Source organism: Streptomyces sp. NBC_00212 (assembly GCF_045206365.1).
GTDB lineage: Bacteria > Actinomycetota > Actinomycetes > Streptomycetales > Streptomycetaceae > Streptomyces.
Genome location: NZ_CP108115.1, coordinates 8183471 through 8297528 on the forward strand (window position 1 = coordinate 8183471; position 114058 = coordinate 8297528).

Below are 114058 nucleotides of genomic sequence, written 5' to 3' on the forward strand. Positions count from 1 at the left end.
GCATCACGGCGGGCAGGTATCCCGGGCCGGTCCGCCGGGCGTGCTCGGCGAGCCGGACGGCCTCGGCCGTGTCGCCGAGCCGCCGCACGAGGCCGGAGGCCATCGCCGACAGCAGGACGTGGTCCGGGTGACGCGCGGCGACGGCCCGCACCAACTGCTCGAACGGCCGCACCGCGGGCCGCTGTTCCTCGGGCAGCGGGTCCGGCAGATGCCCCGCGACCCGGGACACGGACTGCGCCAGCGCGTCCGGGCTGAGCACCCGGGCCAGTGCGGGATCGGTGAGCCAGGCCGCGTCGGCCCAGGGCGTGCCGGGTGCGAAGCCGATGGCCGAGGCGATGAGCCCGACCGCGGTGTCCCGGTCCCCTGCGGCCGCCTCGACGTGGGCCCGGCAGACCAGCGTGCCCAGGTACGTGTCCCCTTCGAGGGGGAAGAGGTCCCGGGCCGCGGCGGCGCCGCCCGCCTTCGCGCACAGCTCCGCCAGGGCCTCGTGCAACTCGGGCAGTTGCGGCTCGCCGAGCATGGCGTCGGCCAGGTGCTTCGCCGCGTGGGGGAGGTCGTCGCTGTGGAGGGCGAGCCTGGCCACCGACACCTCTCCCTCCGCCGCCAGCCGTTCGTCGCCGCACTCCGGGTGCTGCATGCCCCACTCCCCACCTGAAACCAAGACCGTGTCGAGCGCAGAGGTTATCCGCAGGGCCCGAGCTGCCCGGACAGGGGGCCACGGCCACGGTCGCAAAACGGTTTGACGCTCGGCCGCACCCGGCGGTGGGATGGCGGCCCATGAGCGCAGAGCAGATGCATCACGGTCAGCACCCCGTGGACGACGACCTCGTACGGGCGCTGATCGCCGGGCAGTTGCCGCAGTGGGCCGGGCTCGCGGTGGAGCGGTTTCCGTCCGGCGGGACCGTCAACGCCATGTATCGCCTGGGCGACGACATGGTCGTACGGCTGCCGCTGGTCGAGGGCGGGGCCCCGGACGTGGCGCTGGAGCAGGAGTGGCTGCCTCGCCTCGCGCCACTGCTGCCCACTGCCATTCCCGAGGTGGTCGGCGTCGGGGAGCCGGCTGAGGGGTATCCGTGGCCATGGTCGGTGTACCGGTGGCTGGGCGGAGAGACCCCCGAAGCCGGGGCGCTCACCGAGCCGGTACTCGTCGCCAGGGATCTCGCCGGATTCGTGACGGCGATGCGGAGCATCACCCTGCTTGGGGCGCCAACAGCACACCGGGGAGGGGGACTTGGGTCGCTCGACACCGACACCCGCGCGGCGATCGAGCAGCTTCGGGCGATTCCGGAGGAGGGCATCGACTGCGATGCCGTGGCGGCCGTGTGGGAGGACGCCGTGCGGGCCCCGGGCTGGGGCGGCCCGCCGGTGTGGCTGCACGCCGATCTCATGCCGGGCAACCTCCTGGTGGACGCGGGCAGGCTCACCGCAGTGATCGACTTCGGCTGCCTGGGGATGGGCGACCCGGCCTGCGATCTGTTCCCCGCGTGGAACCTGCTCCCGCCCGGTGCGAGGCGGGTCTTCCGCGAGGCCGTCGGTGTGGACGACGCGACCTGGAACCGCGGCCGGGCGCGAGCGCTCTCCCAGGCGCTGATCGCGCTGCCCTACTACCGCACGACGAACCCGGCGATGGCGCACAACGCCCGCCATGTGATCCGCGAAGTCCTGGCTGAGTAACTGACGTGCTGTGTGCGGGAGTTGAGAGCGCGCGGTGGCGCCCCGGGCGGGTCGTCGACCTGTCCGGGGCGCGGCGGGCTCAGGCGAGCGGCTTCTCCAGGACGGACTTGCGGTGGCTGAACGTCTCGATCGAGTAGCGGCCGTGGTAGCTGCCCATGCCGCTCTCGCCGACTCCGCCGAACGGCAGGTCGGAGACGGTCAGATGGGCGAGCGGCAGGCCGAACCCGAGGCCTCCGGACGACGTCTCGGCGGCCAGGCGCTCGCGCGTGGTGTCCGAGTCGGTGAAGGCGTACAGGGCCAGCGGCTTGTCGCGGTCGTTGATGAACTCGATGGCCTCGTCCAGGCCCGCCACCGTGACGATCGGCAGGATCGGGCCGAAGATCTCCTCCCGCATGACCGGCGCCTTGGGGTCGACGTCGGCCAGGACGGTGGGCGCGATGTACTTGGTGGCCCGGTCGGTGGCGCCGCCGGTCACGGCACGGCCCGAGTCGAGCAGCGAGCTGAGCCGGTCGAAGTGCCGCTCGTTGACGATCCGGCCGTACTCCTTGGAGCTCTGCGGCTCGGCGCCGAACAGTGCCTCGACGGCGCGGGCGAACAGGGGCTCCAGAGAGCGGGCGGTCTCCGGGTCGGTCAGGACGTAGTCGGGCGCGACACAGGTCTGGCCGGCGTTGAGGAACTTGCCCCGGGCCAGCCGGTCGGCGACGACGGACAGGTCGGCGCCGCGGTCGACGAATGCCGGGGACTTGCCGCCCAGTTCGAGGGTGACCGGGGTGAGATGCTCGGCGGCGGCCCGCATCACGATGCGGCCGACCGTGCCGTTGCCGGTGTAGAAGATGTGGTCGAAGCGCTCGGCGAGCAGCGCGGTGGTCTCGGGTACGGCGCCTTCGACGACGGCGACCGCGGCGGTGTCGAGGTACTGCGGGAGCAGGCGGGCGATGGCCGCGGAGGCGGCGGGGGCCAGCTCGCTGGGCTTGACGACGACCGCGTTCCCGGAGGCCAGCGCGCCGAGCATCGGGGTCAGCAGGAGCTGGACCGGATAGTTCCAGGGAGCGATGACGAGGACCACGCCCAACGGGTCGTACTGCGTCCAGGCCGACGCGTCCGGGCCGAGGTGCGCGGGAACCGGGGCGGACTCCGGCCGCAGCCACTCGGCGAGGTGCTCCAGGGTGTGGTCGATCTCGCGAATCGTGAAGTCGATCTCGGTACGGAAGGCTTCGGTCGAGCTCTTGCCCAGGTCGGCGTGGAGGGCTTCCGCGAGGTCGGCGCCGTGGATCGTGAGCATCTCGCGCAGCCGGCGCAGCTGGGTGGTGCGCCACTCGACGGGCTTGGTGCGGCCGGAGCGGAAGGTGGCACGCAGCCGGGCGACGATCTCGGCGGGCTGCTCGGGGGTGTGGTCGTTCACGGTGCCTCGCTGATCAGTGCCGACCCGACCGCCGGGAGGGCGGTGAGGTCGAGCCGATTGGTTCGATGCATATGCCAACCATTGAGGTTCGTAAATAAATTCCGGATCGACGGAGATCGACGGAAAATACTTTGCGTGACGGGTCCGGTACGGGCGCGGGGCAACCGGCGGGACGATCCCTGATCTACATGTGGGGCCGGCCGTAGTACCGCCCGAACTGCTCCAGGTAGGAGGGCTCACCGGCATGTTTGGCCGCGTCGTACTCGGGAGCGCTTCGGATCTCGTCCTTGGTCCGGTTCACGTGGACGGTTTCCGTGCCGGCCTCGATGCGCTCGATGGTTCCGACCGGCAGGAGTACGTGCTTGCCGAAGATCCACGCTCCGGTGTCGACCACGAGGTGGGCGGCGTCGACGGCTTCGGAGTGCTTGTCGATCTTCCCGATGTGACCGTCGGTGGCTTCCACCCGGTAGCCGACGAGGTCAACTCCCGCCCGGTACCCGGCAGTTGGCTGAAACTTCCAGATCTCGTCGCTCACCATCGTGCCTCTCCGGTGCGGGTGGACGGGCCGTCGCTGATTGCCGTGAACGTACGTCGGCGGCGCGAGTGCCGCCACCTCGGCCACCATGCGCCCGCTCACACAGTGTGACGTTCCGGGGTGCGGACCGTGCGGGTGTGGGGTCACGATGGAAGGCGCTCCAGGGCCGGCCACCGTCCGACGGTGACTCCGGCGCCCGGAGGGGCGTCGACACCGCCACACCTTCCTCGTCCTTCGTCCGATCCCGGAGCAGATGATGCTGTCGCCCCACTGGTACGTCGTCCATGAACTCCTGGCCCTCCTGCGCAGCCGGGAACGCAGGGCCGCCCAGTCGCCGTGGGACGCCCGCGCGCGACAGGCGCGGGACGACGCGGCGTACACACTGTGCGTCCTGATGGGGGAGCGGACCACCGCCGCCGCCGTGGAGGCGGCCGAGCGGCATCTCGCACACAGCCGCGGTGTGGTGCTGCCGAACGTTGCCCTGGCCCCGGACCGGGCTGTCTGACGAGCGCGGGCTATGCCCTGGTCGGGAGGTAGGGGCCGGGGCCCTTGAGGGTGCGGTGGATGGGGACGGTCGCCGTGTGGCGCAGGCCGGGCAGGGTGGCCACCGACTCGGTGAGGTAGCGGTAGAAGAGCTGCGCCGTCGGGACGTCGATGCTGGCGTACAGGTTGGCCGTGCCGGTCACGGCGGCGGCGAAGGACACCTGCGGGTGCGCGGCGAGCGCCTCGCCGGCCTCCGCCAGGCGGGACGGGTCGATCTCCAGCCACAGGGCCGCCCGGAAGTTCCGCTGCAGGACGTCCGGGTGGTACTCGACGTCGAAGTAGAGGACCCCGGCCGTTCTGAGTTCCGTGATGCGACGGCGCACCGTCGAGGGCGACAGGCCGGTCGCGGCGGCCAGTTCACCGGGCGCCGCCCGGCCGTCCCGCGCCAGCAGATCGAGCAGCTGCCGGTCGCTGTCGTCCAGCGTCACCGCGGGTGTGTCGGCCGTGGCCCGCACCGGGGCGAGGGGAGGCGTGAGTTGTGCGACCTGCGCGGCTGTCAGAGGTCCGCTCTTGTTGATGGTGCCGAGGTCCTGGCCGAAGAAGACGTGCAACAGGCAGTGCGCCGAGACGTCCAGCACCTGAGGTGTGCGCGGCAGCTTCTGCAGCAGCGGTGACTCCTCGATGCCGGCGCCCCGGGTCCGCACCGAGCAGGAGATCTCGGTGCCGCCCGAGCTGAGGTTGACCCACGTGGTGTCCGTGCGCCGGGCCATCGCCGCGCCGATCGAAGCCGCCGCATCGGGGGTGCACCGTACGCGCACGACCCACGGGGAGTCGCCGAGCCGCTGCGGGTCGGTCAGGCCCAGGACCCGCAGCTTGCCGGCGGAGCGCAGTCTCGACCAGCGCCGGGCGGCCGTCTGGTCGGACACCCCGAGGGCGTCGGCGATCTCGCGGAACGAGGCCCGGCCGTTGATCTGAAGGGCATGCGCGAGCGCCAGGTCCTCCTCCGACAGTTCGCGATCCGTGCGGTCGAGGGTGTCGAGATACGTCTTCACAGGACCCATGATGTCGGATCCGGGCAGAGTGCCAGCCGTGGCTCATGGGAATCGCCTGCGGTACCCAAGACTCGCTCACAGGGGCCACGCCGCGATCAAGAGCGCGATTCAGGCCCCCGACACCTGCTCGATCCGATCGGAGAACCTGACATGCGCAAGTGGTGGCCCCTGACGGCGGTCTGCCTTGGCGCCTTCATCCTGCTGGTGGACGTGACCATCGTGAACGTGGCACTGCCCAGCATGGCTGACGACCTCGACGCCTCCTTCACCTCGTTGCAATGGGTGATCGACGGATACGCCCTGGCCCTCGCCGCCCTGCTCCTTGCCTCCGGCTCCCTCGCGGACCGGTTCGGCCACCGGCGGTTCTACGTCTACGGCCTGGCCCTCTTCGCCGCGGCCTCCCTGGTGTGCGGCCTCGCACCCAGCGTGGGCGTGCTGATCGCCGCCCGCGTGGTGCAGGGCATCGGCGGCGCCGCCATGTTCGCCACGGCTCCCGCCCTCCTGCTCGCCTCGTACCAGGGCAGGGACCGGGGTACGGCCTTCGGGGTGTGGGGCGCGGCCAACGGAGCCGCCGCCGCGGCCGGCCCGCTGCTCGGCGGTCTGCTCACCGAGCACATCAGCTGGCCGACGATCTTCTGGGTCAATCTGCCCATCGCGGCCGTCGCCATCGCCATGACACTGCGCGTGGTCCGGCCCGACCAGCCCCGTACGGCATCCGCGAAAGCCCGTGTCGACCTGGCCGGGGCGACCGCCTTCACCGTCGCCGCGGGCAGCCTCACCTACGGACTCATCCGTGGCGGGGAGGCGGGCTGGACCGGGGCCGAGACCCTGGCGACGTTCGCCGTCACCGCCCTGGCGCTCGTCGCGTTCGTGGTGATCGAGCACCGTACGGCGCGACGCGGCGGCGCCCCGATGCTGGACCTGGCGCTCCTGCGCCGGCCGTCGTTCGCGGGTCTGATGAGCGGCGCGCTGCTGCTCCAGGGCAGCGCCTTCGGCTGTCTGGTCCTGGTCTCGCTGTGGCTTCAGTCCGTACTGGGGCTCAGCCCGGTCGCGGCGGGCCTTGCGCTGACCCCGCTGGCCGCGGCGTCCTTCGTCGTGGCCGTCTTCGCCGGACGCCACATCCAGCGCCTTGCCCCGCGCGTGCCGATCGGTGCGGGACTGCTCCTCGTCGCGGCGGGCATGCTGTTGCTGCGCGCCGGGATGACCGCCGACGCGGGGCGGGCCTCCCTCCTGTGGGGCCTCGTGGTCACCGGTATCGGGGTGGGTCTGGCCACGCCGGTGCTCGTCTCGGCCGCCACCTCGACCGTGCCGCCCCAGCGGGCGGGCATGGCGGGCGGTGCGGTCAACACGTTCCGCCAGCTGGGCATGACTCTGGCCATCGCCGTCCTCGGCGCCGTCTTCACCAACCGCGCGGCCGCCCTGCTCGCCGACTCCGGCACGGTGCCCGACGCCGGCCAGGGCGCGGCCGCGCTGGCCGCGGGTCAGGCGCAGCACCTCGTCGACGCGGCACCCGCCGCACATCACGACGCGGCGCAGCGCCTCGTGCACCAGGCCTTCGCGACCGGCCTCGACCGCGTCTTCCTGCTGTCGGCCATCGCGGCGGCCCTCGGCGGGCTGATCGTCCTGGCGCTCGTACGACCGCCGGCCCGGGCGGCCACGGGCGTGACCGGCGGCGGCCCCTCGGCGGCGTCGGCGCCCAGCCCCCGGCGGGATTCGGTGTCGACGGGGGTGTGACCGGGCCCGACCTCTCAGCAGGTCAACAGGCCCTGCACATCAGCGAGTTCGGGGACCGACGAACACGATGACGGAGGCCACCTGCTCCCGCTTGGGGTGGGTGTCCGCGCCGCCGAGACCGTAGTGGGTTTCTACGCGCTCGACGACGAGGGGATGGCCCGTGAGCCACAGGGTGACGGTCTGCCCGACGGCCGGGATGGGCAACGGGCCCTCGAACATGGCGAGTTCGACCGCCTCGGCGCCGTCCGTCGTATGGACGAACGTCATGATCTGACGGGTGCGCGTGAAGTCCTGCTCGAAGTCGACCTTGTCGCGGGCGGCCAGGGTGGAGGTGATGGCATCGGGAAGGCTCATGGGGTCATCATCGCGTCCCGTCCGCCCGCGCAGGGTCCCCAAGCCCCTGGCCGATCTCGGCCAGGGGCTTCGGATCGCCCGCCCACAGCCATCGGGGGTACGTGCCCGAACCGATCAGGAATGGAGAAGCGCGGCCACCGGGCCGCAATTAGCGTGGTCGTCATGAGGCACACCGGGGCGGTGTGACCCACGAATCCAGGAGCGATCATGACCACCACCGGCTCTTCCACCCAGGGCATCAAGACCGTGCTGCACCCCGTCTCCGACCTGGCGGCGGCCAAGGCGGTGTACACCGCTCTGCTCGGCGTGGCGCCGCAGAGCGACGAGCCGTACTACGTCGGCTACGAGGCCGAGGGACAGCAGATCGGGCTGGTCCCGGGCGGCGCGGAGCAGGGCATGACCGGGCCGGCGGCGTACTGGCACGTGCCGGACATCGAGGCGAAGCTCGCCGAGGTGACCGCCGCGGGAGCCAAGGTGAAGGACTCCCCGCGCGACGTGGGCGGCGGCCGCCTGGTGGCCACCTTCACCGACCCCGACGGCAACGTCCTCGGGGTGCTCCAGGACCGATGAGCGCGGACCGCCCGCCGGCCGGAGCGGCGCCGCCCCGCCCCGGCCGGTCCCGCGGACCACGCCGGACCATTGCCGCGGCCGCGGCGACGAAGTAGAACCGTACGTACTGCCCGCACGTGCTCGCGGCGCCGGGCGGACCGGGTCGGGCGACACCGGCGGGAACCGCGCACGCGGCCCGTCCCACAGATGGAGAACACGATAAGCATGGCCAAGAGGACGGACCCGCAGTCGCCTGCGCCGCACGCTGCCGACAGCCACGACCTGATCCGCGTGCACGGCGCGCGCGAGAACAACCTCAAGGACGTCAGCATCCAGATCCCGAAGCGCCGGCTCACGGTGTTCACCGGTGTCTCCGGCTCGGGCAAGAGCTCGCTGGTGTTCAACACGATCGCGGCCGAGTCGCAGCGGCTGATCAACGAGACGTACAGCGCGTTCGTGCAGGGCTTCATGCCGAGCCTGGCACGGCCCGAGGTCGACGTGCTCGACGGCCTGACCACCGTGATCACCGTCGACCAGCAGCGGATGGGCGCCGACCCGCGCTCCACGGTCGGCACCGCCACCGACGCCAACGCGATGCTGCGCATCCTCTTCAGCCGCCTCGGCAAGCCGCACATCGGCCCGCCCAGCGCGTACTCCTTCAACACCGCGTCGGTGAGGGCGAGCGGTGCGATCACCGTAGAGCGGGGCAACAAGACCAAGGCGCAGAAGGCGACGTTCAGCCGTACCGGCGGCATGTGCGTCCGCTGTGAGGGCCGGGGCGCGGTCTCCGACATCGACCTCACCCAGCTGTACGACGACTCGAAGTCGCTCTCCGAAGGCGCGTTCACCATCCCCGGCTGGAAGTCGGACAGCCAGTGGACCGTGCAGGTCTACGCCCAGTCCGGCTTCGTCGACCCGGACAAGCCGATCCGCGAGTACACCAAGAAGGAGCTGCGGGACTTCCTCTACGGGGAGCCGGTCAAGGTGAAGGTCAACGGGGTCAACCTCACCTACGAAGGGCTCATCCCCAAGATCCAGAAGTCGTTCCTGGCCAAGGACAAGGAGGCGCTGCAGCCGCACATTCGGGCCTTCGTGGAGCGCGCCGTCACCTTCACCGTCTGCCCGGAGTGCGACGGAACCCGGCTCAGCGAGGGCGCCAGGTCGTCGAAGATCAAGCGGATCAGCATCGCGGACGCCTGCGCGATGGAGATCCGTGACCTGGCGGAGTGGGTACGCGGCCTCAAGGAGCCGTCGGTCGCGCCGCTGCTCACCGCGCTCCAGCAGACCCTCGACTCGTTCGTCGAGATCGGCCTCGGCTACCTCGCGCTCGACCGGCCCGCGGGCACCCTGTCCGGCGGTGAGGCGCAGCGCGTCAAGATGATCCGCCACCTCGGGTCCTCGCTCACCGATGTCACGTACGTCTTCGACGAGCCCACCGCGGGCCTGCATCCGCATGACATCCAGCGGATGAACGAGTTGCTGCTCCGCCTGCGGGACAAGGGCAACACGGTGCTCGTCGTCGAGCACAAGCCGGAGATGATCGCCATCGCCGACCACGTCGTGGACCTCGGGCCCGGCGCCGGTGCGGCGGGCGGCGCGGTCTGCTTCGAGGGCACCGTCGAGGCGTTGCGGGCCGGCGACACCATCACCGGGCGGCACCTGGACGACCGGACCATCGTCAAGGAGACGGTGCGCGAGTCCAGTCACGCACTGAAGATCCGCGGCGCGACGGCGAACAACCTGCGCGATGTCGACATCGACATCCCGCTCGGCGTGCTGACGGTCGTCACCGGCGTCGCAGGATCCGGCAAGAGCTCGCTCGTGCACGGTTCGATCCCGGCCGGCGAGGGCGTGATCTCGGTCGACCAGAGCCCGATCAAGGGTTCGCGACGCAGCAACCCGGCGACGTACACGGGACTGCTCGACCCGATCCGCAAGGCGTTCGCGAAGGTCAACGGCGTGAAGCCGGCGCTGTTCAGCGCCAACTCCGAGGGCGCCTGCCCCACGTGCAACGGCGCCGGCGTGATCTACACCGACCTCGGCATGATGGCGGGCACCGCCACCACCTGCGAGGACTGCGAGGGCAAGCGGTTCGACGCCTCGGTGCTCGACTACCATCTCGGCGGCCGCGACATCAGCGAGGTCCTCGCGATGTCGGTGACCGAGGCCGAGGAGTTCTTCGGCGCGGGCGAGGCACACACCCCGGCCGCACACCGCATCCTCGAACGGCTCGTGGACGTCGGGCTCGGCTACCTCACCATCGGCCAGCCGCTGACCACCCTGTCCGGTGGCGAGCGCCAGCGGCTCAAGCTGGCGACCCACATGGGCGACAAGGGCGGTGTGTACGTCCTGGACGAGCCGACCACGGGCCTGCACCTCGCCGACGTCGCGCAACTCCTCGGCCTGCTCGACCGGTTGGTGGACTCCGGCAAGTCCGTCATCGTCGTCGAGCACCACCAGGCGGTTATGGCGCACGCCGACTGGATCATCGACCTCGGCCCCGGCGCCGGCCACGACGGCGGCCACATCGTCTTCGAAGGCACCCCCGCCGACCTGATCGCCGACCGCTCGACCCTGACGGGGGAGCACCTGGCGGCGTATGTGGGTGGGTGACTGAGGTCTCCGTATCCGCCTCTGCCCGCCCCACTTGGCGGGGCGGGCAGAGGATGCCGCGGGCTTCGCAAGACAGGCAGTGAGGGAGTCAACTCCCAGTCCCTTGGCTGCAGTTACGCCGCCTCGTCCTGGCGGTGTTCGACCACGAGGAACGTGTCGCTGTCGAGGTCCATCACCACCGTGGCAGCGCGGCCACGCCTCCTGAGCTGAGCCGCATACTCCTCGGCCGGCCAGGAACCGCGCGGGCCACCGGCAGGAAAACGCCCAAGCACCGACATCGGAGCAACCTCCCCTTCGAACCGTCACTCGTACGGTGCGCCTGCCCTCGAATCGTCAGAGCATGCCCCCTGTGTTCCCCCGTGCTTCCCGTGCGACGAGCCCGAGGCTCGGGTCGATACCCGCCAAGTCACAACTGGTGTCCCACAGTTGGGCCGCCACGGTCGTGTCGGTGAGATGGCTCCACAACTGCTCGCAGCGCGGTTTGCCGCGCAAGCCGAAGACCCGCGGTCCCCACAGCCGGCCACCCGCGATCCCCGGATCGAGAACGGCTCTCACCGCGGGCCATGCCCCGGCGTGCTTGCCCTGGAGGACGACACCTGCGGGCAGGCCGCGCAGTCGCTCGCCGGCGGTGCGCACATGTATGGGTGGCCGCGAGGGGGTGAGTGTGTCCAGGGCGCCGCCGGGGTGGACCACCACGCTGGACACCGCGCTGCCGGACGCGCGCAGCCGGCGGTCGAGTTCGAGGGCGAAGTACATCTGGGCCAGCTTCGACCGCCCGTACGTGCGCTTGGGCCGGTAGTCCTCGGCGGATTGCAGGTCATCCAGATCGAGCCGCTCGGACTTCGCCGCGAAGCTGCCCACCGTCACGACGCGGGCGGCCGGTGCGGCCGAAAGCAGGGGTGCGAGCCATCGGGTCAGTGCGAGGTGCCCGAGGTGGTTGGTGGCGAACATCAGCTCGTGCCCGTCCCGGGTCTCGCGGCGCGGCGGATCGTCGAGCGCCACCCCCGCGTTGTGGACCACCGCGTCCAGATGGTCCAGCTCCAACGTTTCCACAGCGGGTCGCAAGGACGTCAACTCGGCCAGATCCAGGCGCACTTGGCGAATCCGCGCACCAGGAACCCGGGACCGGATGGAGACCGCGGCGGCCTCGGCCTTCGCCGGGTTCCGGCTGCCGAGCACGACGGTGGCTCCGGTAGCGGCGAGCTGCTCCGCGACGAAGTATCCGATGCCGGCGTTCCCACCGGTCACCAGGAAGATCTTGCCCTCGGCGCGCGGGGGGCGATGCACGTCCCATGGTTGGGGCTGGGGTGCGGTGGGCCTCATGGACGCTCCTTGAGCCGGGGAAGCGGGAAGTGACGGGGCGCGGGCGGGGCGGGTTGCCCCACGACCGCGGTGCCCTCAACCTCACACCCCCCACCGACAGCTCACCGATGGCTCACCTACACGCGGCGACACCCCGGGTGCCGAAACGCCGGACGGTCCGCGCTCGCAGGGCGGAAAGCCGACATACCTATACGATCTCGGCCGCACAGGGTGCCGCGCGTTCGGGCCCCTCCACAAGCCGCCGCGATGCGGCGGGATGCGGAAGGAACGCTCCAGCGATGAGAACAAGGCTCGCCCGTTCGGTGACCACACTCGCGGCCGCTGTCGCGCTCGTGACCGGGAGCGCGGTCTTCGCCTCCGGCGCGCAGACACGGACCGGGCCGGACACGGCCGGGGTGCGCGCCGCGCTGCAACGCGTGATGGCGGCAGGCGCACCGGGCGCATTCGCCGTGATCCGGGATCACCGCGACCCAGGGCTCGACCGGACGCTGACCGTCGGCGAGGCCGACCTGGACGGCACACCCATGCGGGCGGATGCGCGCTTCAGGGTCGGCAGCAACACCAAGATGTTCACCTCGGCCGTCGTGATGCGGCTGGCCGAACAAGGCCGTCTCGATCTGGACGAGCCGTTGCGCGACTATCTGCCGGCCGGGACGCTGCCGAAGAACTGGCCGATCACCGCACGCCAGGTCCTTGAACACCGCGCCGGAGTCTACGACCACATCAACGATCTCCTTGAGCAGGGCGGAGAGGAGACCACGGCCGCCTTCGAGGCGCGCATCCGCAACACCGTGTACGAGCCCCGGGATCTAGTGGCCCGGTCGGTGAAGCACGGGTTGCAGTACGCGCCGGGAACCGCCTACGCGTACTCGAACACCGGTTTCGTCCTGTTGGCGCTGGCCGCCGAGCACCTCACCGGGCGCCCCTACGCCGAGCTGTTGCGCGAGCAGATCTTCGCGCCGCTCGGGCTGCGCCGGACGTCCTTCACCGTGCCCGCGAAGCGCATCGCCGGCCGGCACATCACGGGCTACCTGACCCATGACGACCACCGCAAGCCGCTCCTGGACTCGACCGAGCAGACCGCTTCCTGGATCTGGAGCGCGGGCGGCATCGTCTCCTCCGCGCGCGACCTCGACCGCTTCCTGACCGCTCTGCTCGCCGGGAGCGCCGGAGGGCTGGTCTCGGACGACTCGCTGCGGCAGATGACCAGGGTGCTGCCCACGGGCACGCCGAAGATCGCTTACGGGCTCGGGATCCGGCAGATCTCCCTGTCCTGCGGCAAGGTGCTCGGCCACGGCGGAATCGTCCAGGGCTACCAGTCGCAGGCGTTCTCCACGCCGGGCGGGGAGCGCACGGTCGTCGTCTTCGCCAACGCCTCCAACAACGGTGCCGTGACGGAGGGGCTGATGGACACGCTTGAGCCCGCGTTCTGCGGCAAACGATCGGCTGTTGCCCCGCGCCACTCGCGCACCGGAGACGCGCGGGATGCCCAGGTGATCCCGGCCGTCGAGGACGCGCGTCTCTGAGAGGCGCGCCCACCTTGTCCATCGGGCCTTGTCTATCGGGCCCCCGGCTCGGCCCCCGCCGGGACTTCGTAGATCTTCCCGTCGACGCCGGACCGGTAGAGCTTGCCCGCCGAGAACCCGCGGTCGCCGTGTCCGTACGTGATCTGGGTGGAGAGGTACAGGCCCGACTGCACGGAGCAGAGCGTTCCCTGTTCGGCCCGCCAGATCTGACCGGCCGCGTGGGTGGCGATCAGGGGGCGGCCCCGGCTGTCGAGGGTGAGGCCGTCGGGGAGGCCGAGGGTGTCGGACGGGCCGGTGGGGATCCAGCGTTCGGGGTGCGCCGGGTCGTCGGCGGGGATGCGGTACAGCGCCGGGGCCGGGGTGGTCTGGATGACGTACACCTCGTCGCCCTGCGGGGAGACGGCGATGCCGTTCGGCATCAGGACATGGGCCCAGGCCGGGTCGACCCGGCCGTCGGGTGTGACGCGGCCGATGTTCCGGCCGCCCACGGTGGTGGTGTAGACGGTGCCGTCGGGCGCGAGGGCGACTCCGTCGATGCCGCCGAGCCCGGAGGCGTACGTGCTGACCTCGCCGGAGTCCGGATCCACCAGGAGGAGCTTCGAGACCGGGAAGAGGTCGCCGGTGAGTGAATGACCGAGGTCGTTCCCGGTGCCGACGAGAAGCCGGCCGTCGTCGCGGACGACGATGCCGCCATTGGCGCCGATATCGCCGGTGAGGGCCACGGGAGCGCTGCCCGGTGCGTCGATGCGGTAGACGCGCCCGGTGAAGTAGGCGGTGGCGAACATGCGGCCCTGCTTGTCGACGATGATCGACTCCGCCCAGTCGGGTACCTGCGCGACCTGCACCGGTGGCGCGGCCGCAGTCGTCCCGCACGAGGGCGCCGCATGGGCGGGGGCCGGTGGCAGCAGAGCCGCGGCGGCGGCCAGCGCGACCGCGAGCAGCGCGCGCGGCCCCCGTATCGAGGTGCGGGGCATGTTCGTCGGCCTCATCAATTCCCTTCCCTGCGCTGGCTGTTGGGCAACACTTCGGCTCCGGGATCTTCCGGCACTGTAAGAGTGTGCGTCAACAGGGGGCAGGGCGAGGGGAGTTCCGCCGACTTGTCGGTGAGCCGCTGATGTGTGGCTGAGACGTGCTGTCCCGGGGCCGGAGGGGACTCAGTGGCGGCTTCGGTTGCCGATGAGGAGGCGGTAGAGGATGAGCACGATGACCGAGCCGACGATGGCGGCGATCCACGTCGAGAGGTGGAAGAACCCGTTGATGGAGTGGACGTGGAAGATGACCTTCCCGAGCCACCCGCCGAGGAGCCCGCCGACGATGCCGATGACCATGGTGACGAGGCAGCCGCCCGGGTCCCTGCCGGGCATGATGGCCTTGGCGATGGCGCCGGCGAGAAGGCCGATGAGGATCCAGGCAATGATGCTCATGGTGAGTCCCATCCCAAGGTCGGGGTGCCCGCGCCGGCGCGGTGCAGGAGGTGGGCCGTTCCGGGTGGCCGGGGGCCTTGTCTGGAAGAGTGCCCCGGTCGGGAATCGCTATGCCCGCCGCATCGCCCATTGGGGGGGCATCGGTAGTGCATGGGGAGCAGTCGCGCCCGCTGAGCGGTGCCGCTCCGGGCAGTGCGCCCGCACGTCACCCCCGCTCACCGCGCCATACGGTCCCTCCCGCCGACCGGCGTCCGAGTGGCGGGTTCGCCCCGCGGCCGGACGGCGGGACACGGCATTTCCGTGTTTGACGTGCGCCTTCCGAGGAACGCGGCGACACGGTCGCCGAACGCCCCTCGGAGCCGACCGCCCGCGTCGCGCAGCTCGCGTTCACATGGATGGACCGGCGCCCGGGCACTCAGCCGTGCGAGACGGTGAGCTTGTAGAAGGCGATCCGGGCGCCCTTGGTCGTGCTGCTGGAGGACGACTGGTTGTACGAGCCCGCCTTGAAGTACTGCTGGTAGCTGTCGAAGGAGGACGGGATCGCGTAGTGGGTGGTGCTTCCGTCGACCGTCAGGTCGATGGTGTGACCCCCGGAGACGCCGATCGTGTAGCTCCACTTCGTGCCCACCGGTACGTGGCCCACCGTGCGGGTCGTCTGCCCGCCCGACGGTGAGTTCTCCGTGCCCAGGACGATGTCGCCGTTGGCCCGGTAGTAGAGCTCCACCAGTGGTTTGGTGGACGGGCCGCCCTTGCCGAGGTGGATCTGGCCGACGCAGACGTTGGACGTCACCGACACCACGCGCAGCGTCGCGTTCAGCCGGTGGGTTCCGCCCAGCGGCCAGTTCGCGGCGCTGCCGTCGCGGTTCATCTCGCGCAGTTCGGAGCGGGCGTAGTGGGAGTTCGGCGTGGTGACACCCTTTTCCGGCGCCCAGAACGTCATCGCGCCGTCGTGCGAGTCGCTGTAGAAGTACGCGTCCTGGAATCCGTTGGCGCCCTGGAGCCGGGACGACGGGATCGTGGTCGGCGACCCGGGCGAGCCCACCGGCTCCTGGAGCTCCCACACCGACAGGTCGAAGGTGCCGCCTGGCGCGACCGACGTGTTCGGGAGCGCGTGGGTGGCGCTGTTCTTGCCGGGAATGCTGTTGCTCTGTGCGACAACTGCCTTGACCACAGGGCTTGTTGAGGATGCGGGGGCAGCCAAGGAAAGGGTGCCGACGGCGACGGCAGTGGCGGTGAGGGGCAGGAACAGGGGGCGTATGCGCATCAGGGGGCCTTCTGGTGGGGGGTGTTGGTGACCGGGCGGTTGGCGGGAGCGCTGACATCTCCCCGTCGTGTTCCGTATGTTGAACGCCGTGCTCGTTTATGAACGTGGAAACCGTAGGGCCCTGGTGTGGGCGCGTCAATAGAGCCGGGGTCCGCCGTTCGATGAACCGCGGACGGGGTACCCGGGGTGACATGGCATCAGGACCTCGGCTCCAGCGGCGTACCTGGCAGGCGGCGGTGGCCCGTGCGGCCGTGCTGATCGCTGGGTTCGTCTGCATGGTGGCGTTTGCGGTGGTGCTGGCCCGGGCCACCCTTGTCCCGTCACCCGCGTCCGTCCGGCTGACGCACACCAACCTGCGTCCGGGCGACTCGGTACGCGCCTATCTCGCACAGCCCGACTGGCGGGACGCGGTGAAGCAGGTCGGCGGCAACGTGTTGCTCGGCATGCCCTTCGGGGTGCTGCTGCCGGTGCTGTTTCCCTGGACGCGCGGCCTCGTACGCGTGGTTCTGATGACCGCGTTCGTGATGTTCACCGTCGAGGCGGCCCAGGGCCTGTTGGTCACGGGCCGGGCCTTCGACATCGACGACGTCATCCTCAACTCGCTTGGTTCCTTTGCCGGTTACCTGCTCCTGGGCCGTTGGCTCGGCCGAGCCCTGCACCCCCGGCGTCACCATTGGTGGCAACGTCGCCCGGCCGACTCCGGGGCTCCTCCCGACACCAGCGGGTCGAAGTCGCGCCTGCCCGCGATCCTGCGGGCGGCGCGCAAGCCGGCCCGGTGAGTCGCCGGGCCGGCTGTGGGGTGGTACGGGTCCCGGGCACACCTCCATCGGTAGCCGCACTCACCCCGTACTGCTCACCTCGTACTCCTCACTCCGTGGTGATCCCGGTGATGACCGCGTCGCCGAGTGGAGCCTCGTCCTCCGCGTAGCCTGCCGTCCGCAGTGCGGCGGTGACCGTCCGGCGAGCCTCGCGCTCGGCACCCTCGGTGTCGTCGGCCTCCACTTCGAGACGGATGCTGAAGGCCGACGACCCGCTGTAGAAGGTGAGCATCTCCAGGTGCTCCGCCTCGCCGACGGGGGTGCCGCGCGGGTCGGCGGGGCGCAGGGCGCGTTCGAGGGTCGCGGTGGTCGCCTCGGTGCGCTCCGCGAGAAGGGTTCCGGGGATCGTTACGACATAGGTGGTCATAGAGCTACGGGGTGCCCAGCGAGCTCCCTTCGTACACCCCGGAGTACCGCGAACGGAGTGCGGCACGGGGCTGGGCGGGCCTTCCTCAGGCCGGGCGACGGGACGGGGTGACCTGCGCGATGAGCAGGGCGATGTCGTCGTGGCCCTGCGGCGGGGGCAGCGCGGCGAGGAGGCGGTCGCAGGTCGCTTCCAGGGGCAGCCGGTGGTGGGTGAGCGCGTCGAGCAGGGCGCGCAGCCGGTCGTCGATGGGCTGGTCGCGGGTTTCGACGAGGCCGTCGGTGTACAGGACGAGCCGGTCGCCGGGCGCACAGTCGACCGTGGTGGCCTGGAAGGGGACGCCGCCGACGCCGAGCGGCGCGCCGGTGGGGAGTTGCAGGAAGCGGGGGGCGCGGCCCGGGCGGTCCCAGATGGGCGGCAGATGCCCGGCGAGGGCGATGCGGCAGTGCGTGCGGTGCGGGTCGTAGACGGCGTACACGCAGGTGGCGGTCGTCTCGTCCAGCTCGCCGGTGATGCGGTCGAGGTGGCGCAGGACGTCGGCGGGGTCGAGGTCGAGGCCGGCCAGCGTACGGGTGGCGGTGCGCAACTGCCCCATCGTGGCGGCCGCGTTGATGCCGTGCCCCATCACGTCACCGACGACGAGCGCGGTCTTGTCGCCGGCCACGGGGATGGCGTCGAACCAGTCGCCGCCGGCCTCGCCGATGGCGGCCGCGGGCTGGTAGCGGTAGGCGACGTCGAGCCCCGTGGGCTGGGGCGGCTGGCGCGGCAGGAGGTGGCGTTGGAGCGAGAGGGCGGCGTGGCGCTGCTGTTGGTACCAGCGGGCGTTGTCTATGGAGACGGCGGCCCGGGTGGCGAGTTCGAGGGCCAGGACGGCGTCGTCGTGGGTGAAGGGCTGCGGATTGCGGGCTCGTTTGAGGTCGAGGGCGCCGAGGACCTCACCGCGCGCGATCAGCGGGACCGCCAGGTAGGAGTGCAGGCCCGCGCGGTCGAGGAGGGCGGCGGCCTCGTCGTCACGGGCGATGTTCGCCAGATCCCCCGGCCCGACGTGGCTGATCAGGACCGGCCGCGCCGTGGTGACGCAGCGGGTGACCAGGCGCTCCGCGTTGTACTTCGCGATGTTGCCCGGGGGATCGGCCGCCGCCCGGAGCGCCTCGGAGGGATAGGCGGACGCGACGGCCAGGGCGCGGATGGACACGGGCCCCGTCGAAGGGGCCTTGGCGGCGCCGTGGCCCTCCAGGACGGAGTCGAGGAGGTCGACGGCCGCTATGTCGGCGAGGTCGGTCACCACGAGGTCCGCCAGCTCGTGGGCGGTGCGGTTCAGGTCGAGGGTGGTGCCCACGCGCACCGACGCACGGGCGATCAGGTCGAGGCGTCTGCGGGCCTCGGCGGCCTCGTTCGCCGCGTGGTACTGCTCGCTGACGTCCACGACCGACGTCGCGACGCCGAGGACCCGGCCGGCCGGGTCCTCCAGGCGGTAGTACGACACGTTCCAGGCGTGCTCGGCCGGATCGCCGAAGGTCCGGCCGATGGCCGTCTCGTCGAGCAGCGGCACGCCCGTCTCCAGGACCCGCCGCATCACGGACTCGATGTGCGCGGTGTCCAGGAACGGCAGGGCGTCATGGACCGTCCGCCCCATGTGATCGGCGGACGTGACCCCGTTGATCCGTGCCAGCGCCGGGTTGACCAGGACGTAGCGCAGGTCGGTGTCCAGCACCGCCAGGCCGATCGGCGACTGTGACACGAGGCGCACCGAAAGGGCCAAGTCGCGCTCGACGGCGCGCAGCGTCGGCTCGTCGGTGGCGATTCCCAGCGCGTACAGGCCGCCGTGCTCGTCCTGGAGCCGCATGTTGCGGAACTCCACCATCCGCGTGCGGCCGTCCTTGTGCCGGACCGGGAAGACGCCCGCCCATGTCCCGCCGCCGCTCATCACCCGGGCGAACAGGTCGAGGACCTGCGGGCGGTGCTCCTCGGCCACCAGGAGCTTCGCGGCGGAATGGCCGAGGGCCTCCTGCGCGTCCCAGCCGAACAGCTCGTGGGCCTGCGGGCTCCACAGGGCGATCCGGCCGGTCTCGTCCAGGACGATGGCGGCGACCCCCAGCACGTCGAGGAGCCCGCCCGGCTCGGATGCGGCGACACGCAGCGGACCGAGCCGCTCCCCGAATACCTCGGATGCGTTCATCGTCGGCCCTTCGTCAGCCCACCAGACGCCTCACTCCTGTCTCAGCGCCTTCACCATCTTCTCCCGGCGCGCGGAGATCGGCAGAGGAGATCCGGGAAGAGAGTCGGGTCGCGCACGCTGAGTAACCGCCTCGGGTGCCGGGCCACGCCCGAGGCAGTGGGACGGTCAGCGCGCCCGGTCGGGCTGCGCCTCCCGATCCCGCGCAGGCGCGGCTTGGTGGTCCTGCGCCTGAGGCTTCCCGCGCTGCTCGTCGTGCTGCGCCAGGACCGCGAGGAGAGGGGCCACGGTCAGTCCGGCCTCGGCCGGGTGTCTCAGGGGCGTGCCCGGTTCGATGCGGTACGTGTTGGAGCGGCCGTGCCGGGTGTGGGAGAGGTATCCGGCCTCCTCCAGATCGGCGATGATCCGCTGGACGGCGCGCTCGGTGAGCCGGCAGTGCGCGGCGATGTCGCGTATGCGGGTCGAGGGGTCGTCGGCGATCGCGGCCAGCACGCGGGCGTGGTTGGTGAGGAACGTCCAGCCTGCATGCGGTTCAGGTACGGCACCCATGCCCCCAGGGTAGGACGAGGCATTCGCGCAAACAATCAGGCGAAACACCTTTCACGAATCACCTGTCGGTCCCCCCTCGGGGCGGCATTCGCCCGCGCCGGTCATGGTGAAGCGGATCACATCGGCGGGGTGTCACGTTTCTTTGGGGCGAGGTGTCTCGATGGGCGTGCGTGGACAGGTGAGCAGGCATGAACAGCGAAGAGAGGTCTGGTGGGATGCCGGGGTACGCATGCGCGGCAGCGGGGGAGGCGGGTCGTGACTGAGGACGCCTTCAGCGAGCACCGCCCGCTGCTGTTCACGATCGCCTACGAGATGCTGGGCAGCGCCGCCGACGCCGAGGACGTGCTTCAGGAGAGCTATCTGCGGTGGAGCGCGGTCGACCCGGCCGAGGTCGAGCATCCGCGCGCCTACCTGGTGCGCGTGGTGACCCGGCAGTCGCTCAATCATCTGCGTGCGGTCAAGGCACGGCGCGAGGAGTACATCGGCACCTGGCTGCCCGAGCCGATCCGCACCGGACCCGCGGTGAGCGAGGACGCGATCCTGGCCGAGTCCGTGTCGATGGCCCTGATGCTCGTCCTGGAGACGCTGAACCCGACCGAGCGCGCGGTGTTCGTGCTGCACGACGTGTTCGGCTACAGCCACGGCGAGATCGCCGCCTCGATCGGCAAGACCGAGGTGACGGTCCGTCAAATCGCCCACCGGGCACGGCGGCACGTACACGCGCGGCGTCGGCGCTTCGAGCCCGAATCCGAAGCCACCCGCGAGATCGTCCGGCGGTTCCTGCTCGCGACGTCGACCGGTGAGATCCAGGCGCTGATGGATCTGATGGCGCCCGACGTCGTCCAGATCGCGGACGGCGGCGGGAAGGTGACCGCCGCGCGCCGCCCGATCACCGGCAGCGAGGAGGTGGCCCGGTTCGTCCTCGGTGTGGCCCGTACCAGCATCACCCCCGACACCCGGATCGAGCACGCCACGTACAACGGCATGCCCGCGGCGCGGTTCCTCACCGACGGCGAACTCGACTGGCTGGTCGCCTTCGAGATCCACGACGGGCGGATCACCGGCCTCTATGCCGTGCGCAACCCGGACAAGCTGCACCGCGACGACGCGGTGCGCCCACTCGACAGAGGAGTGCACTGACCGTGGAAACCATGACCGTCGAGCGTGTCATCGACGCCCCCATCGACGATGTCTTCGCCTGGCTCACCACGACCACCAACTACGAGCGCTCACCCCTGGTGCTGCGTTGCCGGCTGACCCGGCGGGGCGAGTCCACGCCCTACGGCGTGGGCGCGGTGCGCAGCCACCTCTGGGCGATCGGCTGGCTCAGGGAGCGCATCACCCGTTACGAGGCGCCCTACACCACCGAATACGTCGTCGAGCGCAGTGTGCCGCCGTCCCGGCACGAGTTCGGCAGCATGACGTTCACCGAGGTCGGCGGGGGCACCCGGGTCCACTGGACCACCCGCGCGGAGATGAAGCTGCCGGTGCTGGGCCCCGTCCTGACCCGGGTCCTCGGGCGGCCGATGATCACCCGTTCCTTCGCCGGCATCCTTGGCGCGGCCGACGCCGCGCTGACCCGACAGCCGCACGGGAACCGGAAGGTGACGAAGCGTCAGCGGCCCGTGTGAATCAGCGCGCCGGATCCAGATGCGGCCGGACGGGCCCGCGCTCACGGGGGGTCGGTCGAGTGACTACCACGCCGAGCAGCGCCGACTGGGGCACGTAGCCGAAGTGGCGGGAGTCCTGCGTGCGGGCCGCATCGCCCCGGACGACCAGCGACCCGGGCGGCACCAGTGAGCCGTCCGCGGCCCCGACGACGGCGCGGACCTCGGGCGGCACGGGGTCACCGGGCATCGCCGAGACCCGCTTGACCAGCCAGGACAGGGCTTCGTCGCCATCGCCGAACGGCAGTGGATTGCGGAAGACCACCGCGTCGCCGAGCCGCACCCGCTGGGTGCGGCGGACCAGCAGGCGGTCGCCGTCGGCGAAGGCCGGCGCCATGCTCGACCCGGTGACCCTGACCAGCGTGACGTGTGCCCGCAGGGCGCGTACGGAAAGAAGGAGCACGCCCGCGCCCACGGCCAGCGCCGCCGTCGTCCGCCCGGCATCCGTCATGTGAGCGCCTTTCGTTCCGGGCGGCTCATGTGGCCGCCTCCGGGGTCCTGGCCCGGTCGCCGCGCTCGGCGTACCCGGCCGCCTGCAGCGCGAAGAGCCGGGCGTAGTGCCCGCCGCGCAGGGCCATCAGCTCGTCGTGGGAGCCGAGTTCGGCGATCTCGCCGTCCACCAGGACGGCGATGGTGTCCGCCTCGCGCAGGGCGCCGAGCCGGTGCGAGACGAGCAGCGCGGTGCGTTCGCGGCGGTGCAGACCGAGCGTGCGGTGCACCTCGTGCTCGGCCTCCGGGTCCAGGCCCGAGCTGGGCTCGTCCAGGATCAGCAGATCGGCCTCGCCCCGCATCAACGAGCGGGCCAGCGCCACCCGTTGCCACTGGCCGCCGGAGAGCGTGACCCCCGGTGTGCCGTCCTCCTCGTCGAGGTGGACCCGGCTGAGCTGGGTCTCGTACCCGTCGGGGAGGCCGCTCAGGGTCGAGTCGATACCGGCGAGCGCCGCGCTGCCGCGGATGCGTTCCGGGTCCTCGCGGTGCGGCAGATCGCCGATGCCGATGTTCTCGGCCGCCGAGAGGTCGTACGTCATGTAGTCCTGGAACGTGACGCCGATCCGGCGGCGCAGCTCGGCCACGTCCATGGTCCGGATGTCGGTGCCGTCCCACAGGATCGCGCCCCGTTCGGGGTCGTAGAAGCGGCAGAGCAGCTTGATGAGGGTGCTCTTGCCCGCGCCGTTGCGGCCCACCAGACCCATCGCGCAGCCCGCCGGGATGGTCAGGTCCACTCCGCGCAGCACCCAGGGGCCGGACGGGTCGTAGCGGAACCAGACGTCGCGCAGCTCGATGCGGCCGGTGAGCGCGGGGGCCGGGGCATCGCCGCGCGGCAGGTCGTCGGGGGTGTCCAGCAGATCCAGGTAGTGGCCGAAGAGCCGGACGCCCTCGGCGGCCGAGCCGGCCTGCAGCACGATCCCGGTGAACGCCCCCTGCACTCCCGCGGCGGCGGCGATGAACAACGTCACATCGCCGACCGTGAACCTGCCGCGCGCGGCGCCCGCGACGACGACCACCGTACCGACGCCGGCTACCAGGGCGTTGAGCGCGGCGAACGCCGACTGCACCAGGGCGCCGCGCCGGGCCACCGCGAGCTCCGCCTCGGTGGCCTCGCTCAGCGCGCGGACCAGCCTGCCGTGCAGGAAGCCGCCGAGCCCGAAGAGCCGGATCTCCTTGGCCGCACGGGGGTCGGTGAGCAGCGAGCGGTAGAACAGGTGGCGGCGCAGCCGGGCCGAGGTCAGCTCCCACACGGTGACCTGGCGGCGGGCCAGCGAGAGCCGGGCGAGCAGGGCAGCCGCGCCGACCAGGAACAACAGGCCCACCATCGGGGGCCATACGGCCAGCAGCGCGCCGGTGAAGCCGCTGATCGCGGCCACCGAACGGACCGCTTCCTGGGTGAACATGGTGATGTTGTGCGGCGCGTCCTCCGAGGCCTGCTGGGCGAGCCGCAGCCGGTCGTGGAACGCGGGGTCCTCGAACCGCCGAAGGCCGTGGAACTCGTCGACCTTGGCGAACAGGGTCCGCTCGACCTCGACGACGAGCCGCCTGCGCACCAACTCGTCGAGATACGCGGACAGTTGGAGCAGGACGGCGGAGAGCGCGCCGAGCGAGGCCGTGGCGACGGCGAGCATGATGGCGTGGCGCACATCGGCGTGCGCGCCGCGGCCGAGCTCGTCGAAGAGCAGCTTGGCGAGCCAGGCGGTGGCGGCCGGTGTCACCCCGACTCCCACGGTCAGGGCGAACAGCAGCGAGGCGCCGCCCGGCGTGGCGCGGAACTGGAGGGCGACCGCCGTCCACGCGGCGCGGGCCCGCAGCCGGTTTCCCGGAGGCGAAGCCGCCTCCGGGAAACCGGCCGATGGATCGGAGTGCGTCATCAGCACTTGTTGGTGCGCTTGGTACACACGCCGTTACAGGTGAACCGGTACTCGTATCCACCCTTGCAATAGCAGAGCGTCCCCACCTCGGGGACGCAGGTGCCCGCGGACTGCTCGCCGATCGCGAGCCGCAGCAGCCGGTCGCCCATCGTGCCGATCATGCGCCTCATGACTACCTCCTGGTTACGCGATGGAAAGGGGCGCTGTCAGCACTTGCCGTCCTTCACACAGGGACCGTTGCAGCTGTAGACGTAGCGGACGTGGTTGGAGCACTTGCAGAAACTGCCGTGCTCGGGGACACAGGCACCGGCCCGGTCCTCCTTCAGCAGCATGCCGAGAAGCCGGTCGCCGATCGTGCCGATCACACGGGTCATCGTGGACCTCCGTCGTAGCGGTGAAGACCGGACCATGGGTGAGATCCAGCCGGGGCAGAAGTTATGTGGTGCACCCAACTGGACGCAAGGGGGCGGGAGTTGCCTGGTTGATTCTTGATCCGTGACGGAACGGTGAGCGGGAAATGGCCACTGTTGCTCAAGTCGCCTTGGGGTTACATTGCCTCTGGCCCACCGTCCCAGGGAGGCGAGAGCTGCTCGTGGCATACGTCCTGCTTGCCGTCCGACTCCTCGTCGGCATCGTGTTCGTGGCCTCCGCCATCGGAAAGGTGCGCGGCGCCGTGGCCTTCAGGAGCTTCGAGAACTCGGCCCGATCCATGGGCGTTCCGGCCCGCCTGAGCCGCACCGTGGCAGTGGCCGTGGTCGCCGGGGAGTGCGCGGCGGTGGTCCTGCTCGCCCTGTGGCCCGCGCCCGGCTTCGTCCTGACCCTGCTGCTGCTGGCCGCGTTCACCACCGGAATCGTCCGTACGCTGCGCAGCGGAACCAAGGCGTCCTGCGCGTGCTTCGGCGCCTCGACCGTCCCGATCGGCCGCCGCCACCTGGTCCGGAACACCGCACTGCTCGCCCTCGCCGCGTTCGGCCTGGCCGCACGTCTCGCCGGGACACCGACCCCCACCGAGGCGGCGGGCGTCCTGATCGCGGCGTTCGGCGCGCTGGTGGGCGCGCTGCTCGTGATCTTCACGGACGAACTGGGCGTGCTGTTCGACGACGGTACGCCGCGCACGTCGGGGCGGGTCCGCAGATCCGCGTCCTGACCACAACCGGCCTGGTTCGCCCGCTGGTTGAGGCTGCCTCGGGGCCTACAGCCCGGTCGCCCCGAACCCTCCTACTGAAGGCGGACACCCCGCCGCACGCTGACACGAGACCCCGGAGAGTCACCCATGCCCTTCCTCGTCGCCGCCGTCGCCCTCATCGCCGTGCTCTGTCTGCTCAACCTGCTGCTCACCTTCGGCGTCATCCGCAAACTCCGCGCCCAGGCCGAGCAGAAGGCCGACTCGGTGGCGGAAGGCCTCATCATCCCGGCGGGCTCCCCGGCCCCGCCCTTCTCGGTGGTCACCACCGCCGGCGAGCGGGTCACGCGCGAAAGCCTCGGCGAGACCATGCTCGGCTTCTTCTCGCCCGACTGCCGGGCCTGCAAGGAGCGGCTGCCGCTCTTCGTGGAGCAGGCCCGCACGACCGCACGCGAGACCGGCCGCAGCGTCCTGGCCGTCGTGCACGGCACCGAGGAGGAGGCCCGCGAGCAGGTGGCGGCCCTGTCCGAGGTCGCGCACATCGTGGTCGAGCCCGGCGACGGGCCGCTCGGCGAGGCCTTCGACATCACCGGGTACCCGGTCTTCGGCCTGATCACCAGGGACGGCACGCTCGCCGCGACCGCCTTCGACCCGGCCCGCCTCCCGGCGCCCTCGAAGACGACGGTCTGACTCCGGTGCCACCGTAAGTTCCGCTCTACGGCTGGACGTTGGGGCTCGGTGAGCACTCCAACTGTTTCTGGCTGGGTATGGCCCCGCAGATCGTCACGGACTCCGCCGGTGCGTCGTCGGTGACCGCGAGCATCTGGGTGTAGGTGTCCCGGTCGGTCCGGATCGTGGCCTGGAGTTCCAGGCCGGTCCGGTCCCGGATCTTGACGACGTCGCCGACCGCGCCGTTCTCGATCCGCCCCCACACCGCATGGCAGGCGGGGCTGTACCGCAGCTCGATGTGCATGCCGCGCAGCCAGGTGTCGTGCGAGGTGCTCGCGTCCCACTGGCAGTCCATGGCCTGCGGATCACGCCGTAGGCAGGTGTCTCCGGAACAGCGCGCGTCCACCTTCCCACCCGCGGGCACGGGAGCCGCCTGGCCGGTCCCGGCACCCGATGCCTGGGCGCCGGGCGTCTTGGCGACCCCGCCATGTGCGCCGGACGCGGTTCCCATGACCACAACGGTGGCGACCGCGCCCATGACCGCGCCGGTCGCGATGTAGCCGACGGCCCCGAGTCTTCGCCGCCAGGACGGGCGGCCGACGAGCCGCCGCCGGGCGGGGACCGGTTCGGGCGGGCGGGGCGCGTCAGGTTCCGCCTCCACGACCGTGGGCGCCGGATCCTGAGGCTCGGCCGTCGCGGCCGCGGGCTCGGGTGTCGCGGGCTCAGGTGCCAACGCCTCGGCGGCGGCCGGTTCCTGGGCAGGCGGCTGGGCCTGGCCCGGCGCCACGAGCAGGGCGAGCAGCGGACGCGGGTCCGCTCCCGTGGCCGCGGCGAACTGCTCGACGGCCACCTTGGAAGGGAGCTGCTTCCCGTTCAGGAAACGCTCCCAGGAGGAGCGGCTGTAGTGGGTCCGCTCGGCCAACTGGCCGTAGCTGAACCCGGATGCCTGCTTGACGCGGCGCAGTTCCCCGAAGAGCTGTTCCTGCGTCCCCGCCGGTGCATCGGTCTGGTCCGACACGTGCTTCCCCCGTCATCACTCGCGGCGGACGGCAACTCCCCTGGCCATCACGCGGACCACAGAGTAACCGGACCTTTCGTCCGAAGGCGTCGATGTGGGCGTCGCACATGTCGCAGGGAGGGGCAGTGTGTGGATCACCACACTCCAGGCTCACTCGGCGGTGCGCCGGAAGGCGGCGCGGTAGTCCCGTGGACGTCGGCCGGTGTGCCGGGCGAAGAGCGCGGCGAAGGTTCCCGGATCGCGGTAGCCGACCGCCGTGGCGATGCCGGCGACGGTGCGGTCCGTGGTCTCCAGGAGGTGGCGGGCGCGCCGGACGCGGGACAACTGCAGGTACTCCAGCGGACTCTGCCCCGTCTCACCCGCGAAGCGCCGCAGCAGCGTACGCGTGCTGACATTGAACGTGTCCGACAGCGCGGCCAGGTCGTACCGGTCGGCGAGGTTCTGGTCGAGCCGGCGCATGACCCGGCGGGAGAAATCGGATCCCGGCTGAGGAAGAAGGCCGACGTCCACGTACGGAGTCTGGGACGAGCGGGCGTCGTCGAGCAGGGCCATCCGTGCGGTCGTCCGCGCCACCTCGGCACCGCTGTGCTCGCGGATCAGGCCGAGGGCGAAGTCGTACATGGCACTGAACGCGGCCGTCGTCGTCACACCCCTGTCGGTGACGACGAGGTGCTCCGGTCGGACATCGGCGTCCGGACAATGCCGGGCCAATTCGTCCGCCAGTAGCCAACAGGTCGTCGCCCGGCGCCCGTTGAGCAGCCCGGCCTCGGCGAGCAGGAACGCGCCGACGCAGATCGAGACGACGACGTCGCCCGCGGCCGCGTGTGAGCGGATCACGGCGATTTCAGGGGCGAGGGCGGCGAGTTTCGCGTCCACGTCGAGGCCCGGTACGAGCTCGAAGCCCGGCAGGACAAGGACGTCGACCTCGCGCGGCGGAGAGACGGCCAGCTGCGCGCCGCCCGACGCGGTGACACGCCGGCGAGGCGAGACGATCGACACCTCGTACCCGGCGCGGTCGGGTCCCGCGACGTGCGCGGCCATCGTCAAGAGATCGGGTACGCCGAACACTTCGGACGCGAAGCAGCCCGGGTAGGCCAGGACACCGATCCGCAGCGCACTCACATTTGCCCCTCTCACCGTGGCGAGATTACCCCCATGTCTGGCGATCCGGCCCCTCGTTCTGTCGGGCACATGGGGTCACGCTGCGACCATGAGTACTGACAGCGGACGCCTCGACGACCCGGCCCCGGACTTCTCCCGCCAACTCGTGGACGTGGACGGGGTGGTGAAAGCGGTATATGTCGCCGGTTCCGGGCCGGCCGTCGTGCTGATGCCGGAGATGCCGGGCATCAGCCCCGACGTCCTGCGCATGGCGCGGTGGGTGCGGGACGCGGGATTCACCGTCCACGTCCCCTCGCTCTTCGGGGTCGACGGGGCCCATCCCACGGTGGAGGGCGGGGAGCGGGTAGTCCGTCGCGCATGTGTCAGTGCGGAGTTCCGTGCGTTCGCCGGGGGTGGCACGAGCCCCGTGACGGCGTGGCTGCGCGGGCTCGCGCGCCGGGCACACGCCGCGTGCGGCGGCGTGGGAGTCGGCGCGATCGGGCTGTGCTTCACCGGCAACTTCGCCCTCACCATGACGCTGGAGCCGGCCGTCGTCGCCCCCGTGCTCGGCCACCCGTCGCTGCCGCTGGATGACCCCGCGGGGCTCGAAATCAGCGACGAGGACGCGCGCGCGGTCCGCGACCGCGTGGAGCGCGACGGCCTGAAGGTCCTCGCCTACCGCTTCGAGGGCGACCGCTGGTGCACGGGCCGGCGCTTCGCCGCCTACCGGGCGCTGCTCGGCGACGCCTTCGACGGCCGTGTCCTGCCCGACAGCGCCGCGAACACCGACCCGCCCCCCTTCTTCCGCGACGTGGTCGGCACCCCGCACAGTGTGGTCACCGCACACCTCGTCGACGAGGCCGGCCATCCGACGCTGAAGGCCAGGGACGAGATCCTCGACTTTCTGGCCGAGCGCCTTGGAGCTCGGTGATCCCGAACTTGTTCGTAACGAACATGTTCGTTACCGTGGACGTGTGACTCCACAGACCCCCGCCCCCCGCAGCCGTCGCGAGCGGCCCGCCAAGCCCGCGCTCACCCACGAGGGCATCGTCGCGACGGCGGTCCGCCTGATGGAAGCCGAAGGGCTGCAGCGCGTCACCATGCGCCGCCTGGCCCAGGAGCTCGACACGGGTCCCGCGTCGCTGTACGTGTACGTCGCCAACACCGCCGAACTGCACGCGGCGATCCTGGAGGAACTCCTGGGCGCGGTCGACCTGGCACCTGCCGCCACCCGGGGCGACTGGCACGACCGGCTGCTCCACGTGCTCGGCTCGTACGTCGATGTGCTGTTCGCGAACCCGAGCCTCGCCCGCGCCGCACTGGTCGCGCGGCCCTCGGGCCCGAACTACCTGGCGCTGGTCGAGGCCATTCTGGAGCTCCTGCACGAAGGCGAGGTGCCGGACGCGCAAGCCGCCTGGGGCGTGGACGTACTGCTCCAGGTCGCCACCGCCACCGCCGCCGAACACTCGACCCGCGAACAGTCCGGCAACGCAGAGAGCGAGCACGACACCCTCACCGCGGCCCTGCGCGAAGCCTCGCCCGACACGCACCCGCGCATCGCCGCGCTCGGTGACGACCTCGTCTCCGGCACGCCTCGGCAGCGCTTCGCCTGGATCTTCGGCGCGGTGATCAACGGCACGAAGACCACACCGCGTGCCTGAGGGCTGCCCGCGTCACCGTCCGCCCCCCCGGACCACCGGACCTACGCAATGAAATGAGAGCACCCCCATGGGCACCCCCATCGGCTCCACCGCGAGCAGCCACACCCCGCACCACCCCATCGCCGTCATCGGCGCCGGGCTCGGCGGTCTCACCCTCGCCCGCGTCCTGCACGTACACGGCATCGAAGCCGCCGTCTTCGACCTCGACGCCTCCCCGGACGCCCGCACCCAGGGCGGCATGCTCGACATCCACGAGGAATCAGGCCAAGAGGCCCTGCGCGCCGCGCAGTTGCACCACGAGTTCCTCGCCAAGGTGCACCCGGGCGGCCAGGCGATGCGCATCCTCGACAAGCACGCCCGCGTGCTGCGCGAGGAGGTCGACGACGGAACCGGCGGCCGCCCGGAGATCGACCGAGGCGACCTGCGCGCGCTGCTCCTCGGCTCCCTGCCGCCCGGCACGGTGCGCTGGGACTCCAAGGTCACGGCGGCGCGTCCGGTGGGCGGGGGAGTGCACGAGGTGACCCTCGCCGACGGCAGTGCGTTCACCACCGGTCTCCTCGTCGGCGCCGACGGAGCGTGGTCCCGGGTCCGGCCGCTACTGTCCGGCGCGACACCCACGTACACCGGAATCTCCTTCGTCGAACTCGACCTCCTGGACGCGGAGACCCGCCATCCCGGGGCGGCGCGGCTCGTCGGTGGCGGCATGCTCTTCGCGGTGGGCGACGACAAGGGATTCCTCGGCCACCGGGAATCCGACGGCAGCCTGCACATCTACACCGCGCTGCGCACCGCCGAGGAGTGGCTGTCCGGCATCGACTTCACCGACACGGCGGCTGCCAGGACAGCTGTCCTGGCCCAATTCGCCGACTGGTCACCCGAGTTGAGGGAGCTGATCACCGACGCGGACGGTCCGATGACACCCCGGACGATCCACGCCCTGCCCATCGGCCACCGCTGGGAGCGCGTGCCGGGCGTGACCCTCCTCGGGGACGCGGCGCACCTGATGTCCCCGTTCGCCGGGGAAGGCGCCAACCTCGCGATGATCGACGGCGCGGACCTCGGACGCTCCCTGGCCCGCCACGCCGGGAACATCGAGGCGGCCCTGGCGGCATACGAGGAGAAGCTCTTCCCGCGTGCCGAAGCGACCGCCAGGGAGTCGGCCGATGGGCTCGACACCATCTTCAACGCTGATGCGCCGCGGCCGTTGCTCGACATGTTCGCGGCTTTCGACGCCCAGACGGCCTGAGGTCAACGCCAGGCGGGTTCGCCGCGGATGACGGACGGCGTCCTCCGCGGCGAACTGATGAGCCGTCAGCCGTCGATGCGGTGCTGGGTCCAGAACGAGGTCAGGTCCGTGGTCGTGGCCGCCTGGGCCGCCGCCTTGAACTCGGCTGTCGTCGAGACTCCGTACCAGTGCGAAGTGGCGTAGTCCTTCAGCAACTTGGCCATGACGCTGTCACCGAGGACGCGCCGCAGGTCGTGCAGAGCGCACTTGCCGTAGCCGTAGACGACGGTCGAGTACCGGGAGGAGTGGGCGTCCCAGTACGCCATGGAGTTCGTGATCTTCTCGGCGGACGACGCCCACGACACGCTGTTCCAGCAGTTGGCGCCGGTCTTGTTCTGCGCCAGATCGGTGGAGTAGTCGGCGAACGCCTCGTCCAGCCAAGGGCTGTTGTACTCGTCGTCGCCGACGATGCCGTACCACCACTGGTGCCCGATCTCGTGCGTGAGCGCCGTGGTGGAGACCAGGTCGAGGACGAAGCCGGGGTATTCCATACCGCCGAACCAGTAGTTGTTGTCGATCACCGCGTCCAGTTCGCCGTACGGGTACGCCCCGAAGCGGGCCGCGTGCGTGTCCACGGCGGACTTGGCGGTGGCCAGCATCGACTGGGCGTCGGACGAGCTGATGCCCGAGACGGAGTAGATGTTGATGGCGGTGCCGGCGGGCGAGGTGCCGGAGATCTTGCTGAACGGGCCGGCCGCCCAGGCGAAGTCGCGGACCTTGGACGCGGTGGCCGTGGTGACGGTGCGTCCGCTGGAGCCAGGGGTGTCGACCGAGGTGCCGGTGGCCGGGACCAGCAGGCTGGTGGGGTGGTCGAGGGTCACCTTGAAGTCGGCGGCCAGCGAGTAGAAGGACTCGCCGTTGTTGGTGTACGGGTCCAGGTGCCAGCCCGCCGCGTCACGGATGGCCAGGACCGGCAGGGCGTTGCCTATGTTGTTGAACGCCCCGTCGGCGCCGAAGCGGTCGGCGCCGCTGGGCACGGTGATGCCCAGGTCGAAGCCGATCGTGGCGCTCTGCCCCTGGGCCAGCGGCGTCGGCAGGTCGATCTTGAGGGCCGTGCAGCCGACCGAGAGGGCGCCCGCGGTACCGCCGGTGACGTTGCTGACCGTGATCGGCATCGCGGAGCAGGTGCCGTGGTAGTTGTCCCACAGCCGCAGGTACACCTCGCTGAGCGCGGTGGCCGAGGCGTTGGTGAAGGTCGCACTCTCGTGCCCGGTCCAGCCGTTGCCGCTCGTGTTGCTGGTCAGGCTGACGTTGTACGAGGGCGCGGCCGGCGTGCGGGTGGAGTCCGCGGGCGGGGTCGAGCCGCCGGAGGTGTCGAGGGCGACGTCGTCGAGGACGAAGCTCGTCTTGAGGCTGGAGTCCTCCGTGCCGGTGAAGGCCACGTTGACGGTCTGCCCCGCGAAGCTGGACACGTCGAAGGACTTCTGCACGTACCCGGTGTTCTTGTCGAGGTTCGAGTACGTCGCCAGCGTGGTGCTGCCGATCTTCGCCGTCAGCTTGTCGTACGCGGTCGACGAGGTCGTCTCGGCCGTGTCGATGTGCAGCCAGAACGTGAGTGTGGTGGTGCTGCATCCGGACGGGATGGTGACGCTCTGGGAGAGCGTGTCGGTGTGTGTGCTGCCCACACCGTTCAGCCAGGCGAAGTGGGTGCCGCCGTGGGCGCTCTCACCGGTGCGATTGGTGATCACACTCGTCGACGACTGGGTCCAGGGTGAAGTACCGCTCTCGAACCCGCCGTTGGCGACCACCTGGGCCGGGGTGCAGGCATCGGCGCGCGGGGCCTGGGCCGACGCCGGGGTGGCGGGAAGAGACACGGCAGCCAGCGCGGCGACGGCGCATGCGGCCGCCGCGAGGGACTTGTGGGGGGTGGATCTCACACGGAACTCCTTTGAGGCGGCCGGGATTCCGGCCTGCTCGGTGGTCGCCCGGCCCGGCTTGGGTGCGCCGGAGGACGACCGCGGACGGTGCGCGGCACGTGCACGATCACTGAGGTGAGACTTGTACCGCCGTCTCCCTGGGGTCACGGCGACGGCTGGGGGGAAGCTTGGCAGGTCTGATCGGAGCATGCCAAGAGAAGTGCTGGACGTGTTTGGAGCCGGTCATGGACGCCGGGCAGCGGCCGCTTTCCGTACTGTCCGAATCCGTCGCAGGGCAGTAACCAGGGCGCGCACCGGCCTCGATTCCCGAGACCGGCACGCGCCCTTCAGCCCTGTGGCACCCCTACGGTGCCGCGTGCGCCTCCCTCTCGGAGTCCTCCTCCGCCACCTCCGTCGCGCGCGGCCGCAGCATCGTCGCGGCCAGCACCGCCGTGGCCACGAGAACGGCCGCGGCCACCCCGGCGACCGTGGCGAAGCCCTGGTCGTAGGCCCGGCGGGCCGCTGCGGTGAGGTTCGAGGCGGTGGTGGCGGGGAGCTGCTTCAGGACGTCCTCCGCCGAGGCGAACGACTCCTGGGCGGCGCTCTGCTGCCCCGGGCTCAGGCCGGGCACCTCGGGCAGCGACGTGCGGTAGGTCGCGGCGAGCGCGGTGCCGAGGATGGCGACGCCGAGCCCGGCGCCGAGCTCGAAGGAGGTCTCCTGGATCGCGGCGGCCTCGCCGGAGCGTTCGGGGTTCGCCGCGGCCATGATGGAGTCCGCGCCCAGCGTCATCACGACCCCCGCGCCCAGCCCGGCGGCGATGAGCGGCACCACGAGCCTGGCGTAGTGCGAGGTGTCCCCGGTCAGTGCCAGGGCCGACGCCGCCGCCGCGAACAGGCCGAGCGAACCGGTCAGCGCCCAGCGGTTGCCCCAACGGGCCGAAGCCCAGGGCGCGGTGGTGGCCCCCACCGCGTTCGCGGCGGCCAGCGGCATGAGGGCGAGCCCGGCCCGTACCGGCGAGAACCCGCCGACCTGCTGGAACCACTGGGTGAGGAAGAACAGCAGCGCCACATAACTTCCGAAGCAGCCGATCACGCAGAGCGTCGCGGTGGAGAAGCGCCGGTCGGCGAAGAGCGAGAAGTCCAACAGCGGTTCTGCCAGGCGTCGTTGGCGACGTACGAAGAGGAAGAGCAGCAGCGCCCCGCCGACTGCCGCGGCCAGGATGAGCGGATCGACCCCCACGTGCTCGCCGGCCTGCTTCAGCGCGTACACCACCCCCGCGAGCCCGGTGATCGACAGGGCGACGCTCGCCATGTCCCAGCGGCGCGGGGAGGGGTTGCGGGATTCGGGCACCACACGGGCGCCCACGACGAGGATGACCAACACGATCGGCACATTGACCAGAAAGACCGCGCCCCAGCCCCAACGCTCGGTGATCAGGCCGCCGAGCAGCGGGCCGAGGGTCGCGCCGACACTGTGGGCCGAGGTCCAGATGCCGATCGCGATGGCGCGTTCCCGGTCGTCGGTGAACACGACGCGGATGATGGCCACGGTCGACGCCATGATCATCGCGGCCCCGATACCCAACGCGACGCGGGCGGCGATCAGTTGGGGCGTCGAGTGGGAGAACGCGGCGGCCGCCGACGCGAGCCCGAACACCGCGAAGCCGCTGAGCACCATGCGCTTGCGCCCGATGCGGTCGCCGAGGGTGCCGCAGGTGACGAGCAGCGAGGCGAGGGTGAGCGAGTAGATGTCGACGATCCACAGGAGTTGCACGCCGCTGGGATGCAGGTCGAGGGACATGCTCGGCACGGCCGCGTGCAGCACGGTCAGGTCGATCCCGCACAGCAGCAGGCTGGTGGAAACCACCGCGAGGACCAGCCATTTGCGCCTCTGCTCGGCAACATCCGATTCGACCGCGGCCTGTGCGGGGGCATCGCTATTCGTCATGCTCGCACTATCGTGGGATACGAATACAGGGCGCAAGTACGGTCTCGAATGTGACGTAGTATCAAGATGTATACCAGGTTTCAAGATGTATACCGTCAAGGTATATGCCGTGGTGGAGGTGGAGTCGTGCGCGACGGTTCGGAACGCGCGGAAAACACGCCGGAATATTGCGCGATCGAGAGTGCCATGGAGGTCCTGGGCGGCCGATGGAAACTGGCCATCCTGAAGGAACTCCTGGCTGGGACACGGCGGTTCAGTGAGCTCAAGCGAGCCCTGCCCCGGATCACCCAGCGGATGCTCACCCGCCAGTTGCGCGAAATGGAGACCGACGGCCTGGTCATAAGAACCGTTTACCGGGAGGTGCCGCCGAAGGTCGAGTATTCGCTCACCGAGATCGGCCGCAGCCTCGACGAAATCGCGGAACAACTCGACACCTGGGGACGCTGGTACCGGACGATGCGGGCCGTTGAGACGGACACGGACCGCGAATTCCCGGTGGCTGATTCTCGTGACGCGGACGCGGAAATCCCCGTCGTACGTGCCTAGCACGCACCCCGCATGGCCGATGAGCCACGCGGGGTGCCCGCACCACCCGCTCAGAACTCCAGGAGGTTCTGCCGGAGCGTGTTCCCGGGGGTGTACGCGGAGCGGGTCAGTCCCCGGCGTTGCAGCGCCGGGACGAGCCCGTCGGTGACTTCGGCGATGTAGCGGCGATTCAGCCGCAGCACAGGCGTCGTAATCATGAAGCCGTCGCCGCCGACCTCTTCCATCACCTCACCCATCCGCTCGGCCACCTGGTCCGGGGTTCCGATCAGCTCAACCGAGGAGACCAGCCCGCCCGCGGCGTCGACGACCAGCTCACGCAGCGTTTTGCCGCTGCCCCACTGCTGGAGCTGGTCGAGCGAGCCCTGTTCCCCATTGGTCTCAAGCCGGTACGGGAGCGGCTCGTCCAGATCGAACTGCGCGAAGTCGATCTCCGTGAGCGCGGATGTCTCGGCGAGGATGTCATGGATGAACTCGGGCGAGTTGATCATCCGGGCGTGCTTGTCCCGCGCATCCTGTTCGGTCTCGCCGAGCACGGGCGTGATGCAGAACAGGACCTTGATGGCGTCCGGGTCGCGCCCGTGGTCCTTGGCGTGGGCCCGCACGTCGTCGCGGAACTGCTTCATGCCCTCCACGCCGTTGGCGATGGCGATGATCGAGTCCGCGTTGCGGGCCGCGAAGGCCCGGCCCCGGGGAGAGGCACCCGCCTGCACGAAGGCCGGCCGGTGCTGCGGCGAGGGCACCGTGTTCAAGGGGCCGCGCACCTGGAAGTACTTGCCCTTGAAGTGGATGGGCCGCACCTTGGTGTGGTCCGCGTACACCCCGCGATCGCGGTCGAGTACGACGGCGTCCGCGTCCCAGGACGCGAAGAGCTGCTTGACGACGTCGACGTATTCGTCCGCCATCTCGTACCGGATATCGCGCGGCGGCAGCTTGTCGAGGCCGAAGTTCTGCGCGGCCAGGTCCTCAGCGCTGGTGACGATGTTCCAGCCGAACCGGCCACCCAGCATGCTGTCCAGGGTCGAGGAGAGCCGTGCTGTCATGAACGGCGGATACGCCAGCGTGGAAAGGGTGGCCACGATGCCCAATTGCGACGTCGCCACCCCCATGGCCACCGCCAGCGGCACGGGGTCGTGCTTGGGCACCACCATCGCCTGCTTGAGGGCCGCCTCGGCGGAGCCGCCGTAGGACTCCGGCACCATCAGCTTGTCCTCGACGATGACGTAGTCGAAGCAGGCGCGCTCCAGCGCCCGGGCCACCTCGGTGTGGAACTTCCCGTCCCACGGCGACCCGCCGGTCCCGAACGGGCCCTGCCAGTCGTCGGGGGTGAAGTTGAAGATGAAGGCGAGATGGAACTTGCCCGCCGACCGGTCCTGCGATGTGGTCCTTGTCATGCGCGTCGTCCCTTCGATGCGGCTGGTGCGGTCCCGTTGCTGCGGTCGTTGGGGGACGTACGGCCGCGTCGGTCCGGGCGGGTGCGGGCGAGCAGCAGGCCCTCGCCGTGGCGGACCATGGCCAGCGCCTCGTCGGTCACGTGGCGGAAGAGCTTCTCGCCGAGCTCCGCGCTGGATCCCGAAGTGGACGACAGGATCCCGTTGTTGGAGATCTGCTTCACATCGATGGGGTGCAGATAGACCCCGCTGCGCGGCGGATCGTCGTGCTCGGGCCGCTCCTCGGTGACCAACTCCGGGCGCAGGTGCAGCATCAGGCTGGTCTCGGTCAGGCCGGCGTGCTCCGCGTGCCAGCCGGGGAAGCCGGGCACCTCGGCGGCGATCCACGATTCCTGGACGAGGCTCCACCAGCTGAAGGCGTACACCTCACGGCCGTCGAGGAGACCGCGAGCACGTACGTGATCGAGCGCCTCGAAGAGGAAGGGCTCGTTCTCGAAGTGGCCGTTCACGATGATCAACCGCTCGAAGGGCAGCGCGACGAGCGACTCCAGGGCTTCCCGTACGAAACGGATGAGGGTGTCGCCGCCCACGTACAGCGTGCCGGGGAAGGAGAGCCCGCCGCCGCTCTGCGGGAGCGAGCGGGCGGCGATCTGGTGCACGGGCAGGGTGAGTCCGTCAAGACCGGCGGCGATCTCGGCCGCGAACGCCTCGGCGAGGTCGGAGTCGACGCTGAGCGGCAGGTGCGGGCCGTGCTGTTCGGTGGCGCCGATCGGCCAGACCAGGGTCCTGCCCTGGACGGACCGGTTCACGTCGGCGCTGGTCAGGGCGGAGTACGCGGCGTGGGTCACCGGGCCGCTCCCGCCGTCGCGCCGGCCGGGCGCACGAGGGCGGCACCGGTCTCGGTCACGATCCGGTCCAGCGTCTCGTACATGTCGGTGTGCAGCGCCGTGTAGACCTGCGCCACGTTCGCGCCCACGCTCAGATAGTCGGCGACGTCCCGGCCGGTGCTCACGCCGCCGCAGCCGAGGACGGGCAGGTCGAAGCCGCGTCGCCGGAGCTGCCAAATGGCAGCCAGGACAAGGGGTTTGATGGCGGGGCCCGAGTAGCCGAAGACGCCGCCGAGTTCGAGGTCGCCGGTTTCGGAAGAGACGGCGGCGCCGGAGATCGTGTCGCTGACCGTGACGGCGTCCGCGCCGCCCGCGACGGCCGCACGCACCCGGTCCACCAGGCCCTCGCCGATGGCGAGTTTGACCGAGATCGGCAGCGTGGTGCGGGCGCGGGTGGCCGCCGTGTAGGCGTGGACCCGGTCGGGGGTGTCCTCCTCGCCGCCGGGCTCCTCGTTGATGCAGGAGATGCCGAGCTCCAGCGCCGGGCAGCCGGTGGCCGCCACGCGGGCGGCGAGCTCACCGAGTTCGGCCGGGGTGTCGGCGTGCACGGAGGCGATCACCGGTAACCGCTCGTCCGCGAAGGACGTGAGGACCGCCAGCCAGTGCTCGACCGACCTCTTGGAGTACGTGGTGCTGTTCAGCATGCCCGAAGGCAACCGTAAGATCCGCTCGTCGAGATCCTGGGGCGGACTGGGGTGGATCGTCTTGGTGACGACGGCCCCCGCGCCGGTCGCGAGGAGCTTGCGGATGTTGCGTTCCTGGTCGGTGAGCAGCCCGGAGCCGACCACGACCGGATTCTTGAGGGTGATTCCCAATATGCGTACGGCGTCGGACAATTGAGGTCTCCGTGGTGAGGCTGTGCGGGATGCGCGGCCGACCGGGCGCGCGGGCCGGGTGACGGCCGGGCAGGGGAGTGCGAGGAGTGCCGTCAGGCGCCCGTGACGATGGCTGAGCCGAGGGCCTCGCGCTGCACCTCGGTGGCGGCGAGCACGGCGTCGACCAGGAGCCCGGGCTTCTCGTTGAACTCGTCGAAGTCGATGACCTGCACCGAGCCCACCCGGTGCAGCCCCTTGAGCAGATGGCTGGCCGAGTCCACGAACGGCTGCTTGGTCACCAGGACGATGGGACGGCCCAGCGCGGTCGCCCAGCCCAGCTCCACGTGCGTGCCGTCGGTGCGGCGCAGGGTGAGGTCGGGCAGCACCGGAAGGACGGGGACGAACACGTCGCACTTGCGCATCCACCGGAAGTCGCGCACCGAGACCTGCTCGGGGGTGAACTGCGCGGTGTCCTCGCCGAACTTCTCCGCCACATGGGCGGAGAAGATGTTGCCGCCGTTCTCCCGGACGGTGCCGATGGCCCTGGTGATCGCGGACTGGAGGTCGCCCGCGAAGCCGTTCGGCAGGATCGCGTGCTGGATCGGACCGCCCACGAACACGTCGAGGCCCGTGAGCAGACCCGACCGGTCATGGATCATTGCCATGTGAATTCTCCTGACAGAAAATTAACGTCGAATTGGTGGGGGAGTGGCATAGCCAGGAGCCGACACGTCATCGAGGACGCGTCGACGGGACGAAATCCCTGAGCGGGATCGAGAGTGAGATCGAGCCATTTGGGTGGCCGAATGGCGGAGCCCTGGCGGGAAAGCGAGGGTGCGCATACGGAGCGCGGAACGCCTCACCGGTCCGAATATGTGCAGGTGCTCCGAGGTTATACGGGCCTGTCCGTGCTCTCGCTCAGCGATGCGTACCGGCCACGGTGGTACAGCAGTGGCTTCCGGCCCTCGGCGGTGTCCAGGGCGAGCACCCGGGCGGCGACGACAGTATGGTCGCCCGCGTCGAACTCGGCCTCGATCGCGCACTCGAACCAGGAGCACGCGCCGTCGAGCCTGGGCGACGCGCCGGGCGGGCAACTCCAGCCCACACCCGCGTACTTGTCGCCACCTGGGCGGGCGAAAAGCCTGCTCAGAGCGGTCTGATCCTCAGCGAGGACGTTCACACAGAAGCGGCCCGCGGCCCTGATGAGCGGCCACGTCGTGGACGTCCGGCCGGGACAGACGAGAATCCGCGGCGGGTCGAGGGAGAGCGAGGAGAAGGCCTGGCAGGTGAAGCCGACGGGCCCCTTCGGGCCCACGGCGCTGAGGACGGTCAGGCCGGTACAGAAGGTGCCGACCGCAGACCGGAATGAATCGGGGGTGACGTGATCCTGAACTGCGATGGATGTGCTGTCGCCATGCAAGGGAAGTTCCTCACGGTAGAGCAGCTGATCCGATCGGCCCGTTTTTCCGTGAGCTTTCTCGGAGATAAAAGTCTGCACTAGATGGCGAGTCGGGACAAGGGACCTATGAATCGTAAACGAGATATTGCAATGATCTAGGTATGTTGAATGATTCGGGCGCCCCAACGCGTATCAGAACGCGCCTAGTTGGACCCCTGGCCCGAGGACGTGGCCTCGGCGACCGCGACGGACAGGTGTTTGCGTACGGGCTCGGGCAGCGGCGTACCCCCTGCGGAGTCCACCACCTGCTCGGCCAGGCTGCGCAGTTTGGTGTTGGTGTGCTGGGAGGTGGTCACCAGCACCTTCCAGGCGTCCTCGGGAGTGAGGGCGAACGCGGCCATGAGGATGCCGCGGGCCAGATCGATGGTCCCCCGGCTCTCCATCGCCCGCCGCAACTGCCCGAGTTCGAGGCGGAGATCCATGTCGGGGTCGGGATCGGGGTCGGGATCGGTGTCAGGGGGAGGGGCGGGCTCGTCCAGGGCTCGCTGCCTGATGTGCAGCAGGATGTTGACGGCGGAGCAGCCGCAGAACTCGACGCCGCTGAGGTCCAGTTGGATGTAGCCGTCCGACCCGGCGGGGTCCGCGTGCAGGGCTTGTCGTAGCTGTTGGTCCGTGGCGAGATCGAGTTCGCCGCACACGTCGACGACGGTCCCGTCGCCGTCGGGGCGGCTGAAGACCGTCAGTCCGGACAGTCGATGTGCGCCGGTGGAGCCGGTCAGCCTGGTGCACGTGCCGGCCCGCCCGGACTCGGACTCTTCACAGTGCGGCATGGCCATCTCCCCCTGCGCACTCCGGCAGTTCCTCCTCGCCCAGATTTGCGCTCACCAGAGACATACGTCAAGAGATACATGAAGCCAAGTTCGGGTATTCCTCAACACGAACCGGCGGGCCTACGATTCGCCCATGGGTGGAGTACCGGAACCGCACACGGGATGGACGTTCATCACCAACCACGCGCGCGTGCTCGCGACCATCGCCGAGGACCAGAACGCGCGGATCCGGGACATCGCCGCCCGCTGCAGACTCACGGAGCGGGCCGTCCAGAAGATCATTTCTGACCTGGAGCAGAGTGGCTTCCTGTCCCACGCCCGGGAGGGACGCGGCAACACCTACCGGATCGAGCCGGGAAAGATCCTGCGGCACCCCGTCGAGGCCGAGGCCGGCCTCACCGTGGCCTCCCTGCTCGGCCTCCTCGCCCAGGACGAGGACCACCGAGCCACGCCGTCCGGCGATGGCGCGCACGCAGACGGGGACGGCCACCGACCGGCGTGACCTGCGGGCGAACCGGGTGTCCGTGCCGCGGCTTGTTCTCGCGGGTGACGCTGGCCGATTGCGAGCTGGTAGTGGGCGTCGTGCGTCGAGAGGATTCTCCCTTGCCGGGTGGGGCGACCGAGAGGGGCGGGAGTTCATGAGGTTACGACGAAGAACGTTGCGGGACGGCGGAGTCGGGGCGCTGCTGCGGGGCATGGTCGCGGTGGCGATCGCCTGCGCGGGAGTGGCCGGGGTGCCCGCGGTGGCGCAGGCGGCACCGGCCGTGGCCACGACCACGTCCGCATGCGGTACGGATTCCGGAGCCAAGGGCCTGGCGAGCTCGCCGGTCTCCGACAGCCTGGTGTCCGTGGACCGCGCGGACGGCCGGATCGCGCAGTTCCAGCTCTTCTACGACACCACGGCCACCAGGGGCCTGCCCTTCGTGTGGCACCGCGAACAGGCCGCACCGGGCGGTGCGTACGGCGCCTGGCAGCGGGTGAGCGCGGCGACCGTGGGGCCCAAGAGCTACTACATCACGGCGATGGAGAACTCGGCGGGCGACCTGGAGCTGCTGTTCTCCACCTACGGCACGTTCTGCCACGCCGTGGAGGACGGCAGCCCGGGCGGCTGGAGCAGCCCGGACGCCTTCGGGCTCGCCCCGACCCCTTACCACGGCGGAGTCGTCCTGTTCAAGGAGCGCGACGGCAGCATCGACGCCTTCGCCTCAGGGGCGAACAACGGCAGCACGATGGAGGTGCGGCACCAGCAGAACGCGGAATCCGGCTGGGGTCCGGTGCTGCCCATGGGACTGGTACCCGGCCAGGACGTGGGGCTGAGCCAGCCGAGCACGGTGGATCAACTCTCGGACGGCAGGCTCCACTTGACGGTACGTGAGTGGAACCGGGACCGCATGTGGGAGATCTACCAGTCGCTTCCCGGCGGCGGTTGGGGCCCGTGGCAGCTGATGTCCCCGACAGCGGCAGCGGCACCTGCCGCGCTGACGGCTGCCGCCGGCCCGCAGCTGAACGTGAACCGCACCACCGGCCTGCGGGACGGCGACATCGTCAAGTTCACCATCGCGGGCGGGCCGCCCAAGGACTACGTCTGGGTCAAGGAGTGCGGCCCCTCGGCGTCCGCGACCACCTGTGACGACGACACGGGCCGCCAGTTCCGCGTGTACCCGGACGGCACGTACCAGCTCTCCCCGAAGAAGCTGTACGCCCAACTGAGCACCACGGCAGGGAAGTTCGACTGCCGTACGGTGTCGTCGAGCAACCCGTGCTTGCTCGCCCTGACCGACAACACCGGGGCGCTGCTCACCACCGTGCCGCTGCGCTTCGCCCCGCACGGGCCCCTGGAGGCGCCGCCCACGTTGCAGGTGAACCCCGACACGGGTCTGGTGGACGGCCAGGCGGTGCGGGCGACGGGCAAGGGCTACGAACCGCAGTACCACGTGGTGATCATGGAGTGCGCGACCGGCTCGACCGACACCTTCGGCTGCCGCCCCCGCTCCCGGCCGCCGGCCACCAGCGACACGGGCCGAGTGGACGAGACGATCACCCTGTCGGCGACGTTCACCGCCATCGACGGCCGCACCATCGACTGCCGTGCCGCGGGCGCGTGTGAGCTGGTGGTCTTCGGCACGCGGGTCCGCGGCCCGGAATCGGTCCGCCACCCGCTCGGCTTCGCACCGCCGCCCGCGTCGGGAGAGTGAGGCACCGGCCCTGGGCTTGGGGGTGCCCTCAGCCCAGGGCCGCCTCCCGGTAGGGCCGGAAGAAGGCACGCAGTTCCTCGGCGTACAGCTCGGGCTCCTCGAAGGGCGCGAAGTGTCCGCCCCGGGCCGGCTCGGTCACGTACGCCACGTTCGCCATGCGATCGAGCCACGCCCGGGGTGGCAGGACGACATTGCCGGGGAACAGCGAGAAGCCGGACGGTACTTCGACGCGGCGGGCGTGCTGGGCGGGCGGGATCGCGGCGTTCGCGCGGTACATGCGCATCGACGAGCCGATGGTCTCGGTGAGCCAGTAGAGCGTGACGTTCGTGAGGATCTCGTCCTTCGTGAAGCTTCGCTCCACGTCGCCGCCGCAGTCACTCCACGCCCGGAGCTTCTCGACGATCCAGGCGGCGAGCCCGGCCGGCGAGTCGGCGAGTCCGAAGGCGGCGGTCTGCGGCTTCGTACGGTGCATGGCGGCGTACGCGCCCTCGGTCGCGCCCCAGGCCGCGGCGCCCTCCAGCCAGGCGCGCTCCTCTGCCGAGAGTTCCGACGGGTCGCCGGAGAAGACCGGCAGGCCCGCGTCGGTGCGGTGGACGGCCACGACCCGGTCGGGGTGGTCGAGAGCGAGGTAGCGGCTGACGTGACTGCCGACGTCCCCGCCCGCCGCGCCGAACCGGTCGTAACCCAGGACGCCCATGAGCTCGGCCCACAGCCCGGCGACGGCGATGGCGTCCAGGGGCGGCCCGGTTGGGCGGTCGGAGTACCCGTAGCCCGGCATGTCGGGCACGACCACGTCGAACGCGTCGGCGGGGTCGGCGCCGTGCGCACCGGGATCGGTGAGGAGCGGGACGACCTTCGAGTAGCGCCAGAACGAGTCCGGCCAGCCGTGGCTGAGGACCAGCGGCAGCACGGGCCCGTCCGACGCGACGGCCCGGGCATGCACGAAGTGGACCCCGAGCCCGCCGAGCGGCACGCGGAAGTGCGGGAGCCGGGCCAGCGCGGCCTCCTGCGCGGGCCAGTCGAACCCGTCCGCCCAGTACGCGACGAGCTCGCGCAGGTAGTCGAGATCAGTCCCGAGTGCCCACCCGGCGGCCTCGGGCGCATCAGGCCAGCGCGTCGCCCGCAGCCGCGCGCGGAGATCCGCGAGCGCGGCGGGGGAGGTCCGCGGGATGAACGACTCGGGGCGGAGCGGGGTGGTGTGCGGCATGAAATGCACCCTAACGGTGGGGTGGTGGCTACCACCTTGTCCTGTACGGCTGTTAGAACCTGGCTCCGCTTCGGGCGGCAGCTTGGGCCTTCCTCGCCGAGTGGACGGTCCACAGGGTGAGCGGCCCGTAGACCGCGAGCATGAGGGCCTGTGAGACGTTGGCCGCGGGCCCGATCGGCAGCAGGTACACGGCCGCGATCCGCAGCCCCGCGTCGATGAGGAGCGAGATCCCCCAGATCAGGGAGACTCGGAACCAGCGGGCCCGCATGGCGGCGGTGTTCGCGGAGTTCCGGAACTCGTCGTGCCGCGCGGAACCGGCCGAGCGGGCGAAGCGCAGGGCCGCGTAATAGGCGAGCGGGCGCCCGATGGCACAGCTGCCGACGAAGACGAGCCCCGCCGTGAAGGAGCCCGCCGCGTCCTTGGCGAGGACGAACCGGGGGTCGCCGGTGGTGAAGCTCAGTGCGAGCCCCGCGCCGAACAGGGCGAGTAAGAACAGCGCGAACGGGTCGAGCCTGCGCTGGCGCAGGACCACCCAGAGTGTGCGCAGCCCGGCGACAACGGTGGCCAGGAGCAGGGCGAGGTAGTTGCCCGCGCCGAACAGCCCGGCGACGAAATAGGCGATCACCGAGAGCCCGATGTCGTAGAAGAGGGTGGAGGCCATCGCCCGCATGGACGGGTCGAGCCGCCTGCGGGGCGCAGTGGCAGCGGACTCGTTGGACGGTTCGGACGAGGTCGGTCGCATGGCGAGCCCCCATTGGTCTCGTAGAGGAAGTCGGTTCCAGCGCATTCCCGCATTCCCGCATTCGGGGACGCATCCATGAATTGCTTCGGGGGATGCCCTCAGGAGAGGGGTGTGGAATGCATTCCATGACGTTCGAGAATGCTTTTGTCTCGAACACAACCGACGTTAACTCGCCCTGGCCGTACGCGTCTTGGGGCGCTCGGTGGACATTCGGGCGGTCGTCTCCACCACTGGGTGGAGAAGGGTGGACGCGGAAGAAGCGGCGCTTGCCCCAGGGCTGCGGCGCCCGGCCGGCTCGCAGGTTCGGGGGCTGATCCAGCCGCACGGAGCCCGGCGAAAGCGTGCGGCCACGTGGCACGCCACCGCTTCGCGAGATGGTCGTGAGTTCCGTTGGACGGCAAAAACAAAGGCAAGGAGAGTGAGCTCTCTCCCTGCCACTCTCAACTTATAGCGCGCTGGGGGGCTTGCCGCAAGGCCCGGGTCATGGCGCACAATCGTCGGCCGAAGCCAGAACCTGCGCATATGGGGGCGCGGTGTCGTCGAATCAGTGGTGGGACCGGCCACCGTGCAGTTGTGGCCGCGGGTGTTCGGTGCGGAGGTGCGCGCCGCCCGAATCGTCAGAGGAAAGGCAAGCAGGGATGAGGACGTGCTCGACAAGAGGTTCGGCAGAGTGGGAGGCGCCGGTGATTCGATCGGCCACCGCAGTGCGACGGGGCACGGTTGCCCGGGGGGCGTCACGATGACTGAGCAGTACGTGCTGGATCTTCAAGAGGTCGACGAGACGCAGGTCGCGGTCGTGGGCGGCAAGGGCGCGCACCTGGGCGAGCTGTCGCGGATCGAAGGCATTCGCGTACCGGGTGGCTTCTGCGTGACGACGGACGCCTTCCGGCGGATCATGGCGCAAGCGCCGTCGATCGAGGATCGGCTCGACGAGCTGTCGCGTCTCGACCCGGATGACCGCGAGGCGATCGGCACGCTCAGCGCGGAGATCCGTCGGACCATCGAAGGGATTGCCGTCCCGGGCGATCTCGTGGCGGCGATCACCGGCGCGCTCGCCCGGCTCGGCGAGGAGACCGCCTGCGCCGTCCGGTCCAGCGCGACGGCGGAGGACCTGCCGACAGCCTCCTTCGCCGGCCAGCAGGACACGTACCTGAACGTCGTGGGGCCGACGGCGATCCTTCACCACGTCAGCCGGTGCTGGGCCTCGCTGTTCACCGAGCGGGCCGTGACCTACCGCCGGCGCAACGGCATCGACCACCGTACGGTCCACATGGCCGTGGTCGTGCAGCGGATGGCCTTCCCGCAAGCGTCCGGCATCCTGTTCACCGCCGACCCCGTCACGGGCAACCGGAAGGTCGCCACCGTGGACGCGGGCTTCGGCCTCGGCGAGGCGCTGGTCTCCGGCCTGGTGAACCCGGACGTCTTCAAGGTGCGACACGGCGAAGTCGTCGCCAAGACGATCGCCGCCAAGCAGCGTGCCGTCCACGCCCTGCCGGCCGGCGGCACGCGGGAAGTGGCGATCGACTCGCGGCGTCAGGAGGAACCGGCGCTGACGGATGCGCAGGCCGTGCATCTCGTGCGGCTCGGGCGGCGGATCGAGGCGCACTTCGGCCACCCGCAGGACATCGAATGGTGCCTGGTCGACGACGACTTCCAGATCGTTCAGTCCCGGCCGATCACGACGCTGTACCCCGTCCCCGAGGCCGGTGACCAGGAGAACCACGTCTACGTCTCCGTCGGTCATCAGCAGATGATGACCGACGCCATGAAGCCCCTGGGGCTCTCCATGTGGCAGCTGACAGCCATGGTGGCGATGCACGAGGCCGGCGGCAGGCTGTTCGTCGACGTCACCCGGCGCCTGGCCTCGCCCGCGAGCCGTGCCGGCCTCCTCGACCTCATGGGGAGAGGCGATCCGCTGGTCAGGGACGCGCTGGAAACCGTCCTCGACCGCGACGACTTCGTCCCCGCGCTCCCCGACGAGGCCCCCGGTGGGCCGCCGGCCGGCGGCCCACCCGCCCCGATCGAGACCGATCCGGCCATCGTGGCCGAGCTGATCGAGCGCAGCCGGGTGTCCATCGCCGCCCTGGAACGCGACATCCGGACGAAGACCGGACCGGCACTGTTCGACTTCCTCCTCGACGCCTTCGAGGAGCACAAGAGCGTCCTCAGCGACCCACTGAACATCCAGGCGATCATGGCGGGGATGGAGGCCACGTGGTGGCTCAACGACAGGCTGAAGGAGTGGCTGGGCGAGAAGAACGCGGCTGACACGCTGACGCTGTCCGCCCCCGACAACGTCACGTCGGAGATGGGACTGGCACTGCTCGACGTCGCGGACGTGATCCGCCCGCATCCGGAGGTGCTGGCGTTCCTGGAAGGCGTCGAGGACGAGGGCTTCCTGGACGGGCTGGCGAAGCTCGCGGGCGGGACCGAGGCGCGGGACGCCATCGAGGCCTACCTCGACCGGTACGGCATGCGCTGCGTCGGCGAGATCGACATTTCGAGGCCACGTTGGCGCGAGCGGCCCAGCACGCTCGTGCCGGTGATCCTCGACAACGTCAGGAACTTCGAGCCGGGCGCCGCCGAGCGGCGCTTCGGGCAGGGGCGGCAGAAGGCGCGGAAGAAGGAACAGGACGTGCTGTCACGCCTGCGGGCCCTGCCGGACGGGGACCGGAAAGCCGACGAGACCAAGCGCATGATCGACCGGGTCAGGACCTTCATCGGATACCGGGAGTACCCGAAGTACGGCATCGTCAGCCGCTACTTCGTCTACAAGCAGGCCCTGATGGGGGAGGCCGAGCGCCTCGTGCGGGCCGGTGTACTGCGTGCGAAGGAGGACGTCTTCTACCTCACGTTCCAGGAACTGCACGATGTCGTGCGCTCGAACCGGGTGGACGACCGGCTCGTCCAGCAGCGCAAGGAGGCGTTCCGGTCGTGCCAGGCGCTCACGCCGCCCCGGGTGCTCACCTCGGACGGTGAGGCCGTCACCGGGGCGTACCGGCGTGACGACGTGCCCGCCGGCGCCCTGATCGGACTACCCGTCTCCGCCGGGACCATCGAGGGACGGGCCCGCGTCATCCTCGACATGGCGGACGCCGATCTCGAAGCGGGCGACATCCTGGTCACGACCTTCACGGACCCCAGCTGGTCGCCGCTGTTCGTCGCGGTCGCGGGCCTGGTGACGGAGGTGGGCGGCCTGATGACCCATGGCGCGGTGATCGCCCGGGAGTACGGCTTGCCGGCCGTCGTGGGCGTCGAGCAGGCCACCCGGCGGATCCGGGACGGGCAGCGCATCCGCGTGCACGGAACCGACGGGTACATCGAGATCCTGCCCTGACCGACCACGCAGAGAAGCCCCGTCCGTAGCCGGGGCTCAGCCTTTGGCGGTCCACCCCGGGACCGTCGGCAGCAGCTTCTCGGCGACGCGGAGCAGTGCCGCGTCGTCGGGAATCAGGCCGTCCGAACGCCACAGGGTCACCTCGAACGAGCCGCCGCTGTCCTTCGCGTTCTGGGCCACGCTGACGACGCGGGCCGGGACGCCGGGACCGGTTTGGGCGTCGCCCCCGTCGAGCCGGAAGCGGATGCTGATGGTCTGGTCCGAGTAGAGGACCGCCGGGCGCCCCAGCACCGTCCGCTGTTGCGCGCCCCTCCCCAGCAGCGAGGCCGACCCGGCCACGGGAAGCCCGTCGAACGTGCCCGCCAGCGTCACGGTGTACGTCTCGAACTTGACCTGGGCCGAGGGGGTGGGGATGTCCTTGCCACCGAGGAGGCCCATGGAGCTGTCGCTGCCGCTGGCGGTCTTCGCGATCTGCCCCGGCGTGCCGAGGAGTTCGGCGAGGTCGGGACGGTTCAACGCCTTGCACAGCTGCGCACCGGAGACATGGGCCTTCCCCGCTGGCGTCGTGGGCTCCCCGCCCGAGCAGGTGGCGGGCTTCGCGACACTGCTGGAGTCCGACAGCGCCCCGGACGCCCACGCACCGGCACAGAGTGCCGCCACCAACGCCACGGCCGCGACGGCCTGCAGCCAGGGGCTCCCGCTCTCCTTGGGCGCGCCAATGCCTTCTGTCATGTCCCCCGCCATGTCCCCCACCTGCATTGATCCCCCGACATGTGCCCCGATACGTGGCTCGCGGACCCTAACCCGTGATCATCGGGGGGACAAGAAGGTGAGCCGTCCGCGGTGCGAGACCACGGGTGGGTTATCCCGTTGCCGGCCCAAGGGGCATGACAATAAAGTCGCCGACATGTCTCTGCACACCCGTATGCGCCAAGCCCTGCCCGAAGCGATGCGCGCCCGCGACAAGGTGGCTGTGCGCGCTCTGCGCGCGACGCTCGCGGCGCTGGACAACGCCGAGGCGGTGCCGGTCGGCGCGGCCGAACTGCGCGGCGTGGCCCTGGAGGCATCACCGGTCGGCGTGGGTGCCACCGAAGCGGTACGGCGTGAGCTGAGCGACGGCGACATGGCGGACATCGTGCGTGCCGAGATCGCCGAACGGCTGGAGGCGGCAGCGAAGTTGACCGCCCCCGCGCACGCCGACCGGGCCGCGGAGCTCCAAGCGGAAGTCACCGTGCTGCGTCGGTTCCTCGATGCTCCGGACGCCGTGTAGGACGCGGCTGAAGGCGCTGCGACACGGTCCGCGAGCTGTGAGCGCTTGACCCGTGCGTGCGGTGCGGGGAGGAGAGTCCGGACAGCACGGTTTGCGGATTCTCGGCGCGGGGGACCGATGAGTTCCGCGGCTGCGGTTCGTCTGACCGACGACGATGCGAACCGAGTCCTCCAAGCCAAGGAGCCCCGCCATGCGCAAGATCACCGCAGGCCTGTTCATCTCCCTCGACGGTGTCGTCGCCGAGCCCCATACCTGGCACTTTCCGTACTACAACGACGAGATGGGCGCCGCTGTCATGGGCGACATCCACGGCTGCGACACGTTCCTGTTCGGCCGTACGACCTATGACGCCTTCGCCGAGGCATGGCCCGCACGGGAGCTCGCGGGCGGCGAGGACGCGGGCTTGGCGAAGGACTTCGGTGACACCCGCAAGGTCGTCGTGTCGAGCCGAAAGCTCGACTTCACATGGCGCAACTCCGAACAACTCCAGGGTGACTTCGTCGCGGCCATCGAGGCGCTGAAGGCGGAGGACAGCAGCAAGGGCATCTCCGTCACCGGCTCGGTCTCCGTGGTCCGCCAGCTCCTGGCGGCGGGCCTGCTCGACGAGCTCCGCCTGCTGGTACACCCGATCGTCCTGGGCCAGGGCCTGCGCCTGTTCGCGGAGGGCGAGGGGCCCTACCCGCTGAAGCTGGTCACGTCGCAGACGTTCAGGACCGGGGTGATGCATCTGCTGTACGCGCCGGCCGAGGTGGCCGAGGGTGCGGCGGCGGAGTAGTCCGGCGGGCGCGGCGGGGCTCTTCGCCTTCGCGGGGGTCGGCCTTGCCCGTCGGACAGCCGCGCTCGACGGCCGTTTCAGGGTGCACGGCACGTGCCCCCACCGTCGCCGTGACGCTGTTCACCCCTCGGGGTTCGTCGTCCGCCAAGTCGCCATCTGTTTGCGGAACTTGGGGCACTTGACGATGTCCTCCTCGCTGCACTGAAGGGCATGGGTCAGGAGCTGGTGGGCGTGGTCCAGGTCGAGCATGCGTTGCTCGATCTCGATGACCTTGGCCCGCATCATCGCCTGTCGGCGCGGCTGGTCCTGCTGGAGCTCGCTGATCTCGACCAGGGTCAGCCCGGCCTGCTGGCACTTGCGCAGCACCTTGATCCGCTCGGCGTCCTCCGGGACGTAGCGCCGTTGACCGCCCTGCCGTTCGGGGGCGGGCAGCAGGCCGTGGCGTTCCCAGTACCGGATCGCCGAGGCCGGAACGCCGGTCAGTTCGGAGAGTTGCCCGATCGTCATCCGCATGTCGCGCTCCTCGTCCCGGCCGCATTTGACTTAAACCTTAGTTCAAGTTGAAGAGTGGTTCGCACGTGGACAGCGGCGAACCACCAGCGGTCGCCGCAATGGATCTGGGAGATGGCTCATGGCCAATACCGACGCAGACATGGTCAAGGAAGAGCGGGCTCGGCAGCTGGTCGAGGCCGCCGAGAGTCTTTTCGCGGCGGGGGTGATGTCCCACTCCGGGCACGCCAATCTGAGCGCCCGGCTGGACGGGGAGCGGCTTCTGCTGACGCCGGGGTTCGTCCGCGGACTGCGGCCCGAGCAACTCGCGACCGTTGGTTTCGACGGGCAGGTCATCGAGGGCGAGCTGCAGTCCGTGAGCGCCGAGATCATCGCCATGCACAGCACCGTCTACCGGGCCCGCCCGCACGTGGGCGCGATCATCCACACCCACTCGGCCGCCGCGACCGCCTTCGCCGTGGCCAACCGGCCGCTGCCGTGCCGGACCGAGCCGATGCTGCGCTTCGGGCAGGCCGAGGACGTGCCGGTGGTTCCGTGGGGGCCGCGCGGGTCGGACGTGTCGGTGCGCGGCATGGCCGAGGTCCTGGAGCGGCGTGCGACGACGGCCGCCGTCCTGCTGGCCAACCACGGCCTCCTGGTGTTCGGCCCGGATGCGGCCGCCACCGCTCACCTCGTGGTGGCCATCGAGGAGAGCGCCGAGGCGGAGATCGCCGCGGCGGCGATCGGAGGCGGCGTGGACTTTCCCCCGGGCGCCCAGGAGGCCGTGCGGGCCTCGATCGCGCGGGCCTCGTCATGACGGACGACACCTGCGCCCGCCGCGCGGAGGCCGTACGAGACCGCTACCGCGCCACGCTGGGCGCCGTTCCCGGCGGTGTGCAGGAGCGACTGCGCCTGGCCCAGGACTTCGACCGGCTGCCCACCGAAGAGGCGATCGCGGCACTGCGGCACATCGTGCTGACCGACAGTCCGCTGGGCGGCCGGGTGCAGCAGCTGGTCCACTTCGGGCAGCTGCTCGCTCTCGGCCGGGCGCATCCCGCCCGGATCCACGCCCGGGGCGCACTCCACGCCGGAGCCGGCATCCCCGACCTCATCGGGGTCGCCGAGACCGCGCTCATCACGGCGGGCGTACCGGCCTACGCACTCGGCACCGAGATCATCGCCGAGCTGACGCCGGCCGAGGGGGCGGAGCAAGTCCGGGACCCGGTCGGTCCTGGTCTTCCGGATGCGGACGTCGTCCAAGAGGAATTCCGCGAGCCGCGCGTGGGCGCCGTGCGCGTTCAGGGCGACCCGGTCGATGCGCGTGGTGCAGCCAAGGATCTTCCTAAATAACTTGCTGCAAGTTTCAGACTGGATTTGCGCCAATCTCTTGACGGGGTGTCGGCCACGGCGGGATCGTCTTCCTCGCGCGACCGAGCCCGACCGCTCCGGCGGCCTGAATGCCGAACACCGCTGTTCCCGAACGGCGTTCGGCGCAATGCGGCGGCCCGTGCCGCGGGGGACGGGGCGCCGGAGCGGAGCGGGGTTCGGGTGGGTGGGGCGGCCGGCGGGGAGTGAGGGCGCCGGCCGCCGCCTACTGGACCGGCACGGGCAGTGCCAGGTCCACCGTCACCGGGCCCTCGCCCCCGTGGTGCGTGGCCGACGAAGCCAGCGGCGCGTGGCCCGCGGCGGTTGCGGCCAGGACGTACGCGCCGCCCCGCGGGACCGGCACCGCGTACCGGCCCGTCTCGTCGGTGTGAGCCGAACCCGCCTGGCGGCCCGCGTGGTCGATCAGGGTGACCTTGGCGTGCGGCACGGGCGCGCCGGACGCGGCGACCACCCGGCCGTGGAACGCGGCAAGGACCTCCGTGGCGTGCTCCAGGACGGCGTCCTCCTCGCTGCTGGCCCGCAGTTGCGGCTTCGTGGCCGGGCGGCCCTTGGGCAGGAAGACGGCGAGCAGCAGCCCGCCCGCCACCGCGGCCGTGGCGATCAGGAACGAGACGCGGAAGCCGTGCATGGTCGGGAGCTGGACCGGGCCGAAGGGCTGCGCGGTGTTCGCGAGCACCATGCCGATGACGGCGCTCGACACCGACGTACCGATCGAGCGCATCAGGGTGTTGAGGCCGTTGGCCGCGCCCGTCTCGGACGGGTCGACCGCGCCGATGATCAGCGCGGGGAGCGAGGAGTAGGCGAGGCCTATGCCCGCGCCGACGACCACCGAGATGACGATGGTCTGCCAGGCCGCGTTCATCAGGCCGAGCCCCGCCCCGTACCCGATCGCGATGATCAGCATGCCGAGGATGAGGGTGGTCTTCGGTCCGTACTTGGCCGAGAGGCGCGCGTAGACCGGCGCGGTCAGCATCATCGTCAGGCCGAGCGGCGCGACGCAGAGACCGGCGACGACCATCGACTGGCCGAGGCCGTACCCGGTGGCCTTCGGCAGCTGGAGCAGCTGAGGCAGCACGAGCGAGATCGCGTAGAAGGCGACGCCGACCATCGTCGAGGCGAGGTTGGTGAGCAGCACCTCGCGCCGGGCGGTGGTGCGCAGGTTGACCAGCGGCGCCTTGACGCGCAGTTCCATCACGCCCCACAGGACGAGGACGAGCAGCGCCGCGCCGAGCAGGCCGAGCGTGGTGGTGGATCCCCAGCCCCAGTCGCTGCCCTTGGTGATCGGAAGCAGCAGCAGGACCAGGCCCGCGGAGAGGCCGAGCGCCCCGACCACGTCGAAGGTGCCCTCCGCCTTGACCTTGCTCTCCGGTACGAAGAGGAGGGTGAGGAGCATCGCCACCACACCCAGGCCCGCCGAGCCGAAGAACAGGGCGTGCCAGTCGGCGTGTTGGGCGACCAGGGCCGCGAGAGGCAGGGCGAGCCCGCCGCCGACGCCGATGGAGGAGCTCATCAGGGCCATCGCCGAGCCGAGCTTCTCGCGGGGCAGCTCGTCCCGCATCAGGCCGATGCCGAGCGGGATGGCGCCCATGGCGAAGCCCTGCAGGGCGCGGCCGACGATCATCACGAGGAGCTGGCTGGTGAAGCCGGCGATCAGCGAGCCGACCACCATGATGGCGAGGCTGGCCAGGAGCATGCGGCGCTTGCCGTACAGGTCGCCGAGCCGCCCCATGATCGGGGTGGCCACGGCGCCGGCGAGCAGGGTCGACGTCATGACCCAGGTGGCATTGGAGGGCGAGGTGCTGAGCAGCGTCGGCAGGTCCTTGATGACCGGGACCAGCAGCGTCTGCATCACCGCGACCGTGATGCCGGCGAAGGCGAGGACGGGGACGACACCGCGTATGCCGCGAGGCATGGCCTGCTGGTGGGTCGTCGGCTGGGACATTACGGGGCCTCCGGAGGCGGGGTGAGGTCGGCGGCGGCACCTGGGCGGGGTACGTGCTGCTTGAACCCGTTTCCCCAGGCGACTATTCCGGGGAACGTGGCCGAATGTCGTACGAGCGGGAATCTTGACCTGGATGGCAAGCCCTTGACCTTTTCATTGCCCTGGCGGCCGAGGGGCTCCCGCTGAGACGGCACGGTCGCGGAACGACTTCCCTTCCCCGGCGGCGGGCCCGTTCGGTGCGGTACCGCTCGTCGCCGTAGACGGCGGAAAGATCCCGGCTCACCCCGCCTCCGAGGCCGTCGCCCGGTCAGCCGGTCGCGGCTGCGGAGGTGGCGGCGGCCGACATCGCCGGGTCCGTGACGCTCGGGGTGCCCGTCTCGATGTGGCCGGCCAGGCGGCGCAGGAAGCCGTCCGTGGTGTTGGCGGTGGCCGTCAGGTCGTACCAGCCGCTCGCCGTCGCGAAGGACGCGGTGAGCGGGGCGGTGGCCGTGGTGTGAGCCGGGACGGAGTACGTCCAGGGGCCGCCGGTCGCGTACGCGTTGTCCGTGACCGTCACCGTGGCCGCGCTCCCGCCGGTGTTGGTGAAGGCGAGGCGCACCTCGCTACGGGCCGTGTCGTAGGTGGCCGCGACCTCCACCGATGCGGCGGTGCCGGTGCACGCCGTGACGCGGTTGCCGGCGAAGCGGCGGTGGAATCCGTTGGGGCCGTACAGCGACAGGTCGTACGCGCCGGTGGGGGTGCCCGCGACCCAGTAGTCCGACACCGTGGCCCCGCCGGCGACCGTGTACAGCCAGGGGCCGTCGGTGCGATGCGCGTTGGGGTGGACGGAGTAGGTCACGCCCGCGGTGCCGGTGTTGGTCATGTCGATCCAGAACTCGCCGCCCGCGCAGTCGGTCCTGCCGCTCGCGTTCGGCTGCCACGGCAGCGCCCGCGCCGGCTTCGTCCCGGACTCCTGTACGGGCACGGACTGCTGAGCGGGGATCCTGGGCGCGGGCAGGGTCGAGCACTGGGTGTCGGCGCCGGAGACGTACCCGCTGGTGTCGGGCAGTGACGGCCAGGACGCGTTGGCCGTGCCGAAGCCGAAGGCCGACGTCAGGTCGCCGCTCACGGCCCGGCGCCAGGCGCTGATGTTGGGCTCGTGGACACCGAAGCGCTGCTCCAGGAAGCGGATCACCGAGGTGTGGTCGAAGACCTGGGAGCAGACGTAACCTCCGCGCGTCCAGGGTGAGACGACGATCAGGGGGACGCGCGGGCCCATGCCGATCGCCTTGCCGCCGGAGATCTCGCCCGCCGTGCCGACGGAGCTGATGCCCTGGCTGGACGAGGCGGGCGGGACGGGCGGCGGTACGTGGTCGAAGAAGCCGCCGTTCTCGTCGTAGTTGAGGATGAAGGCGGTCTTCGACCAGACGTCCTGGTTGGCGGCCAGCGCCGTAAGCAGCCGGGCCGACAGGTCCTCTCCCCAGGCGGGCTTGTAGTTGGCGTGCTCGGACAGGGAGGCCGGCGCGATGATCCACGACACCTGGGGCAGGGTGCCCGCGTCGATGTCCTTCTTGAAGGCGCTCTCCAGGTCCGGGACGGTCGCCATGCCCTTGTCGTGCAGGGGCGAACCGGGCTTGGCGTTCTTGAAGTTGGCGAACCAGGCCAGGGCGTTGTCGTCGAAGTTGTCGCTCTGCTGGTAGACCTTCCAGCTGATCCCGGCCGCCTCCAGGCGCTCCGCGTACGTGGTCCAGGCGAACCCGGCCGACGGCTCGGTGTTGTCGAGGACGGCGCTCTTGCCCACGGACAGGCCGTTCGAGCCGGTGAACAGGTGCAGCCGGTTCGGATTGGTCTGCGTCAGCGTCGAGCAGAAGTAGTGGTCGCAGACCGTGAACGCGTCGGCGAGCGCGTAGTAGAACGGCAGGTCCGCGCGCTTGAAGTAGCCCATGCCGAGGCCGGGCGTGCGCGCGGTGTTCCAGGCGTCGTACTTGCCGTTGTTCCAGATCGCCGTGTCCACCGGGTAGCTCATCGCGGGCGCGTCGGCGCAGATGGCGCTGGTCGCGGCCGTGTCCATGTGGAACGGCAGGATGTAGCCGTCGGAGTTGGAGTACGGCTGGTGGAACGCGGACTTGCCACCGGGAAGGCTGATGGCGTTGCGGTCGGCGAAGCCCCGGACACCCTTCATCGACCCGTAGTAGTGGTCGAAGGCCCGGTTCTCCTGCATGAAGACGACCACGTGCTGGATGTCGCCGATGCTGCCACCGGCCGTGGCGGGCGCGGCCAGCGCCTGCTGGAGGGCGTCCGGCAGGGCGGTCAGCGCGGCGGCGCTGCCGGTGGCGCCTGCCGCCATGCTGATGAATCTGCGTCGGGACACGGGACTCACGGGCACTCCTTGAGGTGAGGGCAGCTGACCCACGCTCGGTGAACTGCCTTGCTGGGGAGGTGACTTGGCGAGGCGGTGAGGGTGCGGAGTCGTACGTCCGGAGGGCCGCCCGGCTCGGCATGAGCCTGGCGCCGCCGGGTGGCCACGGGTCGCGGGTTGTCTTTCCAGTGTTCTAACAGGTGCTGAAGTTTGGACTAGTCCCGTTATCGATTCGTTATGCATCGCGAGTCTTCGGTCTCTCCAGGCTGCCCGCGCAACACCACACCTTCGGACGCGACGAAGTCCCGTGCGGCATCAGCTCATTGAGGTACGGCGTGCGCGGGGGTAAGGAGAGGGCCCTACTCGTCGTCCCAGGACAGTGAGCTCATCCTCCAGCCGGCGGGCGTCCGTACGAACTGGGTCGTCTTGTGGCCGGAGCCCTCGAACCATTCGCCGTTGAGGCATCCGGACTTGCGGTACCGGCTGAAGCGGTGCGCGATCGAGCCGAAGATCTCGGTCCGCTCGGCGACCTCCCACTCAGAGAACTCCGTCAGGGTGCCGTCGTTGAGGATCTTCTCCCGGGGCGCCACGAACGAGTCGAGGTCGTGGATCACGGGCTCGCCCCCGACGTTGCTGATGATCATTCCCTGCGGAATGAACACCTCCCGGACGATGCCGACGTTCGGCCGACCGCCTCCGGTGTTGGTGAACGCGCCGAGGAAGGTGTGCATCAGCTGGTCGAGCTCGGCCTTGACGTCGGGCGTGGGCCCCTCCGTGGGTGGCCACTCTTCGGCGAGGACCGCCCATATTTCGGAGTCCTGCCGTGTGCCCCGGTACGGGTAGCGTCCGCGCAGGACACCCTCGCACGTCATCCCGAGCCGGCGCGCGGCCTCGATGCTGCGGGTGTTGCCGGCCGCGACCCACCATTCGACGCGGCTCATCGCCCGTTCCGTGAAGGCCCAGTCGATGAGCACCCGGCATGCCCGGGTCACCAGGCCGCGCCCCGCGCCCTTCTCCTCCAGCCAGCAGCCGATCTCACACACGCCCGAAGCCGTGTCGAAGCTCGTGAACATGACCCCGCCGACCAGCGTGCCGTCGAGCCAGATTCCGTAGATCCGGCGGGAGTCCTCGGCCTGCCGGTCCGCGTAGCGCTGGAGGGTGGCCTCGGCGGTCGCGAGGTCGGTGCTGAACGTCGCCCACGGTATCCACGGGTCGACATGCGGGCGGGCGCGGTCCATGTGCTCCAGGAACTCCCGCGCCTGCCAGGGTTCCAGGGGGCGGAGCTGAGCGTCGTCGCCGAGCGGCAGTGCGAACACGGATCCCTCGTTTCCACAGGTACGTAACAAGCGTTCGGTATGTAAGGTAGCAGCATGCCACCCGCGCCAGGAGACCGTGAAGCACGCCGTGAAGACGTAAGCCAGGCGGTGTGGGAAGTCCTCGCCGAGAGAGGGTTCGGGGGGCTCACTCTGCGGGCCGTCGCGACCGCCATGGGTGTTTCGACCGGCATGCTCATGCACTACTTCCCGACCAAGCGGGCCCTGGTCGCCCATGCGCTGGACCTGCTGGAGACCCGCACGGCCCAGCGGCCCCGCCGGGAACGTCCCGCTGAGGGGATCGCGGCGCTGCGGGCGATGCTCCTCGACATCCTGCCGCTGACCGCCGGCGACACCGCCCGCAACCGGATCTGGGTCAGCTCCTGGGACCTGGCCCTCGCCGACGACGGGCTCGGCTCGGAACAGGCCGATCGCTACACCCGGCTGCGCGCATCGATCAGCCCGCACCTCGAAGCCGCGCGAGCCGCCGGGGAGCTGCCGGAATCGGCCGATCCGGACCAACTCGCCGCCACCGCCGTGGCGTTCACCCACGGCCTGGTGGTCCAGGCCCTCTTCGATCCGGCCCGGTTCACCGAGCCCGTGCAGATCGCCATGCTCGACGACTTCCTCGCTTCGATCTCGGATCGTCCGGGACGGGGGCGGTAGAGCTGAGGCCTCCTGGCCGGCGGCTGCCCGCAGGCCCCGCGAGCCGTCCGTAATTGGCTGGCGCGGCGTGCGGACACGGCGGATGATCCGGGGAGTGGGGGCCGTGCGTCGTCCTCCACCTTCCTGAGATTTCCGACGTGTCTGGGGTTCTGACGTGTCTGACGTTCCTGAGGGGGAGTCGCGATGACTGTTGCCGGGTCCGAGGCGTCCGACTCACGGCCCCAAGTCCGCGCTGCGGTCGGGTCGTTGAAGGGCAGCTGGGAGGCGGGGGTGGCGGTTTTCCGCGGCATCCCGTTCGCCGAGCCCCCGGTCGGCGCGTTGCGGTTCGCCGCGCCGCGGCCCGTGCGGGGATGGAGCGGGGTTCGGGAGGCGTTCTCGTACGGTTCGCCGCCCCCGCAGGGCGGCCACTTCGGCATGGACGCGCTGGCGCAGGACACGGGCGACCACGACTGGCTGACGGTCAATGTCTGGTCGCCGGAATCCAGCCCGGGCGCGGGGCTGCCGGTGATGGTGTGGGTCCATGGCGGCGCGTACACGATCGGCATGTCCGGCCTCCCGGAGTACGACGGTGGCCGGCTCGCCCGGGACGGCGGTGTCGTCGTGGTGACGTTCAACTACCGCGTGGGGCTTGAGGGTTTCGCGCAGATCGAGGGTGCTCCCGCCAATCGGGGCCTGCTGGACCAGGTCGCCGTGCTGGAGTGGGTGCGCGACAACATCGAGGCCTTCGGCGGGGACCCGGGCCGGGTCACGGTCTTCGGCCAGTCGGCGGGCGGGGGATCGATCGCCGCGCTCCTCGCGATGGACCGTACGGCCGGGCTCGTCCACCGGGCCGTCGTGCAGAGCGCACCGGGCACGTTCTTCTCGCCCGAGCTCGCCGCGGACATCACGGCTGCCTGCGCCGCCGAGCTGGGGCTGCGGCCCGCGGTGGCCGACCTGGCCGGTGTGGCCCCGGATCGCCTGTCCGCCGCCGGTGACGCGGTCGCCGCGAAGATCGACCGGTGGACGCACCGCTGGGGCCGGCCCGCGCACCGGTCGATCCTCTTCGCGCCGGTCGTCGACGGCGACGTCCTGGACGCTACGCCGTGGCAGGCCCTGGCCGACGGAGCACGCCGTGACCTCGGCCTTCTGGTCAGCCACACCCGGGAGGAGCAGCGCCTGTTCACCGCGCTCGACGGCCTGCTCGGCCAGGTGACCGAGGAGCAGGCCGCGACCGCCCTGTGTACCCTCGCCCCGGGCCCGGACGGCGAGCGCCGCTACCGGGAGGCATTCCCGACGGCGGGTCCGGACGAGTTGTACGAACTGGTCCACTCCGACTGGCTGTTCCGCATGCCCACCCTCCACCTCGCCGAGTCCCAGGTCGCCGCCGGAGGCCGGGCGCACGTCTACGAGTTGACCTGGCCCGCACCGGGCATGGGCGCCGCCTTCGGCGCGTGCCACGGCTTGGACGTACCCCTGGTCTTCGGCAACCTGGACCGCGGCCGGCCGGCGCTCCTGATCGGTGCCGAGCCGTCCCCGGAGGCGGAGGCCCTGTCCGCCCGCATGCGTACGGCATGGACATCGTTCGCCGCCTGCGGCGACCCCGGCTGGCCCGCGTACGACACCCACCAACGCCGAGTCCAGCTCTTCGACGCCCGGCTCGCCGTCGCCGCGTACCCGGAGGAGTCCTCCCGCCTGATCTGGCAGAACCACACGTTTCCGGTGCTGCCGCTGATCGGCGAGTAGCTACGACCGACCCGGCGTCCGCTTCCTGGCATGATCACGGCGTGACTGATGAGCATGTGCGGCAGCCCGGCGGCGGGGAGTGTGTCCTCTTCGACGTCGACGGCACGTTGATCGATGCCGTGGAGAATCAGCGCAGGGTGTGGGCGGCATGGGCGGCGCGGTACGGGCGGGACCCCGAAGAGACCTACCGGGTGGCGCTGCGGACCAGGCCGATGGAGACCTTCGCGGAAGTCGTGCCGGACCGGGACCCGCGGGAGTGTCTGGCCGCGTTGCACGCGCTGGAGGACGACGATGTACGGTCAGGGGTCTACTCGGCGTTCGACGGTGCGCGGGAGTTGCTGACCGGTTTGGCGCCGGGGGCCTGGGCGTTGGTGACCTCCAACTATGAGCACCGGGTGCGGGGGCGCTTTGCCCGTGCCGGGCTGCCCGTGCCGGGCTGCCCGTGCCGGGCTGCCCGTGCCGGGCTGCCCGTGCCGGGTGTCATCGTGGACGCGGCTGCCGTGGCCGAGGGCAAGCCGTCGCCTGCGCCGTACTTGCTGGCCGCCGAACTGCTAGGGGCCGAGCCCGCGGACTGCCTGGTCGTCGAGGACGCCCCGTCGGGTGTGGCGGCGGGACTGCGGGCCGGCATGCAGGTGTGGGGCGTCAACGCCGCGGTTCCGGTGGCGGGCGTACACCGGCACTTCGCGACGCTGAACGAAGGCGTCCCGGAGATCCTGGCCTTCGTCTCTGCCACGACACGATCGTCAGGCGCTGGGACCACGCCTAAAGCGGCGGGACCATCTTGAAGTAGCGCTCCAGGAGCGCGGCATCGCCCCGGACCACCAGGCCGTCGGAGGGGATGCGGTGCCACAGGAACAGCATCAACTCCGATGCTGTGGCGGTCAGTTCGACGTCACAGCATCCGGCGCCCTCGTTCAGCAGAACGTCCTCGGGATCCATCTGTACGACCCAGAGGCCGGAGCCGTCGGACTGCCGGAACCGCAGCCGTTCGCCCTGTCCCGCCGGTGCGTTCTGGCGGGCGCGGCGGGCGGGAGCCATGACCTGGAAGGTGTGGCTCACCGCGTCGGCGGCGAGCTGCCGGTCCACGGGCTGGGCCGTACCCAGGGAGTGCTCGATGTCCCAGCGGTGTACGGCCGCCTCGATGGCCTGCATGCGCCGCCAGAACCCCACGGACTGCTCGTCCGACCAGGACCACACACACTCGGCGGGATCGCGTTCGGCGAAGAGTGCGGCCAGGCGGGCGGCCCCGTCGTGGAACCAGTCGAGGAGCCCGGCGGGCAACGGGCCGCGATTCGGGGCGAGTTGAGGATCGGGCCAGCCCGCCATGTCCGGGGGAAGGGACAGGTAGGTGAAGTCGTCGTCCCTCGGGCGATCGATCAGCCCCTCGCTGATCACTTGGATCACATAGCGGTGCACGGCGCCCAGATGAAACACGAGATCGGCCACCGACCAGGCCGGGCACGAGGGCACCAGCGCCACCCCGCCGCTGCCCGCCTCCCGCGACGCCACGCGGGCCGCGCCCTCGAACGCCTCGACCTCGCGACGGAACTGGGCAACGTAGTCCATGGCTTCGGCACTCCTGACGCGACGCTGCTTGTAGGTGTCGCCAACCTATCTGTGCGTAGGGCGAGTTGGAGGATTTCTTGGCAGGTGCCGTCCTCCTGGCGGAGGCGCGGGCGGCCGACCCGGTGCAGCACCGGGAGGGTCTGTTCCGCAACCCGCGCCTCGGCTCCGCAGTGGCGCATGGACGCGCTCAGCCGGAACACGTCTGTGAGACGCCCCCACCCATCAGAACTCAAGTCGAGGACGGGGGCATCCTCAGTCACCGCACCGGCGACGCGCACGCACCGCCCGCTGGGCTCACCAAGTCACCGGGATCTCCGCCGGCATGATGGCCATCCGGTTCGGGTGCCAGGGGACCTTCGCCGGTGGTACGGCCAGGCGGAGGGCGGGCAGGTGGTCGAGGAGGGTGCGGAAGGCCACGTGGGACTGGCGGCGGACCAGATGGGCGCCGGGGCAGTGGTGGCGGCCGTAGCCGAAGCGGAGATGCGGGTTGGGGGAACGGGTGGGATCGAACTCTTCGGGGGCGAAGAACGTGGCCGGGTCGTGGTTCACCGAGTCCAGGGAGCAGGATCATCTCGCCCTCCTTCACCTCGGCGGAGCCGAGTCGCGCGTCCTGCGTGACGAAGCGCGGGATCGCGTTGCCCAGGACCACGCTGCAGCGCAGCAGCTCCTCCGCGCACTGAGGCATCGTTTCCGGGCGGGCTCGTACCGCGTCCATGGCCTCGGGGTGCTGGAGCAGGTTGAAGGCCGCCACGCCCAGGAAGCTCGCGAAGTCCTCGTACCCGCTGACGAAGAGGACGGATATGATGTTTGAGAGCTGACGGTCTGTCAAATTCCTGTGCTCGGCGTTGAGATCGGCCAGGCGGTCTGCCAGGCCGCGCGGTGCGCCGGGGCTGCGCGTGGACATGTGCTCGTGCATGTACACGCGGATCTCCTCCCAGTTGCGGGCGAGTTCCTCGTGGGTGGGGGTGACCATGGTCAGGTCCAGGTCGGCTCGTGCCGCGAGCCAGGCATGGTCCTCGAAGGGCAGGCCGAGCAGCCGACACATGCACTGGCCGGCGACCCACTCCGCGAAGTGGTGCTGCAAGTCGCCCGGGCCGCCCTCGCGGACCATTGCCTCCAGGCCCTCGCGGGTCACGCCTTCGACCCAGTCGGCGGGCAGCGCGGGCTGGTCGCGGCCGAGGGCCTTGAGCACCTCGTCGCGCAGCCCCGCCTTCTGCAAGTGGTTCATGGCGTCGAGCAGTTCGGGTGCCATGATCGGGGCGTCCTGCGCCGGGCTGTCCGCCTGGCCCAGCACGGAGCGGCCGAAGGCGCGGTCGCGCGGCACGTGCTGGGTCAGCTCGTAGCCGGTGACCAGCCATGCCTCGTCGCCGGAATTGGTGTTGACCCGCGCCACGGGGCAGCGGCCCTGGAGCTCGGTGAGCTCCGGGGCCAGCCGGTCGCCCCGGGTGCTGAAGGGGTAGTGGGGGAGGGGATCCTCGGTCGGGGATTCCTCGGGGGTGCGTGCTTGGGGGGTGGTCACGGGATGCGGGCCTTTCTCCTGGGTTGCGTACGGGAGCGGGGGCGTCGTCACCAGCGCACGGGCAGCACGGCCGGCGCGCGCAGCGGGGTGGACTCGTCCCAGGGGATGGTCCCCGCGGGCACGGCCAGCTCGATCCCGGGGAGCCGTTCCAGCAACACCTCTATGGCGATGGCGAGTTGCAGACGGGTCAGGTGCCCGCCCATGCAGGAGTGCGGGCCGTGCCCGAAGGCGACGTGCGCGTTGGGGGTGCGGGCGAGGTCGAGGTGGTCGGCATCGACGAACTGCTCCGGGTCGCGGTTGGCGGACGCGGGCACCGGGACGACCGCGGCACCGGCGCGGATCCGCTGCCCGTGCAGGGTGAAGTCCTCCGTCGCGACAAGGATGTTGATGGCGTTCATCAGCGGCACGTACCGCAGCAGCTCCTCCGCGGCGGTGCCGATCCCCTCGGGCGCCTCGCGCAGCCTGCGAAGCTGATCGGGGACGGGTGAGCAGCGCGAGCAGGGCGTTGCCGGTGTGCTGGATGGTTGGTCTTGTAGCCCGCCATGAGCATGGTGACGACGAAGCTGATGACGTCGTCCCGGTTCAGTCAGCCACCCGGGCGGAGTGCTTCCGTCAGGAGCAGCCCGATGTAGTCCTCGCCCTCGCGGTCCTTCTCCCGGCGGGAGACGAGGTCGTCGGCGTAGTCCCTGCAGGGCGTACAGCGCCGCGAGCACCTCCTCCATCGAGAGCCCGGACGCGCCCAGGAGTGTGAGGGTGTGCGGAAGGTAGATCTCGCGGTCCTCGTACGGCAGGCCGACGGTCTCGCGCAGCACGCGCAGCGGCAGTGGCTCGGCGTAGGAGGTGACGAGATCGGCCGCCTCGCCGTCCGCTGTCCCGGCCACCATCGCGTCGACGAGTTCCCCGGCCATCGCCCGGATCCGGGGCCGCATGAACTCCAGTTGTCGCCGGCCGAACATCGGCAGGACGGCGCGGCGCACGCGTTCGTGGTGCTCGCCGGTCATCTCCAGAAAGGTCGGCAGGGCGGGCGGCGGGGCGTCGGCCCCTTCGCGGGGCGGCCAGGCCGAAAGGAGCGGCCGGACGAGCCTCGGGTCGGCGAACGCGGCACGCACGTCCTCGTAGCGGCTGATCAGCCAGCCGGTCTCGCCGTTGGGCAACTGCGCCTGGACGACGGGCTGTTCGGCGCGCAGCCGGGCGTACGCACAAGGCGGTCCCGCCGTACCGGGATCGACGTCCGGGACCGGGACGAGCGCTTCGGGGCGGCTCACGCGGCGTGCTCCGATCCCACCGCGGCGGTGCGCGGCATCCATTACACCGGCACCCACCTGTACCTCGGCATGCCGTACGGCCCGGGCAGCTACGGCACGGTCTACGCCCTGCCGCTGTCCAACGTGACCGCCGGTGGTTCGAACGCCGCGATCACCACCTACCAGCCCGGCCAGGGAGGCCTGCCGGCCACCGGCGGCCGCTTCGGCTACGTGGTTCGCTGACGCTCGTCAACTAACCTGATAGCTCCCGGGAGTTCCGGAACGGCAGGGCAAGAGAGGGCCTCCCCGGCACCGCACCTGCGCCGCCGGGGAGGCCCCGTTGTCGCGGGCGCTGCCACACTCGGTCAGGTGGCGTCGCAGGGCGAAAATCGATACCCGGGCGAGCCGGGCGCTGCGATCATGGAGCGGATACCGATGCGCGCAGCCCGGAAGGAACCACTCGCGATGCCCGTACCTGCCGACCCGACGGTCCTTCATCCGATGCCCGGGCAGCCGCGCGTGGTGCTGCTCAAGCCGCTGGTGAAGTCGCCACTGATTGAGGTCGGGGAGTACTCCTACTACGACGATCCGGACGATGCGACCGCCTTCGAGACGCGCAACGTGCTCTATCACTACGGGCCGGAGAAGCTGGTCATCGGCAAGTTCTGCGCGCTGGGCACGGGGGTGCGGTTCATCATGAACGGGGCCAACCACCGCATGGACGGCCCCTCGACCTTCCCCTTCCCCACCATGGGCCGCTCCTGGGCCGAGCACTTCGACCTGCTCACCGGCCTGCCGAACCGGGGGGACACCGTCGTCGGCAACGATGTCTGGTTCGGCCACGGCACGACGGTCATGCCGGGCGTACGGATCGGCCACGGCGCGATCATCGGCTCCGGCGCCGTGGTCACCGCGGACGTACCCGACTACGGCATCGTCGGCGGCAACCCGGCCCGCCTCATCCGCACCCGCTACAGCGAGCAGGACATCGCCCGGCTGCTTGCCGTGGCCTGGTGGGACTGGCCCGCGGAGCACATCACCGAGCACGTACGGACGATCATGTCGGGGAGCGTCGCCGAGCTGGAAGCCGCTGCCCCCGAAAGCCCCAGTGGCCGGGGGCGGTGAAGAGGTGGGCCCCTGCCTCACCACCCGCGTCCTCGGTCAGCGGCGCGGGCTCACGGTCATACGGATGTCATCGGCCGCCCACAGCACGAACCGCTCGATCGGCGTCACGTCATGTCCGGGCACGGGCCGGAACCGGAAGCGCTTGAGCAGGACGGCGAGGACCAGCTGGGCCTCGACGACGGCCAGGCCGGCGCCCTCGCAGCTGCGCGGCCCGAGCCCGAAGGGGATGTACGCCAGCCTCGGACGCCTCGCCACCTCCTGCGGAGTGAACCGCTCGGGCACGAACTTCTCGGGCTCGGGCCAGTAGTCCGGGTTCATGTGTACGGCCCAGAACGGATAGAAGACCGTCGCCCCGGCCGGGATCTCGTACTCGCCCAGGACGAAGGCCTCGGTCGTCTCCCGCGCACCGTAGGGACCGGGCGGATAGAGGCGCATGGATTCCTTGAGGACCATGTCCAGATGGGTGAGCTGCCGCAGGTCGGCGTACTCGGGCGCCGCACGGTCACCGAGTACGCGCTCCAGCTCATCGGCGACGCGGTCGGCCACCTCGGGATGGCCGCCCAGCAGATGCAGGGTCCAGGAGACGGCAACGCCGGTGGTGTGGTGCGCGGCGAGGAGCGACATCATGACGGTGTCGCGGATCCGCGCGGGCCGCTCACCCGCCTCGACGAGCGCCCCGATCAGATCGCTCCTGTCCGTGCCGCCGCCGGATTCGTGCGCCGCGACGATGCGGTCGACTGTCGCGCGCAGATAGGCGAGAGCCTCCGCCGCCCGCTTGGCGCGTTCCTCCCCGACGTCCGGGGCCGGTACCTCGTAGAGGCGCCCCAGGTATTCGGTGAGCACTTCCTCGAACGCGGCGATGACGGCGTCCGGGTCCTCGACGTCGCCTCCCAGCGCGTACTCGCAGATCATCCGCAGCGTCAGCGCGGTGAGGTCCTTCTGCAGTGCGACCGGCTCGTGGTCGGCCCGCTCGGCCCAGCGGTCCGCGAGCGCTGTCGTCAGGTCGGTGAACCGCGCGAAGTGCCGCTCGTGAGAGGGGCGTCCGGCCAGTACGGACAGCAGCAGGCGCCGCAGGGGGGTGTGCTCGTCGGCCGGCAGCACCTGAAGGTTCCCCGCCTCGAACAGCGGGGCCAGGAACTCGAAGAGCCGCTCCGGCCGCTTGTCGATGTGAGCCGTGGCTTCCAGCAGTACGGGATCGGCGACCGACACCGCCGTCTGCGCACCCGGAAGCTGGAACCGCACGACGGGCCCGTACTCGGCGTGCAGCCACCGCTGGTAGTTGTGCAGTCCGCCCGCCGCCGCGATGGCGCCGACCCCGTCGTCCGTACGGGGCTCGGGACCGGGGATGTTCATGGCCGCTCCTCATGGTTGTCGGACATGTCCATGAGCATCCGCGATGCACGCGTGGTCCACCAGGGCACCTGCCCGTCGAGTCCGGGCCGTCGTAGTCCGGCCGGCCGACGTCACGTGTGGCGTCATGTCACCCCAGGGCCGGGGCTGTTGGCGAGCCAGGACCATTCGGACCACGTGCTGAACCTGGTCTGCCACTTGTGGTGGACCCCGTCGCGGCCGGCGCCGAACACCTCGATCCGGCCGTCCGCGTTGGTGGTGGCCGCGATCTCGGTGCCGCCACCGCCGAACGCGGCCCAGTCGCCGTAGCGGGCGTTGACTCCGGTCTGCCAGGTGTGCATGGCCACGTCGCCGTTGATGGCGAACACCTCGACCCGTCCGTCGGGGGTGCGGTCGCTGGTCAACTGGGAGTTCGCGGGACCGGCCGCGGGCTCCCACTCCGACCAACTGGCGCTCCCCGTCTGGTACCTGTGGAACACACCCACCGGTCCCGAGGCGAACACCTCAAGGCGCCCGTCGGCGTTGTGATCGACCGTCAGGTCGTGCCCCGGGCCGCCGAACTCCTCCCACGCCGACCAGCCGCCGTTGACGGCCGTCTGGTACTGGTGCTGGAAGACGTTGTCGTTGAGCGCGAAGACCTCAAGCCGGCCGTCGGGCGCCTTCTCCATCTCGATGCGGCCGGCGCTCGGTCCGCCGCCCGTGGACTCCCATGCGGACCAGCCGCTGTTGGGAGCGGTCTGGTACGTGTGGAACACCCCCGAGGGGCCGGAGGCGAACACCTCCAACCGTCCATCGGCGTTGGCGCCGGCGGTGACGTGGCTCCCGCCGGTGCCGAAGCCCTCCCAGCCCGACCAGCCGCCGGACGGAGACGTCTGGTAGCGGTGCTGGAGTACATCACCATTGAGCGCGAACACCTCCAGGCGCCCGTCGGCGTTGGGCGCGACCGCGAGTTCCGCGTTGGCCGGCCCGCCCAGCGCCTCCCACTCCGACCAGGCGCCGTTCACCTGTGACTGCCACGCGTGATGCACCCCGTCGGCCCCGGCGGCGAACGCTTCGAGCCGCCCGTCGGCCGAGCGCGTCGAGACCAGCCGCCCCGACTCGACGGGATACACCAACGGCGCGGGCCTGGGCCCGCCGCCAGGGGTGCACGGCAGTCCCACGCCGCGCTCTGCGAGGTAGGGGATCGGATCGATGCCACGGATGTCGGTCGAGGTGCCGACGCGCACCCGCAGATGGAGGTGCGGGCCACTGGACTCGCCCTCGCTGCCCATGAGCGCGATGCGCTGGCCGGCCACCACGTGGTCACCGACGAAGACGTCCCGCTGGTACATGTGCCCGTACTCGGTCACCGTGCCGTCCGGATGCAGAATGCGGATCCACTGGCCGTAGCCCTGTGCCGGGCCGGAGTTGATGACCTCGCCGTCGCCGACGGCGTAGATCGGTGTCCCGTAGTCGCCGGCTATGTCGATGCCGTCGTGGGCGTCGCTGTAGCGCTGCGACACGAAGCCGGTCGTGGGGCACGATCCGGCGAATCCGGCGGCCTGGGCGGCCGCCGGCGACGCGGTCACCAGCGACGGCAGTACGGCGGCGGCCGCGGCGAGCGCGAAGCGCAGCGCGCGCCGGGAAAGACCGTGAAGCACCTGGCGCTCCTCCCCTTGGGATCCCGGTGAGATCAAGTCGGGTGGACGGTAGCCCAGCGCGCCCGGCGGGGGCACCCGGAACGCTACGGACTGACAAACGGCGGGGGAGGGGACATCCGCCGCCGCCCCGGGCCGGAAGCCGACGCAGGCCATGGCGAAACCCCTTCAGAACCGTGTGGGATCGGCATATATCGACCCGGCTCGGAGCGTACTGAATCGGCCAGATCGCAGGAGCTGACCAATGGTCAGGATGTGTAACGTTCGACCTGAGTGAGGTTCGATGACGCGGGGGCGAGGAGGGGGCAGTGAGTGGGGTAGTGATCTATGTGCCGCGGGCGCGCGCGGAGGCCGCGGGTGAGCCGTCCGGTGACGCCGTGACACTGCGGCTGGGACCGGGCGAGGTGGCACGCTTCGGGCGGGGCTCCGCGACGACCCCGGTCGAGCTCCGCCTCGACGACGAGGCGATCTCCCGGCTCGCGGGGGAGATCCGGGTGACGGACGACCACTGGCAGCTCAGCAACCTCAGCACGACGCAGAGCTATCTCGTCGAGAACCCGGAGGGGGCCGGGGAGTATCTGCGGGTGCCGCCCCGGCGGGCCGGAGCGCCCATCCCCTTCGAGTTCTCGCGGGTCGTGCTGCCCACCCGCCGCAACACCACCGTCGCCTTCCAGGTGTTCGCGCCCGACCACGTCTACCTCGACCCGGACGGCCTGGGCGGCCAGTGGGGGAGCCGCACCGTCACGGCGTACTCCCTGGACGAGACGGCCCTCTACTTCCTGATCCTCGTCGCGCTCTGCGAACCACGGCTGCGCGACGAGTCGCCCGTCGCGGTGCCGACCACGCCCCAGATCGTCGAACGGCTCAAGGGGCACCCCGCGTGCGCCCGGCTCACGGCCCGCGCGGTCAGCTCGCACATCGACTACCTCGCCGACGAGAAGATGCGGATCAGCGCACCGGCCGAGTCCGGGCCCCGCAGGGAAGCCCGCCGCAACGGCAAACGGGAGACGATCGTCGGGCTCGTGCTGCGCTTCGGTCTCGTACGGGAGGAACACCTCGCGCTGCTGCCGCCCCGCACCGGGGCCGGCGCGCAGGAGCGGGGGACGGCGGGATGAGGCGGCGACCCGCACACCGTGACGGCCGGCGAAGGAGAGGGGGCCACGGTGCACCGTCCGGCCGACACTTCGGGAAGTGACCGTACGGAACTCCTCCCGCCCGGCTACCGCGTGGGCCGCTGGGAGGTCACCGAGGCGATCGGCGCCGGAGGCTGGGCGACCGTCCACGCGGGACGGTCGGTCGAGGACGCCGCGTCGGAGCAGGAGGCCGTCGCGCTCAAGGTGCTGCCGACCGCCGGGCTCGCACCGCGCCAGGCCCGCAAGGTGGCCGAAACTGCCCGGCGCGAGGTCGAGTTCGGCCGCCGGTCCTCGCACCCGAGGCTGATCCGCCTCCTGGACACCGTCGTACTCGGCGAACCCGACCATCCGGTTCTCGACGGCGCGATCGTGCTGGTCATGGAGCGGGCCGAGCGCAGTCTGCGGGAGCTGCTCGACGCCGGCGTGAGCGAGACCGAAGGCGCCCGGCTCATCACCCAGATCTGTGAGGGCCTCGCGCATCTGCACCGCAGCGGATGGGTGCACGGTGACCTCAAACCGGACAACATCCTGCTCATGGCGGACGGTTCGGTGAAGCTCTCGGACTTCGGGCTCGTCACCGAGCTGACCGGCACCCACGGCACCCACGGGTACGCGCCCCCGATGGGCACCTTCGACTACCTTCCGCCCGAGCGCTGGAAGGCTCCGCTCGGCGAGCAGGGCGTCGAAGTCCGGCCGACCGCCGACATCTGGGCCCTCGGCATCACGATCCACGAGCTGTTCGCCCGCGGCGCCTCGCCGTTCCCCGGCGCCACCCCGATGGCGCGCGGCGCCGCGACACAGGAGTACGCCGACGGGCGGGCGCCGCTGCGCCTGGACGGCGCGGTGCCGCCGTTCTGGCGCGCGCTGGCCGCCGACTGCCTGGCCCCGACGCACCCCGCCCGCGCCGAGCACACCGCCGAGAGCCTGCTCGCGCGCATCGCCGACCGGCAGCCCACCGAGACGGACGCCGCTGTGCCGTCCGAGCGGCCCGCGGAACGCCGACGGGGACGAAGACGGGCCGCGTTCGCCACCCTCGCGCTGTGCGCGCTGGCCGCCACGATCTGGCCGCACCTGGAGCGCGACGACGCCGGGTCCGGCGCCACGAACGCCGAACCACCAGGCCGGATCAGGGTGTTCAACGCGGACCAGGGTTGCCGGGGCCGTACCGACCGGGACCCGCAGTGCAGCCTCGGCCTGGCGATCGACCCGATGCGGCCCTACACCGTCGACAACGTCGTACCGACCCGGGTGTGGCACGGCGACGAACTCGCCGTCGACTGTCGGCTCGCCCAGGGCATGCAGATCATCGACGAGGCGGACACACACTCCGCCGACTGGTACCGCGTCCGGCTGCCGCGGGGTTCGGGCCGGCCCACGGCCTGGCTGCCCGCCGTCCGCACCAAGGACCGCCCTTCCGTCCCCGACTGCCCGGCTCCCAGCCCCGTCCGGTGAGGGGACCCCGGCGACCCACCGGGATCCCCCACCGCAACGGGCGTCCGATGCCCGCCCCCGTACGTCGCCACGGTCAACCACCCTGCCCAGCAGGGCAGTTGGGCCGTAGCTGTGGGGCACCGGCGCACGGCTTGAGTCCATCGCGGATCCTCGCGCATGTCACTCCGGATCGTTCCGGATGCCGGACCGCGAGCCCCCACGGCTACCTTGCGGACCGTTGGCCCCCGCACCCGCCCACCCCTCACCCCGTCCGCGACCTCACCCGACCCACGACTCACCACCACGACCCTCACTCGATCGACGAAGGAGCAGCCACGTGCATGGTTCAACCGCGCGGCGCGCGAGACTCGGAACAGTGATGCTGCTGGTCGCGACCGCCGTTTCCACGCTGGCCGGACCGGCCAGGGCGCAGGGCGTCAAGGACGTGCCCGGCCCCCTGGGGCACGCCGCGACGGCCGAGTTGTACTGCGGCATCCCCGCCGAGCGGGACATCGCGGTGACCCGCAAGGTGTACGAGGTCGGCCAGCGCCGCGGCGTGTCCGACAAGGTGATGCTCGCCGGCTTCGAGACGGGCTGGGTCGAGTCCCGCATGAACAACCTCAACTGCGGGGACCGGGACTCGCTCGGCGTCTTCCAGCAGCGGCCCTCACAGGGCTGGTGCAACCCCGACCAGTGCCTCGACGTCGACTACGCGGCGAACAAGTTCTTCGAAGTGGCCCAGCAGATGGAGCCCAACTGGGACACCGCGGGAGAGCTCGCCCAAGCCGTCCAGCGCTCCGCCTACCCCGAGCGCTACCCCCAAGCGGAGGGCTACGCACGGGAGTTGATGGGCGAGGCGTTCCAGCCGTACGGCACCATCGGGGCGAAGTACGCGGGGCTCGGCGGCCCGAACGGACCGCTCGGCCTGCCGCTGCGCGCCGAGGAGGACGCCCGGCTCGGCGGACGCTTCCAGCTCTTCCAGAACGGAATCGTCCTCTGGCACCCCGACTCCGCCTTCGCGATCTACGGGGACATTCTCAAGAAGTACTGGGACACCGACTCCGAGCAGCGCTGGGGCTTCCCGACGATGGACGAGGCGGACGGAGCGCAGGCGCCGGACGGGACCCGGGGCCGCTACCAGTTCTTCGAGCGAGGCCTGTTCATGTGGTCGCCGCCGACCGGCGCGCACACCGTGCAGGGCGCCATCTACGACGCCTTCCACGCCGCGGGTCACGAGAAGGCATTCGGCTACCCCATGACCGACGAGGTCGACGAGGCGGGCGGCAAGGCCCAGCGGTTCCAGAAGGTCACCATCCACTGGACCGCGAGCCGGGGCACCTGGACCACCGACAACTGACGCGGCCACGGCCGCACTTACCCGTCATTCACCGATCCGGAGGATCTGTTGAGCGAGCAGCACCGCCCCAGCCGCAGGAACGTTCTCAAGGCCGTCGGCGGAGCCTCCGCCGCGCTGGCGCTCGGCGCCGGGACCGTCCTCTCTGCGGCGTCCGCGGCCAGCGCGGCCGGCGACGGCTTCGGGCTGCGCATCCTGGAGCGCGGCGAGGGCGACCCCCGCATGTGGTTCTACCGCTTCCAGACCGCCGAGATCGGCTGGAACCCCGCCGTCAACGTCCTGCTCCCGGACGACTACCACACCAGCGGCCGCACCTACCCCGTCCTCTACTTGCTGCACGGCGGCGGTGACGGCCAGGACTTCATCACCTTCGACCGCCTGGGCATCCGTGCCTGGACGGCGGGCAAGCCGGTCATCGTGGTGATGCCCGACGGCGGCCACGCGGGCTGGTACTCCAACCCGGTCAGCTCGACCGTCGGCCCGCGCAACTGGGAGAGCTTCCACATCAACCAGCTCATCCCGTGGATCGACGCCAACTTCCGGACGTATGCGGAGTACGACGGCCGTGCCGTGTCCGGGTTCTCGATGGGCGGCTTCGGCGCGCTGAAGTACGCGGCCAAGTACTGGGGTCACTTCGCCTCGGTGAGCTCCCACTCCGGCCCGGCCAGCCTGCGCGGCAACGCGGCCGGGATCCCCGGCGGGGTCGTGCACTGGGCCAACGCGTCGTCCGCCGCCATCGAGCTGGGCGGCGGCACCGTCTACGGCATCCCGTGGGACCAGAACCGGGTCAGCATGGACAACCCGTGCGAGCGGGTCGAGAGCTACCGCAACAAGCGGATCTTCATGGTGGCCGGCACCAGCCCCGAGCCGACCTTCTGGGACCAGTTCAACGAGACCGCGGTGCTCGAAACCCAGCGGGAGTGGCGCGGCTTCCTCGACCGGGCGGGCATCCCGCACGAGTGGTACGAGGTGCCCGGCGGCCACTTCGTCCGCCCCGACCTGTTCATCCGCGACCTCGACGGCATCGTGGGCAGGCTCCGCAAGGCGTAGTGACCGGCGGCGGCATGCGGGCCGTCGCCTCACTGCCACAGGCACCGTCCAGGTGAGCCGTGTCTCACCTGGGCGGTGCCGCTTGTCTATGCAACGAGTTGCATAGAAGGATTCGGGCATGGCGCTTGAGCACGCGATTCTCGTCTCGCTGTTGGAGAAGCCGGGCTCCGGTTATGAACTGGCCCGGCGCTTCGACCGGTCCATCGGCTACTTCTGGGCCGCCACGCACCAGCAGATCTACCGCATCCTCAAGCGCATGGAGAACGACGGCTGGATCGACGCCCGTGAGGTGGCGCAACAGAGCCGGCCGGACAAGAAGGAGTACTCCGTCGCCGCACCCGGCCGGGCCGCGCTCTCCCGATGGCTGCACGAGCCGATCGAACCCGAGAGCGTCCGGCACGAGCTCGCCGTGAAGATCCGCGGTGCGGCCTTCGACGACCCGGCCGCGCTGCTGGCCGAGGTGGCGCGGCACCGCCGGGCGCACGCCGACCGGCTCGCGCACTATCTCGCGGGGGAGCGTCGCGACTTCACGGGACCCGGCGCGCCCGACACACCCGATGCCGGGCAGGAGCTCCAGCACGTCGTGCTGCGCGGCGGCATCGCGTACGAACGCATGACGCTCGCCTGGCTCGACGACGTGATCGCCACCCTCCACCGGCTCGGCCCAGAGCGCTGAACCGGTGCCGCAACCCGCCCACACGCAGGGCACGTTCTCAGTGCCCCAACTCCCCGAGCCGGAAAGGCGAATGGCCATGGCCGACGCGCTGCTGTTCAACCCGCGCACCTATGACCCGACCCACTTCGACCCCGAGACCCGCAGGCTGCTGCGCGCGACCGTCGACTGGTTCGAGCAGCGCGGCAAGCGCCGGCTGATCGAGGACTACCGCTCGCGCGCCTGGCTGGCGGATTTCCTCGCGTTCTCCGCCAAGGAAGGTCTGTTCGCGACGTTCCTCACCCCGGCTTCCGCCGCCGGTCAGGAGGAGGGGGACAAGCGCTGGGACACCGCGCGGATCGCCGCCCTCAACGAGATCTTCGGGTTCTACGGCCTCGACTACTGGTACGCCTGGCAGGTCACCGTCCTGGGCCTCGGCCCGGTCTGGCAGAGCGACAACGCCGCGGCCCGCGCCCGCGCCGCCGAACTCCTCGACCAGGGCGAGGTGTTCGCGTTCGGCCTGTCCGAGAAGACCCACGGCGCGGACATCTACTCCACCGACATGCTCCTGGAGCCGGACGGCGACGGCGGGTTCCGGGCCACCGGCTCCAAGTACTACATCGGCAACGGCAACGCCGCCGGCCTCGTCTCGGTGTTCGGCCGCCGCACCGACGTCGAGGGCCCCGACGGCTACGTCTTCTTCGCCGCCGACAGCCGCCACGAGGCCTACCACCTGGTGAAGAACGTCGTCGACTCCTCGAAGTACGTCAGCGAGTTCCGCCTGGAGAACTACCCGGTCGGTGCCGAGGACGTCCTGCACACCGGCCGCGCCGCCTTCGACGCCGCGCTCAACACCGTCAACGTCGGCAAGTTCAACCTGTGCACCGCCTCGATCGGCATCTGCGAACACGCGATGTACGAGGCCGTCACCCACGCCCACCAGCGCATCCTCTACGGCCGCCCGGTCACCGCCTTCCCGCACGTGCGCCGCGAGCTGACCGACGCCTACGTCCGCCTCGTCGGCATGAAGCTGTTCAGCGACCGTGCCGTCGACTACTTCCGCACGGCGGGACCCGACGACCGCCGCTACCTCCTCTTCAACCCGATGACGAAGATGAAGGTGACCACCGAGGGCGAGAAGGTCATCGACCTGATGTGGGACGTCATCGCCGCCAAGGGCTTCGAGAAGGACAACTACTTCGCCCAGGCGGCCGTGGAGATCCGCGGCCTGCCCAAGCTGGAGGGCACGGTCCACGTCAACCTCGCCCTGATCCTGAAGTTCATGGGCAACCACCTCCTGAAGCCGGCCGAGTACGCGCCCGTGCCGACCCGCCTCGACGCGGCCGACGACACCTTCCTCTTCCAGCAGGGACCGGCCCGGGGCCTCGGCGCCATCCGCTTCCACGACTGGCGCACCGCCTTCGACGCGTACGCCGAGGTGCCCAACGTCGCCCGCTTCCGCGAACAGGCCGACGCACTCTGCGAGTTCGTCACCACGGCCGCCCCCGACGAGGAGCAGAGCCGCGACCTCGACCTGCTGCTCGCCGTCGGCCAGCTCTTCGCGCTGGTCGTGCACGGCCAGCTGATCCTGGAGCAGGCGCGCCTGACGGGCCTGGAACAGGACGTGCTCGACGAGCTCTTCGCCGTCCTGGTACGCGACTTCTCCGCGCACGCCGTCGAGCTGCACGGCAAGGACTCCGCGACCGAGGCACAGCAGAACTGGGCGCTGGGCGCGGTGCGGCGCCCGGTCGTCGACGAGGCCCGCTCGGCCCGCGTCTGGGAGCGCGTCGAGGCGCTGGCGGGCGCGTACGAGATGGCGCCGTAGCGGCTGAAGCCGGGCCCTTCACACGGCCTGGCAGACGTGGCACGATTCGGCCCCCCGGTCCGTGTTTTCGGCCGGGGGCCTGTCGCGCCGGCCCACCCTGTTCTCCACGGTCCGGCCCGACGGCGTGGGCGACGTCGAGCGGGTCGGCCCGGCCCGCGGGCCGTGATCCCGGGCTCAACCGCCTCCGCAGCCATGCCCGCCGCAACCGTGCCCGCCCCCGTGCCCGCCGCAGCCGTGGCCCCCTCCGTGGCCCCCTCCGTGGCCCCCTCCGTGCCCGCCTCCAGAGCCTCCCAGCCCTCCTCCGCAGCCCGATCCGCCGCCGTCCCAGCGTTTGGGCCCCGCGCTCTGCGGACGTCGGCCGCTTACGCTCGGATTGCTCGGGTTCGCCCGGGGCCGGGCTGCCGGCTTCGCGTCCTGCTCGCGTCGGCGCGCATCCCAACGCTCCTCCCGCTCGCGCTTCGCACGCTCCTCCTCCCGGATCCGCTCGCGCCGCGTCGCATCGCGGACCGCGCCGTCGGCGGGCTGCCACCGGCCGAGTCCGTGATGGCGCCGCGGCAGCAGCGCGGCGACGGTGACGGCCGCGTACGTGCGCTCCTGCGCCCGGTAGGCGGAGCGCTCGATGACGGCGTACTCCACCGCGATCTCGGCGCCTTCGCAGGGCACGCCGTACACAACCGCCTCGAAGGGCTCGCTGCGCGGGTCGATGTCGTAGTGCCCGTCGTCCGGCCCGTAGGTGGAACTGGTGCCCAGGAAGCGTGCCGCGTGGTCGGTGTCGCGGTCCTTGGGGAAGTACGCGATCAGGGGGCGGGCGGAGGTGGTGAGAGCGTCCGGATACAGCCAGTAGTAGCCGTCCGGGCCGATGCGAACGCCCACCCTGAGAGCGGGCTGGGGCTCGTTGTGCAGCCGCCGCGCCGCCCGGTAGGCGACATGGCCCCGCCCGTACACGGAGCTACCGGCCACGAGCAGGAGCAGTGCCAGGCTCTGCTGCCCGACGGCGTCGTACGCGAGCGCGCCGTCCGGCACGGACAGGCTCGCGACGAGGCCGTCGGCCAGGATCGCGACGCCGACCAGACAGAGCGCGAGCCCCAGGTAGAACTGGCGGAACCCGCGGTAGCCGTCCGATTCGGGCGCCTGGTCCGGGAGCGCGTGGCGGCGCTGCCCTGCCGTGGCGAGCACGAGTGCACGCTGGCGGCTCCGGGCCCGCAGCCGCAGGCCCGCACCGGTCAACGCCCAGGCGCCGACGGCCAGGTCGAGGATGTGTCCGCTGCCGGTGCGCCGGTCCAGGGAGCCGGTCGACGCCAACGCGACGGCCGCATCCGCCGCGACCACGAGCGCGGCCGGCACGGCCGGAACCGGAAGAAAGCGGTACCACAACGGCAGCGCGGCCAGCAGGACCGTCGCGGGGTAGCCCCGCCAGTCCGTACCGCCGGACGCGGTGCCCGACCAGCCGGAAGTCAGGACGTATGACGCGACGACCGCGACGAGCAGGACCCAACTGCCCGCGACCGGGGCGAAGACCGCCGGAACGCGGGCCTTCAGCCACCGTTCGGCATCGGCGAGGGGCCACGCCGCGATGCCGCCCTCGGGCAGAGCTCCCGGCGGCAGCCGCTTGACGTAGTCCCTCACGGCGAGCTCCTTCAGTATCGTCCGGCAGTGACGCGCCGCGGTATCTCCCTTTGTTTCCACGTGACTTGGGGTCCTGGGGCCGCTGTCCGACAAGTCTGCACGACGAGGCGGAGGAGTAGCCACCCCGGACGTTCGAGACAACGGCTCGGCGGAAGCTTCTGCGGGAACGGTCGCAACCTCGCGGGCGGCCGCACGTCGTATGGGGCAGGGCGCGGATCCGCGCCCGGTCAGCGTCAAGCGCAGCCCATGGAGGCCCCGTTGCCGAACTTGTCTCTCCTCTCCCCGGAACGCCGTGGTCAGGCGGTCCGGGCGGCCGTCCTGGTGCTGGTCCTCGCCCTGTACGCGGCGCTCATGCCGTCGTCCGCGCAGGCCGCGCCCCCGACCTCGACCGCGCCGACCATCTCGCAGTCGCAAGTGATGCCGCACCTGAAGGCACTGCAGCGCATCGCCGACCGGAACGGCGGCAACCGCGCGCATGGCACCCAGGGTTATGCACAGTCGGTGGCGTACGTGCGGCACGCGTTGGACCGGGCGGGCTTCCACACGGAGCTCCGCCACTTCTCGTACGGCGGCGCCGACGGCTACAACCTGATCGCCGACTGGCCGGGCGGCGACCCGAACCATGTGCTGCTCACCGGCGCCCATCTGGACAGCGTCGCGGCGGGACCCGGGATCAATGACAACGGGTCCGGCGCCGCGGCCGTCCTGACCACCGCCCTCCAGGTGGCCAAGGCCGGCCTCAAGCCCGCCCGGCATCTGCGCTTCGCCTGGTGGGGAGCGGAGGAACTGGGACTGATCGGGTCGGCGGACTACGTACGCGGCCTCTCCGCCGACGACCGCAAGGCGATCGACCTGTACCTCAACCTCGATCAGGCGGGCAGCAAGAACACCAAGCAGTGGCTCGTCGTGAACGACGCGGCACATGGTGAGAGCGCCGCCTTCCAGGCGTTCCAGGCATGGTTCGCCGCCCGGGGCATCGCCACCTTCGACATCGGTGTGGGCGGCTCGGACCACGAGTCGTTCGGCAACGCGGGCATTCCGTCGTCCGGCTTCAGCACCGGTATCTCGGACTGCATCCACAACGCCTGCGACAACCTCGCCAACGTAGATCCGGCGACGGAGACCACCAGCACCAACGCCCTCATCGGCGTGGTGTGGCAGCTCGCCGCCACCGCCCGGTCCTGACCACCGCCCCAGGAAGCAGAGATGCGCACACCACCGACTCACCTCCGCCGTACGACGAGAGCGGCGCTGGCGGCCGCCACCGCCCTAGGCATCGCTCTGACGGCCGTCCCCGCCGCCGGCGCGACAGGCCTCAAGGACCCGTACTTCCCCGACGACGGCAACTCCGGCTACGACGTGGCCCATTACGACGTCCACATCGGCTACGACCCGGCGCGCGCCGACCACCTGGACGGCGACACGACCGTCACGGCGCGTGCCACCCACACCCTGGACCGCTTCGCCCTGGACCTGAAGGGCTTCGAGGTCGCCTCCGTCACCGTGAACGGCATCCCGGCGAGGTCGTTCTCGCGCTCCGGGGAGCACAAGCTGGTCGTCGAACCGGCTCACCGGGTGGCCAAGGGCGCCACGTTCGCGGTCCGGGTGAAGTACGCCGGCAAGCCCGACGCCGAGGGCTGGCACGTCCTGTCGAGCGGCGGCGCGAACGCGGCGGGCGAACCGCACTCCGCGACCTCCTGGTACCCGTCCAACGACCACCCGTCCGACAAGGCCACCTTCGCCCTCACCGCGACCGTGCCCGACGGCTGGACCGCCATCGGCAACGGCCTGCCCGGCCCGACCACCACCGAGGGCGGCAGGACGACCTTCCGCTGGCACGAGGACCGGCCGATGGCCACATATCTCAGTACGGTCGCCATCGACCGGTTCACCGTCCACCGCTCGCAACTCGCCGACGGCACACCGGTCATCACGGCCTACGGTCCCGACGTCCCGGTCGACGCGCCGACCGAGGCCCTGCAGAACGACATCCTCGGCTTCCTGGTATCGAAGTTCGGCCCGTACCCGTTCTCCTCGGCGGGCGCCATCGTCGTCGGCTGGTCCACGGGTCCGCACGCCCGCGCGCTGGACCTGGAGACACAGAGCCGACCCACCTACACGGGGGGTCTGTTCGACGTCGCGGTGGTGCACGAGAACGCCCACCAATGGTTCGGCGACAGCGTCTCGTTCAGCGACTGGCGCGACGGCTGTCTGGCCGAGTGCTTCGCCCAGTACGCCAACCAGCTGTGGGAGGAGCACAAGGGAGCCAACCTCGACACCGGCTTCTATGCCCCACTCATCAAGGAGAACAAGGACAACCCGGCTTACTGGTCCACCAAGCTCTACGACCCGGGCAAGGGCAAGGAACTCGACCCCGCCCTGTACTTCAAGGGCTCGCTGATGCTCCACGCGCTGCGGCGCACCGTCGGGGACGACGCGTTCTTCAACACCCTTCGGAGCTGGACCAGTTCACACGCGTACGGCAATGCCTCCTTCCCGGAGTTCGAGGCGCTGGCGGCGAAGGTGTCGGGCAAGGACCTCAAGGGTTTCTTCGACGCGTGGGCCCACGGGACGACGATCCCGCCGAAGCAGTACCTCTACCCGGGCGGCCTGGCGGCACTGGCCGACCAGTAACCCTCGGACAGAGCCTGCCGCCGCCCGAATCGCGTCACGTCCGGCGGCGGTGGGCCCTGGATCCTTGGGACGTCAGCCGTGGTGGGCGTAGTCGGGGAGTGCGATGGCGTTGGCCGCGTGGGTGAGCTCGGACGAGCTCGAATTGCCGTCGGCCCTGTGAAGGGCGAGCTGCTGGTTCTCGCGGACGTACTCGCGCATCACCTGCTCGTAGCGGGCGAAGGCCGCACGGTGGTCGTCCGGGTGGTCGGCGAGCTCTCCCGCGAGTATGTACGCGCCGACCAGGGCGATGCTGGTGCCTTGGCCGGATCGCGGCGAAGGGCAGTAGCCCGCGTCGCCGACGAGCCCGACCCGCCCGTTCGACCAGTTCTCCATGCGGACCTGGCTCATCGAGTCGAAGTAGAAGTCCGGCGCGTCCCACATGCTGGCAAGGAGGCGGGGCGTTTCCCAGCCGACGTCGGCGAAGCGCTCGGCGAGGATGTTCTTCTGCTGCTCGGGATCGCGGTGGTCGAAGTCGAGTTCCGCGGACCGGAACAGCAGCATCGCCCTGGCCTCGGTGTTGTGCCGGGCGCTGTAGACGCCGACCAGCGCGTCATCGATGGTGTGGTACATCTGCCAATGGTCGAGGCCGAGAAAGTTGTCCACGCTGAAGATGGCGAGATAGCTGTCGAGGAAATGGAGGAATTCCGACTCCGGGCCGAAGGCCAGCCGCCGCACGCCGGAGTGCAGGCCGTCCGCGCCGATCACCAGGTCGAAGCGGCGTGGACGTTCGTGCTGGAAGTGGGCCTCGACCCCTTCGTCGTCCTGCGTGAGGGAGGTGATGACATCGCCGAACAGATACTCGTTCCCGTAGCGACTCGCGTCGAACAGCAGGGTCGTCAGGTCGTCCCGCATGATTTCGACGTCGTCGTTGTCGATGAGGCCGCCGGTCAGGGTGGCCTCGGTGGACCTGGACAATTCCTCACCCCGACCGTCCACGAACGACATGCCGCGCATGTCGGTGGTGGCCGCCCGCACCTTGTCGAGCAGCCACATCCGCTCCACGACCTCTAACGCGACGCCGCGGATGTCGATGGCCTGCCCGCCCCTGCGCAGCCCGGGTGCCCGTTCCACGATCGTCGGATGGAACCCCGCGCGCTGCAACCAGTGAGCCAGCGTCAGCCCCGCGACACTCGCTCCGGAGATCAGAACATTCCTGTTTCGCATGGCCTCTCCCAGTGCTGCCGACGTGTACGCCGGTGACCGCTTCGTCCGCGTCCGCGGACTCCTTGAGTCTTGACACGGGATGACGCGACGGCAATGCCCAGATCGGCAAGCAATAGTTTCGTTCTGAGCAACTACCGTGCATGGAGCCATGACATCCGCGAGGCCGGGCAGGTGCGGTGCGGTCGGGCGGAATCAGACCGAAGCCGTGCGCGGGCCGGATCCGGTCAGCTGCGCGAAGGCCCGGGAAACCACGGCCAGTTGGGCCGCCTCGGCGTCCGTTCCGATGGCGGCCCCGTCTCCCAGGAGAGGCGGGGGACAGGCGAGGTCCGGGGCGGGCGGTGAGGCGGTCGCCCGGTCCAGGGCGGCCAGGATCGACGCCGCGCGGGCGGTGGCCGCGCTGTCCGGTCCCGTCGGGGACGGGCCCCGCAGGTGCGGACGCAGGAGCAGCAGGCCGTCGTGGATCTCGATGACGCGGCGGTAGAGGGCGAATCCCACGGCGCGAGGCGCGAGTTCGGTGAAGCCGTGCCGGGGCCCCAGCAGGGCGATCTCCGGGAAGCTCCGGTAGAGGGCGGACCACAGGCGGGGCCAGTGCCCGATAGGTACGGTAGGACCACCACCAGTGACGCAGCGCGGACCATGCGGCGGTGCTGCCGCCCGCGATGAGCAGGGCCGCGCACAGCAGACCCAGGACCGCGGAGACGCCGTCCTCGCCGTCCGTCTGCCGGCCGGTGAACAGGGCGAGCCGGATGTCGTCGAACCCCCAGGCCGTCCACACCACTCCCGCGGCCGCGCCGGCGCAGAGCAGGCGCAGTCCGATGCGCAAGGCTCCGTCGGCCCGCCGGGATCTGTGCAGGGAAGCCCGGCACAGGGCCGCCGCGTGCCAGGCCGGGTAGAGCGTGATGGTCGTGTTGTAGGCGACCAGGAACGGACGGTGGCGGGTGTCGACGAACAGTTCCCCGGACGCGTGCTGGATGTGGGCCGCCGAGAAGAGCAACACCAGGGCCAGGAGCGTCAACCCGGCTGTGATGAGCTGCCGTTGAACCGATCCGGCGGTCACCAGCCCCGTGCAGGCGACCGCCGCGATCCGCAGCAGGTCGCCCGCGAGCATGGGCAGGCCCGGCAGGGCGAACGTGTCCTCGACCGCCCGGGCGGTGGCCGGAGCGAGAACGACGAGGGCGGCGCCCAGGCAGAAGGCGAAGCGGTGCACGTACTGCTGCGCGGCGCCGCGTCGCTCGGCGCGCAGCGTGCTCCACCGGTACAGGCCGAACACATACAGGGCGAGTCCGGCCAGGCACTGGAGGACGTCAGTCACGGCCACCCCGCCACCGGGCGGAGTCGAGGAAGGGGTCCGACGGCCGGGCCGGCGGGTACCAGACCGCGCGCTGGAGGATCAGTGAGGCCAGCAACTCGGCCTCCCGCTCCTGCGGATCGGTGTAGACCGTCCGGCCGAGGACGCGCCGCACAAGACCCGGCGAGAGGTGCGGGGTGAGGTCAGTCGAGAGGGTGCCGTCGTGTCCGCACAGGAGGTGGGACAGCTCGTGAACGAGGATGTGCTGGCGGTGCAGCGGGGCCGTGTCCGCGGCGTACGCGATGTAGTCGGCGAGTTCCGCCGAGACCAGCAGGCCGCACGGTACGCCGGGATGCCAGTCGGTCGGTATGAGTTCGATCGGCCGGCCCCGCTGCTCCGCCACGGCGGCGATGAGTTCGACCGCGTCGAAGGGAACGGGGAGCTCCAGCGAGGCGGCGATGTCGCGGCACCTTCGCAGCCGGTCCCTGGAAGCGCGGCCCGCCCGATCGCTGCCCCAACGGCCTGACCCCCTGACGGACCACCCCGCCCCTGCCCCTCTCGCCGCTCGCGCGACCGAGCGGTCGGGAGGGGTGTCAGGGGGTAGCCGTGGTGTGGCCTGACCACGCGGGCGGCCCGGACGATCACGGCGCAGACCGAGGTGCTGTCGCGCCACTCCGCGCGGCGGGCGGGCACCACCGCACTGCATCACTCGGCTCCCTTCCGCGAGCCTTGGCGAGGGGGCGTTATCTGGCTGGTTTGCCGGGCTGGTCGTGGGTCGAGCAGTGGATGCCGCCTCCGCCGGAGGCGATGGTGTCGATCTTCACGGGGACGACGTTCCGCTTGGGGAAGTGGTCCTGCAGGATGCCCTTGGCCCGGTCGTCGGCCCGGGCGTCGCCGAAGCGGGGCATGAACACGGCGTCGTTGGCGACGTAGAAGTTCGTGTAGGTGGAGACGAAGTCGTCGCCCCGGCCGGTGATCTTGTCGAGGTCGGGCTGCGGCAGGTCGATGACCTCAAGTCGCTTGCCGCGCACGTCAGTTGCCTCCTTGAGGACTGCCCGGTCCTGGTCGGCCGACCGGGACCAGACGTCCGGCGGGCTGCCGGGGAAGGCCTGGTCGACGAGGACGACACCCGGCGCGGTGAACCGGGCGATGCTGTCGACATGGGCGTCGGTGATGTCCTTGCCCCGCACCCCGGCCAGCCAGAGCACCTTCTTGACGCCGAGGCTGCTCTTCAGCTCGGCCTCGATCTGGTCGCGGCTCTTGCCGGGGTTGCGGTTCTTGTTGACCACCGAGCTCTCCGTGACAAGGAGCGTGCCCTCGCCGTCGGTCTCGAAGGAACCGCCCTCGGCGACCAGCGGCGCCTTGATGCGCGCGATGCCGTACCTCGCGAGCAGCGCCCGGCCGACCTGGCCGTCGTTGGTGTGCACCTGCTTGTCGCCCCAGCCGCTGAAGTTGAGGTCGACGCCCAGGGTGTGGCCGTTCTCCGCCACGAAGACCGGCACCGTGTCGCGGGCCCACAGGTCGTCCACCGCGAGCGGGATCACCTCGACCTGGGAGCCGCAGGCCTGCTGGGCCGCTGCCAGCTGGTCGGGCCGGGCCATCAGCACCACGGGCTCGTACTCCGCGACCGCCCGCGCCACGCGCGCGATGTCCTCGCGCACGGACGGCAGTTGCTCGCCCCACACCGCATCAAGGGCCGGCCAGGACATGAACGTCCGGGCGTGGCTGTCCCACTCGGCGCCGAAGCGCCGGCCCGCGCTCTGTTCACCCGCGGCCGAGGGCGAGGAGGAGGACGCGTCAGCCGGGTCGTTCCCGGGACTGCAGGCCGTGGAGGTGACGGCGAGGGCGCCGACTCCGGCGAACGCCCGCAGCGCGGTGCGCCGGGACACGAGGGGAAGGGGCACGGAGAAACTCCTGCCGAAGAGGGCGTCGAGCAGCCGCCTGCCTGTGGGGAGGTGGGTCATGGGTGGTGCTCCGCATCAAGTGCTGTGCATCGGTACGGCTACTTTCGCACTGACTGAAAAGTCAGTCAAGATAGCGAAGGAGGTGCCACCTCGAACGGGCGGTGCCCGCAGCCTCAGGTCCGCGCGCTCGGGAGGAGCTCGCGCTCCAAGGCGGCCGCGATGTGGGCCCTCGCTTCCCCGGTGGTGATCAGGCCGGCCAGCCAGCGTCCGCTCAGCCCCTCCACCAGGGCCGTCAGCCGGATCGCGGCGGCTCGTGAGTCGACGGACGCGGGGATGGTTCCGTCGTCCTGGCCGTCGGCGATCAGCTCGGCCAGGTCGACGAGCCAGCGCTCGGTCAGCGCGGTCAGGACCGGCCGCAGCCCTTCGTCGAAGGTCGCCGCCGCACGGACCTCGCCCCACACGGCGGAGTTCTCGCGTACGGCGGCATCGTCCTGGAATTCCGCGGCAAGCAGCCGGAGCAGCAGCTCATGGGCGGGGGAGTCGTCGTCCTCCGCGATGTCCGCATAGCCCTCGGCGCGGTCGTTGACGTACTCCAGCGCGCTGGTCACCAGGCCCGCGCGGTCGCGGAAGTGGTAGTAGATCAGCGTCTTGGACACGCCCGCCTCGGCGGCCACGTCCTCCACCCGCATCCCTCGGACGCCCCGCAGGGCTATCACTCGGCAGGTCGCTTCCAGCAGCTTGGCGCGTCGAGTACTCACCTTCGTACAGTAGCCACTCAGGTGCGGTGCGCTCGCCGTACGGTACGTGCCACTATCGGCGATCGAGCCGCTCCAGCTCCACGGCGACGGCCTCAAGGAGCAGGGTGCGGGCGTGGGTCAAGGGGAGAATGCCGCTGAGCCAGCGCATGCTGAGACCTTCGAGGAGCGCAGTGAGTCGCTCGGCGGAGGCGGCCAGGCTGGTGGCCGGGGACATGGGGCTGACCTGGCCGAGGAGATCGGCGATTTCCTGCACCCAGATCAACGTGGCCTTGGCGAGGTCTTCCCGCAGTTCGGGCTCGAATATGGCGTTCGCCCGCAGCTCGCCCCAGGCGGTGCTGTTCTCCCGCACCACGGGCTCGTCCTGCAGTTCAAGGAGCAGGGTCTGTTCCAGCTCCTGCCGGGGACTCAGCGGCGCGGCGTCCGTTTCGCGCTCGGTGGTGTAGCGCTCGGCGCGGTCGCTGATGAACTCCAGCGTGCGGCGCAGGATTCCGGCGCGGTCCTTGAAGTGGTAGTAGATCAGCGCGGTGGACACCCCGGCCTCGGCGGCCAGCTCCTCGACGCGCAGGCCACGCACCCCGCGCCGGGCGATGACCCGCGCGGCTGCTTCCATGATCGCTGTTCTACGGTCGCCCACGGTTCCCCACCCTATCCGCCCCGGTCAGGGCCCTGTCCCCTGGTTCGCCGCACAAAGGGCAGCGGGCCTCGCCGCCCAAGCCTTGGGGTACCCGTCCGCTTGTATCGCTCTGTATCGCTGTCGAATCTCTTGACTGAATTTTCGGTCAGTGGGATGTTCAGGCCACGCGCTGCCGGCCTGCCCAACCGAATGTCGGCCCCGATCGAAAGCGATCTCCCTCATGCGCATCCATGACCCGGCCTTCGCGTCCGTGCAACGCCCCCGCCCGAAGGCGCGGACATGCGGCTGACCCCGACAGAGCGTGACCGGCTGCTGCTGTTCGGCGCCGCGGAACTGGCCCGGGCCCGAAGAGCCCGGGGGCGCCTCCTGAACGTGCCCGAGGCGACCGCCCTGATCGCCGACACCGTGTGCGAGGCGGCCCGGGACGGTGCCCGCCTCGCCGAGGCCGTCGCCGTGGCCCGCATGGTGCTCGGGCCCGGGGACGTACTGCCCGGCGTGCCCGATGTCGTCACCGAGATCCATGTGGAGGCGGTCTTCGACGACGGGAGCAGGCTGGCCGTCGTCAGCGATCCTTTCGGCGGGGGCGGCCTCGGGGCCCGCGCGCCGGGGGCGGTACTGCCCGGCGCCGAGGCGATCCCCGGCCCCGAGGCGGCGTGTGTGGTGACGGTCCGCAACACCGCCCCGGTCCCGGTCAGCGTCACCTCGCACTTCCACTTCTTCGAGGCCAACCCCCGCCTGGACTTCGACCGGGCCGCCGCCTACGGAATGCGGCCGGCCGAGCCCGCCGGATCGTCCACGAGGTTCGCCCCGGGCACCTCCTGCGAGGTGCCGCTCGTGCCCATCGGCGGCGACCGCGTCGTCATCGGCTTCGCCGGTCTCGTCGACGGGCCGCTGGACGCCCCAGGTGCCAGGCGGGAGGCGCTGCGCCGGGCGGCGGCGTGCGGCTATCTCGGTGTCGGCCCGGACGACGACCAAGACCTGGAGGCGGCACCGTGAACAGCTCCATCGACGCGCGCGAGTACGCGGCCGTGCACGGCCCGCGGGCCGGTGACCTGGTACGCCTCGGGGACACCGGCCTGGTGGTGCGGGTGGAGTCCGACTCACAGGCCCCGGGGGATGAGTTCCTGGCCGGGTTCGGGAAGACCGCCCGTGACGGGCTGCACCTGAAGGCGGCCGCGGTCCGCGAGACCTGTGACGTCGTCATCAGCAACGTCCTGGTGATCGACGCGGCCCTCGGGATCCGAAAGGTGTCCATCGGCACCCGCGAGGGGCGGATCGCGGCCATCGGCCGGGCGGGCAACCCGGACACGCTGTCCGGGGTGGACGTCGTGGTCGGCACCGGCACGACGATCGTCTCCGGCGAGGGCATGATCGCCACGGCGGGCGCGGTCGACACCCACGTACACCTGCTGTCGCCCCGCGTCATGGAGGCGTCGCTGGCCTCCGGTGTCACCACGATCATCGGCCAGGAGATCGGGCCGGCCTGGGGCGTCGGCGTCAATTCGCCCTGGGCGCTGCGCCACGCGTTCAACGCCTTCGATGCCTGGCCGGTCAACATCGGCTTCCTCGGCCGGGGTTCGTCGTCGGACGCAGCGCCGTTGGTGGAGGCGCTGGCCGAGGGTGGCGCCTGCGGGTTCAAGGTCCACGAGGACATGGGCGCGCACGCCCGGGCGCTCGACACCGCGCTGCGTGTGGCCGAGGAGCACGACGTCCAAGTCGCCCTGCACAGCGACGGGTTGAATGAATGCCTCACCGTCGAGGACACCCTGAAGGTGCTCGAAGGCCGCACCATCCACGCCTTCCACATCGAGGGCTGCGGCGGCGGACACGTACCCGATGTGCTGAGGATGGCGGGCGTTGCGAACGTCATCGGGTCCTCCACCAACCCCACCCTGCCGTTCGGCCGGGACGCGGTCGCCGAGCACTACGGCATGATCGTGTCCGTGCACGGCCTGCAGCCGGAGCTCCCCGGCGATGCGGCCATGGCCCGCGACCGCATCCGCGCGGGGACCATGGGAGCCGAGGACGTGCTGCACGACCTCGGGGTCATCGGGATCACCTCGTCCGACGCGCAGGGCATGGGGCGGGCCGGGGAAACCGTGCGCCGCACCTTCGCCGTCGCCGGGAAGATGAAGGCCGAGCTCGGCCCCCTGGAGGGCGACGGGCCCGGCGTCGACAACGCGCGCGTCCTGCGCTACATGGCGAAGCTGACCATCAACCCGGCCATCGCGCACGGCCTCTCGCACGAGATCGGGTCCATCGAGACCGGCAAGCTCGCGGACATCGTGCTGTGGTGGCCCCATTCCTTCGGTGCGAAGCCCCAGTTGGTCCTCAAGTCCGGCTTCCCCGCCTGGGGCGTGACCGGCGACCCCAATGCCGCCACCGACCGCTGCGAACCCCTCGTCCTCGGCCCGCTGTTCGGCGCCCACGGCGCGACCGCGGCCGACCTGTCGGTGGCGTTCGTCAGCCGGGCCGCCGCCGAGTCCGGGTCCTTCGGTCGCCCGTACGACGCGCTTGCGACGCGGCGCCGAAGGGTCGCGGTGCGCGGCACCCGCGGCATCGGCCCGGGGGACCTGGTGAACAACACGCGCCTCGGTGAGGTCCGGGTCGGGGCGGACAGCGGACTGGTGACCCTGGACGGCGCCCCGATCCGCTCCGGTCCGGCGCAGGAAGTGCCGCTGAGCCGCCTGTACTTCCTGTAGCCGGGTGGCCGAGATCCTTCGGTCCTTTGTCTTGACTGAATTTTCAGTTCGGTGGAGTATTCCGGGCACACCAGCGGTCAGCACGGCCATCGTCCGCCCGGCTCGACTCCCTGAACGACCGGTCCGGAATCCGCCACCCACCCCCGTGGCCCCCCTTTCGCAGTCCTTTGGAAGTCCTGACGAAGAGAGTTGTGATGACCTTCCGCATGCCCGCCGAGTGGACCGAGCACGAGCGCTGCCTGATGGCGTGGCCCACCCGTCACGACCTGTGGGGCGCCGTCCTGGCGCAGGCCAAGCAGGAGTACGCCCAAGTGGCCCGAGCCATCGCGGAGTTCGAGCCGGTGACCATGGTCGCGCCGCCCGGCCACGGAGACGACGCCCGCGCACTGTGCGGCGAGAGCGTCGAGGTGATGGAACTCCCCTTGGACGACTCGTGGTTCAGGGACTCCGGGCCCATCTTCGTAGTCGGCCCCGACGGCCGCCGGGCCGGTGCCGACTTCCGGTTCAACGCATGGGGCAGCAAGCACCATCCGTACGACGCCGACGACCGCGTCAGCGCGCTGCTCCTGGAACACCTCGGCGAGCGCACCGTCCGCTCCGAAATGGTCCTGGAGGGCGGGGCGATCACCGTGGACGGCGAGGGCACCCTGATCACCACCGAGCAGTGCCTGCTCCATCCCAACCGCAATCCCTGCCTGAGCAGGGAGGAGATCGAGGCGGAGCTGAAGGCCGGGCTCGGCGTCACCAAGGTCATCTGGCTGCCGTTCGGCGGGCTCCTGGACACCGAGACCGACGGACACGTGGACGGCGTCTGCGCCTTCGTCGCCCCGGGCCGGGTCCTGGTTCAGCTCCCCGACGATCCAGATCACCCCGACCACGCCCGGATGCGCGCCAACCGCGCGGTCCTCGAAGCCACCCCGGACGCCCAGGGCCGCACCCTGGAGATCATCGACCTTCCGCAGAGCGCGTTCACCGAGGTCGACGGCGCCCCCGTCGAGGTCGGCTACCTCAACTTCTACCTGGCCAACGGCGGGGTGGTCGTCCCCGTCGCCGGCCTGCCCCAGGACGCCGAGGCCCTGGCGGTCATCGCCACGGCCTGCCCCGACCGCAAGGTCGTCGGCGTGCCCGCCCGGGCGCTCGCCCACGGCGGCGGCGGAGTCCACTGCATCACCCAGCAGGTGCCCGCCGTGCCTGATTCCTCGCGCTGAGCGCCGCCGCCCGTCCGCCCAGCCTGTAGTCGCCCAGGCTGCCCCCCTCACCCTCCATCGTGCCCGTGCGGAGAGGAACCGCTCCGATGCCCATGCCACCGCCCCGGCCAGGAGGACGCCGTCCCCACCGGCTCGCCCTGATCGCCGCGGCCCTCGCCGCCGCCCTCCTGATCTCCGCCTGTGCGGGACCTCCCGGTACCAACGCCCCAGGAAAGACACCGGACTTCGAGCTCACCGCCGGCACCCCGCCCGCCAAGGGCGAGATCGACTCCTTCAGCTGGGCCCTCTACGCGGAGCCCCCGACGCTCGACTACATCTCCGCCTTCGACTACCCGCAGAACATGATCCTCTCCAATGTCTGCGAGAGCCTCATGCGCTGGACGCCCCAGCTCAAGCTTGTGCCGGGCCTGGCCGAGAAGGCCACCAACCCCGACCCGCTGACCTGGGTCTACGACCTGCGCCCCGGAGTGCACTTCCACGACGGCAGCACCCTGACCGCCGACGACGTCGTCTTCAGCCTCGGCCGGCAGATGGACCCCGACAACGGGGCCGCCTGGGCGCAGGTCTTCCAGAACGTCGCCACGCTCACCAAGACCGGCCCACTCCAGGTCGCCGTAAAACTGAAGCAGCCCGACTCCCAGTTCCCCCAGTACATGGCGACCGCCGCCGGCGTGGTCGCGAGCCGGGCCGGAGTCCGGGCGGCGGGCAAGGACTACGGCACCTCGGGCGGCCTCGACTGCACCGGACCGTACAAGCTCGGGACCTGGAGCAAGGGCCAGTCGATCGAACTCGACCGGTTCGCCGGCTACTGGGACGCCAAGGCCAAATCGGGGAAAGCGGTGTTCCGCTTCCTCACCGACTCCTCCGCGCGTACCAAGGCCATGCTCAGCGGCGAAGTGGACGGCGGATACCTCATCCCCACCGAGAGCTACGGCGCACTGCGCTCCAGCGGCGGGGGCACCCTCTACTTCGGCGAGGGCCTCAGCACCGACAACGTCAACGTGACCGACATGCAAGGTGTGCTCGGTGACGTCCGCGTCCGGCGCGCCCTGTCCCTGGCCCTGGACCGCCGAGGCTTCGTGAAGACCGGCCTCGGTGGCGCGGGGACCGTCACCAACTCCCTCACCACCAAAGCGGCTTGGGTCACGGCGCCCGAGCAGGTCCGGCACGCCGCCCTCGACGGCCTCCCCTCCGCCGAGCCCAACCTGGACGAGGCCCGAAGGCTCATCAAGCAAGCCGGAGCCACCGGAAAGAAGGTGACCGTCGCGACCAGCTCGATCGGCCAGGACGTGTCATTGCTCGCCACCGCCCTCCAAGCGGCCGGCACCCAGATCGGGCTCGACGTCCAGCTGAAGACGATCGCCCCCAACGCCTTCACCGCACTGTTCACCGACCCCAAGGCGCGCGAGGGCATCGACCTGTTCCCCGAGACGTACTACGACTCCATCACCGACCCCCTGGACCTCCTCAGCAACTTCCGCACCGGCGCCTACCAGAACTACGCCGGATACAGCGACCCCGCCTACGACCAACTCGTCGACCAGGCACGCGCCGCCTACGACCCGGCCACCCGCTTCGCCGTCGAAGCCAAGCTCCAGCAGAAGGCGGCCGAGCAGGTGTTGTGGATCCCGGTCGCCGAATGGCCGACCGCCGTGTTCCTCAACAAGCGGATCACTGGCGCCCCCACCACCATCTCCTACCTCTACTACCCATGGGCGGCGGATGTGGGGGCCGCACAGTGAGCTTCCTCAGATTCGCCCTGCGCCGCCTCGCCGAAATGGCGGCCACACTGCTCGCCGCCTCGTTCGTGATCTTCGGCGCGATGTATCTGGCGCCGGGCAGCCCGGCGAGCTTCCTCCTCGCGGGGCGCTCCGCCTCGCCGTCCGCCCTGGAGGCGATCAACCACCAGTACCACCTCGACGACCCGTTCGCCGTACGGTACTTCCGCTGGCTCGGCCAGCTCCTGCACGGTGACTTCGGCCGCTCGATCACGTACCGCACGGACGTGTCGCGGCTGCTCGCCGACCGGCTGCCCAGCACCCTGCTCCTGGTAGCCATGGCGCTCGGTCTCGTCGTGGTCGCGGGCCTCGCCCTCGGCCGGATCGCCGCGGTGCGGGGCGGCGCCGTCGACTCGGCGATCCTGGTCACCACCACGCTCGCCGTGGGCACCCCGTCCTTCGTCGCCGCGGTCCTGCTCCAGGGCCTGTTCGCGGTGCGGCTGCACTGGTTCCCGGCCGGCGGAACCGGCGACGGGCTCGCCCGGATGCTCTGGCACCTGACCCTGCCCGCCATCGCGCTCGCCCTGTACCTGATCGGCATGCTGGCCCGCGTCACCCGCAGCGCCATGCTCGACGTCCTGGGCCAGGAACACGTCACGGTGGCTCTCAGCCGGGGCGTACCCCGACACAAGGTGATGAGCCGTCATGTGTTCCGCAACGCGCTCGGCACCGTGCTCACCACCGGCGGCCTGATCGTCTCCACCCTCCTCGTGTGCACCGTCCTGGTGGAGTCGGCGTTCGGCGTCGGCGGCATCGGTCAGCTCCTCGAACTCTCCATCACCACCAAGGACTTCCCCACCGTGCAGGCCATCTCCCTGACCATGGTCGGCCTGTTCATGGCGGTGAACCTGGTCGTCGACCTCGTCCACCCCCTGGTCGACCCGCGCATCGCCCTCAGCCCCCGGAGGTCCGCCGCATGAGCGTCGCCGTCCTGCGGCGCCCCGGCCTCTCCCGGCTCCGTACGTCCAGGGCCCCGCTGTACCCGCTGTGCCTCGGCTTCGTCATCCTCGTCGTCCTGGCGGCGCTGCTCGCCCCCTGGCTGGCTCCGGCCGACCCCAACGCGGTGGACCTGGGCAACGCGCTCGCGGGCCCGTCCGCCGCCCACCCCTTCGGTGTCGACTCCTCCGGCCGCGACACCCTCGCCCGCCTGGTCCTGGGTGCCCGCACCTCACTCCTCGGCCCGCTCGGAGTGGTCGCCTTCTCCACCCTGGCCGGCGTGGCCATCGGAACCACCGCCGCCTGGCGGGGCGGCTGGCTCGACTCCGTCCTCTCCCGCGGCACGGAACTCGTCTTCGCCTTCCCCGGCATGCTCCTCGCGATCCTCATCGTCGCGGTGTACGGAGAGGGGCTCACCGCACCCGTCATCGCGCTCGCCGTCGCCTACCTCCCGTACGTCAGCCGGCTCACCCGCTCCCTGGTGCTCGCAGAGCGTGAACGCCCTTATGTGAACGCCTACTTGGTGCAGGGTCACTCCGGGACGCAGATCTGTCTGCGGCACGTCCTGCCCAACATCGGGCCCGTCGTCCTCGCCCAGTCCACCATCAACTTCGGATACGCCCTGATCGACCTGGCCGGACTCTCCTTCCTCGGCCTCGGCGTCCCCGCGCTCACCCCCGACTGGGGCCGGATGGTCCTCGACGGCCAGACCGCCATCCAGCGCGGCTACCCCCTGTCGGCGATCTGGCCGTGCGCCGCGATCGTGCTCACCGTCGTCGCGTTCAACGTGGTCGGCGAGCGCTGGGCCGACCACGTCGCGAGGAGGGACCGATGAACACCCCTGCCACCGTCGAGGACCCGTCAGCCGTCCCGTACGTACTCGACATCAAGGGTCTGCGCCTGTGGCTGCCGGGCACCGCCCGGCCCGTGCTCGACGGCATCGACCTCAGCGTCTCGGCAGGGGAGACCGTGGCGCTGGTCGGCGAATCGGGCTCCGGCAAGACACTCACCTCGCGCAGCGTCCTCAGACTGCTGCCACCCGGAGCCGGCGCCTCAGGCACCGTCCGGGTCGCGGGCGAGGACGTGCTCACCATGACCGCGGCACGCCTGCGCGCCCTGCGCACCGGCACGGCCGCCATGATCTTCCAGGACCCCCGGGCGGCCATCAACCCGCTGCGCCGGATCGGCGACTTCCTCACCGAGAGCCTGCGCCTCAACAGAATGATGCCCGCCGAAGAAGCCGACCGGCGCGCGGGGGAGCTGCTCGTGGCGGTCGGTCTCACCCCCGCCGCGCTGCGCCGCTACCCGGGCCAGCTCTCCGGCGGCATGCTCCAACGCGTCATGATCGCCGCCGCGTTGATGGGCGAACCGGCGCTGCTCCTCGCCGACGAGGCCACCACCGCCCTCGACGTCACCACCCAGGCCGAAGTCGTCACGCTCCTGGCCGACCTGCGGGACCGCTTCCACACCGCACTGCTCTTCGTCACCCATGACCTCGGCCTCGCCGCGACCATCAGCGACCGGGTGTACGTCATGTACGCCGGGCGGATCGTCGAGACCGGCTCCGCCGACGCCCTGTTCGCCCGGCCCCGCCACCCGTACACGGAGGCCCTGCTCGCGGCCACCCCACGGCTCGACGCGCCGCAGGGCCGACTGGCCGCCATCGACGGTCAACCCCCGGATCTGCGCGCCGAGTTGACGGGCTGCCCCTTCGCGCCGCGCTGCGTCCACGCCACCACCATCTGCGCGGAACAGGCGCCCGCCGACCGGCCGGTCACGGGTGACCCGGGCGGGGGTGTGCACCGTGTCGCGTGCCACCACAGCGACCGCGTCCAGGGGAGTGCCACTCATGCCTGAGACCGTTCTGCAGGTCAGCGGCATACACCGCCGCTTCGGGAGCGTCCGGGCCGTCGACGACGTGTCGTTCTCCCTCGCCAGGGGTGGAGCGCTCGGCATCGTCGGCGAATCGGGCTCGGGCAAGACGACGACGGCCCGGATCGTCGTGGGCCTGGAGGGCGCGGACGCGGGCCGCGTACTCGTGCGGGGTCACGAGCGCTCGGGTCGTGCTCGTGGCCGGGCCGTCAGGCTGGCGCGGGCCCGGGAGGTGCAGATGGTCTTCCAGGACCCCTTCCTCTCCCTGGACCCGAGGGTCGGCGTCGGGGCGACACTGCGGGAAACCCTGCGGCTCCACTTCCCCGGTGCGGACCATTCCCGGCGCCTGGCCGAGCTCCTCGACCAGGTCGGCCTTGGTGGCCGGGCCCGTGACGCACTTCCCCGGCAGCTCTCGGGCGGCCAGCGCCAGCGGGTCGCCATCGCGCGGGCGCTGGCCGTGGAGCCGGCCATCCTCGTACTCGACGAGGCCGTGGCGGCCCTGGACGTGTCGGTGCAGGCGCAGATCCTCAATCTGCTGGCCGACATCCGGGCGGAGACCGGCGTCGGCTATCTGTTCATCACCCATGACCTCGGCGTGGTGCGGTGCGTCACCGACGACGTGATCGTCATGCGGCAGGGCCGGATCGTCGAGTCGGGCAGCACGGACCAGGTTCTCTCTGAGCCCCAACACCCTTACACACAGCTCCTGTTGGACTCGGTTCCGCGCCCGGGATGGGACCCGCGAGCGATCGTGGCCGCACGTCGAGCCCTGCAACACACCCCACTCCTTGAGCACCGTACCCAAGTGATCGGAGACCAGAAATGACTGAACCCTCCGCATCCGGCGCCCCATCACCCCGCCGGCTGGACCGAAGAACCTTCGTGGCCGCCGCCGGACTCGCGGCAGCAGGTACGGCCTGGGCGGCGACCGCCACAGGCAAGGCTCACGCCGCCGCGGCCCCCGGGGGCTTCGCCGTGCCCCTCGACACCGTCGCGCACACCCGGACCTGGATGGCCTGGCCCGACAGCAGCGCCATCTGGGGCCGCCAACTGGCCGGGGTCCAGGCCGACATCGCCCTCGTCGCGAAGACGATAGCCAGGTACGAACCCGTCACCGTCTGCGCCAACTCCGCCAGTGTCGCCACAGCGCGCGGCGCGTGCGGCTCGGCCGTGACCGTGCTCGGCTCGATTCCGGTCGACGACTGCTGGATGCGCGACACCGGGCCGGTCTTCCGCACCGACGGTGGCGGAGGCCTGGACGCCATCGGTCTCAACTTCAACGGCTGGGGCAACAAACAGGCCCACGCGAAGGACGCCCTGGTCGCTCAGCGGATAGCGGCGAGCCTCGGTGTGCCGTTCACCGCGGCGGGCGTCGTCGGCGAGGGCGGCGCGGTGGAGACGGACGGCAACGGCACCCTCATGGCGACCCGGAGCAGTCTCATCAACACCAACCGCAACCGGAACATGAAGCAGGCCCAGATCGAAGCGGCCCTGTGCGAGGCGTTCGGCGCCACGGAAGTGATCTGGTTCAACGGCGTGACCGGGCGGGACATCACCGACGACCACATCGACGCGACTTCCAGGTTCCTGGCGGCCGGGGCGGGGCTCGTCCAGATGCCCCTGGCCACCGACAACGACGCCTGGTCCAAGGACGCCCGCCAGCAGTACCAGACCCTCTCCGCATCCCGCGATGCCGCAGGCAACCCGATCCGAGTCACCCAGTTCCAGGGCCCCGACTACGGCCTCATCCGCTCCAGCGACCCCAACTTCGGTGCCGCGTACGCCAATTACTACGTCTGCAACGGCGCGGTGATATCCGCCCAGTTCGGCGACGTCCGCGCCGACGCCGCGGCGAAGGCCACCCTCCAACGGCTGTTCCCGGGCCGGGTCGTCGAGCAGCTCGACATCGACCGCCTCGGCGCGGGCGGCGGCGGCATCCACTGCGTCACCCAGCAGCAGCCGCGGCCATGACGGCGGGGTCGGCCGGCGGTGCCCGGTCGGCAGGCTTCTGAACCCAGCCGGTGCCTCGGCCGCCGGAACGGAGCAGGTTTCCTGATGAGTGCTCAGTCCTCGTGGGCCGCGATCGCGATCTGGACGAACGATCGGATGACGGGGTTCGTGTCACCCTCCTTCCAGGCCACCACCATGCGGCTCGGTGGCATGTCGACCAGCGGCACCACGGCCAGCCCCTCGCCCGGCTCGTGGTCCAGGAGGGTCATGCCGACCGTGCCGTTCCAGAGCACGGCTTGCCTGCATTCCTGGACGGCGCGCACCACAGGACCTTCGCGCGGCTCGCCGCCGCTCCAGTACGCCTGCCAGAGGGGGTCGGTACCTTGCGGGAAGAGAAACCATCGGCGGTCGGTCAGGTCGGCCAGTTCCAGGCTGTGGCGGCCGACCAGCACGTCGTCGGCGCGCAGCAGCGCGCCCACCGGATCGGTGCGCAGTTCACGCACACTGAGGCCGGTCTCGTCGAACGGACCGCGGGTCAGGGCCACGTCGACCCCTCCGGCGTGCAGCCCGCAGGTGGGATCGGTCAGGTCCGTCTCGCGGACGCGGACTTCGACCTGCGGGTGCCGCCGGCGGTAGGCGGCGGCCAGTCGGGTCGCGCGCGGGTCGGTGCTGTCACCCAGGATGCCGATGGTGATGGCCGTGGCGCCGGCCGCCGCGGCCACACGTCCCCGTGCCCGGTCGGCCCGGGCGAGCAGGGCCCGTGCCTCGTCGAGCAGCACCGCTCCCGCCGACGTGAGCGTGACACCGCCCGGGGAGCGGTCGAACAGCGCGGCGCCGAGCTCGGTCTCCAACTGCTTGATCGCCCGGCTCAGTGGCGGCTGACTCATGTGCAGCCGTCCGGCGGCCCGGCCGAAATGGAGTTCCTCGGCGACCGCCACGAAATAGCGCAGCGTACGTAGCTCCATGCTGTGACGATACCCGCTCGGTATCGGCGTCCCGGAATGGGTCTTGGACGGCCCGCCGCCCCTGGCGGTGGAATCGAGGCATGACTGAAGAACCGAAGGCCAGTGAGCCGATCGCCGATCCCGCCGTCTCGGTGGTCGGCCCGGGCGACGGCGAGACGATCGTTCTGGGCACCACGCGGCTGCGCATCCTCGAAGACGGCAGCAACACCGGGCACCGCCTCGGGCTTGCCGAGTCCGTCCTCGCGCCGCACACGCCCGGACCGCCGCAGCACCGGCACGCCCAGCACGACGAGGGCTTCTACGTCATCTCGGGCACCGTGCGGTTCACTGTCGGAGAGAAGGACTACGACGCGGGCGCGGGCACGCTCGTGATGGTCCCACCGGGAGCCCCGCACACGTTCGCCAACGTGACCGACCAACCGGCCGTCATGCTCAGCACGTTCACGCCGGACCTGTACGTCCAGTACTTCCGCGACCTGCGGCAGATGATCGCCGCAGGCCAGGCACTGACTCCACAGGCGACCGTGGAGACGATGAGCCGTTACGCCACCGAGCCCGCCACCGACTTCACCCAGGGGCCGAGGGAATCGTGAACGTCGCCTTTTGGAGCGCGGCCGGCCTGCTCGCGCTGTTCTACCTCTACGCGGGCGGGCTGAAGGTAGTCCGCGGCCGTGAGCAGCTCCGACCGATGATGGCCTGGGTGGACAGCACGCCGATGCCCGCGGTCAGGGCCATCGGGCTGATCGAAGTGCTCGGAGCGGCCGGGCTGATCCTCCCGCCGCTGACCGGCATCGCGCCCTGGCTGGCCCTGGCCGCGGCCGTCGGGTTCATGGTGCTGCAGATCGCCGCGACCGGGGTTCACCTGAGCCGCGGAGACCGCCGGCTCGCACTCAACATCGTGCTTTTCCTCCTCGCGGCGGTGACCGTCTGGCCGGCGCTTGCTCGGCTGTGACGTGAGGCTGGGGCGGTGTCACGGCCGAGCAGACCGGGGTCGCTGTCGACCGGCGGCAGTCGGCTGGAGGCCAACTGCCGCCGGGACGAGCCCAGTTGATGCATCGACTACCGAAGGACGCCGTGCACGGCCTCGGGGTCGGTGGGGGAGAGGCGGTTGCTGGTGGCCTTGCGGGTGAGGGCGGGCGGCGGGGTCACGTAGGTGGGGGTGGGGTCGGCCTCGGGGGCGCAGGTCTTCGCTATGCGGCCGCCACCCTTGGGGAGGCTGCCGTCGCGGAGGTAGTCGGTGAAGGTGTCGTCCAGGCAGGCGTTGCCGTGGAAGAGGATCTCGTGGAAACTGCCGCCGTTCTGGACGACCAGTTTCGAACCGGGCAGCGCGTCGTGTATGGCGAGCCCGCCCTCGTACGGGGTGGCGGCGTCCTCGGTGGCCTGGAAGAGCAGCACGGGCGGCAGGCCCTTACCGGTGATCTTCATACGGCCCGCCGGGTTGCCCTGGTAGGGCCAGAACATGCAGGCGGCGTTGTACCACATGTTGTTGTACGTGTAGAAGGGCGCCGACGCGTTAACGCCGGCCTGGTCCTTCTTCCAGAACTCCCAGTCGCGCGGCCAGGCGCTCTCGGTGCACTGCGCCGCGTTGTACGCGGGGAAGGCGCCGTCGTCGGCGCCCGGCGCCGCGTACAGGTTGTAGGCGATGTTCAGCGGCCGGGTGTCATGGTGGGTGACGTAGGCGGAGAGCACGGTGGCCATGCGCGGCCAGCGCAGGAAGTTGTAACCACCGCCGTAGAAGGTGTCCTCGAACTCGGCGGGACCGATCTTGCCGGGGGCCGGGGCGGCGTCCGCGGGGTTGCTTCGCAGGTCCGCTTCGACCTGCTGGTACGCCTTCTCGACGGCGGCCGCGTCCGTACCGAGGTGGTAGACCGAGTCGGCCTTGGCCGCCCAAGCGGCGAAGGCGTCGAAGCGGCGCTGGTGCTCCTTGTCCTGCAGCACGTTGTGGTCGTACCAGCTGATGGTGGGCCCGACGATGCTGTCGAGCACCATCCGCCGGACGTGCGAGGGGAAGAGCTGGCCGTAGGTGGAGCCGAGCGAGGTGCCCCAGGAGCCGCCGTAGAAGTTGATCTTCGGCGCTCCGAGTGCTCGGCGGATGCTGTCCATGTCGCGCGCGTTGTCGACGGTGGTCATGTGCGGCATGAGCCAGGACCAGTCGGCCGCGCAGTCGGCGGCGTACCCGGCCGCCTTCTTCAGCCAGGCCTTCGAAGTGCCCTGGCTCACCTGGTAGTCGGGCCGCTCGCCGTCGAAGTAGTGGGCGTCGCAGACGACATGGGGCTCGCTGCCGTTGGTGCCGCGCGGGTCGAAGCCGATCCAGTCGTAGGTCGAGGCGACGTCCTTCGGGATCTGTCCGGAGATGTAGGCGGGCATCCAGAGCCCGGAGTCCCCGGGGCCGCCGGGGTTGAGCAGGATCGGACCCTGCTGCTTGCTCTTGGGCGCGGTGGCGGGGAGCCGGTTGATCTTGATCTTGATCTTCCGGCCGTGCGGGTCGGCGTAGTCCACCGGCACGTCGAGCATCGCGCACTGGAGCGCGGGTGTGCTGGTGTCGTTGCAGGAGCTCCAGACGAGCTTTCCCTGCCCGGTGTCCGCGGGCGCGGCCGCGTCGGGTGCCGCGCTGGCGGACGTTCCAGTGAGGGCTGCGACGGCGGTGGCCGCCGAGAGCAGGGCGATGATTTTTCTCATGGAGAGCATGATGTGATATGTGAAATTGTACAGCTAGAGAACTGACGGGACGTTATCAAGCTGTGACTGGAGCGGAGTTGGGGACGCTCGTCCCGAGGCCGCGCCCCTTCTTAAGCCGTTGCCCGCCGAACCTGGTAGCTCCAGCGTGTGAGGGCCCGGATGGCCGTCTCGGCGCCGATGGGACGCCCCGCCGCTCATGGACGGAAACATTGCCGGTGCGCCGACGCGGCGGGTGGCCGTGCGCGGGCACGTTCGTGGTGCCCGGCTGAGTACGGGTACTCATGCGTGCTCTCCGGTGGGCCTGGCAGGGTGCGGGCCATGACGCGTGTACTCAGCGAACGCTCGCCTCGGCGGCAGTGGCCCTGGTCCAGCAGAACGTCCCTCGGCACGGATCTGGCTGCCGCCATTCTGCTCTTCGTCGTCGAGGCCGCCACCGGCGCCGGGAGGCTCTTCAGCGACGGTATGGAGGTGTGGGCCGCGCAGGGGGATCAGGCCAGGATCGACGCGTCGGCACTTGCGGACATCGCCTGGACGGAGCACTTCCTCATCGTCATCGTGGTGCTTTCCGCGGTCGCGGCGCTGGCCCGCGCGCCCTGGACGGTGTTCCTGCAACTCGCCGCGGCCTGCATCGTGGCAGTGCTGCTCGTGTCTTCGCAGCACGACTACGACCGCGGCCACCCCGGCCCCGCGCCCACCCCCGACCCCGGCTACACCCCTTGCTACAGCGGCAGCGGACGGTGTTACTGAACCACCGTCAGGGCCACCGGCAGGCGTAGGAGACGGGTGCCGAACCGGATGCCCACCATGTCACCCCGGATCATTCCGGATGCCTGCACCGGCACTCCCCGCACTACCTTGTCGACCGCGTCCGTCAGACCGACAAGACCGGGGAGCAGTGATGCCGACGACCGCCACCAGCCGCCGGCCGACTGCCACCATGCTCAGACATCAGGAGCGCAGGGTGCTCCATGCGGTCGGGTGCGGCCTGCGCGACGACGAGATCGCCGCCGACCTCGCCATTCCCGAGGACGCCGTGGCCGGACACCTCGCGCGCATCCTCGCGAAGCTCGGGCTGCGCGACCGGGCCGCCGCCATCGTCCACGCCTTCGACTGCGGCCTGGTCGTGCCCGGCAGCGGACCCCGTACCCGGGAGGCGGGACCAGGGCCGCGCACCGCCGTCGGCCGGGCCGCCGGGCCGAAGGTGCGGATCTCCGTGCTCGGACCGCTCCAGGCCTGGCAGGACGGGCGGCCCCTGAACCTGGGGCACCTCCGCCAGCAAGCCGTACTGGCGGCGCTCGCCCTGGGTGGGGGGCGTACGGTCAGCCAGCAGGAACTCCTCGACGGAGTATGGGGGATGGAGCCGCCGCTCACGAATGTGGTGCCGGTGTACATCTACCGCTTGCGCAAGACCCTGCGCATCGGCGACCGCCCGGACTCCGTGATCGAGCACGGCCGGTGCGGCTACCGGCTGGCCCCGGGCGCGGTCGAAGTGGACGTCGCGCGTCTGGAGGAACTGCTCGGCGATGTCCACAGGGCCGACCGCGCGGGCGACGCGACCGAGGCGGTCCGGCTGTGTTCCCAGGCGCTCGACCTGTTCCGCGGGGAGCTCCTGTCCGGTCTGCCGGGACCGCTCGCCGAGCTGGAGCGGGTGCGGCTCGCCGAGCGCCGGATCGTCATCATGCAGCGGAAGCTGGGGTGGCAGCTCCGGCTGGGCCGGCACTCCGAAACGATCGCCGAACTGTTCGCCCTGGCCGCGGCGCATCCCCTGAACGAGCCGGTGGCCGCCATGCTGATGCACGCGCTCTACCGCAGCGGCCGGCAGGCCGACGCGCTGACCGTGTTCGACCGCGCCCGCCGCCGCCTTGCCGACGACCTGGGGGTTCCGCCGAGCCGGATGCTCCGGCGGACGTACCAGATGATTCTGCGCGGCGACGAAGCCGGCCTGGGCCTCACCAGAGCCACGCGGTGACCGCCGGACCGGCTTCGTCGCGGTAGGGGCCACGGTGACGGTGCCCCTACCCTGCCTCACACCTGATCGTGGTTACCAGGGGTACCAGGCGCCGTTGTACCACTGCTCGTTGGCGTCGTCGTTGTGGTGATCCATGTTGAAGTCCGGCCAGTAGTTGTCATTGTGGTTCTTCGGGTAGGTCCAAATGCCGGCGGACTCGTCGCAGATGTAGTCCCAGTAGCAGATCGACTTGACCGGCACGTTGCCGAAGTCCCGGTCACTGCCTGAGAGCGGGGGGCCGATGATGCCGCCGAACGGCGCGGCGCTGCCGTTGGTGCCGGGACCGCCCTGACGCTTGGGGTCCGCGAGGAGAATGGCGTTGACGTTGCCGAACGACCTCCAGTTCTCGCTGATCCAGACGTGCACCACTGCGGCACCCAAGGAGTACCCGCCCATCTTGACGTGCTGGTCCGGGCACGCGGCACGCTGGTCTCGGACCAGCCGGTTGAGCTCGTTGACGCCCGACCGGACGCTCGGACCGCTGGGGACCTGGCTGGAATACCCCACGTGCTGCTGGATGTTGCCCGTAAATCGGTCGTTGTCCCATGTGCTCCACGTGCCCCCGACAACGATCGTGTAGGTGCCGTCGCACGAAGCCGCCGCCTGTGCGGTGGCGCCCTGTGCCGTGGCCCCCTGCGCCGCCGAAACCCCGACTGTCAGCAGCAGCCCGGCTAACGCGGCCCTGATCCTGCTGGCTCGCATTGGATCCTCCCCATGTAGTTGGCCTACGCGTCCGCTTCCCGATGCGGAACGCCGTCGGCCAAGGTCACCGGACGACAGTGGCAGCGGTCGATGACATCCGGATGAAACCCGCCGCACCCAAGAGGGTCGCCTACCGGGGCACGGACGGAAACGCCCTGGGCAGGCGATGCCCGGGCGGCGGCTCCATCGGGATTTCATCGGTCCTCCTTACCGTGTCCGCGTTCAGGCGAGGGCCTGGATCACAGGGGAAGGACGGCTCGATGGCGCGGAGGAGATTCAGAGCGAGGCTGCCGATGGCGGTCACGGCCGCGGTGGCGGTGATCAGCACGATGACGGCCGCCGGGTCGCCCGGCGCCGGGTCGTCGGCCGCCGCACAGGGCCCGGACAAGCCGACGATCCGTTACACCGAATACGGAATCCCGCACATCATCGCCTCGAACTGGGAGGGACTGGGCACGGGCTACGGGTACGCCGCCGCCAAGGACAACATCTGCACCCTGGCCGACACCTATCTGATGGTCAACGCCCAGAGGTCCCGCTATCTGGGACCCGACGGCAACGCGAGCCCGGGCGAGACACAGAACACCACCAACCTCAACAGCGACCTGTACTTCCAGCGCATCAACGACAACCGGGTGGTGGAGCGGCTGCTCGACCAGCCCGCTCCCAACGGCCCCGAGCCGGAGGTCAAAGAGGCCATTCGCGGCTACGTCCAGGGATACAACAGATACCTGGCCGAGACGGGCGTGGACAACATCTCCGACCCGGCCTGCCGCGGCGCGGCCTGGGTGAAGCCGATCACGGAGCTGGACGTCTACCGGCACGCGCACGCCGAGATCATCATGGGCAGCGCCGATCCGCTGCTGAATGGCGAGGTGACCGCCCAGCCACCAGGGGCGTCGGCCGCCGCGCCCAAGGCACCCGCACCGAAGGCGCCCTCACCCGAGGAGACCGCGAAGAAGATCCGCGACGCGATGGCCGCCAGCCGTCAACAGAGCATGGGCAGCAACGCGTTGGCGGTCGGTTCGCAGGGTGTGTCCCAGGGCACCAGCATGATGCTGGCCAACCCGCACTTCCCGTGGCAGGGCAAGAACCGCATGTGGCAGAGCCAGTTGACGATCCCGGGAAAGGTCAATGTCTCCGGGGGCAGCCTGCTCGGACTCCCCGCGGTGAACATCGGGCACAACGACGACGTCGCCTGGAGCCACACCATCGCCACGGTGGCTCCGTTCGGACTCTTCGACGTGCAGGTGGACCCGCTGAACCCGACCAACTACCTGGTCGACGGCACCTGGCAGAAGATGACCTCGCAGCAGGTCACTGTGGACGTACGGAACGCCGACGGCTCCATGGGCAAGGTCAGCAGGACGTTGTGGTCCACCCGCTACGGCCCGATCACCACATCCATGCAGGGCGTCCCACTGCCCTGGGTGGTCAGCGCGCACGCGGTACGCGACGTGAACATGGACAACCTGCGGGCCATGAACACCTGGTTCCACCTCGACCAGACCAAGGACGTCAATGACGTCGTGAACACCCTGGAGACCACGGAGGGCATCCCCTTCTTCAACACCGTCGCCTCCGACCGCAAGGGCAACGCCCTGTACGCGGACATCCAGGCCACCCCGAACATCACCGACGAGCACGCCCAGTCGTGCCTCACCGAGACCGGCAAACTGCTGTGGAACCAGGCACTGCGGCTGCCGAACGTGCCGCCGATCTCCATCTTCGACGGCAAGCGCGGCGCGTGCGACTGGCCCGACGACCCGAACGCGGTCGCGCCGGGACTGCTCGACCCGCACAAGCAGCCACGCCTGATCCGGTCCGACTTCGTGGGCAACGCCAACGACAGCGCCTGGCTCGCCAACCCCGAGCAGCCGCTGTCGTACCCCAGGGTGATGGGCGACGCGGCGGCGCCCCGGTCGCTGCGTACCCAGGAGTTGATCCTGACCGCGCAGAACCGGATCAACGGCACCGACGGGCTGCCCGGCCGGGGCTTCACACCGGAGAACATGCGGCAGTTGCTGTTCGCCGACAACAGCCGCGCGGCCGACCTGGCCCTCGACGCCACGGTGACGATGTGTCAGAACGTCCCCTTCGGGCTCATCCTCGTGGACGGCAACCTGGTCAACGTGAGCGAGGCGTGCCCGATCCTGGCCGCCTGGAAGGACCACGACTACTCGGCGGACAGCCGGGGATCCTGGCTGTTCGAGAACTACTGGGCCTTCCTGCTCAACGGGCAGGCGGCCGAGAAGCTGCCGTGGCGGGTTCCCTTCGACCCCAAGGACCCGGTGCACACGCCCAATTCGCTCGATTCCACTAGCTCCGCCGTGCGCGACGCGTTCGGCCGGGCGGTGCTCGCGCTGCGCAACGCGGGAATTCCGCTGAACGCACCGCTGTCGGACGTCCAGAAGATCACCCGCAACGGCGAGCAGATCCCGATCCACGGCTCGATCAGTGAACTCGGAGTGCTGAACGTGGTCACTCCTGGTGTGGTCGACGGCAAGCTGGACATCACGTTCGGGTCGAGCTTCATACAGGAGGTGCGGTTCACCGCCGACGGCCCGCCCCAGACGTCCTCGGTCCTCGCCTACTCCCAGTCGGCCAACCCGAACTCGCCGCACTACGCCGATCAGACCAAGCTGTTCTCGGCCGGCCAGTGGGTGACCGAGCGGTTCACGGAGGACCAGATCGCGGCGTCGCCGTCCTTGGAGGTCAAGGTCCTGGACTGAGACCGGGACGCAACGGCACGCCGGGGTCTCGACGACGGTCTCCGGCGTGCCATTTCATCGGGATGTCATCGCCTCCCGATAAGTTCCGCGCCGCACGACGACAACGCTCACGAGGGGGCTTGCTGTGCTGAGGAAATCGAGTGGATGGCGCATGGTGGTGGCCTTGATGGCCGCCCTGGTGGCAACGGCCCTGCCGGCAGGTTCGGCGCAAGCCGCCGACCGCACCACACCACCGCCGATGACGGACGGGTTCGGCCTGACCCAGGTCGACACGGCGACCGGCGGTCCCACCAACTTCTACATCACCGTGACCACGCCCGAGGTCGCGGGCAAGCACCACATCAAAATCATTCTGCCGAGCGGCTACTACGACGATCCGGCCAGACGCTACCCGGTGCTGTACTTCCTGCACGGCTCCCCCGACGACCCCGTCCAGCAGACGTATCCGGCGCTGACCACCTCGAACTCGATGATCACCGTCATCCCGGACGGCGGCGCGCGGGGCTGGTACGCGAACTGGCTCAACCAGAACACCGCGGCCGGAGCGCAGAACTGGGAGAACTTCCACCTCAAGCAGGTGATTCCGTTCATCGACGCCAACCTGCGCACCATCAACACCAAGAAGGCCCGGGCCATAGCCGGCGTCTCCATGGGCGGGTTCGGAGCCTTCCACTACGCCCAGGACCACCCCGAGCTCTTCAGCCAGACCGCGTCCCTGTCGGGAGACATCGACATGTCGGCCGACTCCATGGACCTGCGCCTCGCCACGGTCGCCTCCCTCATCGACGCGCAGGGCGTGATCTGCGGCTCGTCCTCCGGCGTCTGCGACCCCAACAACGACCCCTACAAGCCCGGCGTGGACAGCGATGCCCTGTTCGGCTCGCCCTACCCGGTGTTCAACGCCGACTGGCGGTGGAACGAGGTCGACCCGTCCCAACACATGGACAAGCTCAAGGGAGTCGGGGTCTCCATCTACGTGGGCAACGGACGCGGCTCGGCCATCGAGCCCGAGTTCTGGCTCGAAGGCGCGTCGAAACACGTCAAGGACCGCATGGACGCGCTCGGCATGTCGTACTACTACGTGGACTACGGCGACGGCGCCGCCTGGGGCTCCCAGTGCAACGGCGGCCACAACGGCGGCTGCTGGGAACAGGACCTCCGAGACCTGATCCCCCGCCTGGAGAGGTCCTTCGCTTCCTGACGAGCCGTCAATAAGCGCGGATCAGGGGCCGGCCAGGGGATCGGGTGTGGGCAGGTCGGCCCAGAAGGCGCATTGGTGGTCGGCCGCGAAGGTGGTTGACGGGTGGGTGTTCCGCGGGTTGAGGACGAGGACCGTGTGGTGTGGGCCGGTGGTGGGCCACCTCGTCCCGCCCGGCACGTTGGGATTCCCGGTGCGGGCGAACGCTCCCCAGCGGAGTTTCAAGCGGTCGCCGAACGCCGCCTGAGCCGGGGTCAGCGGCCGGTCGGCCATGCTGAAGTCGTGCAGGTAGGCGAGGTCGGCGCTGTGGCCGTTGGCCATGTCGAGGCCCGGGACCTGAGCCCCGTACAGCGTGGGGGAGTCCGGGTCGTCGAACTCGTAGACGTAGGTGGGCACTTGGGCCGAGAGCGTGCGTGCGGTGACGTACGTCTGGCAGGCGAAGGTGGAGTCGGTGAGCAGTGCCGACATCGCCTCGTACGGGGAGGGGTAGGCGGACAGCGGATAGCGGGCCAGTACTTGTGGGGCCGCCTGGCCGTACGTGGCCGTGATCTGCTCGGTGTACTCCTGCGCCGTGAGGTGCGGCTGGGTGAGGGCGACGAAGAAGCGGCTCTCGGACCGGGTGCTGCCGATCACGACCGGCACCTTGTTCCAGGTGCCCGCTGAGATGGCCTCGGACGGTTGCGCGGGCAGCAGCCCGTCACCGAACGCGGGTCCTTGCGTCGGGCGGGTCCGCGCGGCCGCGACGAGCTCGGCGGGGGAGAGTGCGCGCAGGCACGCGGCTCTTGTCGCGGCGTCGGGGCAGCCCGCCCCGGCCGCGTACGCCCGGTCGTCGTCGGCCTTCCGGGCGGCGCTGGGGGCGGGGATGAGCGAGCAGGGCCCGCTCTGCAGGATGGCGTGCGAGAACAAGCCGGTCGCGTGCGGCGACGCGAGCATCGCGCAGACCGATGCGCTGCCCGCGGACTGACCCCAGATGGTGACGCCGGCCGGGTCTCCGCCGAACGCGCGGATGTTGTCACGGGTCCAGCCGAGTGCCGCGATCTGGTCCATCAGCCCGTACGAGCCCGAACCGAGAGTGTTGTCGCGGGTGAGTTCCGGGACGGCGAGGTAACCGAGCTGACCGAGCCGGTAGTTGATGCTCACGACGATGCTGCCGGTGCTGTCGGCCATGGTCCGGCCGCCGAACTGGGTGCCCGTCCCCTGGCTGTACGCGCCGCCGTGCATCCAGAAGAGGACCGGGAGGCGGGCCCCGGGCGGGGTGTTCCGCGGCCGGTAGACGTCCAGGTAGAGGCAGTCCTCACTGGTGTCCTGCGGGTCCCGCAGCCCGAACGGAGAGAACTGCGTGCAGGCGGGAGCCTGTCGGGTGGCATCCCGCGTCCCGCTCCACCGCGCGGGCTGCTGGGGCGGGCGGAACCGCAGGTTGCCCACGGGCGGCGCGGCATACGGAATGCCGAGGAACTCATCGGCCCCGTCGTGCAGTTGACCGGCGAGGCGGCCGTGGCCGGTGGTCACGACGGGACGTACGGGGGCGGGGGCCGCCGGGGCCGCCGGGGCCGTCGGGGCGGTGAGGAACTGGGTGCCCAGGGTTGCCACCGTGAGCGCCAGAGCCAGGACTGCTGAGCGGCGGGTCGTGCGCGACCTCTTCACTTCTCCTCCAGTGTTGTCGTCTTCACCAAGGCCTTAGGGGCGCAGGCCCGCGAGGAGTGCCGCGGTGTCGGCGAACCCGGACGGGCCGGTGTTCCAGTTGGGGGAGATGGGAGTGATCGACACCTTGTCGGCGGCGACCGCCTCCGCGTCACTGCCCTTCTCGGCGGGCTGGGGGACCACCTTGACGTCGACCTTCCAGGTGCCGTCACCGGAGTCCGTGTAGTCCGCCTTGAGGAAGGACTGCGGATCCTGGGTGGTGATGGCTGCACCGCGGGCGGTGCCCGTGCCGTCCGGGCCGATCACGGGGTGGTCGACGTTGAGGCCCACGCCGGGCGGGAGCAGCGGCCCGTGCTTCGCGTGAGCCCGCAGCCGGTCGATGAGCTTGACCGTGAAGTCGTTGGTGGGGCGCATGGCGTTGAGGACGAGTTGCGGCACCGGGACCGCGAGCCCGCCGGTGCTCACCGCGATCGCGGGCACGCCGCTCTCCAGGGCTGCCACGGCGCCGCCGACGGTCCCGGAGTGCGTGGCGAGGCCGGCCACGTTGGGGCCGAAGTTGGTTCCGGAAATCACCAGATCGGGGGCCCGGCCGGCGAACACCTCCGCGAGCCCGAAGGACACCGCGTCGCCCGGCGTGCCGTCCACGGCCCACACCCGCGGCTCGGGATGTCTGACCGTCACCGTGGTGGCGCTCATCATCTTCGTTCCCGCACCGCTCTGATTGGTGAGCGGGGCGACGATGGTGACGTCGTACCCGGCGGAGGTGAGCCGCTGGAACATGAGACGGATGCCGGGTGCGTCGTAGCCGTCGTCGTTGGTCAGCAGGATTCGCAGTGGCGCGGACGCCTTGTCGTGCGCGGCGGCGGTCGCCGGCACCGTACCGGCCAGGGCGGACGTACCCAGCAGCAGGGCCGCGACGGGCAGAGCGTGTTTGTGCCTCATGGTGTGCTCCTTTGAACAGGCGGTAGGGGAAGGGGAGTTGAAGGTCAGCGCACGCCGCGGATCGGGAGGATCGCCAGGGCGCCCAGGAGGGACAGCGCGCCGCCGAAGAGGAACAGCGGGGTGTAGCCGCCGAGCGCGGTCACCACGGCGGAGGCGACGAACGGGGCGACGATCTGCGGTCCGGCGTTCGCGATGTTGAGGACACCCATGTCGCGTGCGGCGTCCTCGGCGCGGGGCAGCACGAGTGTCACCACGGCGGTGTCCACCGCCATGAAGCAGCCGAAGGCGAGACCGTTGAGCGCGGAAAAGACGATCATGCCGGTCCAGGTCGGGCTGATCACGGGGACGGCCATCACAAGACCGGCGAGCGCGGCCGACATCGCGACGAAGATCTTGCGCCGGTTCCAGCGGTCCGAGAGGAAGCCTCCCACCATGGTCGAGACGGCCATCGAGGCCATCGCCACGGGGGTGAGGATCGCCATCGCGGTGGGAGGGTCGAGGCTCGCGGGCAGCGCGATGTGGTCGTCCAGGATGTACAGCTGGTAGCCCACGACGGAGAAGTAGCCGAGCACCATCAGGGCCCGCCCGATGAACGCCCACCGGAAGTCGTGGTGGGACAGCGCGGACAGGAACGCCGCGATCCGTTCGCGCCGGGGCATGGCCACGGCGGGCGTGGGGGACGTGGCGGGCGCACCCGTGGGCACATCGGGGCAGCGGGAGGTGAGCAGCACCGCCGCGCCGGCCGCCAAGGCTCCCAGCACCAGGTAGCCGAGCCTGGGCTGGCCGGACGTCTGCGAGGCGATCAGCACTCCGGCCGTGCCGCCGATCGGCAGCCCGAGTCCGACCAGCGCGGAGGCGGTGCCGCGGCGCGCCACGGGGATGCGGTCCGGCACGACGGCGGTGACCGCGGCCTGGTAGACGTTCATTGTCGCCTGCACCAGGCACCACCCGATGCCGACAAGCAGCGCCGTGTGCACGCTGCCCAGGAACGCGAGCAGCGCCAGTGAGGCGAGTGCGCCGCCCAGGATCCATGGATTGCGGCGTCCCGTACGGTCCGAGAGGGCGCCGGCGATCGGGTTGAACGCGGTGGCGAACACCGCGCTGACCCCGCCCACGACGCCCAGGACGGCGACCTTGTTCGCCGGGTCGATCTCGGCGATCTGGGTCGGGAGCAGCACGGAACCGACTCCCATGTACACGGCCAGCATGGAGGAGTTGGCGAGGAGGAGCAGCAGCATGAGGCCGCGCTTGTGCGGCTCGGCCGCTTCGGACGCCTGCGGCCCGATCAGTTCACCGGTGGTCACGACGACCTCCGGCGGGAGTGGGCGGGCGGTCCGCCGAGCGGTGGATGAGGGGATGCATGTCGACTCCTGGGGGACGGAGTGGAGGGGGAAACCGGCGAAGGACGGTGTGACGCGGGAATTCGGGATGCGCCGCAGGGAGGAGGCGGGCACCGGTGTTCCAGATAGTGCGTTACACGTGTAAGGCTCGGCGGTAGGGATTGTGTAGCACCAGGAGCGGCGCCGTGAATAGGGGTGTGGAGGGTTTGAGGCGGGAATCGTGACCGTCGGTTCACTCTCTTGTTGTTACACGTGTAGCTACTGGCGGGTTACCCTTGCGTCGACAGGAGTATGCAGCTTTAGTGACGAACGGCAGAGTTACGCGACGCCCGCTCGGCTGTTGAATCGTGCACGGTGGCGGGTGGCTGTTGGAAGGAATGTCCATGGCTGATGCATCAGGTGAGGTCTCGCCCGTCGTCCGGCTGCCGGCCGGTCGGTTGCGCGGTGCCGCCGCAGGCGAGGGGGGAGTCGTCGCCTTCAAAGGGGTGCCGTACGCCGCGCCGCCGGTGGGCGAGCTCAGGTGGCGCCCCGCGCGGCCGCACCCGGGCTGGGACGGAACTCGGGACGCGACCGCGTACGGCCCCAGCGCGCCGCAGATGTTCCTGGAGGGCTGTGACCCGGTCCTGGGCGGTCACGGAAGCCCGCCGTTCGACGAGGACTGCCTGACGCTCAACGTGTGGACCCCGGCGGTCGACGACGCCAAGCGGCCCGTGCTGGTCTGGATCCACGGCGGTGGCTTCGTCTCGGGCTCCGGGTCGCTGCCCATCTACTCCGGCGAGACCTTCGCGCGCGACGGCGACTTGGTGGTCGTCACCCTCAACTACCGCATCGGACCGCTCGGTTACCTGTCCTTCGGCCAGGACGGGGAGGCTGACGACGAGCCCGCCAACCTCTGGCTCACGGACCAACTCGCCGCGCTGCGCTGGGTCCGCGACAACATCGCGCACTTCGGCGGTGACCCGGACCGCATCACGGTCGCCGGCCAGTCGGGCGGCGCCGTCTCCGCCGCCGCCCTGGCCGGACACCCCGAAGCGCAGGGCCTGTTCCAGCGGGTCATCCTCCAGAGCCCGCCCCTCGGTCTGAGCATCCCGACGCGCGACGAATACCGGCAGCGCGAAGATGCCTTCCTGGAGGCGGCCGGGGTGAAGAGCGTCGACGAACTCCGCGAACTGCCCTGGCCGCGGCTGCTGGAGGCCGCCGGAGGACTGTTCGCCCGCACCGCGCGCTGGGGATACTGGCCCACCCCCTTCCTGCCCGTGCGCGACGGCGTCACCCTGTTCCGCCATCCCGCGACGACCCTCCTTCACGGCGCCGCGACCGACATCGACGTACTCGTCGGCTGGACCCGGGACGAGGCCAACTTCGGCTTCGCCCTGGATGAGGGCTACGCGTCGGCCACCCGCGAACAGGTGGTCGCGCGGGTCGCCGAGACCTTCCCCGCGGCGGGCGCCGAGGTGTACGACGCGTACGAGCGGGCCCGGCCCGGCGCCCGGCCGGTGGACGTGCTCATGGACCTCATCACCGACGAACTGTTCCGGGCACCCGGCGTCCAACTGGCCGAATCCAGAGCGGAGTTGGGGCACCCCGTCTGGGTCTACGAGTTCGCCTTCCCGGCGCCCGCACAAGATGGCGTGTTCGCCGCCGCCCACTGCCTGGAGCTCCCCTTCGTCTTCGACAACCTGGCCGGCTGGGCCCACGCGCCACTGGCCGAGGGGATCGACCCGGTCGCGGAGCGCGGACTGGCGGACGCGATGCACCGTGCCTGGATCTCGTTCATCCGGACCGGCGACCCGAACCACGCGGCCATGCCCGAGTGGAAGCGCTACGGCGTGGACACCCGCACCACGATGCGCTTCGGCTCGGCCACCGCGCCCGTGGACGACCTCGCGGAGCAGGTGCGCCGCCTGTACGGACGGGCATCGGCGCGCGAGTGACATCGGGCGACGAGGCCATGCGTGCCCGGACCGGGTGCAAGGTGAGTCGTTACACGTGTGAACTCAGGCCGACCGGTGGGGGAGCGGTACCGGTCGGCACGTGTGCGGAACCGGACACCGCTGCCCTCTCGGTGTAACGCGTGTAACCTTGGTTGGTACTGGTCGGGGCGACCGGTGACAACCAGGGAAGGGCGCCATGGCCGAGGAGCTGACCGCGCGGGCGGCCGTCACGAGCGCGGACGTCGCGCGCCTGGCCGGAGTGTCGCGGGCCACCGTTTCCTTCGTACTCAACGACACCCAGGCGCACCGTGTCAGCGACAGCACGCGGGCCCGCGTGCGCGCAGCGGCCGACCAGCTGGGCTACGTTCCGCACGCCGCCGCCCGGTCGCTGCGCGCGGGGCGCAGCAACCTGGTGCTGATGCCGGCGTCCGTCTCGGCGGTCGGCCGCCTGGTCAGCACCTGGCTCGACGATCTGCACAGCGAACTCGAACGGCACGGATACACCACCGTGCTGCACGCCGGACGCTTTCCCGACGCGGTCGGCGCCGCCCGCGCCTGGGCCGAGCTGCGTCCGGCGGCCGTGGTCGCCCTCGACGGCGGCAGCCTCACCGCCGAGGCCGCCACGGTGCTGCGCCGGGCCGGGGTGCGCGCGGTGGTGGCCTTCGCCGCCCGCCCGGTGGAGGGCGTCCACACCATCGCCTTCGACCATGCCCGCATCGGTGCGCTCGCCGCCGAACACCTCGTCTCCCGGGGGCGGACCACCATCGGTGTCGTGATGCCGAAGGAGCGCGGCCTCGACACCTTCGCCCGGCCGCGCCTGGCCGGCGCCGAGAGCGTCGCGGCCCGCAGCAGGGCGAGCGTCAGTGCGGTCGAGATGGCCTACACCCGGGAATCCGCCGCTGAACTAGCCAGCTGCTGGCGGGAGTTGGGCCTGGACGGAGTGTTCGCCTACAACGACGAGTACGCGGCGCTGCTCGTGCGCGCGCTCCAGGACGAGGGCATTTCCGTCCCTGAGGACGTGGCTGTCGTCGGCTGTGACGACCTGGTGCTCGCCGCGCTCGAACGGCCCGCGCTCACCACCGTACGTCTCGACCTGCCCGAGCCCGGACGGATCGCGGACATGCTGCACGAGCTGGTCGACACGGGCACCGCGCCCGAGATGCCGGGCGTGGAGCCCATGCTGATTCACCGTCAGTCCTCGTGACGTCTCGCATCCCTGTCTGACACGTGCAGTTGGGGCAGTCGAATGCCGGTGAGCGGGAGGTCCCGCGCGGAACCGCCGTTCCACGCGGGACCTCCGGCTGCGCTCAGGCGCCCAAATGGCGGGCGAGGAAGGCGACGCTCTCCGTGACGATCGGCGTCACGTCGGGGGCGCCGAGGAAGATGTGGTCCGCGCCGTCCACCGGCTGGAGCGTGACGTCGCCGCCGGCCCGTTCGAGCGCCTCGGCGAGGACCTCGCTCTGGCTGTACGGCACGAGGCCGTCCCGCGTTCCGTGGATCAGGAGGAATGGCGGCGGCGTCGCGGGGCCCGCGTAGGTGACGGGGCTGGCGGCGCGGGCCAGCTCGGGGTGCTGTTCGGGCGAGCCGCCCAGGAGCGCGCTGAACGGGTTGGGGTACTCGGTGCCGGGCGGGGAGGGCGGCAGGGGATGCGCGAGCAGCGAGCCGATCTCGGACACCCCGTACCAGTCGACCACGGCCAGCACTCCGCTGTCCTCGTCGCGCACCCCTTCGGTCCCCTCCAGCGCTCCGCCGTCGCCGCT

General features: G+C 70.6%; 105 protein-coding genes (2 of these 105 cut by a window edge). 52 read left to right on the top strand and 53 right to left on the bottom strand.

Going from position 1 to position 114058, the window contains the following annotated elements; translation table 11 throughout:
* Positions 1-637: the beginning of a hypothetical protein gene (locus OHA17_RS37410; RefSeq protein ID WP_406510214.1), read on the bottom strand. The gene continues 1292 nt to the left of window position 1, outside the view; 637 of the gene's 1929 nt are visible here — the first part of the coding sequence; it begins with the start codon at positions 635-637; its stop codon lies beyond the left edge, outside the window.
* Between the two features lie 140 nt (positions 638-777).
* Here OHA17_RS37410 and OHA17_RS37415 point away from each other — a divergent pair, with 140 nt between their 5' ends.
* Positions 778-1674, top strand: a complete 897-nt coding sequence (locus OHA17_RS37415; RefSeq protein WP_406510215.1) for an aminoglycoside phosphotransferase family protein — start codon at positions 778-780, stop codon at positions 1672-1674.
* 79 nt (positions 1675-1753) lie between these two features.
* Here the strand turns inward: OHA17_RS37415 and OHA17_RS37420 are convergent, their stop codons facing one another.
* Together OHA17_RS37420 and OHA17_RS37425 are read right to left on the bottom strand one after the other, a co-directional pair.
* On the bottom strand, positions 1754-3076 hold the full coding sequence (locus OHA17_RS37420; protein WP_406510216.1) for an aldehyde dehydrogenase family protein: 1323 nt from the start codon (positions 3074-3076) through the stop codon (positions 1754-1756).
* Positions 3077-3260: 184 nt separating this feature from the next.
* Complete coding sequence (locus tag OHA17_RS37425) at positions 3261-3713, bottom strand: PRC-barrel domain-containing protein (protein ID WP_406510217.1); 453 nt, start codon at positions 3711-3713, stop codon at positions 3261-3263.
* Positions 3714-3864: 151 nt separating this feature from the next.
* Here OHA17_RS37425 and OHA17_RS37430 point away from each other — a divergent pair, with 151 nt between their 5' ends.
* Entirely contained in the window at positions 3865-4116 is a 252-nt protein-coding gene (locus tag OHA17_RS37430) for a DUF5133 domain-containing protein (RefSeq protein WP_398876995.1), read from the top strand.
* Positions 4117-4126: 10 nt separating this feature from the next.
* Here OHA17_RS37430 and OHA17_RS37435 read toward each other — a convergent pair whose 3' ends face one another.
* Entirely contained in the window at positions 4127-5146 is a 1020-nt protein-coding gene (locus tag OHA17_RS37435; RefSeq protein ID WP_406510218.1) for an Lrp/AsnC family transcriptional regulator, read from the bottom strand.
* Between the two features lie 150 nt (positions 5147-5296).
* On the opposite strand from OHA17_RS37435, the gene OHA17_RS37440 reads away from it, so the two are divergent.
* The gene (locus tag OHA17_RS37440) at positions 5297-6880 is read left to right on the top strand and encodes an MFS transporter (RefSeq protein ID WP_406510219.1); all 1584 of its coding nucleotides are present in this window, start codon (positions 5297-5299) and stop codon (positions 6878-6880) included.
* A 39-nt stretch (positions 6881-6919) separates the two neighbouring features.
* On the opposite strand, the gene OHA17_RS37445 is transcribed toward OHA17_RS37440, so the two are convergent.
* Positions 6920-7234, bottom strand: a complete 315-nt coding sequence (locus OHA17_RS37445; protein WP_406510220.1) for a hypothetical protein — start codon at positions 7232-7234, stop codon at positions 6920-6922.
* A 207-nt stretch (positions 7235-7441) separates the two neighbouring features.
* Between OHA17_RS37445 and OHA17_RS37450 the strand changes: the two genes are divergently transcribed.
* Both OHA17_RS37450 and OHA17_RS37455 read left to right on the top strand, forming a co-directional pair.
* On the top strand, positions 7442-7804 hold the full coding sequence (locus OHA17_RS37450; RefSeq protein ID WP_406510221.1) for a VOC family protein: 363 nt from the start codon (positions 7442-7444) through the stop codon (positions 7802-7804).
* A gap of 198 nt (positions 7805-8002) precedes the next feature.
* Entirely contained in the window at positions 8003-10396 is a 2394-nt protein-coding gene (locus OHA17_RS37455; RefSeq protein ID WP_406510919.1) for an ATP-binding cassette domain-containing protein, read from the top strand.
* Positions 10397-10509: 113 nt separating this feature from the next.
* Here OHA17_RS37455 and OHA17_RS37460 read toward each other — a convergent pair whose 3' ends face one another.
* Entirely contained in the window at positions 10510-10674 is a 165-nt protein-coding gene (locus tag OHA17_RS37460; protein WP_406510222.1) for a hypothetical protein, read from the bottom strand.
* A 55-nt stretch (positions 10675-10729) separates the two neighbouring features.
* Entirely contained in the window at positions 10730-11719 is a 990-nt protein-coding gene (locus tag OHA17_RS37465) for an SDR family NAD(P)-dependent oxidoreductase (RefSeq protein ID WP_406510223.1), read from the bottom strand.
* A gap of 278 nt (positions 11720-11997) precedes the next feature.
* Here OHA17_RS37465 and OHA17_RS37470 point away from each other — a divergent pair, with 278 nt between their 5' ends.
* Positions 11998-13245 carry a serine hydrolase domain-containing protein gene (locus tag OHA17_RS37470; RefSeq protein ID WP_406510224.1) on the top strand — a complete coding sequence of 416 codons (1248 nt, stop codon included), beginning with the start codon at positions 11998-12000 and terminating at the stop codon, positions 13243-13245.
* A 32-nt stretch (positions 13246-13277) separates the two neighbouring features.
* Here OHA17_RS37470 and OHA17_RS37475 read toward each other — a convergent pair whose 3' ends face one another.
* From OHA17_RS37475 to OHA17_RS37485, 3 genes are all read right to left on the bottom strand, one after another.
* Entirely contained in the window at positions 13278-14234 is a 957-nt protein-coding gene (locus tag OHA17_RS37475) for an SMP-30/gluconolactonase/LRE family protein (RefSeq protein WP_406510225.1), read from the bottom strand.
* A gap of 165 nt (positions 14235-14399) precedes the next feature.
* The gene (locus tag OHA17_RS37480; protein WP_398876987.1) at positions 14400-14669 is read right to left on the bottom strand and encodes a GlsB/YeaQ/YmgE family stress response membrane protein; all 270 of its coding nucleotides are present in this window, start codon (positions 14667-14669) and stop codon (positions 14400-14402) included.
* Positions 14670-15084: 415 nt separating this feature from the next.
* Positions 15085-15933, bottom strand: coding sequence for a polysaccharide lyase family 7 protein (locus OHA17_RS37485; protein ID WP_406510226.1), 849 nt, complete (start codon positions 15931-15933; stop codon positions 15085-15087).
* Positions 15934-16124: 191 nt separating this feature from the next.
* Between OHA17_RS37485 and OHA17_RS37490 the strand changes: the two genes are divergently transcribed.
* The gene (locus OHA17_RS37490) at positions 16125-16712 is read left to right on the top strand and encodes a VanZ family protein (protein WP_406510227.1); all 588 of its coding nucleotides are present in this window, start codon (positions 16125-16127) and stop codon (positions 16710-16712) included.
* A gap of 88 nt (positions 16713-16800) precedes the next feature.
* Here OHA17_RS37490 and OHA17_RS37495 read toward each other — a convergent pair whose 3' ends face one another.
* The 3 genes from OHA17_RS37495 to OHA17_RS37505 all read right to left on the bottom strand — a co-directional run bounded on the left by OHA17_RS37495 (position 16801) and on the right by OHA17_RS37505 (position 19840).
* Positions 16801-17118: a hypothetical protein gene (locus tag OHA17_RS37495; protein ID WP_406510228.1), complete on the bottom strand. Its 318-nt coding sequence runs from the start codon at positions 17116-17118 to the stop codon at positions 16801-16803.
* Positions 17119-17203: 85 nt separating this feature from the next.
* Entirely contained in the window at positions 17204-19294 is a 2091-nt protein-coding gene (locus OHA17_RS37500) for a SpoIIE family protein phosphatase (RefSeq protein WP_406510229.1), read from the bottom strand.
* A 165-nt stretch (positions 19295-19459) separates the two neighbouring features.
* Positions 19460-19840 carry a helix-turn-helix transcriptional regulator gene (locus tag OHA17_RS37505; RefSeq protein ID WP_406510230.1) on the bottom strand — a complete coding sequence of 127 codons (381 nt, stop codon included), beginning with the start codon at positions 19838-19840 and terminating at the stop codon, positions 19460-19462.
* A 255-nt stretch (positions 19841-20095) separates the two neighbouring features.
* Here OHA17_RS37505 and OHA17_RS37510 point away from each other — a divergent pair, with 255 nt between their 5' ends.
* The gene (locus tag OHA17_RS37510; protein ID WP_406510231.1) at positions 20096-20980 is read left to right on the top strand and encodes an RNA polymerase sigma-70 factor; all 885 of its coding nucleotides are present in this window, start codon (positions 20096-20098) and stop codon (positions 20978-20980) included.
* A gap of 2 nt (positions 20981-20982) precedes the next feature.
* Positions 20983-21471, top strand: coding sequence for an SRPBCC family protein (locus tag OHA17_RS37515; RefSeq protein ID WP_406510232.1), 489 nt, complete (start codon positions 20983-20985; stop codon positions 21469-21471).
* A gap of 1 nt (position 21472) precedes the next feature.
* Here OHA17_RS37515 and OHA17_RS37520 read toward each other — a convergent pair whose 3' ends face one another.
* From OHA17_RS37520 to OHA17_RS37535, 4 genes are read right to left on the bottom strand one after another with little or no spacing between them, the layout of a single operon-like run.
* On the bottom strand, positions 21473-21958 hold the full coding sequence (locus tag OHA17_RS37520; protein ID WP_406510233.1) for a S26 family signal peptidase: 486 nt from the start codon (positions 21956-21958) through the stop codon (positions 21473-21475).
* 25 nt (positions 21959-21983) lie between these two features.
* Positions 21984-23870: an ABC transporter ATP-binding protein gene (locus tag OHA17_RS37525; RefSeq protein WP_406510234.1), complete on the bottom strand. Its 1887-nt coding sequence runs from the start codon at positions 23868-23870 to the stop codon at positions 21984-21986.
* On the bottom strand, positions 23870-24040 hold the full coding sequence (locus tag OHA17_RS37530; RefSeq protein WP_406510235.1) for a hypothetical protein: 171 nt from the start codon (positions 24038-24040) through the stop codon (positions 23870-23872). The genes OHA17_RS37525 and OHA17_RS37530 overlap by 1 nt, the downstream gene beginning before the upstream one ends.
* 36 nt (positions 24041-24076) lie before the next feature.
* Positions 24077-24244, bottom strand: a complete 168-nt coding sequence (locus tag OHA17_RS37535; RefSeq protein WP_406510236.1) for a hypothetical protein — start codon at positions 24242-24244, stop codon at positions 24077-24079.
* Between the two features lie 218 nt (positions 24245-24462).
* On the opposite strand from OHA17_RS37535, the gene OHA17_RS37540 reads away from it, so the two are divergent.
* On the top strand, positions 24463-25017 hold the full coding sequence (locus tag OHA17_RS37540; RefSeq protein ID WP_406510237.1) for a MauE/DoxX family redox-associated membrane protein: 555 nt from the start codon (positions 24463-24465) through the stop codon (positions 25015-25017).
* 126 nt (positions 25018-25143) lie between these two features.
* Entirely contained in the window at positions 25144-25683 is a 540-nt protein-coding gene (locus tag OHA17_RS37545) for a TlpA family protein disulfide reductase (protein ID WP_406510238.1), read from the top strand.
* Between the two features lie 25 nt (positions 25684-25708).
* Here the strand turns inward: OHA17_RS37545 and OHA17_RS37550 are convergent, their stop codons facing one another.
* Both OHA17_RS37550 and OHA17_RS37555 read right to left on the bottom strand, forming a co-directional pair.
* Positions 25709-26680, bottom strand: a complete 972-nt coding sequence (locus OHA17_RS37550; RefSeq protein WP_406510239.1) for a helix-turn-helix domain-containing protein — start codon at positions 26678-26680, stop codon at positions 25709-25711.
* A 150-nt stretch (positions 26681-26830) separates the two neighbouring features.
* Positions 26831-27802, bottom strand: coding sequence for a GlxA family transcriptional regulator (locus OHA17_RS37555; RefSeq protein WP_406510240.1), 972 nt, complete (start codon positions 27800-27802; stop codon positions 26831-26833).
* Between the two features lie 88 nt (positions 27803-27890).
* Here OHA17_RS37555 and OHA17_RS37560 point away from each other — a divergent pair, with 88 nt between their 5' ends.
* The 3 genes from OHA17_RS37560 to OHA17_RS37570 all read left to right on the top strand — a co-directional run bounded on the left by OHA17_RS37560 (position 27891) and on the right by OHA17_RS37570 (position 30688).
* Entirely contained in the window at positions 27891-28712 is an 822-nt protein-coding gene (locus OHA17_RS37560) for a dienelactone hydrolase family protein (protein WP_406510241.1), read from the top strand.
* Between the two features lie 43 nt (positions 28713-28755).
* Positions 28756-29442: a TetR/AcrR family transcriptional regulator gene (locus OHA17_RS37565; RefSeq protein WP_406510242.1), complete on the top strand. Its 687-nt coding sequence runs from the start codon at positions 28756-28758 to the stop codon at positions 29440-29442.
* 67 nt (positions 29443-29509) lie between these two features.
* Positions 29510-30688: an FAD-dependent oxidoreductase gene (locus OHA17_RS37570; protein ID WP_406510243.1), complete on the top strand. Its 1179-nt coding sequence runs from the start codon at positions 29510-29512 to the stop codon at positions 30686-30688.
* Between the two features lie 65 nt (positions 30689-30753).
* On the opposite strand, the gene OHA17_RS37575 is transcribed toward OHA17_RS37570, so the two are convergent.
* Both OHA17_RS37575 and OHA17_RS37580 read right to left on the bottom strand, forming a co-directional pair.
* A complete protein-coding gene (locus OHA17_RS37575) occupies positions 30754-32604 on the bottom strand; it encodes a M1 family aminopeptidase (RefSeq protein WP_406510244.1) in 1851 nt (616 codons plus the stop codon).
* A 343-nt stretch (positions 32605-32947) separates the two neighbouring features.
* Entirely contained in the window at positions 32948-34531 is a 1584-nt protein-coding gene (locus tag OHA17_RS37580; protein WP_406510245.1) for an MFS transporter, read from the bottom strand.
* A gap of 126 nt (positions 34532-34657) precedes the next feature.
* On the opposite strand from OHA17_RS37580, the gene OHA17_RS37585 reads away from it, so the two are divergent.
* Entirely contained in the window at positions 34658-35077 is a 420-nt protein-coding gene (locus OHA17_RS37585; protein WP_398876969.1) for a winged helix-turn-helix transcriptional regulator, read from the top strand.
* A gap of 50 nt (positions 35078-35127) precedes the next feature.
* Here OHA17_RS37585 and OHA17_RS37590 read toward each other — a convergent pair whose 3' ends face one another.
* The 6 genes from OHA17_RS37590 to OHA17_RS37615 form a co-directional block, all read right to left on the bottom strand.
* The gene (locus OHA17_RS37590) at positions 35128-36468 is read right to left on the bottom strand and encodes an NtaA/DmoA family FMN-dependent monooxygenase (RefSeq protein ID WP_406510246.1); all 1341 of its coding nucleotides are present in this window, start codon (positions 36466-36468) and stop codon (positions 35128-35130) included.
* Positions 36465-37313 carry a creatininase family protein gene (locus OHA17_RS37595; RefSeq protein WP_406510247.1) on the bottom strand — a complete coding sequence of 283 codons (849 nt, stop codon included), beginning with the start codon at positions 37311-37313 and terminating at the stop codon, positions 36465-36467. The genes OHA17_RS37590 and OHA17_RS37595 overlap by 4 nt, the downstream gene beginning before the upstream one ends.
* Entirely contained in the window at positions 37310-38188 is an 879-nt protein-coding gene (locus tag OHA17_RS37600; protein ID WP_406510248.1) for a dihydroorotate dehydrogenase, read from the bottom strand. Before OHA17_RS37600 ends, OHA17_RS37595 begins: the two co-directional genes overlap by 4 nt.
* Before the next feature lie 92 nt (positions 38189-38280).
* Positions 38281-38832 (bottom strand): nucleoside 2-deoxyribosyltransferase, encoded by a 552-nt coding sequence (locus tag OHA17_RS37605; protein WP_406510249.1) that lies wholly within the window; start codon positions 38830-38832, stop codon positions 38281-38283.
* 227 nt (positions 38833-39059) lie between these two features.
* Positions 39060-39587 carry a flavin reductase family protein gene (locus OHA17_RS37610; RefSeq protein ID WP_406510250.1) on the bottom strand — a complete coding sequence of 176 codons (528 nt, stop codon included), beginning with the start codon at positions 39585-39587 and terminating at the stop codon, positions 39060-39062.
* Positions 39588-39769: 182 nt separating this feature from the next.
* Positions 39770-40396: an ANTAR domain-containing protein gene (locus tag OHA17_RS37615; protein ID WP_406510251.1), complete on the bottom strand. Its 627-nt coding sequence runs from the start codon at positions 40394-40396 to the stop codon at positions 39770-39772.
* Positions 40397-40529: 133 nt separating this feature from the next.
* On the opposite strand from OHA17_RS37615, the gene OHA17_RS37620 reads away from it, so the two are divergent.
* On the top strand, positions 40530-40898 hold the full coding sequence (locus OHA17_RS37620; RefSeq protein ID WP_406510252.1) for a winged helix-turn-helix transcriptional regulator: 369 nt from the start codon (positions 40530-40532) through the stop codon (positions 40896-40898).
* 136 nt (positions 40899-41034) lie between these two features.
* On the top strand, positions 41035-42591 hold the full coding sequence (locus tag OHA17_RS37625; RefSeq protein WP_406510253.1) for a neocarzinostatin apoprotein domain-containing protein: 1557 nt from the start codon (positions 41035-41037) through the stop codon (positions 42589-42591).
* 28 nt (positions 42592-42619) lie between these two features.
* Here OHA17_RS37625 and OHA17_RS37630 read toward each other — a convergent pair whose 3' ends face one another.
* Together OHA17_RS37630 and OHA17_RS37635 are read right to left on the bottom strand one after the other, a co-directional pair.
* Positions 42620-43798 carry an epoxide hydrolase family protein gene (locus tag OHA17_RS37630; RefSeq protein WP_406510254.1) on the bottom strand — a complete coding sequence of 393 codons (1179 nt, stop codon included), beginning with the start codon at positions 43796-43798 and terminating at the stop codon, positions 42620-42622.
* Positions 43799-43850: 52 nt separating this feature from the next.
* Positions 43851-44540 (bottom strand): VC0807 family protein, encoded by a 690-nt coding sequence (locus OHA17_RS37635; protein ID WP_406510255.1) that lies wholly within the window; start codon positions 44538-44540, stop codon positions 43851-43853.
* Between the two features lie 739 nt (positions 44541-45279).
* Here OHA17_RS37635 and rph point away from each other — a divergent pair.
* Positions 45280-47877: a rifamycin-inactivating phosphotransferase gene (gene rph, locus OHA17_RS37640; protein ID WP_406510256.1), complete on the top strand. Its 2598-nt coding sequence runs from the start codon at positions 45280-45282 to the stop codon at positions 47875-47877.
* A 36-nt stretch (positions 47878-47913) separates the two neighbouring features.
* On the opposite strand, the gene OHA17_RS37645 is transcribed toward rph, so the two are convergent.
* Positions 47914-48609, bottom strand: a complete 696-nt coding sequence (locus OHA17_RS37645) for a DUF6215 domain-containing protein (RefSeq protein ID WP_406510257.1) — start codon at positions 48607-48609, stop codon at positions 47914-47916.
* Positions 48610-48826: 217 nt separating this feature from the next.
* Between OHA17_RS37645 and OHA17_RS37650 the strand changes: the two genes are divergently transcribed.
* Both OHA17_RS37650 and OHA17_RS37655 read left to right on the top strand, forming a co-directional pair.
* Complete coding sequence (locus OHA17_RS37650; RefSeq protein ID WP_406510920.1) at positions 48827-49147, top strand: hypothetical protein; 321 nt, start codon at positions 48827-48829, stop codon at positions 49145-49147.
* A 190-nt stretch (positions 49148-49337) separates the two neighbouring features.
* Entirely contained in the window at positions 49338-49922 is a 585-nt protein-coding gene (locus OHA17_RS37655; RefSeq protein WP_053730489.1) for a dihydrofolate reductase family protein, read from the top strand.
* 120 nt (positions 49923-50042) lie between these two features.
* Here the strand turns inward: OHA17_RS37655 and OHA17_RS37660 are convergent, their stop codons facing one another.
* The gene (locus OHA17_RS37660) at positions 50043-50435 is read right to left on the bottom strand and encodes a MerR family transcriptional regulator (protein ID WP_406510258.1); all 393 of its coding nucleotides are present in this window, start codon (positions 50433-50435) and stop codon (positions 50043-50045) included.
* A 118-nt stretch (positions 50436-50553) separates the two neighbouring features.
* On the opposite strand from OHA17_RS37660, the gene OHA17_RS37665 reads away from it, so the two are divergent.
* Both OHA17_RS37665 and OHA17_RS37670 read left to right on the top strand, forming a co-directional pair.
* Positions 50554-51228 (top strand): class II aldolase/adducin family protein, encoded by a 675-nt coding sequence (locus OHA17_RS37665; protein WP_406510259.1) that lies wholly within the window; start codon positions 50554-50556, stop codon positions 51226-51228.
* Positions 51225-51761, top strand: coding sequence for a carboxymuconolactone decarboxylase family protein (locus OHA17_RS37670; RefSeq protein WP_406510260.1), 537 nt, complete (start codon positions 51225-51227; stop codon positions 51759-51761). Before OHA17_RS37665 ends, OHA17_RS37670 begins: the two co-directional genes overlap by 4 nt.
* Positions 51762-52002: 241 nt before the next feature.
* Here OHA17_RS37670 and OHA17_RS37675 read toward each other — a convergent pair whose 3' ends face one another.
* From OHA17_RS37675 to OHA17_RS37685, 3 genes are all read right to left on the bottom strand, one after another.
* On the bottom strand, positions 52003-53739 hold the full coding sequence (locus OHA17_RS37675; protein ID WP_406510261.1) for an MFS transporter: 1737 nt from the start codon (positions 53737-53739) through the stop codon (positions 52003-52005).
* 307 nt (positions 53740-54046) lie between these two features.
* The gene (locus OHA17_RS37680) at positions 54047-56089 is read right to left on the bottom strand and encodes a phosphocholine-specific phospholipase C (RefSeq protein ID WP_406510262.1); all 2043 of its coding nucleotides are present in this window, start codon (positions 56087-56089) and stop codon (positions 54047-54049) included.
* A 347-nt stretch (positions 56090-56436) separates the two neighbouring features.
* Positions 56437-57393 (bottom strand): GNAT family N-acetyltransferase, encoded by a 957-nt coding sequence (locus OHA17_RS37685; RefSeq protein WP_406510263.1) that lies wholly within the window; start codon positions 57391-57393, stop codon positions 56437-56439.
* A gap of 54 nt (positions 57394-57447) precedes the next feature.
* Between OHA17_RS37685 and OHA17_RS37690 the strand changes: the two genes are divergently transcribed.
* From OHA17_RS37690 to OHA17_RS37700, 3 genes are all read left to right on the top strand, one after another.
* Positions 57448-58056 (top strand): TetR/AcrR family transcriptional regulator, encoded by a 609-nt coding sequence (locus OHA17_RS37690; protein ID WP_406510264.1) that lies wholly within the window; start codon positions 57448-57450, stop codon positions 58054-58056.
* A 183-nt stretch (positions 58057-58239) separates the two neighbouring features.
* A complete protein-coding gene (locus tag OHA17_RS37695; RefSeq protein WP_406510265.1) occupies positions 58240-59778 on the top strand; it encodes a carboxylesterase/lipase family protein in 1539 nt (512 codons plus the stop codon).
* Positions 59779-59819: 41 nt separating this feature from the next.
* Positions 59820-60563, top strand: a complete 744-nt coding sequence (locus OHA17_RS37700) for an HAD family hydrolase (protein WP_406510266.1) — start codon at positions 59820-59822, stop codon at positions 60561-60563.
* Here OHA17_RS37700 and OHA17_RS37705 read toward each other — a convergent pair.
* The 3 genes from OHA17_RS37705 to OHA17_RS37715 form a co-directional block, all read right to left on the bottom strand.
* Positions 60541-61344: a maleylpyruvate isomerase family mycothiol-dependent enzyme gene (locus tag OHA17_RS37705; protein ID WP_406510267.1), complete on the bottom strand. Its 804-nt coding sequence runs from the start codon at positions 61342-61344 to the stop codon at positions 60541-60543. The two genes, OHA17_RS37700 and OHA17_RS37705, sit on opposite strands and share 23 nt — an antisense overlap.
* A 294-nt stretch (positions 61345-61638) precedes the next feature.
* Positions 61639-61893: a cytochrome P450 gene (locus OHA17_RS37710; protein ID WP_406510268.1), complete on the bottom strand. Its 255-nt coding sequence runs from the start codon at positions 61891-61893 to the stop codon at positions 61639-61641.
* A gap of 1017 nt (positions 61894-62910) precedes the next feature.
* On the bottom strand, positions 62911-64128 hold the full coding sequence (locus OHA17_RS37715; RefSeq protein ID WP_406510269.1) for a cytochrome P450: 1218 nt from the start codon (positions 64126-64128) through the stop codon (positions 62911-62913).
* 27 nt (positions 64129-64155) lie between these two features.
* On the opposite strand from OHA17_RS37715, the gene OHA17_RS37720 reads away from it, so the two are divergent.
* On the top strand, positions 64156-64350 hold the full coding sequence (locus OHA17_RS37720; RefSeq protein WP_406510270.1) for a hypothetical protein: 195 nt from the start codon (positions 64156-64158) through the stop codon (positions 64348-64350).
* Between the two features lie 222 nt (positions 64351-64572).
* A complete protein-coding gene (locus OHA17_RS37725) occupies positions 64573-65232 on the top strand; it encodes a CatB-related O-acetyltransferase (RefSeq protein ID WP_406510271.1) in 660 nt (219 codons plus the stop codon).
* Between the two features lie 36 nt (positions 65233-65268).
* Here OHA17_RS37725 and OHA17_RS37730 read toward each other — a convergent pair whose 3' ends face one another.
* Both OHA17_RS37730 and OHA17_RS37735 read right to left on the bottom strand, forming a co-directional pair.
* A complete protein-coding gene (locus tag OHA17_RS37730; protein WP_406510272.1) occupies positions 65269-66585 on the bottom strand; it encodes a cytochrome P450 in 1317 nt (438 codons plus the stop codon).
* A gap of 122 nt (positions 66586-66707) precedes the next feature.
* Positions 66708-68222 (bottom strand): peptidoglycan DD-metalloendopeptidase family protein, encoded by a 1515-nt coding sequence (locus tag OHA17_RS37735; RefSeq protein ID WP_406510273.1) that lies wholly within the window; start codon positions 68220-68222, stop codon positions 66708-66710.
* A gap of 305 nt (positions 68223-68527) precedes the next feature.
* Here OHA17_RS37735 and OHA17_RS37740 point away from each other — a divergent pair, with 305 nt between their 5' ends.
* The 6 genes from OHA17_RS37740 to OHA17_RS37765 all read left to right on the top strand — a co-directional run bounded on the left by OHA17_RS37740 (position 68528) and on the right by OHA17_RS37765 (position 75664).
* The gene (locus OHA17_RS37740; RefSeq protein WP_199827132.1) at positions 68528-69334 is read left to right on the top strand and encodes a serine/threonine protein kinase; all 807 of its coding nucleotides are present in this window, start codon (positions 68528-68530) and stop codon (positions 69332-69334) included.
* A 48-nt stretch (positions 69335-69382) separates the two neighbouring features.
* On the top strand, positions 69383-70804 hold the full coding sequence (locus tag OHA17_RS37745; RefSeq protein ID WP_406510274.1) for a serine/threonine-protein kinase: 1422 nt from the start codon (positions 69383-69385) through the stop codon (positions 70802-70804).
* Between the two features lie 316 nt (positions 70805-71120).
* On the top strand, positions 71121-72140 hold the full coding sequence (locus OHA17_RS37750; RefSeq protein WP_406510275.1) for an LGFP repeat-containing protein: 1020 nt from the start codon (positions 71121-71123) through the stop codon (positions 72138-72140).
* A 48-nt stretch (positions 72141-72188) separates the two neighbouring features.
* A complete protein-coding gene (locus OHA17_RS37755) occupies positions 72189-73187 on the top strand; it encodes an alpha/beta hydrolase (RefSeq protein ID WP_406510276.1) in 999 nt (332 codons plus the stop codon).
* Positions 73188-73305: 118 nt separating this feature from the next.
* Positions 73306-73863, top strand: coding sequence for a PadR family transcriptional regulator (locus tag OHA17_RS37760; RefSeq protein WP_406510277.1), 558 nt, complete (start codon positions 73306-73308; stop codon positions 73861-73863).
* A gap of 76 nt (positions 73864-73939) precedes the next feature.
* Positions 73940-75664 carry an acyl-CoA dehydrogenase family protein gene (locus OHA17_RS37765; RefSeq protein WP_406510278.1) on the top strand — a complete coding sequence of 575 codons (1725 nt, stop codon included), beginning with the start codon at positions 73940-73942 and terminating at the stop codon, positions 75662-75664.
* A gap of 174 nt (positions 75665-75838) precedes the next feature.
* On the opposite strand, the gene OHA17_RS37770 is transcribed toward OHA17_RS37765, so the two are convergent.
* A complete protein-coding gene (locus OHA17_RS37770; protein WP_406510279.1) occupies positions 75839-77290 on the bottom strand; it encodes a hypothetical protein in 1452 nt (483 codons plus the stop codon).
* Positions 77291-77548: 258 nt separating this feature from the next.
* Here OHA17_RS37770 and OHA17_RS37775 point away from each other — a divergent pair, with 258 nt between their 5' ends.
* On the top strand, positions 77549-78475 hold the full coding sequence (locus OHA17_RS37775) for a M20/M25/M40 family metallo-hydrolase (protein WP_406510280.1): 927 nt from the start codon (positions 77549-77551) through the stop codon (positions 78473-78475).
* A 21-nt stretch (positions 78476-78496) separates the two neighbouring features.
* Positions 78497-79924 carry a M1 family metallopeptidase gene (locus OHA17_RS37780; RefSeq protein ID WP_406510281.1) on the top strand — a complete coding sequence of 476 codons (1428 nt, stop codon included), beginning with the start codon at positions 78497-78499 and terminating at the stop codon, positions 79922-79924.
* Between the two features lie 72 nt (positions 79925-79996).
* Here the strand turns inward: OHA17_RS37780 and OHA17_RS37785 are convergent, their stop codons facing one another.
* The 6 genes from OHA17_RS37785 to OHA17_RS37810 all read right to left on the bottom strand — a co-directional run bounded on the left by OHA17_RS37785 (position 79997) and on the right by OHA17_RS37810 (position 85687).
* A complete protein-coding gene (locus tag OHA17_RS37785) occupies positions 79997-81127 on the bottom strand; it encodes an FAD-dependent monooxygenase (protein WP_406510282.1) in 1131 nt (376 codons plus the stop codon).
* Positions 81128-81319: 192 nt separating this feature from the next.
* Positions 81320-81724, bottom strand: a complete 405-nt coding sequence (locus OHA17_RS37790) for a DUF6545 domain-containing protein (RefSeq protein ID WP_406510921.1) — start codon at positions 81722-81724, stop codon at positions 81320-81322.
* 707 nt (positions 81725-82431) lie between these two features.
* Complete coding sequence (locus tag OHA17_RS37795; RefSeq protein WP_406510283.1) at positions 82432-82818, bottom strand: hypothetical protein; 387 nt, start codon at positions 82816-82818, stop codon at positions 82432-82434.
* A gap of 340 nt (positions 82819-83158) precedes the next feature.
* A complete protein-coding gene (locus OHA17_RS37800; protein WP_406510285.1) occupies positions 83159-84379 on the bottom strand; it encodes an agmatine/peptidylarginine deiminase in 1221 nt (406 codons plus the stop codon).
* A 113-nt stretch (positions 84380-84492) separates the two neighbouring features.
* Positions 84493-85077 (bottom strand): TetR/AcrR family transcriptional regulator, encoded by a 585-nt coding sequence (locus tag OHA17_RS37805; RefSeq protein ID WP_406510286.1) that lies wholly within the window; start codon positions 85075-85077, stop codon positions 84493-84495.
* A gap of 52 nt (positions 85078-85129) precedes the next feature.
* Entirely contained in the window at positions 85130-85687 is a 558-nt protein-coding gene (locus tag OHA17_RS37810) for a TetR/AcrR family transcriptional regulator (RefSeq protein ID WP_406510287.1), read from the bottom strand.
* Positions 85688-85990: 303 nt separating this feature from the next.
* Between OHA17_RS37810 and ureA the strand changes: the two genes are divergently transcribed.
* The 9 genes from ureA to OHA17_RS37855 all read left to right on the top strand — a co-directional run bounded on the left by ureA (position 85991) and on the right by OHA17_RS37855 (position 96178).
* Positions 85991-86707 carry an urease subunit gamma gene (ureA, locus tag OHA17_RS37815; protein ID WP_406510288.1) on the top strand — a complete coding sequence of 239 codons (717 nt, stop codon included), beginning with the start codon at positions 85991-85993 and terminating at the stop codon, positions 86705-86707.
* 8 nt (positions 86708-86715) lie between these two features.
* Entirely contained in the window at positions 86716-88413 is a 1698-nt protein-coding gene (locus OHA17_RS37820; RefSeq protein WP_406510922.1) for an urease subunit alpha, read from the top strand.
* A gap of 194 nt (positions 88414-88607) precedes the next feature.
* Positions 88608-89621 carry an agmatine/peptidylarginine deiminase gene (locus OHA17_RS37825; RefSeq protein WP_406510289.1) on the top strand — a complete coding sequence of 338 codons (1014 nt, stop codon included), beginning with the start codon at positions 88608-88610 and terminating at the stop codon, positions 89619-89621.
* A gap of 86 nt (positions 89622-89707) precedes the next feature.
* Positions 89708-91363 (top strand): ABC transporter substrate-binding protein, encoded by a 1656-nt coding sequence (locus tag OHA17_RS37830; RefSeq protein ID WP_406510290.1) that lies wholly within the window; start codon positions 89708-89710, stop codon positions 91361-91363.
* Entirely contained in the window at positions 91360-92319 is a 960-nt protein-coding gene (locus tag OHA17_RS37835; protein WP_406510291.1) for an ABC transporter permease, read from the top strand. The genes OHA17_RS37830 and OHA17_RS37835 overlap by 4 nt, the downstream gene beginning before the upstream one ends.
* Positions 92316-93170 carry an ABC transporter permease gene (locus OHA17_RS37840; RefSeq protein WP_406510292.1) on the top strand — a complete coding sequence of 285 codons (855 nt, stop codon included), beginning with the start codon at positions 92316-92318 and terminating at the stop codon, positions 93168-93170. Before OHA17_RS37835 ends, OHA17_RS37840 begins: the two co-directional genes overlap by 4 nt.
* Positions 93167-94192 (top strand): ABC transporter ATP-binding protein, encoded by a 1026-nt coding sequence (locus tag OHA17_RS37845; protein ID WP_406510293.1) that lies wholly within the window; start codon positions 93167-93169, stop codon positions 94190-94192. The genes OHA17_RS37840 and OHA17_RS37845 overlap by 4 nt, the downstream gene beginning before the upstream one ends.
* Positions 94185-95033 carry an ABC transporter ATP-binding protein gene (locus OHA17_RS37850; RefSeq protein ID WP_406510294.1) on the top strand — a complete coding sequence of 283 codons (849 nt, stop codon included), beginning with the start codon at positions 94185-94187 and terminating at the stop codon, positions 95031-95033. The genes OHA17_RS37845 and OHA17_RS37850 overlap by 8 nt, the downstream gene beginning before the upstream one ends.
* Positions 95030-96178, top strand: coding sequence for an agmatine/peptidylarginine deiminase (locus tag OHA17_RS37855; protein WP_406510295.1), 1149 nt, complete (start codon positions 95030-95032; stop codon positions 96176-96178). Before OHA17_RS37850 ends, OHA17_RS37855 begins: the two co-directional genes overlap by 4 nt.
* Positions 96179-96270: 92 nt before the next feature.
* Here OHA17_RS37855 and OHA17_RS37860 read toward each other — a convergent pair whose 3' ends face one another.
* The gene (locus OHA17_RS37860; protein WP_406510296.1) at positions 96271-97122 is read right to left on the bottom strand and encodes a LysR family transcriptional regulator; all 852 of its coding nucleotides are present in this window, start codon (positions 97120-97122) and stop codon (positions 96271-96273) included.
* An 80-nt stretch (positions 97123-97202) separates the two neighbouring features.
* On the opposite strand from OHA17_RS37860, the gene OHA17_RS37865 reads away from it, so the two are divergent.
* Together OHA17_RS37865 and OHA17_RS37870 are read left to right on the top strand one after the other, a co-directional pair.
* A complete protein-coding gene (locus OHA17_RS37865; protein WP_406510297.1) occupies positions 97203-97715 on the top strand; it encodes a dimethylsulfonioproprionate lyase family protein in 513 nt (170 codons plus the stop codon).
* The gene (locus OHA17_RS37870) at positions 97712-98074 is read left to right on the top strand and encodes a DoxX family protein (protein WP_398876913.1); all 363 of its coding nucleotides are present in this window, start codon (positions 97712-97714) and stop codon (positions 98072-98074) included. Before OHA17_RS37865 ends, OHA17_RS37870 begins: the two co-directional genes overlap by 4 nt.
* A 107-nt stretch (positions 98075-98181) precedes the next feature.
* On the opposite strand, the gene OHA17_RS37875 is transcribed toward OHA17_RS37870, so the two are convergent.
* On the bottom strand, positions 98182-99801 hold the full coding sequence (locus OHA17_RS37875; RefSeq protein WP_406510298.1) for an alpha/beta hydrolase: 1620 nt from the start codon (positions 99799-99801) through the stop codon (positions 98182-98184).
* Positions 99802-100119: 318 nt separating this feature from the next.
* On the opposite strand from OHA17_RS37875, the gene OHA17_RS37880 reads away from it, so the two are divergent.
* A complete protein-coding gene (locus OHA17_RS37880; RefSeq protein ID WP_406510299.1) occupies positions 100120-100548 on the top strand; it encodes a DUF6234 family protein in 429 nt (142 codons plus the stop codon).
* A 151-nt stretch (positions 100549-100699) separates the two neighbouring features.
* Positions 100700-101770 (top strand): BTAD domain-containing putative transcriptional regulator, encoded by a 1071-nt coding sequence (locus OHA17_RS37885; protein ID WP_406510300.1) that lies wholly within the window; start codon positions 100700-100702, stop codon positions 101768-101770.
* Positions 101771-101842: 72 nt separating this feature from the next.
* Here the strand turns inward: OHA17_RS37885 and OHA17_RS37890 are convergent, their stop codons facing one another.
* Entirely contained in the window at positions 101843-102511 is a 669-nt protein-coding gene (locus OHA17_RS37890) for a cutinase family protein (RefSeq protein ID WP_406510301.1), read from the bottom strand.
* A 260-nt stretch (positions 102512-102771) separates the two neighbouring features.
* Between OHA17_RS37890 and OHA17_RS37895 the strand changes: the two genes are divergently transcribed.
* On the top strand, positions 102772-105243 hold the full coding sequence (locus OHA17_RS37895) for a penicillin acylase family protein (protein ID WP_406510302.1): 2472 nt from the start codon (positions 102772-102774) through the stop codon (positions 105241-105243).
* A 151-nt stretch (positions 105244-105394) separates the two neighbouring features.
* A complete protein-coding gene (locus OHA17_RS37900) occupies positions 105395-106444 on the top strand; it encodes an alpha/beta hydrolase (RefSeq protein WP_406510303.1) in 1050 nt (349 codons plus the stop codon).
* 21 nt (positions 106445-106465) lie between these two features.
* Here the strand turns inward: OHA17_RS37900 and OHA17_RS37905 are convergent, their stop codons facing one another.
* The 3 genes from OHA17_RS37905 to OHA17_RS37915 are packed head-to-tail and all read right to left on the bottom strand — an operon-like array spanning position 106466 to position 110328.
* On the bottom strand, positions 106466-108085 hold the full coding sequence (locus OHA17_RS37905) for a carboxylesterase/lipase family protein (protein ID WP_406510304.1): 1620 nt from the start codon (positions 108083-108085) through the stop codon (positions 106466-106468).
* Between the two features lie 33 nt (positions 108086-108118).
* Positions 108119-109024: a 5'/3'-nucleotidase SurE gene (gene surE / locus OHA17_RS37910; protein ID WP_406510305.1), complete on the bottom strand. Its 906-nt coding sequence runs from the start codon at positions 109022-109024 to the stop codon at positions 108119-108121.
* Between the two features lie 44 nt (positions 109025-109068).
* Complete coding sequence (locus OHA17_RS37915) at positions 109069-110328, bottom strand: MFS transporter (RefSeq protein WP_406510306.1); 1260 nt, start codon at positions 110326-110328, stop codon at positions 109069-109071.
* A gap of 419 nt (positions 110329-110747) precedes the next feature.
* Here OHA17_RS37915 and OHA17_RS37920 point away from each other — a divergent pair, with 419 nt between their 5' ends.
* Both OHA17_RS37920 and OHA17_RS37925 read left to right on the top strand, forming a co-directional pair.
* Positions 110748-112298: a carboxylesterase/lipase family protein gene (locus OHA17_RS37920; RefSeq protein ID WP_406510307.1), complete on the top strand. Its 1551-nt coding sequence runs from the start codon at positions 110748-110750 to the stop codon at positions 112296-112298.
* A gap of 196 nt (positions 112299-112494) precedes the next feature.
* Positions 112495-113502, top strand: a complete 1008-nt coding sequence (locus tag OHA17_RS37925) for a LacI family DNA-binding transcriptional regulator (RefSeq protein ID WP_406510308.1) — start codon at positions 112495-112497, stop codon at positions 113500-113502.
* A 103-nt stretch (positions 113503-113605) separates the two neighbouring features.
* Here OHA17_RS37925 and OHA17_RS37930 read toward each other — a convergent pair whose 3' ends face one another.
* Positions 113606-114058, bottom strand: the 3' portion of a protein-coding gene (locus tag OHA17_RS37930; protein WP_406510309.1) for an alpha/beta hydrolase fold domain-containing protein. The gene runs 516 nt beyond the window's last position; the window shows 453 of its 969 coding nt (coding positions 517-969); the start codon falls outside the window, past its right edge — the gene reads right to left on this strand; the stop codon is at positions 113606-113608.

Bases quoted from the DNA above. Each gene is read 5' to 3' on its own strand.
- OHA17_RS37635 (WP_406510255.1), bottom strand. From the start codon at position 44,540: ATGCGACCGACCTCGTCCGAACCGTCCAACGAGTCCGCTGCCACTGCG.
- OHA17_RS37825 (WP_406510289.1), top strand. From the start codon at position 88,608: ATGACCTTCCGCATGCCCGCCGAGTGGACCGAGCACGAGCGCTGCCTG.
- OHA17_RS37545 (WP_406510238.1), top strand. From the start codon at position 25,144: ATGCCCTTCCTCGTCGCCGCCGTCGCCCTCATCGCCGTGCTCTGTCTG.
- OHA17_RS37615 (WP_406510251.1), bottom strand. From the start codon at position 40,396: ATGCCGCACTGTGAAGAGTCCGAGTCCGGGCGGGCCGGCACGTGCACC.
- OHA17_RS37485 (WP_406510226.1), bottom strand. From the start codon at position 15,933: ATGCGCATACGCCCCCTGTTCCTGCCCCTCACCGCCACTGCCGTCGCC.
- OHA17_RS37895 (WP_406510302.1), top strand. From the start codon at position 102,772: ATGGCGCGGAGGAGATTCAGAGCGAGGCTGCCGATGGCGGTCACGGCC.
- OHA17_RS37525 (WP_406510234.1), bottom strand. From the start codon at position 23,870: ATGACGCACTCCGATCCATCGGCCGGTTTCCCGGAGGCGGCTTCGCCT.
- OHA17_RS37840 (WP_406510292.1), top strand. From the start codon at position 92,316: ATGAGCGTCGCCGTCCTGCGGCGCCCCGGCCTCTCCCGGCTCCGTACG.
- OHA17_RS37730 (WP_406510272.1), bottom strand. From the start codon at position 66,585: ATGAACATCCCCGGTCCCGAGCCCCGTACGGACGACGGGGTCGGCGCC.
- OHA17_RS37865 (WP_406510297.1), top strand. From the start codon at position 97,203: ATGACTGAAGAACCGAAGGCCAGTGAGCCGATCGCCGATCCCGCCGTC.
- OHA17_RS37655 (WP_053730489.1), top strand. From the start codon at position 49,338: ATGCGCAAGATCACCGCAGGCCTGTTCATCTCCCTCGACGGTGTCGTC.
- OHA17_RS37560 (WP_406510241.1), top strand. From the start codon at position 27,891: ATGAGTACTGACAGCGGACGCCTCGACGACCCGGCCCCGGACTTCTCC.
- OHA17_RS37880 (WP_406510299.1), top strand. From the start codon at position 100,120: ATGACGCGTGTACTCAGCGAACGCTCGCCTCGGCGGCAGTGGCCCTGG.
- surE (WP_406510305.1), bottom strand. From the start codon at position 109,024: ATGAGGCACAAACACGCTCTGCCCGTCGCGGCCCTGCTGCTGGGTACG.
- OHA17_RS37415 (WP_406510215.1), top strand. From the start codon at position 778: ATGAGCGCAGAGCAGATGCATCACGGTCAGCACCCCGTGGACGACGAC.
- OHA17_RS37890 (WP_406510301.1), bottom strand. From the start codon at position 102,511: ATGCGAGCCAGCAGGATCAGGGCCGCGTTAGCCGGGCTGCTGCTGACA.
- ureA (WP_406510288.1), top strand. From the start codon at position 85,991: ATGCGGCTGACCCCGACAGAGCGTGACCGGCTGCTGCTGTTCGGCGCC.
- OHA17_RS37450 (WP_406510221.1), top strand. From the start codon at position 7,442: ATGACCACCACCGGCTCTTCCACCCAGGGCATCAAGACCGTGCTGCAC.
- OHA17_RS37780 (WP_406510281.1), top strand. From the start codon at position 78,497: ATGCGCACACCACCGACTCACCTCCGCCGTACGACGAGAGCGGCGCTG.
- OHA17_RS37785 (WP_406510282.1), bottom strand. From the start codon at position 81,127: ATGCGAAACAGGAATGTTCTGATCTCCGGAGCGAGTGTCGCGGGGCTG.
- OHA17_RS37860 (WP_406510296.1), bottom strand. From the start codon at position 97,122: ATGGAGCTACGTACGCTGCGCTATTTCGTGGCGGTCGCCGAGGAACTC.
- OHA17_RS37725 (WP_406510271.1), top strand. From the start codon at position 64,573: ATGCCCGTACCTGCCGACCCGACGGTCCTTCATCCGATGCCCGGGCAG.
- OHA17_RS37490 (WP_406510227.1), top strand. From the start codon at position 16,125: ATGGCATCAGGACCTCGGCTCCAGCGGCGTACCTGGCAGGCGGCGGTG.
- OHA17_RS37810 (WP_406510287.1), bottom strand. From the start codon at position 85,687: ATGGAAGCAGCCGCGCGGGTCATCGCCCGGCGCGGGGTGCGTGGCCTG.
- OHA17_RS37885 (WP_406510300.1), top strand. From the start codon at position 100,700: ATGCCGACGACCGCCACCAGCCGCCGGCCGACTGCCACCATGCTCAGA.
- OHA17_RS37530 (WP_406510235.1), bottom strand. From the start codon at position 24,040: ATGAGGCGCATGATCGGCACGATGGGCGACCGGCTGCTGCGGCTCGCG.
- OHA17_RS37520 (WP_406510233.1), bottom strand. From the start codon at position 21,958: ATGACGGATGCCGGGCGGACGACGGCGGCGCTGGCCGTGGGCGCGGGC.
- OHA17_RS37590 (WP_406510246.1), bottom strand. From the start codon at position 36,468: ATGACAAGGACCACATCGCAGGACCGGTCGGCGGGCAAGTTCCATCTC.
- OHA17_RS37440 (WP_406510219.1), top strand. From the start codon at position 5,297: ATGCGCAAGTGGTGGCCCCTGACGGCGGTCTGCCTTGGCGCCTTCATC.
- OHA17_RS37765 (WP_406510278.1), top strand. From the start codon at position 73,940: ATGGCCGACGCGCTGCTGTTCAACCCGCGCACCTATGACCCGACCCAC.
- OHA17_RS37495 (WP_406510228.1), bottom strand. From the start codon at position 17,118: ATGACCACCTATGTCGTAACGATCCCCGGAACCCTTCTCGCGGAGCGC.
- OHA17_RS37920 (WP_406510307.1), top strand. From the start codon at position 110,748: ATGGCTGATGCATCAGGTGAGGTCTCGCCCGTCGTCCGGCTGCCGGCC.
- OHA17_RS37875 (WP_406510298.1), bottom strand. From the start codon at position 99,801: ATGAGAAAAATCATCGCCCTGCTCTCGGCGGCCACCGCCGTCGCAGCC.
- OHA17_RS37630 (WP_406510254.1), bottom strand. From the start codon at position 43,798: ATGCCGCACACCACCCCGCTCCGCCCCGAGTCGTTCATCCCGCGGACC.
- OHA17_RS37500 (WP_406510229.1), bottom strand. From the start codon at position 19,294: ATGAACGCATCCGAGGTATTCGGGGAGCGGCTCGGTCCGCTGCGTGTC.
- OHA17_RS37535 (WP_406510236.1), bottom strand. From the start codon at position 24,244: ATGACCCGTGTGATCGGCACGATCGGCGACCGGCTTCTCGGCATGCTG.
- OHA17_RS37690 (WP_406510264.1), top strand. From the start codon at position 57,448: ATGCCACCCGCGCCAGGAGACCGTGAAGCACGCCGTGAAGACGTAAGC.
- OHA17_RS37705 (WP_406510267.1), bottom strand. From the start codon at position 61,344: ATGGACTACGTTGCCCAGTTCCGTCGCGAGGTCGAGGCGTTCGAGGGC.
- OHA17_RS37800 (WP_406510285.1), bottom strand. From the start codon at position 84,379: ATGACCCACCTCCCCACAGGCAGGCGGCTGCTCGACGCCCTCTTCGGC.
- OHA17_RS37855 (WP_406510295.1), top strand. From the start codon at position 95,030: ATGACTGAACCCTCCGCATCCGGCGCCCCATCACCCCGCCGGCTGGAC.
- OHA17_RS37465 (WP_406510223.1), bottom strand. From the start codon at position 11,719: ATGAGGCCCACCGCACCCCAGCCCCAACCATGGGACGTGCATCGCCCC.
- OHA17_RS37675 (WP_406510261.1), bottom strand. From the start codon at position 53,739: ATGTCCCAGCCGACGACCCACCAGCAGGCCATGCCTCGCGGCATACGC.
- OHA17_RS37670 (WP_406510260.1), top strand. From the start codon at position 51,225: ATGACGGACGACACCTGCGCCCGCCGCGCGGAGGCCGTACGAGACCGC.
- OHA17_RS37445 (WP_406510220.1), bottom strand. From the start codon at position 7,234: ATGAGCCTTCCCGATGCCATCACCTCCACCCTGGCCGCCCGCGACAAG.
- OHA17_RS37925 (WP_406510308.1), top strand. From the start codon at position 112,495: ATGGCCGAGGAGCTGACCGCGCGGGCGGCCGTCACGAGCGCGGACGTC.
- OHA17_RS37460 (WP_406510222.1), bottom strand. From the start codon at position 10,674: ATGTCGGTGCTTGGGCGTTTTCCTGCCGGTGGCCCGCGCGGTTCCTGG.
- OHA17_RS37605 (WP_406510249.1), bottom strand. From the start codon at position 38,832: ATGGCAATGATCCATGACCGGTCGGGTCTGCTCACGGGCCTCGACGTG.
- OHA17_RS37900 (WP_406510303.1), top strand. From the start codon at position 105,395: ATGGTGGTGGCCTTGATGGCCGCCCTGGTGGCAACGGCCCTGCCGGCA.
- OHA17_RS37475 (WP_406510225.1), bottom strand. From the start codon at position 14,234: ATGAGGCCGACGAACATGCCCCGCACCTCGATACGGGGGCCGCGCGCG.
- OHA17_RS37430 (WP_398876995.1), top strand. From the start codon at position 3,865: ATGATGCTGTCGCCCCACTGGTACGTCGTCCATGAACTCCTGGCCCTC.
- OHA17_RS37665 (WP_406510259.1), top strand. From the start codon at position 50,554: ATGGCCAATACCGACGCAGACATGGTCAAGGAAGAGCGGGCTCGGCAG.
- OHA17_RS37570 (WP_406510243.1), top strand. From the start codon at position 29,510: ATGGGCACCCCCATCGGCTCCACCGCGAGCAGCCACACCCCGCACCAC.
- OHA17_RS37470 (WP_406510224.1), top strand. From the start codon at position 11,998: ATGAGAACAAGGCTCGCCCGTTCGGTGACCACACTCGCGGCCGCTGTC.
- OHA17_RS37695 (WP_406510265.1), top strand. From the start codon at position 58,240: ATGACTGTTGCCGGGTCCGAGGCGTCCGACTCACGGCCCCAAGTCCGC.
- OHA17_RS37480 (WP_398876987.1), bottom strand. From the start codon at position 14,669: ATGAGCATCATTGCCTGGATCCTCATCGGCCTTCTCGCCGGCGCCATC.
- OHA17_RS37760 (WP_406510277.1), top strand. From the start codon at position 73,306: ATGGCGCTTGAGCACGCGATTCTCGTCTCGCTGTTGGAGAAGCCGGGC.
- OHA17_RS37645 (WP_406510257.1), bottom strand. From the start codon at position 48,609: ATGACAGAAGGCATTGGCGCGCCCAAGGAGAGCGGGAGCCCCTGGCTG.
- OHA17_RS37505 (WP_406510230.1), bottom strand. From the start codon at position 19,840: ATGGGTGCCGTACCTGAACCGCATGCAGGCTGGACGTTCCTCACCAAC.
- OHA17_RS37580 (WP_406510245.1), bottom strand. From the start codon at position 34,531: ATGACGAATAGCGATGCCCCCGCACAGGCCGCGGTCGAATCGGATGTT.
- OHA17_RS37850 (WP_406510294.1), top strand. From the start codon at position 94,185: ATGCCTGAGACCGTTCTGCAGGTCAGCGGCATACACCGCCGCTTCGGG.
- OHA17_RS37845 (WP_406510293.1), top strand. From the start codon at position 93,167: ATGAACACCCCTGCCACCGTCGAGGACCCGTCAGCCGTCCCGTACGTA.
- OHA17_RS37830 (WP_406510290.1), top strand. From the start codon at position 89,708: ATGCCCATGCCACCGCCCCGGCCAGGAGGACGCCGTCCCCACCGGCTC.
- rph (WP_406510256.1), top strand. From the start codon at position 45,280: ATGACTGAGCAGTACGTGCTGGATCTTCAAGAGGTCGACGAGACGCAG.
- OHA17_RS37660 (WP_406510258.1), bottom strand. From the start codon at position 50,435: ATGCGGATGACGATCGGGCAACTCTCCGAACTGACCGGCGTTCCGGCC.
- OHA17_RS37620 (WP_406510252.1), top strand. From the start codon at position 40,530: ATGGGTGGAGTACCGGAACCGCACACGGGATGGACGTTCATCACCAAC.
- OHA17_RS37650 (WP_406510920.1), top strand. From the start codon at position 48,827: ATGCGCGCCCGCGACAAGGTGGCTGTGCGCGCTCTGCGCGCGACGCTC.
- OHA17_RS37625 (WP_406510253.1), top strand. From the start codon at position 41,035: ATGAGGTTACGACGAAGAACGTTGCGGGACGGCGGAGTCGGGGCGCTG.